Raw genomic sequence first — 114584 nt, 5'->3', positions numbered from 1 at the left:
TCGCCCCACTGGACGCCGACGATCACGATTCCGGGCATGTGCGCTCCTCGCGTGTTATCCGGCGGTACGCCCCATCCTATCGAGCGGGCCCGACACGCCCCGCCGGGGTTGTCCACAAGCCCGCCCCGGCCCCTCGTGGGCTCACTACTCTGAGCGCATGCTCCGCTCCCGTTCCTGGGCGACTTCGTGGACCGTCCTCCGCCTGGCCATGGCCGCCCTCATCGTCGCCGCGATCATCGCGCAGTTCCTCTCGACCGTCGGTACGGCGGCGCGAGATGGCCGAGACGTCGCCACCACCGTGGCGAACTTCTTCAGCTACTTCACGATCCTGTCCAACACCGCTTCGGCGGCTGTTCTGATCGCCGCGGCCGTGTGGTTCCTGCGGCGCGGCCGGCGGATCGCGCCCGAACCGGCGGCGATCGCCGCGGCCCTGGCGTGGGTGACGACCTACATGGTCACGACGGGCGTGGTCTACAACCTGCTTCTCCGCGCGATATCGACCGGACCGGACACGGTCGGCTGGTCGAACGAGGTCATGCACGTGTGGGCGCCGCTGTTCCTGCTCATCGACCTCTTCGTGGGTCCGTGCCGTCGCCGTTTGCCGTGGAGTGCCGCGGTGGGGGCCTCGGCCTTCCCGCTCGTGTGGATCGCCTACACGCTGGTCCGCGCCCCGCTCGTCACCAACCCCACGAACGGTCTTCCGTACTGGTACCCGTACCCGTTCCTCGACCCGAACGATGGCGGGTGGGGAAGCGTCGTCGGATACATCATCGGCATCGCGATCGGCATCGTCGTCGTCGCCGTCGGTGCGATCGCCGTGGGCCGAGCTCGCGGCATCCACACCCCTTCACACAACGACCGGGAGGGGGTCGTACTCTAGGCGGGTGCGTACGCGTCTGTTCGCGGCGACCCTCGCCGCCTCCGCTCTTCTCGTTCTCGCCGGCTGTGCGGGAGACGGAGCCGCCACCCCGACATCGGCGCCGGCGGGTGCCGACGGGTGCACGTACACCGCCGCCGGCGAGGCCGAACGACCGGTGTCGCCGCCGAGCCCGGATGACGAGCCGACGGGCGAGGTCTCGGCCGTGTTGGAGACGTCGGCCGGAGACATCCCCCTGACCCTCGACGCCGACAGCGCGCCGTGCACCGTCGGTAGCTTCGTGTCGCTCGCCTCGCAGCAGTACTTCGACGACACTCCGTGCCACCGCCTGACCACTCAGGGCATCTTCGTCCTGCAGTGCGGAGACCCGAGCGGCACCGGCACGGGCGGGCCCGGCTACCGCTTCGACGACGAGCTCGACGGGTCCGAGACCTACGCGGCCGGCACCGTCGCCATGGCCAACGCCGGTCCGGGAACCAACGGCTCGCAGTTCTTCCTCGTGTACGAAGACACCGACCTGCCGGCGGCCTACACGGTCTTCGGGCGCCTCTCGGCCGATGGTCTCGCCGTGGTGCGGGAGATCGCGTCCGCGGGCACCGCGACCGGCGGCGGCGACGGCCCACCGGCCACCCCGGTGACGATCACCGGCGTCGCGATCGACTGACCCCGTCCCGAGCGTTTCGGGGGGTGGCATCCGTCCCCAATAGAATCGAGCGCATGTCCAAGGTCCTGCAGTCCCTTCCCGTCGGCGAACGCGTCGGCATCGCGTTCTCGGGTGGTCTCGACACCTCGGTGGCGGTCGCCTGGATGCGCGACAAGGGCGCTGTGCCCTGCACCTACACCGGCGACCTGGGGCAGTACGACGAAGACGACATCGCCTCAATCCCGGGACGCGCGACGCAGTACGGCGCCGAGATCTCACGCCTGGTCGACTGCAAGACGGCGCTCGTCGAAGAAGGGCTCGTCGCCCTCGCGTGCGGCGCATTCCACATCCGCTCGGGCGGCCGCACGTACTTCAACACCACTCCGCTCGGTCGCGCCGTCACCGGCACGCTGCTTGTGCGCGCGATGAAGGAGGACGGCGTCGACATCTGGGGCGACGGGTCCACCTACAAGGGCAACGACATCGAGCGGTTCTACCGTTACGGCCTGCTCGCCAACCCCGCGCTGCGGATCTACAAGCCGTGGCTCGACGCCGACTTCGTCACCGAGCTCGGCGGGCGCAAAGAGATGAGCGAGTGGCTCGTCGCCCATGACTTCCCCTACCGCGACAGCGCCGAGAAGGCGTACTCGACGGATGCCAACATCTGGGGCGCGACGCACGAGGCCAAGACGCTCGAGCACCTCGACGTCTCGCTCGAGACGGTGGAGCCCATCATGGGCGTCCGGTTCTGGGACCCCGCGGTCGAGATCGAGACCGAAGACGTCACGGTCGAGTTCGAGGGCGGACGCCCCGTCGCGATCAACGGCACGCGCTTCGACGACCCGGTGGCGCTGGTGCGCGAGGCCAACGCGATCGGCGGACGCCACGGCCTGGGCATGAGCGACCAGATCGAGAACCGCATCATCGAGGCGAAGTCCCGCGGCATCTACGAGGCGCCGGGCATGGCCCTGCTGTTCATCACCTACGAGCGCCTGGTCAACAGCATCCTCAACGAGGACACCCTCGCCACCTACCACGAGCAGGGCCGTCGTCTCGGGCGCCTGATGTACGAGGGCCGCTGGCTCGAGCCGCAGTCGCTCATGCTGCGCGAGTCGATCCAGAAGTGGGTCGGCTCCACGATCACGGGCTCGGTCACCCTGCGCCTGCGCCGCGGCGAGGACTACACGATCCTCGACACCGTGGCATCCGGGATGTCCTACTCGCCCGAGAAGCTCTCGATGGAGCGCGTCGGCGACGCCGCGTTCGGCCCCGTCGACCGCATCGGCCAGCTCACCATGCGCAACCTCGACATCGCCGACTCGCGCGCGCGCCTCGAGCAGTACGCGGGCCTCGGCCTCATCGGCGGACCCACCGGCGAGCTCGTCGGCGACGTCGCCGCCGGCGGCGCCCGCGAGATCATGGAGTCCGCCGCTCCCCGCGGGGCCGCGGACGAGCGCCTCGCCGAGGCGACCGACGCCGCCGGCGAGTCCGCCGCGTTCGACACCGGCACCGACTGACCCCCCCCCCCCCCCGGCGCCCGCGCGCCCGCGCGCGAGTCGCCAGGATTTGTCGCCTACGGAACCCGAGAGGCGACAAATCTTGGCGACTCGCGCGGGAGGGAACTTGCACACGGGAGTGCAAGATAGGCGTAAGGTGGCGGGATGAGCATGACCGCCCGCCGCCGTGACGCCGTTGAGAACCGCGCCGGCATCGTCGACGCCGCCACCGCCGTCATCGGCCACGACCCCCGCGCCTCGATCGCCGATATCGCCGCGCGCGCCGGTCTTTCGCGCCGCGCCCTCTACGGCCACTTCGACGACCGTGACGCCATCCTCCGTGAGGTGATCGCCACCGGCGCCGCGAGATTCAACGTGATCGCCGACACCATCGACGACCCCGATTCGCGGGTCGCGCTCGCCCGCCTGGCCTCGGAGCTGTGGCGCGAGGCCGCGCACGTGCAAGCCGCGGCGGCCCTCGCGCTCGACGACACGCATCTGCCGCAGACCTCGGCGGCGCTCGCACCGCTGCGGCGGCGCATCGACGCGATCGTCCGCCGGGGACAGGAGGCGGGGGAACTGCGCACCGACCTCCCCGCGCCGACACTCTCGCGCCTGCTCGAAGAGACCGGCCGCATGGTCATCGCCCGGGTCGACGCGGAGTCGGCGAGCGCGCGCGGCATCGCGGTCACGGCGGTCCTCGGCATCGCCGGGCTGTCCTGGACCGAGGCCCGCGAGCTTCTGACGCAACACCCCGACCTGGAGGCGGAATGAGGATCGTCCTGGATGCCGTCGCGAAAGGACGCGCGCACGGCGCGCTCCCCGAGACCTCCACGGCCTTCGAGACCGGGCGGGCGACCCTCGTCGTCGCCGAGACGGAGCAGCGTCCCACGGTGCTCGGGCTCGTGGCATCCGGTCGCATGAAGATCGACGTGGGGTCGGTCACGATCGACGGGCGCACCGACGCCGGGGCGATCCGTCGCCGCGTGGCTCTTGTCGACGCCCCCGTCGTGTCGGAGCCGGAGCCGAACGTCACCGTCGTCGGCGTGGTCGCCGAGGAGCTCATGTTCGCCGGTCACGCGCCGACGCCGTTCGCCGCACGCCGTTGGCTCGACGGGTTGGGCCTCGCGTCGCTGGCATCCCTGCCGATCGGCAACGTGGACGCGGCGGAACGGGTTCGGTTGCTCCTCGAGCTGGCCGTGCTGCGCCCGGGCGTGGAGGGCCTCGTCCTCGTGGCGCCCGACCGGCACGGTGGCGAGCCCACCGCATGGTGGCGCATCGCCGAGGAGTTCGCCGAGCGCGGTTACGCCGTCCTGGTCGTCGCGGGGCACGCCTCGCGCACGGCTCTCGCCGATCGCGTGCCGGCCGAAGCCGCCGCGAGCCGGGGGGACATTCGATGAAGGTCCCGCAGATGATCGCGGCGGAGCTCCGCCGCCTCACCTCCACGCGGATGTCGGTCCTCGCGCTCGTCGCGCTGCTGGTCGTGCCGATCCTCTACGGCGGACTGTATCTCTGGGCGAACCAGGACCCTTACGGCAACCTCTCCCACGTGCCCGTCGCGCTCGTCGTCGACGACACCGGCGCGCAGATCAACGGCACGCCGCGCAACCTCGGGGACGAAGCGGCCGATGAGCTGCTGGACAGCGACACGTTCGAGTGGCACCGGGTCAGCGCCGACCAGGCCGCGAGCGGACTCGAGCGCGGTGATTTCGACTTCATCGTCACGGTTCCCGCCGACTTCAGCGACGCCGTCGCCTCCCTCGCGAGCGACTCGCCGCGCCAAGCCTCGATCGAGCTGCGCACGAACGACGCCAACAACTACCTCGCGTCCACGATCGGCTCACAGGCCGTCGCGCGCATCCAGACCTCGGTCGCGCAGAAGGTCGTCGACGAAGCGGGGCGCAGTCTGCTCGACGCGCTCCATACGATCCGGGTGAATCTCGTGGATGCCACGAGCGGGGCGACGCAGCTCGTCGACGGCCTCGGCACCGCCCGGTCGGGGTCGTCGCAGCTGGCATCCGGATCCGCTCAGCTGGCGGACGGCACCGCGCAGCTCTCGGACGGGGCCGCGCAGTTGCGTGACGGCACCGCGCAGCTGCGCGACGGGTCGGCGCGCGTCGCCGACGGAGCGCAGCAGGTCGCGGGCGGCGTGGACCGCATCGACGCGGCGGCCCGTCAGGTCGGCACGATCGCGGGGGATGCCGCGGCCCAGCTGCCGCAAGCGAGGTCCGACATCGCCCGGGCCTTGGCGGACGCGGGCCTCGATCAGCAGCGCATCGACGAGATCCTGGCGCGGCTGGATCCCGTCGGCGAGCGCCTGGAGGCGGCGAACGCGCGCGTGCAGGACACCGTGGCACAGATCGACCGCCTCGATGACGGCGCGCGACAGGTGGCCGACGGGAGCGCGGCTCTCGCCTCCGGCGCGGCGACCGCGGCCGGTGGAGCGTCGACCCTGGCGGACGGCGCGGCATCGGCGGCATCCGGTGCGGCGCAGCTGCGGGACGGTGCGAGCCAGCTCGACAGCGGGATCGGGCAGCTCTCCGACGGCGCGACGCAGCTGCGCGACGGACTGTCATCGGGTGCGGACCAGATCCCCGACTCGGACGAACAGACCCGGCAGGCTCAGGCCGACACGATCGCCGACCCCGTGAGCGTGGGCACGTCGTCGGTGACCAAGGCGCAGAACTACGGCGCGGGGCTTGCGCCCTTCTTCGCGGCGCTGGCCGGGTGGATCGGGATCTATGCGCTCTTCCTCATCGTCAAGCCCGTCTCCAAGCGGGCGGTGACCGCCCTCCGCTCCCCCGTCCGCATCACCCTCGCGGGCTGGCTCACGCCCGCAGGGCTCGGCGCGGTGCAGATGGTCGGACTCTTCACGGTCCTCGCCGTCGCTCTGCAGTTCTCGTTCGCCAACCCGCTGGCCGCTCTCGGCATCCTGCTCTTCGCCTCCGCGACCTACGCGGCCATCGTGCTCGCGCTCAACGTGTGGCTCGGGTCGGTGGGACAGTTCCTCGGCCTCGTGCTGATGGTGCTGCAGCTCGTGACCGCGGGCGGGACGTTCCCATGGCAGACCCTCCCCGGACCCCTCGCGGCCCTGCACCACGTGCTGCCGATGGGGTACGTCGTGGATGCCATGCGGCAGGTCATGTACGGAGGAGACCTGGGCCGGGTGGGCCCCGATCTGCTCGTGCTCGGCGCATGGCTCGTGGGGGGCGTGCTCATCGCGGCGCTCGGCGTGACACGCATGACGCACCACCGCACCCTTCGCGATCTCCAGCCGAGTCTCATCGGGTGACGCGGCGCGCGCGGTCATCCAGGGCGCGCACACGGCCGCGGCGTCATAGGGTCGGAACACGACGACCGCGAAGGGATGCCATGGCCGCCCGCAACACTCGCCTGATGCGCTGCACGCCCGACGACCTGTTCGCCGTGCTCTCCGACGGCTGGCTGTACCCGGTGTGGGTGGTGGGAGCAGCGCGGATGCGGGACGTCGACCCGGAGTGGCCGCAGGAAGGCGCCCGTATCCATCACTCCCTCGGCATATGGCCGGTCATGGTGCACGACACCACCGAGATGGTCGAGTGGGATCCGCCACGGTGCGTCCGTCTGCGCCCGAAAGCGGGGCCCCTGGGTCGCGGCATCATCCGCTTCGACGTGCGGGCGCACGGCGACGGGATCGCGGTGACCATCGTCGAGGAACCGGTGACGGGGCTGCCGGCCGCGCTTCCCGGCATCCTGTGGCGACCGGTGCTCACGCTCCGCAATCACGAGTGCCTCAACCGGCTCGCCTTCCTCGCCGAGGGGCGTCGTGAGGAACGCGAGCGCGGCGAACTCGAGGCACGGCCCGAGACGCCGGATCCCGCAGAGGGGGCGCCGTCGCCGCAGGCGGAGAGCGATGCGCGGGAGTCCGACATCTGACGCCGCGGGACTGCCCCTCCACGGTCAGTTCTCGGGGCGCGAGGGGGCGGCGATCGAGCCGCCTTCCTCGGTGCGGTGCTGCAGCTCGTCGACGTAGAGACCCGCCTCGTCCATCGTGCGGTTGCGGTACGCGGCGCGTCCCACCATGTGCGCGGCCAGCGGCGCGGTGGCGAACTGGATGAGCACGATCGGGATGCCGAAGGCCACGGCCTCCCAGGTGCGCAGCGACAGGGCCACCGCGATCACGATGAGCAGCACACCGAGCACCTGCGGCTTCGTGGCGGCGTGCAGCCGCGAGGGGACATCGGGCCAGCGCACCAACCCGAGCGTGGCGGTCAGGCACAGCACCGCACCGATCAGCACGAGCACGAGCGCGACGACGTCGAGCACGGATTCCAGGGTCACCGGGGGTTCTCCTTCCGCGCGACGAAACGGGCCACGGCGATCGAACCGAAGACGCCGACCGCGGCGATGGCGAGCATCACCGGAAGCGACCGGGTGTGGTGGTTGATCACCATGTCGGCCCCGAGGATGCAGAGCACCTCGGTGAGCAGCACGTCGGCCGCGACCGCGCGGTCGAGGATCGACGGGCCGATGACGAGCCGGATCAGCGCGAACACCGCGGCGACGGCGAACACGACGAGGATGACAATGACGAGGGCGGTCATAGCGGGGTCCGTCCGTCGCGGGGCGAGGCCGCCCCGAGGTGGGCGTGGTCGTCGGTTTCCGCGATCTGCCGACGCAGGTCGGCGAGCTGGGCACGGGACCCGACGGCCCGGGTGATGCGCGCCTCCCAGCCGAGCACGACGCGCCGCTGGTGCTCGGCGTCCTCGTCGCTGCGGATGCCGATCGTGTGGAGAAACAGTGTGCGCCCCTCGCGGTCGACGTCGACGATGAGCGAGCCCGGGATGAGCGAGGCGGTGACGGCGGTGTGCGCCATGATGACGTCGTCGTCGACGCGCAGCGGGACCGCGATGATCGCCGCGCCCGGCGCGCGACGGAAGTCGAGAACCTGCCACGCGACGACGAGCGAACCGCGCACCACCGCGGCGAGGAACGTCACGACGAACACGAAGCCGTACCAGATGTTCAGCCGCCCCGACAGGTCGACGGGGGGCAGCCGGAACACGCGTGTGACGAAGACCGCAGCCGCGAGCCCCGTGATCAGGGCGAGCCAGGTCAGCTGACCCCACAGGAGCATCCACAGGGCGACGAGGATGATGAAGAAAGGGAGTTGGTGCAGGAAGAAGCGGACCTGTGACCGCCGTGACGGGCTCATTGCTCGCCTCCCTCGTCTTGCAGCTGCACCAGCGTGATGCCCTCGGCGATGCGCTCACCGGCGCGAAGGCACACGTCGATCAGGGGTCCGGCGAAGACGGTCAGCGCGAGGGTGACGGCCACCATCCCCGCCGTCGCGGCCGTCATGATGCGCGGGATGGTGCGCCGCTCAGTCGAGATGGCCGCGGCGGGCGCGTTGCCGAGGTAGGCGATCCGCTCCATCGTCTCCGTCGAGTCGTTCTCCTCGCGCCAGAACGACAGATTCCATGCGCGCATGAGCGCGTACAGCGTCAGGATCGAGGTCGCGATTCCGCCGACGATCATCACCATCATCACCGGTGTTCCCACTTCGGCCGCGGCGTCGAACAGGGCGTACTTGCCGATGAAGCCGGAGAAGGGCGGCAGACCGCCGAGGTTCACGGCCGGGATGAAGTAGAGCACCGCCAGGACGGGTGCCGCACGCATGAGCCCCTTGACCTTGAGGATCGACGTGCTGCCGGCCCGACGCTCGATCAGCCCCACCGCGAGGAACAGCGTCGTCTGCACGATGATGTGGTGGACGATGTAGTAGATCGTCGCGCCCACCGCCAGCGGGGTGTTGATCGCCAGGCCGAACACCATGTAACCGACGTGGCTGACCAGCGTGAACGACAGGATGCGCTTGAGCTCCGCCTGCGCGACGGCGCCCAGGATGCCGACGATCATGGTCGCCAGCGCCACCATCATCAGCACGAAGTTCAGGTCATTGTCGACGAAGAGCTGTGTCTCGGTGCGGATGATCGCGTACACGCCGACCTTGGTCAGCAGGCCCGCGAAGACAGCCGTGACCGGTGCCGGTGCCGTGGGGTAGGAGTCGGGCAACCAGAACGACAGCGGGAAGACGGCCGCCTTGATCGCGAAGGCGAGCAGCAGCAGGAGGTGCAGGATCGTCTGGGTGTCCTGCGGCAGCAGCGCCATCCGCTCGCTGATCTGGACCATGTTCACGGTGCCGAGCGCGCCGTACACCATCGCGATCGCCGCGAGGAAAAGGATCGACGACACCAGCGACACGACGATGTAGACGACCCCCGTGCGGATCCGCGACTCGGTGCTCCCGAGCGTGATCAGGACGTAGGAGGCGACGAGGAGGATCTCGAAGCCCACGTAGAGGTTGAACAGGTCGCCCGCGATGAAGGCGTTGAAGATGCCCGCGCCCAGGATCAGGTACGCCGGGTAGAAGATCGACACCGGGGTGTCCTCGTCGTTGTCGGCGGCGCCCTGGCCGATCGAGAACAACAGGACCGCCAGCAGCACGACGCTCGTGACCACGACGAGGAGAGCGGCGAGCACGTCGACATAGAGGACGATGCCGAGCGGAATGTCCCAGCCCGCAATCGCGACAGCGATGGGGCCGGTGGTGTCGACCGCGACGAGCAGGATGGCCGCGAGCACCGTCACAGTGGTCAGAGACACCACCGAGACAGCGATCTGGAGCTTCTTCCGCCGTCCGAAGATGAGGTTGACGGCCGCCCCGATCAGTGGGATGCCGACGAGCAGGGGAACCAGGGCGCTCACGAGCGATCACCGTCCTCGGGGTCGCGGGCGTCGCCGTCGGCGCCGAGTTCACCGTCGTCCGAGCGGCGTTCGTCGCCCTCGGGGCGGCGCGTGTCGCCCTGCGGGCGGTCGCGTCCGACGGCCACCCGGTCGACGGGTGCGTCGTTCACGAGCCGGGACATGTCGCCCTGCTGGAGGATGCGGATGGGAGAGACCATGTCGCCGACGAAGTCGGTGGTCACGTCCTCGTCGTCGGAGCGCGACTCGTCGTCGATGGCATCCTCGGGCTCGGCCGCCGTCCGTGTACGGATGGCGACGTCTTCGGCGTCGTCGATGACGGTGTCGGCCTGGCCGAGCTGCCAGGAGCGGTAGATGAGCGCGAGGAGGAACGCCGAGATACCGAAGGTGATGACGATCGCGGTGAGCGCGAGGGCCTGGGGGAGCGCATCGGACATGTCGGCGGAATCGGTCTCGCCGTCGTAGAACGGCGCGACCCCCGGCTGCCCCATGACGATCAGCAGCAGCAGGTTGGCGGCGTTGCCCAGCAGCAGGAACCCGATCAGCACACGGGTGAGGCTCCGCTCGAGCATGGCGTACACGCCGCATGCGAAGAGCACCGCCATGACGACGATGAGGACGAAGGAGACGCTCACGGTGTCGTCACCGCCCCGGTGTCGGCGGAGTCCTTGGACTGGCGGTCGACCTCGGCACCGAGGCTGCGGAGCACGTCGAGCACGAGGCCGATGACCACGAGGTAGACGCCGATGTCGAAGATCGTGCTGGTGACGAACTCCCAGTGTCCGATGAGCGGGAGATCACCCTCGAACGTGAAGCTCTGCAGGGGCGCGTAGCCGAAGAGGAGCGGGACGATCGCGCACAGCACCGCGATGGCCATCCCGGCACCGAGCAGGCGTCCGGCGTCGGTGGGCGCGGCGGCACCCAGTTCCCACCGTCCGCCGGCGATGTAGCGCATGACGAGGGCCATGCCCGCGACGAGACCCCCGGCGAATCCGCCGCCGGGCAGGTTGTGGCCCGCGAACAGCAGGTACAGCGACACGATCATGATCGCGTGGAACAGCACCCGGATGATGATCTCCATCATGATCGAGCGGTTCTCGGGCTGGACCTTCGCACCCGAGACCAGCCAGGCGCGCGGGGCGTCGGTCTCTCCGGCGCGCTGCGCGCGCACGCCGCTGTCGGTCTCCACCAGGGGGCGACGGCGCCCGAGGCCGACGCGGCTGCGGGAGGTCCCGGACGGGCGGGCGAGGTTGTCGCTGCGGTCGGTGATGAAGACGAGGGATGCCACGCCCGTGGCCGCCAGGATGAGGACCGAAAGCTCTCCCATCGTGTCCCACCCGCGCAGGTCGACGAGGGCGACGTTGACGACGTTGCGTCCGTGACCGATCTCGTACGCCAACGGAGGCCACTCAAGCGAGATGGGCAGCTCTTGTCGCGCACCCGTAGCGACGATGGCCACGAGCGCCATCGTCAGCCCCACTCCGACGCCGAGCGCAGCGCGTGCGAGGGGCGCCACCGACGCGTTGTGCTCACCCATGCGAGCGGGCAGGCGCCGCAGCACGAGAGCGAAGGCGACGAGCGTGATGGTTTCGATGAGCACCTGCGTCAGCGCCAGGTCGGGCGCACCGCTCGTGCCGAACAGGACGACCATCCCGAGCCCGGTCACCGAGACGAGCGCGACGCCGGTGAAGCGCTTGGGCGCCCGCACGGCGAGGATGCCCGCGGCGATCATGATGGGCGCCGAGATGAGCTGGGCGGGCGACTGCCAGGCATCCAGCTGCGCACGCCACTCGTCGGAGGCGAGGAGCGCGGTGCCCTCCGCGACGACCAGCACGATGAAGATGGTGCCGACGTAGAAGGGCAGCGATCCGCGCTGGAACCGCGCCGTCGTCCACTCGGACGTCCGGTCCACGCCCCGCACGGACAGGTTGTACACGTCGTTGGCGGTGAAGGGCAGCAGCCGCCGGCGGCGGTGGAGCTGGGTGCGGCGCACGAGCCAGAAGATGCCGGCACCCAGAGCGAGCGTTCCCAGCGACAGGAACAGAGCCGGCTCGAGACCGTGCCAGAGGGCCAGGTGGTACGGGTACTCCGGGGCGGGCACCCCCGCCGTGGCCTCGGGCAGGCCGTCGGCGTACGGCGTCAGCCACACGTCGACCACGGGTGCGAGGAAACCGAGCGCGAGCGAGGCGCCCGCCAGCAGGACCGGCGAAGCGAGGAAGCCGATGGGCGGGTCGGGCCAGTCGGTGCGCGGCGTCGAGCGCTTGGTCCAGAACGCGCCCCAGAGGAACCGGATGCCGTAGGCCGCCGTCAGGGCCGACCCGGCGACGACGCCCACCAGAGCCACGATCCCCCACCCCGCACCGCCGGTGGCCTCGTGCCACAGCGCGGTCAGCGCGGTCTCTTTCGCCACGAAGCCGAGGGTCGGGATGACACCCGCCATGGAGGCGATGGCGATGAAGGACGCGGTCGCCATGACCGGCGCCTGACGCCCGAGCCCCGAGAGTTCGCCGATATCGCGCGTCGACAGCTGACGGTCGATGACGCCGACGACGAGGAACAGGCACGACTTGAATAGCGCGTGACTGAGGACCAGGGCGACGCCGGCGAGAGCGGCATCCCTCGTGCCGTAGCCGAGCATCACGGTCAGGAAGCCGAGCTGGCTCACGGTGCCGAATGCCAGGATGCGCTTGAGGTCGCGCTCGCGCAGGGCCTGGAACCCGCCGAGCAGCATCGTGAAGACCCCGAGCGCGATCAGCGTCGGTCGCCAGAAGGGGGTGTCGGCGAATCCCGGAGCGAGGCGCGCGACGAGGTAGATTCCGGCCTTCACCATGGCCGCCGCGTGCAGATACGCGCTCACGGGTGTCGGTGCCGCCATGGCTCCGGGGAGCCAGAAATGGAACGGGAAGATGGCCGACTTGCTGAGGGCGCCGACCAGCAGCAGCAGCACCGCGGAATCGACGACGGGACCGACCGGGGGATCGGCGAGGATCTCCGACAGGCTCGTCGTCCCGGCCTGCACCACGATCAGCACGACACCGATCAGCATGACCAGGCCACCGAGCGTGGTGACCAGGAGAGCCTGCAGCGCCGCACGCCGGCTCGCGGCGCGGCCGTGGTAGTAGCCGATGAGCAGGTACGACAGAACGCTCGTGACCTCCCACAGCATGATGAGCACGACGATGTCGTCCGTGAGGACGAGGCCGTACATCGCGCCGGCGAAGGCCAGCAGCACGGCCGAGAACTGCCCCACGCCGTGGGTCTTGCCGCGGAAGTACCAGCGGCAATACAGCATGACCAGGGCCCCGACGCCGGTCACGATGAGCGTGAGCAGCCACCCGAGGACGTCCATGCGCATGGACAGCGAGACGTCGAGTCCGGGGATCCAGGTGTATTCCTCGAACGGAATGTCGCCGGCGAAGATCCCGGGCGCGAGGACGATCGCGTGAGCGAAGGCGAGCGTGGGGAGGAGAGCCGCGACGTAGAAGGCTCGCGGTCCGATCCGCGCGACAAGGATCGGCAGGATCAGGGGAACGACGACGAAGGCGCCGAGGAATGCCAGCACGGTGGGGCCTCCTCGGGGTCGACGGGCGAATGCCCGGGGTCTCGGGGTGTCCGGTTCATTCTACCCGGAGCATCTTCCCCGTCAGCCCGCAGACCTCATGTGGTACGCGGTGGCGCGGTCGTCGTCCCCGCGCGGAAGGCGCACGTGAGGTCGAGCCCGGCCGGCCGCGACCCCTCGAGCATCGAGGCGACCGCCTCACCGGCGGCGCGCCCTTTCGCCGTCGCCGGCTGCACGAGGGTGGTGAGCACGTGCGGCGCCAGTCCGTCCACGACGATCCCGTCGAAACCCGTCACGCTCACGTCACGCGGCACTTCGAGGCCGGCCTCCTCCGCCGCGCGGATGACCCCCGCGGCCAGGAGGTCGCTCTGTGCGATGACGGCGGTGGGCCGGCGTTCGGGGTCCGCGAAGATGGTTCGACCCGCGATGGCCCCCTCGTCGATCGAGCTGCCGGCCGCCGCGAGCGCCGGTGCGTGGGGGAAGACCTGCCGCGCCCCCGAGAGACGGTCGACGGTCACGTCGACTCGGGCCTCGTCGTCGCTTCCGAGCCAGCCCCGACGTCTCTGCGCGTCGAGGGGGAGCGTCACGATGACGACATCGCGATGTCCGAGATCGGCGAGGTGACGTGCCGCCTCTCGCTGCGCCTCGACGTTGTCGAGCAGCACGCGGGGGATGTCGCTGCCCGCGTCCCCCTCGACCACGACGACCGGGATGCCGCGAGCACGCACGATCTCCAGCGAGTCGCGCAGGCGCGTGTTGCAGCCGATCAAGACGGCGGCGTCGATGGGGGCGGTGTGCAGCGAGGGCTCGCTGATCGTCTCGCCGTCGTCGCGCAGGAGGAGGAGCGCGGCGCCGAGCCGCGAAACGCCCTCGGCGAGGCCGTCCATCATGTGGGTGGTGACGGGATCCTGGAACGCCGTTCCCAGATGCTGGTCGAAGACGACGCCCACGATGCCCGATCGTCCGCGCCGGAGTGACGCGGCTCGGGGGTCCGGTCCGGTGTAGCCGAGCTTCTCGGCCGCCGTGATCACGCGTGCCCGCGTCGCTTCCGACGTGGGTGTCTTCCCGCTGAAGACGACGGATGCCGTCGACACGGAGACGCCCGCCTCGCGGGCGACGTCGCTGATGGTGGCGCGGCGCGTGCTCACCGCCCGATCGTACCGCGCCCTCGCGAACATCTCTCGAATCGATTCGATTCCTGTGCGTCCTGTCGATATCGTGGCGGTATGGACTCGACCCTCACCCGCTCGCGCCTCGTGCGCTGGTACATCGCGATCTGCGCGATCTTCCTCGCGAGCGGGCTGAGCATCGCGACGTGGGCCTCTCGCGTCCCCGCCATCCGCGAATCGCTCGGCATCGAGAACTCGGGGGTGGGCCTTCTGCTGCTCGGGATGGGCGTGGCATCCATCAGCGGACTGACGGTCGCACCGGCCGTCATGGCGCGGCTGGGAGCCCGGCGGGGCATGCTCGCGGCCCTGCTGTGCGTGGCGGTGGGCGTCGCCGTCATCGGGTTCGGGTCGGACGTCCTGCAGCTGTTCGGCGTGGCTCTCGTGGGGCTGGCCCTGTTCGGGTTCGGCAACGGCGCTGTCGACGTGATGATGAACGTCGAGGGCGCGGCCCTCGAGAAGGCGACGGGGCGCACCGTCATGCCGCTCCTGCACGCGTTCTTCAGCTTCGGCACCGTCATCGGTGCGGGCATCGGCTATCTCGCCGTCCTGGGCGGTGTGTCGGTGGTCGCGCACGCGGCCGCGATGGGCATCGTCATCGCCGTCGTCGCGTTCGCCGCGATCGCCAACGTGCCCCCGCGCGAGAGTGCCAAGGACGCCCCGGCCGACGAACAGCGCGCCCACTGGCGGGAACGGCTCGCCACCTCGCTGTCGGCCTGGCGCGAGCCGCGCACCTACACTCTGGGCGTCATCATGCTCGGCATGGCCTTCGCCGAGGGCAGCGCGAACGACTGGCTCCCCTCCGCGGTCGTCTTCGGGCACGGCGCCCCCGAAGAGGCGGGACCTGCCGTTCTGGCGGTGTTCTCCGTCGCGATGACGGCGGGGCGCCTCGCCGGCGGCCCGGTCGTCGACCGCTTCGGGCGCGTGTGGGTGCTCCGCATCCTCGCGGTCACCGCGGCCGCGGGCCTGCTGCTGTTCATCATCGCCCCCTTCGGACCGCTCGTATACATTGGTGCGGCGCTGTGGGGTCTGGGCGCCTCGCTCGGCTTCCCCATCGGCATGTCGGCCGCCGCCGACGACCCCGCCAAGGCGGCTTCCCGCGTGGCCGCCGCCGCGACGATCGGCTATGTCGCGTTCCTGTGCGGACCCCCGATCCTCGGCTGGATCGGAGACCACATCGGCCTGCTGAACACGTTGTTCATCGTGGTCGGGCTGATCGTGGCATCCGGGCTCTTCTCCGGGGCGGCCAAGCCCCTCACGGTTCCGGAGAGCGAGAACGAGACGGTCGGCCGGCGCGATTAGGCTCGTCGGGTGCGTCTCGTCATCGCTCGTTGCTCCGTCGACTACACCGGTCGCCTCAACGCCCACCTGCCCCTGGCCACGCGTCTGCTCGTGCACAAGGGCGACGGATCGCTGCTCGTGCACTCCGACGGCGGGTCGTACAAGCCGCTGAACTGGATGAGCCCCCCGTGCACCCTCGCGATCGAGGAGCCGGACGAGGATGCCGCGAGCGTGGGCGTCACGCAGCAGTGGCGCGTGACGCACAAGAAGTCGGGCGACGCCCTGGTGGTCAAGATCTACGAAGTGCTGCACGACACCGCGCACGATCTCGGGGTCGACCCCGGACTGATCAAGGACGGCGTCGAAGCCGACCTGCAGAGACTGCTCGCCGAGCAGGTCTCGGTCGTCGGCGAAGGGCTCACACTCGTGCGCCGCGAGTACCCCACCGCGATCGGCCCCGTCGACCTGCTGCTGCGGGACGACAACGGCGGCACGGTCGCGATCGAGGTCAAGCGCCGCGGCGACATCGACGGCGTAGAGCAGCTCACCCGCTACCTCGAGCTGCTCAACCGCGATCCCCTGCTCGCGCCGGTCAGCGGGGTGTTCGCGGCTCAGGAGATCAAGCCCCAGGCTCGCGTGCTCGCCACCGACCGCGGCATCCGCTGCCTCACCCTCGATTACGACGAGATGAAGGGCATCGAGTCCGGAGCACCGCGCCTGTTCTGACCGCCCGGGGCTGCGTTCCGGGCTCGCACCGGCCGGTAGCGTGGAGGCATGCCCCTGCGCTCTCCCTGGTCCTGTGTCTTGTGGGACGTCGACGGGACTCTCGTCGACGCGTCCGAGGGGATCCTCCGCCGTCTCACCATCACCCTCGAACACTTCGGCTTGAAGCCGCCCACGCGGGGGGAGCTGTCGCACTGGATCGGCCCGCCGATGTTCGAGTCGTTCCAGGTCAACGTCGGCATGACGCCCGACCAGGCGACCGAGGCGGTCACCTTCTATCGCGGTCTGAACAAGAGCGAGGGCTACACCGTCAGCGCCCGGCTGTACCCGGGAGTCGCCGACATCATCCGCGACCTCCACGCCGCCGGCATCCCGCAGTCGACCGCCAGCTCGAAGCCCGAGGTGCAGGTCGTCGCGCTCATGGATCACTTCGGATTGGCGCCCGACCTCGAGGCCACCGTCGGCGCGTCGCCGGACGAGCGCACGCTGAGCGCCAAATCCGACATCGTGCGCGAAGCGTTGCGTCGCCTCGAGGTCCGTGGGTATGACACGTCGCGCCCCGTGCTGATCGGGGACCGTCATCACGATGTCGAGGGCGGCGCGGATGCCGGCGTGCCGGTGATCTTCGTCCGCTGGGGGTTCAGCTGGCCGCACGAAGCCGACGGCGCTCAGGCCGCCGTCGACAGTGCCGACGAGCTGCGCGCCCTTCTGCTGGTCCCTGACGAGGCCCCGGGCGCGCCCGACGGTGTCTGACGCGCCCTGGACTCTCCCCGCCGCGATCGCGCTGCTCGCGGCGCTGATCATCGTCGGGGTCGTGGCGGTCGTCGTCCGCGTCCGACGTCGATCCCCTCGCGCCGCCGCGGCGGCAGCCGATGCGCGCGCGGCCGCGGAGGCGGTGCTGCTGCGGCTCGACGACGCAGCGAACGCGCTCGACGTCGCATTAGAGGCGGCGGCGGCCGACGATGCGCCCGCGGAGCTCCGCCGCGCCCGCGCCGCTGCCCTGCGGGGCCGGGACCGTGGCTTCGAGGAGGTGGCCGCGCTCGCGACCTCGACACGATTGCCCGCCCAGCGTCGAGTGGACGCCGTCCGGCTGCGCGACGACCTCGAGCGGCGGATCACCGACATCGACGCCACCCGCGCCCGCCTGTCGGAGTGGACCCGTGCGTACGGCAGCCCCGCTTCTCGCACCGCCGCCGCGCGTGCGCGACGGGAGAACATCGCGCGGACGTCCGGCGATCCCGCCCGCCTCGTGACAGAGGCCCGTGCGCGGTTCGACGACGGGGAGTGGACGGATGCCGACCGCGCCGACCGCGAGGCCCGAGCGGCGCTCGTTCGAGCCGACGCGGCACTGGGGACCCCGGACGCCGCGGACGCGGAGGTCGTCGAGGCGACCATGCTGCTGCGCCGGGCGGAGCGCCTGTTCCGGGCGGTCGAGGACGCCCACCGCTTCCTGCTGCAGGCGGCGGAGAACGCGGCGGGAGAAGTGTCGGCCGCGGAAGCCGAGATCGCGACCGCGGTGGAGATCGCGCAGACCCGACCCGACGAGTGCCTGCCCGATGCCGTCGAACGGCTTCGCGAGGCGGGCGCCGAGCTCCGGGCGGCGTCGGCGGGGCTCCCGCGCCGCCCGCGCACCGCCATCGAGGTCGTGGCTCGCGCGCGCGAGACACGCGACGAGGTGCTTCGCCAGGCCCCGAGCGCACGCCGGCGACTCGAGGCCGCCCGCGCCGCCTTGCCGGGAACCCTTGCGTGCGCACGGTCGGCCGTCGCCGCCGCGGAGGCTTTCGCGAACGCGCCGTCGATCGAGCAGCGGCTGCGGCTCGAGCTCGCCCGGCGCGAGCTCGCGGCGGCCCGCTCCGCCGCCGACCCCTTCCAGGCGCTCGCGTCGGCCCGCACCGCGTGGCACGCGGTCACGGACGCCTGAACCCCGGATCGCCGATACCGGGTACCGACGAATCGGTTACCGCAGCGCCGCGCGCGATGCGTACCTTCGCTGTTCGACCCCCACGAACAAGGAGAGAAGATGACCGCCAAGACCGTCCTGATCGTCCTCACCAGCCACGACTCGTTGAACGGGAAGCGCCCCACCGGGTACTACATCGGCGAAGCGGCGCACCCCTGGAAGGAGTTCGTCTCGGCAGGCATCGACGTCGAGATCGCGTCCATCGCCGGAGGCGAGCCCCCGCAGGACGGCCGCGATGAGACGGATGCCGTCCAGAACGCCTTCCTCACCGATCCGAAGGTCGCGGCGGCGTTGGCGGACACCCCCGCCCTGGCCGACGTCGACACCTCACGGTTCGACGCGATCCTCTTCGTGGGCGGACACGGCACGATGTGGGACTTCCCCACGACCGAGGCCGTGGGGCTCGCGGGACGCGACATCTATGAGCGCGGCGGCGTCGTCGCGGCCGTCTGCCATGGCCCCGCCGCCCTGGTGAACATGACTCTCAGCGACGGGACGCCGCTGATCGCCGGCAAGCGCGTGGCGGGATTCACCAACGCCGAGGAAGAGGCCGCGGGCGTGACGGAGGACGTGCCTTTCCTCCTGGCTGACGCCCTCACCGCGCGCGGCGCCGAGCACGTCCCGGCACCGAACTTCACGGCCAACGTGATCGTGGACGGTCGTCTCGTCACGGGCCAGAACCCGCAGTCCGCCACGGGCGTGGGTCGCGAGATCGTGGCTCTCCTCGCCGCGTGACCCCCGGGCCCGGCCACACAAGTCCGTGGCCGGGCCGTATCCGCAGTGGGAGGATTTGCCATGACCTTCATCTGTTCCGCTCGATGGACCACCACACCCGACGCCCGTGATCGTGTGCTCGACGCGCTGATGTCGCTCGCGGCGGCATCCCGACAAGAGCCGGGCAACCTCGCGTACGTGGTCCACGTCTCCGACGAGGATCCCGGCGTGCTGCAGATCTTCGAGAACTACGTCGACGAAGCGGCGTTCGACGCCCACGTGGCGAGCGAGCACTTCCAGCGCTGGGCGGTCCGAGAGGCGATTCCCCTCCTCGTCACGCGCGAGCGGGCATTCTCCCGCTCAGTCGACGCGGTCTGAGAACACCCGTGCCGCCTCGTCGACCAGTTCGGCGAGGCGGTCGGTGCGGGGCGCCCTCCCCGGTCGCGCACGTCGACGCGCCACGTACAACGTGTTCAGCGGTGGCTCCGGCGGCTGAACGGGGTCGACGAGTCGTCCCGAGCGCAGGTACGGCTCGGCGAGATAGTGCGGCAACACCGTCATCCCCCTCCCCTGCGCGGCGAGGGCCCCCAGCACCCGGAGGTCGGGCACGACGGCGGCGACGGTGAGGTCCGTCGGACGGCGTCGGAACACCGTCCGCCAGTACCGCCGGATGATCGGGAGCTCTTCCGCGTAGGCCAGCAGGGGGACCATTTCCGGGCGCGTGGCGAAGTCCTCGGCACGGTCCGGCGTCATCAGCAGGACGAACTGCTCGTCGAAGAACGGCCGGAACTCGACGCCCGCCACCCGCGGCTGGATCGCGCTGATCATCACGTCCAACCCTCCCGTCGTCAGCGTTTCGAGGAGTGGTTCGGCTTCGCCGAACTCGACGCGCAAAGTCAAGTCCGGCGCAACACGGGTGACGTGCGGCAGGACGACCTCCGAGACGAACTCCGCCGGGCCACCGAGCAGAATGGTCTCCCGCGCGGCGGGTTCTCCCCGTGTCGCTTCCACCGCGCTCACCGCGGCGTCGATCTGTGCCCCCACCCGCGCCATCAGCTGCCGCCCCCGAGTAGTGAGGACGACTCCGCGCGACGAGCGCTCGAACAGCCGGTATCCCAACGACCGTTCGAGCGAGGAGATCTGGTCGGACACCGTCGACTGCGTCGACCCGAGATCGGCCGCGGCGGCACTGATCGACCCCGCGCGCGCGACGGACACGAAGGTCACCAACGAATCGAGCGACGTCCGTCCCATCTTTTCCCTCCGCGCGGTGGCCGGTCCCCACAAGACTGCCAGGCGCGCGCGGAGGGCGCCGCGATCCTCAGCCGCGGTCTCCGGCGAGAACACCGGCGGGCACCGTGCTGATGGCCGCGCGCACCGCACCCTCGGGCACCCCCGCCCGCAGGCACACCTCGACAGCGCGGTCCAGGGTGAGCGTCGACCCCGCCAGCGTGTCGGTTCCGCGCAGAACGGGCCGCCCGTCCGTCACCTCGACGGCGCGACCGCCCAGCGTGAAGGTGCCGTCGCCGAGGCCGGTCGCCGACATGGCATCCGTGACCAACGCCACCCGACCCGGCGCAGCGTCGAAGAGGGTGCGGATGAGCGTCGGGTGCACGTGCACCCCGTCCGCGATGAGCTCGAGCACGACGTCCTCGCGATCGAGGGCGGCGCCCACCGGCCCCGGATGCCGATGGTGCAGGCCGGCCATCGCGTTGAAGGCGTGCGTGAGGAGGCGCGCGCCGCTGTCGAACGCGGCCAGCGCCTCCGCGTAGCTCGCCTCCGTATGCCCGACGGCCACGACGACCCCCGCGTCGGTGAACGCACGGACGGCCGCGAGCGCCCCCGGGAGTTCCGGAGCGATCGTGACCTGGCGCAGGATGCCGTCCCCGGCCGCCAGCAGGCTGTGCACCGCTTCCGTGGTCGGCGGAGTCAACGCCCGGGGATCATGCGCACCGCATCGGTCGGTGGCGAGGAGGGGTCCTTCGAGGTGCACACCGACCGCGCCCGGAACGTCGGGCAGGATTCGGCGGAGCTCGGCAAGTCGGTGCACCAGCCGCTCGATGGGCGCGCTGACCAGGCTGAGCATGACGCCGTCGCTGCCGTGCTCGCGGTGGAACGCCACCGCGGCCGTCACCCCGGTGACGTCCGCGTCGTCGAACGAGTGCCCGAGGGCACCGTGGCAGTGCAGGTCCATCGCCCCATTGTTCTCCCGTACGGCCGCTCGTCCCAGACTCGGTCTGCGTGGCACGTGCCCTATCGTGAGCGGCATGGGGGAGAGAGACACCTTCCGTCGCCTCACCGTCACCGTCCGACGCCTCCCGGCCACGGTGGCGCTCGCGCTCGTGCTTCTCGGCGTCGGCGTGGCATCCGCGGGCCTGTGGTCGCCGTTCGCGTCGTCGCCGTTGCACGACGCCGTGGCGTACGGTCTTCCGGCCCTCGTGGACGGGCGCTGGTGGACTCCCGTGACGGGGACGTTCTTCGTATCGCTGCCCTGGCTGTACGCACCAATCCTGGTGGGCTTGGCCGGCATGGGGTACCTCGAGTTCCGTCGCGGCTGGCGCGTGGCGCTCGCGTACTTCGCGGGAGGGCAGCTCGGCGCCGTCCTGTTCGCGTCGGGGGTTTTGTGGCTGGCGGCTCTGCTGCCGTGGCCGTGGGCGCAGGAGCAGGCGGCGGCGGTTGACGTCGGGCCCTCCGCCGGGGTGATCGCGTGCCTGGCGGGGGCGGTGTCGACGCTCCCCTCCCCCTGGCGTCTGCGCGCGTGGACCGTGCTGGTCGCCGCGGTCTCGGTCACCTTCCTGTACTGGGGGTCGCTCAACGACCTCGAGCACGTGATCGCGGTGGTGCTCGTGCTCGCCGTGGACCGGTCGCTGCGCCCCCAGCGCGTGTCGGTGCGCGAGCAGCGGCTCATCGCGTTCGTGCTGGTGTGCGGGCTCGGGGCGATCGATGTCCTGACCTACGTCAGCCCCACGACGGGCCCCTTCGGCAGCTCCGCCCCGATCTCGGGGTCGTGGGCGGATGTCGCCCTGAACACCGTCATCGTGCTCGCGGTCGCCACCGGCGTTCGGCGGGGCCGGCGGTGGGCATGGGTGCTGGTGGTGGGATACGGCATCCTGAACGCTCTCCTTCTCGTCGTCGTCGTTGCGCTCGTGCTGATCGTCGGTGTCGTCGACGTCGAGGGAACGGTCGATGTCGACCTGACGATCACGCTCGCCTCCTCGACGACCTGGGTCGTCGCCCTCGTGTACCTCGTGCTCGTGCGCGCCGCGTTCCGGGCGCGTCCTCGCGCCGCCCTGGGCGACACTCCCGCACCGAGCGTCGACGACGTGAAGGCCGAGCTCCGCGCCACGGGCGGCGGCACGCTGTCGTGGATGACGACGTGGGACGGCATGTCGTACGCACGGTTCGGACGCGGGATCGTCGCCTTCCAGCGACGGTCGGGCGTCGCTCTCGCCCTCGGCGACCCGCTGGGTCCGCCGGACACCCGGGCGGCGACCGTTCAGGCGTTCGTCGCGCACGCGGAGAACGCCGGCCTCGCGCCCTGCTTCTTCAGTGCCGGGGAGGCGACGCGCGCGGCCGTCCCCGCGGGATGGCGGAGCATCGTGGTCGCCGACGACACGATCGTGGATCTGCCGGGACTGCAGTTCAGCGGCAAGGCGTGGGGTGCGGTGCGGACGTCGTTGAACCGCGCGGAACGCGAGGGCATGACGTTCCGTCTCTCGCGCCTCGCCGACGAGTCGTGGGGGGTCCGGCAGCAGCTGCGCGCGATCTCGGAAAGCTGGGTGGGCGACAAAGGGCTGCCCGAGATGGGCTTCACCCTCGGCACGCTGCACGAGGCCGGCGACCCGGAGGTGCGAGTGGCGTTGGCCGTGTCACCCACCGGTGACGTCGACGGCTTCCTGTCGTGGTTGCCCGTGTATGGTGACGGACGCGTGCGCGGATGGACGCTGGATCTCATGCGGCGCCGCGACGGCGGCTTCGGACCCGTGATGGAGTATCTGATCGGGTCGTCGGCACAGCGCTTCTCGACCGAGGGCGCGGAGATCATGTCGCTCTCGGGTGCCCCGCTCGCGCACGAGTACCCGCCGGATGCCGGGGCGATCGCCGCTCTGCAGGAGCGCATGGCCGCACTGCTCGAGCCTGTCTACGGGTTCGCGTCGTTGCACCGGTTCAAGCAGAAGTTCCACCCGCGCTACGAGACGTTGTACCTGCTGTACCGCGACGAGGCTGACCTTGCCCGCATCGGCGCAGCGCTCACCCGAGCCTTCCTGCCGCACGCGTCCCTGCGTCAGTTCGCCGCGGCCGGAAGAGACCTCGTCCGACCGGAGCGGTGAGCAGGGGTGCAGGGCTCAGAGCGGGCGGATGTTCTCCGCCTGCAGGCCCTTCGGGCCCTGCGCGATGTCGAACTCGACGCGCTGGTTCTCCTCGAGGGAACGGTAGCCGCCGGACTGGATCGCGCTGTAGTGGGCGAAGACGTCCTGCCCGCCCTCATCCGGCGCGATGAAGCCGAACCCCTTCTCCGAGTTGAACCACTTGACCGTGCCCTGCGTGCTCATGGACGTGCCGTTTTCCCTTGCGCCGGCGCCGAGCGCGCCGGTCAGTGCCCACGCTAACGCGTGGCCCCGCGGGCGCGCATCGGCTCGTGACAGAAACGTTGCACGACAGCCGTGTGGAGGAAGCGTCCTGAAGCCCATACGACGCCCGGGCTGAGCTGATGCTCGAAGCCCGGGCGTCGACGGATCCCCCCGGATATGTCACGCGAGGCGTGACGGCGATCACTTTACAGCCGCGACCACGCCCAGCGCGACACGAAAGCGGAGAATTCTTCGCGGATTACGCAGATGTGTGATATCCGGACGTCATAGAATCCGCGTGTGGACGCGCGGCGACAGCCTTCCGCCCTCGTCGACGAGGCGTACGCCGCCCTCGGCGAGGCGATCGTCGACGGGCGGCTGCGGCCCGGCGACCGCCTGCGCGACGTCGAGCTCGCCGCTCACATGGGAATCTCCCGCACGCCCGTGCGCGAGGCTTTGCAGCGCCTCGCCGCGATCCGGCTCGTCGAGATCTCGCCCCACCGTTTCACCCGCGTCACCACCCCCACAGCGCAGGAAATGTCGGACATGCGCGACTACGCGGTGCACATGATCGCGATGACGATGCACCTTGCACTACCCCGGTGCTCGGATGAGGACATCGCGGAGGGGGCCCGCCTCTTCGGCGACGTGGCCCGCGCCGCACGCGAGAAGTCATCGCCCGCGTACGTCGACGCGGGGTTCGCCTTGCTGGCGCACTTCACTCGCGCGGCTGACAACATCGTCCTCCGCGAGACGCTGAAGCAGACGGAGTTCGTCGTGCGACGCAATCTGCGGGGCTGGATGTGCGCCGGAGAGGGCGATTGCGAGGAGTTGTTCGCCTCGCTCGGCGCGGCGATTCGCGACCGCGACACCGCCCGCTCCGCCCATCTCTGGCTCACGATGCACGGGCTCTACTGACGCGCACGCGGCGAGCGCAAGGCATCCCTCTTCTGAATCGAAGCCCGTTACCGTGACGTCATGACCCGCATCGAGCTCCGCGACCTCCGTGACGACGACCGGGATACCGCCTACGCGGCGCTGCGCGCGAGCGCGTCCACGTGGCCACGCGGCCAGGTGGAGGATCGCACCGCGTTCGACGCCTGGGTGAACGACGATCGCGTCACGGCCCGTGCCATCGTCGATGGCGCGACCGTGGTCGGTCTGGCCGCGACGCTCGACGTCAACGGAGATCGCGAGGCTCTTCTGGCGATCTCGCCCGAGACGCCGCGCGAGGCGGCGACGGAGGCCCTGCGGCTGCTCACGCTGGCCGAGGCCGAGCGCCCCCTGTACGCGTGCGTCGCGGCCGACGACGATCCCGCGCACGAAACCCTCGCGCGACTCGGTTTCGTCGAGCATGCGCGCGACGGGGCCGACATCGTGTACGTGCTGCCGCCGACGCTCGAGTGACGCTCACCGCTTTTTTCCTGCTCTCGGCCCTCCTGCATACCCTAGGGGGGTATAGTATCCAGCATGAACGGGTACGACGGCAACAAGGACGACCTGCAGAAGCGTCTGCGACGCATCGAAGGTCAGGTCCGCGGAATCGCGCGGATGGTCGACGAAGACAAGTACTGCATCGACATCCTCACCCAGGTGTCCGCCGCGACGAAGGCGCTCGAGACGGTCGCGCTGTCGCTCCTGTCCGATCACCTCAGCCACTGCGTCGCCGAGGCCAGCGCGGAGGGCGGCCAGGTCGCCGCCGAGAAGATCCGTGAGGCCAACGACGCCATCGCCCGGCTCGTCCGGTCCTGACCCCCCAAGGAGACACCATGAACGACCGCATCGATCTCGGCCTGCGCGACGCCCGTTCCTCGCTCGGCGACGGCGTGGCATCCCCCTCCCTGCCCGAAGGCGCGGTCCTTCGCGAGGTCGGCGTCAGCGGCATGACGTGCGCCCACTGCGTCCGGAGCGTGACCGAGGAGATCTCGGAGATCCCCGGAGTGCAGGGCGTTTCGGTCGACCTCCGCGTCGGGGGCGTCTCGCGCGTCACGGTCGCCAGCGAGGCCCCTCTCGACTCCGCGCTCGTCCGCAACGCCGTCGAGGAAGCCGGATACTCCGTCGCGGACGACCCGTCATGACGACCACCGACGTCGAGCTCGACATCACCGGGATGACGTGCGCCTCGTGCGCCACCCGGATCGAGCGCAAGCTGAACAAGCTCCCCGGCGTCGAGGCATCCGTCAACTACGCCACCGAGAAGGCCCGCGTCCGCGGCGCCGACCTCGACCCCGCGGACCTCATCGCCGTCGTCGAGGCCGCGGGGTATGCCGCCGCGGTCCCGGCGCCGCCCGCGCCCGACGAGGTCGAGACCGACCCCGAGACCGACGCGCTACGGCGCCGGCTGCTCGTCAGCGCGGCGCTGGCGCTGCCCGTGGCGGTGCTGTCGATGGTCCCGGCGCTGCAGTTCGAGTACTGGCAGTGGCTCGCGCTCACCCTGACCGCCCCGGTCGCGGTGTGGGGCGCGTGGCCGTTCCACCGCGCGGCCGCCGTCAACGCGCGGCACGGGGCCGTCACCATGGACACGCTCATCAGCCTGGGCGTGGTCGCCGCGTTCGGATGGTCGCTGTACGCGCTGTTCTTCGGAGGCGCCGGCATGCCGGGCATGACGATGAGCTTCACGCTCTTCGGCGCCCCGGCCACGGGGGCTCACGAGATCTACCTCGAGGTCGCCGCACTCGTGACGGTGTTCCTCCTCGCGGGCCGGTACGCCGAGGCGCGTGCGCGGACGGCCTCCGCCAGCGCCCTCAAGGCCCTGCTGAACCTCGGCGCGACGTCCGCGACGAAGCTCGAGGACGGCAGCGAGCGGAGTGTCGCCGTGTCGAGCCTCACGGTCGGCGACGTCGTGGTCGTGCGCCCCGGCGAGAAGATCCCCTCGGATGGCCTGGTCCTGGAGGGCAGTTCCGCGGTGGATGCCAGCATGCTCACGGGCGAGTCCGTTCCGGTCGAAGTGGGTCCCGGCGCGCGCGTCATCGGCGCCACGCTCAACGTCGGCGGGCGACTCGTCGTCGAGATCTCGCGGGTGGGCGCCGACACAGAGCTCGCGCGCATGGGACGCCTGATCGAGGAGGCGCAGACCGGAAAGGCCCAGGTACAGCGCCTCGCCGATCGGGTCTCGGCGGTCTTCGTCCCCGTGGTGATCCTGCTCGCGATCGCCGCCTTCGTCGGGTGGCTCGTGGCGGGCGGGTCGGTGGAGCTCGCCTTCACAGCCGCGGTCGCCACGCTGATCATCGCGTGCCCCTGCGCCCTGGGACTCGCCACCCCCACCGCGCTCCTGGTCGGGACCGGGCGTGGTTCGCAGCTCGGCATCCTGATCCGCGGACCTCAGGTGCTGGAGCAGACCCGACGGGTCGACACGATCGTGCTCGACAAGACGGGCACGGTGACCACGGGCCTCATGGCGGTGACCGAGGTGCTGCCCGCCGACGGCGTGGACCGCGATGAGCTCCTCACGGTCGCAGCGGCGGTCGAGAGCGGGTCCGAGCATCCGGTGGGGCGGGCGATCGCCGCGAATGCGGGGGCGGTCGCCCCCGTCGAGTCGTTCGCCGCGCACGCGGGGTACGGCGTCCAGGGAGTGGTGGACGGCTCTGCGGTCGTCGCCGGTCGACTGTCGTGGCTCCGCGATCAGTGGAGCGTGGGGCCGTCGGCATCCGTCCTCGCCTCGCTCGACGCGCTGGCCGAGCGGGCCACGATCGTCGCCGTCGCGCGCGACGGGGAGTACCTCGGCGCGATCGCCGTCGCCGACACGATCAAGCCGACGAGCGCCGAGGCGGTCGCGCGGTTCCGCCGCCTCGGGCTTCGGCCGGTGCTGCTCACGGGAGACAACGCCGCGACCGCCGCCCGCGTCGCCGCCGAGGTCGGGATCGACGACGTCCGGGCCGAGGTCACGCCCGCGCAGAAGCTCGAGGTCGTGCGCACCCTGCAGGCCGAGGGTCGAGTCGTCGCGATGGTCGGTGACGGCGTCAACGACGCCGCCGCCCTGGCCGCCGCCGACCTCGGCATCGCGATGGGCGGAGGGACGGATGCCGCGATCGCGGCGAGCGACGTCACCGTCGTCTCGGGCGATCTGCTCGTCGTCGCCGACGCCGTCCGGCTCGCCCGCCGCACGCTCGGCACCATCAAGGGCAACCTCTTCTGGGCCTTCGCCTACAACGTCGCCGCGATCCCGATCGCGATGGCGGGCCTGCTCAACCCCGTCGTCGCGGCCGCCGCGATGGCGCTGTCGTCGGTGTTCGTCGTGACCAACAGCCTGCGTCTGCGGCGGTTCCGCCCGGAGCCCGCCGCGCGCTGACATCGATTCGAGAGAGGGATGCCATGACCTCGCACGATCATCACGCTTCTGCTGCTACCGCGCCGGCGGGGCTCGCCGATCACGCGCACGCCGCGCAGGACGCCTCGGCGGCGCCCGACCCGCGCGCGGGCCACTCAGGCCACGCGGGCCACTCAGGCCACGCGGGCCACGGCGACCACGTCGCGCGTTTCCGCCGGCTCTTCTGGGTCATGCTCGTCCTCGCGATCCCCGTCGTGGGGTTCTCGGCGATGTTCTCCGACCTCATCGGCTACCGCCTCCCGGATGCCGCGTGGGTGGCGTGGGTGTCGCCGATCCTCGGCACCGTTCTCTACGTGTGGGGCGGTGCGCCGTTCCTCACCGGGGCCGTCTCGGAGATCCGGGGCCGCGCCCCGGGCATGATGCTCCTGATCGCCCTCGCGATCACCGTCGCCTTCCTGGCTTCCTGGGGCGCGAGCCTCGGCCTGCTGCACCACGAGCTCGACTTCTGGTGGGAGCTCGCCCTGCTGGTCGTCATCATGCTGCTCGGGCACTGGATCGAAATGCGATCGCTCGCTCAGACGACCTCGGCCCTGGATTCGCTCGCGGCGCTGCTTCCCGACGAGGCCGAGCGCGTCGAGGGCGATACGACCGTGTCGGTCTCCCCCGCGGAGCTGAGCGTCGGCGACGTCGTCGTTGTGCGGCCGGGCGGCCGAGTCCCGGCCGACGGCCGGATCGTGCAGGGATCCGCCCGCTTCGACGAATCGATGATCACCGGAGAGTCGCGCGCCGTGCACCGCGACGAGGGCGACGCCGTGGTCGCGGGCACCGTGGCCACCGACTCCGGCGTGCGGGTCGAGATCACCGCCGTCGGCGACGACACGGCCCTCGCCGGCATCCAGAAGCTGGTCACCGACGCGCAGGCCTCGACATCGCGCGCGCAGCGACTCGCCGATCGCGCCGCCGCGTGGCTGTTCTGGTTCGCGCTCGGCGCCGCCGTGGTCACGGCAGCGGTCTGGACGCTGGTCGGGATGCCGGACGCCGCCGTCGTACGCACGATCACGGTGCTCGTCATCGCCTGCCCGCACGCCCTGGGCCTCGCGATCCCGCTCGTCGTGTCAATCGCGACCGAACGCGCCGCCCGCGGCGGTGTCCTCGTCAAGGATCGTCTCGCGCTGGAGAGCATGCGCTCCGTCGACACGGTGCTCTTCGACAAGACCGGGACGCTCACTCGCGGGGAGCCCGCCGTGATCGCCGTCGAGGCCGAGCCGGGTACGGACTCCGACACCGTCCTGGCGTGGGCGGCCGCCGCCGAGGCGGACTCCGAGCACCCGCTCGCCCGGGCCATCGTGCGTGCCGCCCGGAGACGCGATCTCGCCGTTCCGGCATCCACCGACTTCTCGTCGTCCCCCGCCGTCGGTGTGCGCGCGATCGTGGACGGACGCGTCGTGCGCGTGGGCGGCCCGGCGCTGCTCGACGAGGAAGGGGCCGACGAGCTCCCCGTCGCAGAGGAATGGCGCCGGGACGGCTCGATCATCCTTCACGTCGTGGTCGACGGGCGGGCGGTCGGGGCGCTGCGCCTGGCCGACGAGATCCGGCCGGAGTCCGTAACGGCGGTGCGCGCGCTGACCGAGCGCGGCATCGAGGTCGTCATGATCACCGGCGACGCCGAACCGGTCGCCGCCGCGGTCGCGAACGAGGTCGGCATCCGCCGGTTCTTCGCCGGGGTGCGTCCCGAGGACAAGGAGTCGACGGTCGCGCAGCTGCAGAGCGAGGGCCGCAGGGTGGCGATGGTCGGTGACGGCGTCAACGACGCTCCCGCCCTCGCCCGGGCGGACGTGGGCCTGGCGATCGGGGCGGGAACCGATGTCGCGATCGCCTCCGCCGGCGTCGTGCTCGCCAGCGACGACCCGCGGTCGGTGCTCTCCGTGATCGAGCTGTCCCGCGCGAGCTACCGCAAGATGCGCCAGAACCTCTGGTGGGCGGCGGGATACAACCTGCTCTCCGTGCCGCTGGCTGCGGGGATCCTGGCCCCGATCGGTTTCGTGCTGCCCATGTCGGTCGGCGCGATCCTCATGTCGCTGTCGACGATCGTCGTCGCCCTCAACGCCCAGCTCCTGCGCCGCCTCGATCTGCGGCCGGACGCGGTGGCGGCGATCGAGGAGACTCGCTGACGCGGGGGCGCAGGTCGGACTCCGTCGTCGCCGTACCCGCGGCGCCGCGTGATCCGATCGGGGGCGTCCATCGTCCTTTCGGATGAGATTCGACCGCGAATGCCCACCGCGCGACATCGGAGCGGGGAGCCGATCGCCGCGAGAACACGCGGGTCTTCGCTGTTCGCGCTCGAGATGTGGGCGGCGATCGATCGCGATCGACCGGGATACCGTCTGGGCACTCGGGTCGTCCGCGGGAGCGTCGATGGTTCGATGCACGCGGTGTCCGTTCGGGTCGGACACCGACGTCGGGCGGGGGCCGCATTGGGGGCGGCCCCCGCCCCCTCTTCTTCTCGCGCACACGGGGGGCGGGCGCGCGGTCCGAAGACCCCGCGCCCGCACCGTTGGCATCCGGCGGCTCAGCAGAGGCCGGTCGACGTGCTGCTGTAGCAGATCGACGTGCTCCAGGAGCTGGCGAAGACCTCGCTGCGCTCGGTCTCACCGCGCTCGAGCGTCTGCAAGGAGAGCAGGTATCCCATTCGTGTCACCTCCCCCCGGACCTCGTGCCCCCGAGGGGGCAGCGGCGACCGGGGGGAGGTCGAGGAACGGCAACGACAGGCGTCGACCGTCACGCAGGCTCGCGAGAGTCCACAGGACGCCCGCGGATCCGGTGGCCAGGTCGCACGACAGACGCAGCAGCGCGCGACCCGGGTACCCGACACCGACGGGCCGGGGGATGGAGTGCAGCCCGAGGAGACGCTCGTGACGGCCGAGCGCGTCGCCCGCGGAGGGCGTCGCCGCGCCACGCGCGTTCACCGTCAGTGCAGCGAGGGCCAGCATCAGTCCGGCCCGGCCCTGGAACAGTCCTGATTCCAGAACGAACTCGGGCTGCGCGGCCAGGGTGAGGGCCTCGAGGTGCGAAGCCAACGCGGACGAAGGATGCCGGGCGACCAACGCCGCGAGCGCGTACGCCACCCCGGCCGAGCCCGAGCCGAGGTAGGGCAGGAGCCGCCACCCCTCGTTCATCTGCAGCGAACCGTCCGGCGTCGGCACGCAACGCGCCAGATCGGCGGCGATCGACGCCTCGGCGAGATCGAGAAGCGCTCGGTCGCCCTGGAGGTCGAAGAGAGTGAGCGCCAGGAGGGCGGCCCCGCTCGGGCCGCGCAGCAGTCCTCCCGCGCCGGTGGCCACGGGCCCCGAGGCGGTGACCGTCCACCCCCGCGCACGATCGGCGAGATCGTCGAAGATCCGGCGCGCCTCACCGACGAGCTCCGGATGCCGACCCGCCAGGCGAAGCGCCCCCAGGGCGGTGCCCGCGGGACCGCCGTACACCCCGGCGGCGTCGGCCCGCGCCGGGGCGTCCAGGCATCGTGCGAGCGCCTCGTCGGCGAGTTCGGGTCGGCCGAGCGTCTCCCAGGCTGCCGCAGCGCCGGCGAGCCCGTCGAAGAGCCCCGAGCGCGGCGGAGCCGCGCGCACGGCGTCGGCGCACCACCGTTCGAGTTCCTCCGGCACGCCCCCGGTCGCCGCGTGGAGAGCGAGAAGCGTTCCGAGCGCGCCGTGCGCGACCGCGTAGGCGGGCTCGTCGAATTGCGCGGGGTCGCCGGGCCACAATCGGTCGGTTCGTTCCGGAGTCGCGTCGGCGAGGAGATGCCGGACGAGCGCGTCGATTCTCTGCTCACGCGGCTCGTCGTCCGCCGGTCGCGCCCGACGGGCGGTTTCGGCGAAGCGCAGGTCTCGGCGATCGACGTCCGAGAGGACGAATCGTTCGGTCACCCACTGCTGCAGTCGTGACTCCACCTGCGAGTGCAGGTCGAGCAGCGGAGTGAGGGGCGCGAAGAGGAACAGCAGGAGGCGTCGCAGCGCGAACAGATCGGCCGCCGTGCCCGCGCGCGCGGCGGGGTCGGCGAAGTCGGGCGCGACGAATCCCGGCGCGCCGATGGCGACGGGGGCGTTCTCGGGTGCGGGTCGTGCCATCTCGAAGTCGATGAGGGTGACCGCGCCGGTGTCGTCGACCAGGAAGTTCCCCGGATGAACATCGCCGTGGGCGAATCCACCGGCATGCACCTGCTCGACGATGCGTACGAGCCGTTGAGCGAGACCCAGCGCCCATTCCCGATAGTCGGCGACCGCCGCCGCGTCCGCACCGGCCGAGACGAGGGGATGCCGCGCGACCACCGCCTGGTGCAGCGGAACGCCCCGCGCGCGTTCGAGCACGAGGTAGCGGTGACCCAGCGCCGAAAAGTCCCGAACCAGCGCGACGATGCCCGGTTCCCTGAGACGCCGGAGGGTGACGGCCTCGCGCTCCGCGCGCGCCACCGCGTCGAGTCCGTCGGCGGTCACTCCCGCGTGCGGCCGTGCCTCCTTCAGCACGACCTCACGACCGTCGTCTTCGGCGGTGTAGACACCACCGGCGTTGGAGTGGTGCAGCACCCCCGTGACGCGCGGGAAGCCCTCGGGAGGGCGCACCTCGCCGAGCTCCTCCACCAGCGGAAGGAGGTACGAGGGGATGTCGACCCACTCCGGCGGTGCGAATCCGGGCCGGCGCATATCGGCGACGAGATGACCCTCGGGGTGACGGATCGCCGGCGTCGGGATGCCGTCGATCTCGACGAACATGCGGTGGAAGCCGCCGAACCGGACGAAGACCGGCCCCTCGCTCCACCGCAGATCGGACAGGATGTGCGGACCGCGGTAGTCGGCGGTCACCCGGCCCAGCTCCGTCAGCGTGCGGTGCAGCGCGCTCGTCGGCGGGTAGATCGTGACGAACTTCCCGGACCCCTCCCGGCTGGCATCCTTCCCGTTGGAGGCGGCGAGAACGCTCGCGCGAGAGAGGTGCTTGAACGGCAGTCTCTCTCGGACGCAGTAACGGGACACGACCCGCAGCAGGGGTTCGGCGGCGTCGTGGGTGACGCTGAGATGAACCTTCCAGCCCTGCTCGGGGAGCGACGCGCCCTCGGGCTCGTAGTAGGTCCAGATGCCGTCATCGGCGCGACGCCAGGATGCCGGGACGTCCACGGAGAAGGGCACATCGCCCTCCGGCGCGGGACCACGGCCGGGGTGCTCGTAGAAGTGCCGGTCCGCGCGCGCGAACGCCGGGTAGATCGCGTCCATGCCCCCGCCCACCGCCGTCGTCGCGCCGTCGGGACGCGGCGCGAGGCCATGGTGTGCGGGGGACGCGGCCCGGCCGGACGGAGGACGGGCACGCCCACGAGCGACGAACTGCCGCGATTCGGCCGATCAACCGGCCATTCTTCGCCGTCGGCCCATGGGCGCGGCGAGCGAGAGGATCCCGCTCAGATTCGTCCATTCGGATGAGACGCGAGCTCGGCGCGCACGCGCACACCCCACAGCGCGAGCTGCGTCCGGTCGGCAGCACCCACCTTGCGCATGGACGACTGAATGTGGCTGCGAACCGTGTTCACGGACACCACGAGCGCATCCGCGAGCTGCTCGTTGGAGGTGATGCCGTCGCTCAGGAAATGCACGACGCGGGCCTCGGAGGGACTGAGGGATGCCACCTTCGCGCGGTCGTCGTCGGACAGGCGACGTTGCGCGATATCGGTGAGCACCGACCGCGTCACGCGGGAGGACATGAGCGCGTCGCCGCGGTGCGCGGCGCGGATCGCCTCGACGAGCTGGGAGCTGTCGTGGGTCTTCAGAAGGTATCCGGACGCTCCGTTCCCCAGGGCGCTCATGACCAGCTGATCCTCACCATGACTGGTGAGGGCGATGACGCGCGTCGCTCCGCCGGACTCTCCGACGACGGCGCGCGTGGCATCGATGCCGTTCATCTCCGGCATCTCGAGATCCATCAGCACGACGTCGGCGTGCTCCGCGAGCGCGCCTCGGACGGCGTCGCGCCCGGTCGCAGCCTCGCCGACGACGGTGATGCCGTCCGCGTGCTCCAACCGCAGTCGGACGCCGCGCCGGAACGGACGGTTGTCGTCGGCGATGAGCACCCGGATGGGATCACTGTCAGTCACGTACGGCCTCCGTCGTCCTCGGGAGCGGGATGTCCACCCCCACTCGCCATCCGTCTGCGTCGTCGGAGGCGGCGTGGAGCGCTCCGTCGACGAGGGCGAGCCTCTGGCGCAGGTTATCCAACCCCCAGCCCAATCCGAGACCACTCTCGGAGTCACGCGCACGGCGGGAAGCACCGTTCTCGACGGTCGCATGCACGCGTCCCGGATCGATCTCGAGGTGCACGCGGACGGGAGCGCCCGGGGCATGCTTGGCGGCGTTCGAGAGCGCCTCCTGGATCGCGCGGTACGCGGTCGTCGAGACCACGGCCGGCGGGAGCTCGGCATCCCCTTCGGTCGTCGCGACGACATCCATGCCTCGCTCCCGCCAGAAGGAGAGGAGTTCGTCGAGGTTGCGCAGGTCGGGCGTCGGCGCGTGCGCCGTGGCTTCGACCGCGCGGAGGTCGCCGAGGGCGCCGTAGAGGCTGGCCGCGGCGTACCGCCCCTCGGCGCGGACCTCGTCGATGAGGTGGAGCGCCTGCTGAGGGTGCGCGGGCGCGAGATCGGCGGACGCGTCGCACAGCGAGACCAGTCCGGCCAGGTGCTGACCGGCGACGTCGTGGAGCTCCTGCGCGATCCGGCCGCGTTCGGCCGTGCGCGACGCCTCGATCGCTTCCGCCTGTTGCGCCTGCAGGTCCAGCGCGTGCTGCCGCGCCCTCTCCGTGCGTCGTTCGAGCGCAGCCCACAGCAGACCGAGCGCCACACCGGCGAAGGACAGGGATGCCAGCGACACGCCCTCGGTCAGGAGGAAGCCGATGATCGCTCCGGGCGGGACGCCGAGACCGGCCGCCCACGCCCCCAGGGACGCCCATCCGGCGCCGACCCCGACGGCCGCCCATGTCGCGGCGACCGGGATCGTGTGCGCGCTCCCCACGGCGAACATCGCGATCGCGACGACGAGCTGCATGGGCGTCGCCCACGTCGGCACGCCGAGGACGACGGCGACCGCGAGGTAGCAGCCGAGCGCACCGAGCATCGCGAACACCGGCCGCGGTGCCAGGGCGGAGACGCAGACCGCCTGCGCGAGACAGATCAGCGCCACGAGCGTGATGACCACCTGGGGTGACAGGCTATGCGCCCACTCGCCCGCGCCGCTCGTGACGGCCAGCACGGGATCGCTGCACACCTGCACCACGGTGGCGATGAAGACGACCACGGCGAACAGCGGCGAGCGCATGATCGTGACGACGCTCGGGCGGGCGACCTTGTCCATCTGACCTTCCTACCGTGGAAGGCCGGAACCGCGCGTATCCCGATCAAGATGGTTGGCGGCAGGCTCTGCGCGAAACCACCCGACGAATAGAAGGCAAGGCGTTCTATGAACACCCCCCTCCTCACTTCCATCAACTGGCCTGATCTGTCCGCCGAGCAGGCAGCGTCCGTTGAAGCGGCAATGGTCGTGCTATCTCGCGACAAAGACTTCGTCGGGGCTTCAGCGCGTGTGCTGTCGTCTCGGTCCGGCTTCGTCATCCGCCTGACATGCGTCGACGGCATGCATACGCTCATCAAGGTCTCCCCCACTGGTGAAACTCGGGAGGTGGCGACCGAGTTCGCCTCGCTCAACAGGCTCGGCCGTCGGTACACGCAGCGTGTGAAGGCATTCGTCTACACCGATCTGAACGCCGTGCTCGCGCTGGAGTGGCAGAACGGACCCAGCCTCAGTAGCCGATGGGCCGACGCCGACGCCACAGACGTTGGCCGCCGAGACGATCTGAGGCTCATTGCGCTCGAGCTCGACAGGCTGCACGCACGCGGCCTCGTGCACGGAGACCTGCAGCCGACCCACATTCGCTTCGCAGAAGAGGGGCCGACTCTCATCGACTTTGGCGTCTCCGGCGCCCCCGCCACCCCCTTCGGTGGCGGGCTCGTGCATTACATCGCCCCCGAGTACGCGACCGATATCGTGCACGGGCGTACGCCCGAGCGAACCTTCGAAGGCGATTGGTACGCACTTCTCGCCAGCGCCTATGCGGCGATAACGGGTACCGCACCAGTGGTGTACCCCGACGAAGCTGATCGGGACGTCCGCCTCGCGGCGATCGCTGAGCGCAAGTTCGATTTCAGTGGGTCGCAGGACACACTTGCTCTCGAGCTCGGCGCTGCCTTGGAAGGTGAAGCGAGCAAGCGGCGTAGTTGGTTCCTGGAATGACCGCGGCCGCCGTCACGGTCGGCGTCAACGCGTTCACCCCAAATGGCAGTTGCGCGCACGGCGAGGACAGAAACGACGAAGCCGGTCAGGATTTTCGGTCCTGACCGGCTTCATGTGTTGTCTCTTGAAGAACGGGCCTGAGAAAAGATCAAGACCGCCATCTGTGCGCGAGGGGGGACTTGAACCCCCACGCCCTTGCGGGCACTGGCACCTGAAGCCAGCGCGTCTACCTATTCCGCCACTCGCGCGAGTCATGGCATCCAAGGATGCCGCGCACTCAACTTCCCGAGAATATCACGCCCGCGGTTGCCCCACGAACCGTGTTCGGGCCGAACTTCCATGACCTGTCCAGGCGTGCTGACTACGATGTGGCTACTGGTCTGCCTGCCTGAAGGAGTCTCGTGGGACTACTCGACAGTTTCGAGAAGGGTCTCGAACGCGCCGTCAACGGTGCGTTCGCGAAGACCTTCCGCAGTGGCATCCAGCCGGTGGAGATCGCCTCGGCGCTGCGGAGTGAGCTCGACAAGAAGGCCGTCGTGGTCACGCGCGACCGCATCCTGGCGCCCAACTCGTTCGCGGTGCGCCTGTCACCGTCCGACGACGAGAAGATGAGCGCGCTGGGTTCGACCCTCGTGTCCGAGCTCGACACGCTCGTGAAGAAGCACGCTCGCACGCAGGGGTACTCCTTCGCAGGACCGGTCACGATCTCGATCGAACGCGACGCATCCCTGTCGACGGGCACCCTGCGCGTGGACTCGCAGACGAGCGAGGGTCAGGTGTCGTGGCGCGGAGTCGTCGACATCAACGGCACGCGGCATCCCCTCACGAAAGCGCGGACTGTGATCGGTCGCGGCAGCGACGCCGACATCACGATCCCCGACGCCGGAACCAGCCGCAAGCACGTCGAGATCCTGTGGGACGGCGAGCGCGCGATGGTCCGCGACCTCGGCTCGACGAACGGCACCGCGCTGAACGGGCGCAAGGTCTCCGAGGCCGCGCTGCCGCCCGATTCGACCATTTCCATCGGACGCACCGATATCGTCTTCCGTGTCGTCGCTCAGGCGCAGGCTCCGCGGCGGGCCGCGCCGTCCGACGCGACACAGCTTTTCGACGCTCGGGAGCGGGGGACCCGGTCATGAGTCCACTGACTCTTCTTCTTCTGCAGGGCGGGTTCCTCGTGCTGCTGTGGTTCTTCGTGTTCGGTGTCGTGTATTCGCTGCGCGCCGACCTCTTCGGCGTGAAGGTGCGGAAGCTCCCCGAGCCCTCGGCATCCGCTCCCGCTGCCGCGGCCCCCACGGCATCGCCCAACGCGGTGACGACGCAGGTCAAGCGACCCGCCCCGCCCGCGCCGTCTCCGGCGGGGGGTCTGGCCACGACCGCGTCCGTGTCGCGCATCGTCATCACCAGTGGACCGAAGGCGGGCCTGGAGCTTCCGCTCGGCACTGAGCCACTCACGATCGGCCGCTCGAGCGAATCGGGTCTGGTCATCCGCGACGACTACACCTCCAGCCACCACGCCCGCCTCGTGCTGTGGGGCGACCAGTGGATGCTGCAAGACCTCGATTCCACGAACGGCACGTCGCACGACGGGGTGCGGGTGGCATCCCCGGTCCAGGTGAAGGTCGGGGCGCCCATCAAGGTGGGCGCTACCACCTTCGAGTTGCGGAAGTAACCCCTCTCCATGGTCTTCCAGGGCTCGAGCGCGGCCATCTCCCACACGGGGAAGGTGCGCTCCAACAACCAGGATTCCGGCTACGCCGGGTCCAACCTCTTCGTGGTCGCCGACGGTATGGGCGGTCACGCCGGAGGTGACGTCGCCTCGAGCCTGGCGATCTCACGCCTCACCGAACTCGACCAGCCCTTCACGAGCACCTCGGCGGCCGAACACGCGCTGCGCGACGCCCTCGCCGACACCGCGGCCGAGCTCATCGACACCGTGGCGCAGCGCCCCGAGCTCGCCGGCATGGGCACGACCGTCAGTGCCGTGATCATGGTCGACGAGTACGCCGTCATCGGCCACATCGGCGACTCGCGCGTCTACCTGTACCGCGACGACACCCTGACCCAGATCACGACCGACCACACCTTCGTGCAGCGTCTGGTCGACTCGGGCCGGATCACCCCCGAAGAAGCCCGGTACCACCCCCGGCGCTCCGTGCTCATGCGCGTCCTCGGCGACATGGACCCCGACCCCGAAGTCGACACGTTCATCATGCCGACGCAGGACGGCGACCGCTGGCTGCTCTGCTCTGACGGGCTGTCCGGGGTCGTCGACGACGCGCACACCACCAAGGCCCTCGCGCTCGGGATGCCGCCCGCCCGCACCGCGGATGCGCTGCTGAAGCAAGCGCTCGACGGGGGTGCGCCCGACAACGTCACGGTCGTCATCGTCGACGTGGGCGGTCAGCACCCGGTGTTCATCGGCACACCGACGATCGTCGGATCGGCCTCGAACCCGACCGGTGTCGTCGTCCCCGCCGCGCGCCCCACGCGATCGTCGTGGCTGCACAGCGCCCGCCAGGCGGCCAACGAGCCGACGCATTTCGAACCCGCCGCGGAGTTCCTGGAAGAGCTCATCGAAGAAGACCGTCGGCGCGCCCGACGTCGGCGTCTGGGCTGGCTCGCCGCACTCATCCTCGTGCTCGCGGCGATCGGCGCCGGCCTGTTCGCCGGCTACACCTGGACGCAGACCCGGTACTACGTCGGGGCCGACGACGACTCGGTCGTCATCTACCGCGGCATCCAGCAATCGATCGGCCCGCTGACGCTGTCGTCGGTGTACGAGGACACCGACATCGTGCTCGCCGACCTGTCGGACTTCGACCGGCAGACCGTCGAGGCCACCATCACGGCCCGCTCGCTCACGGATGCCGAACTGATCGTGGATCGTCTGCGTCCCACCCCGGAGGCCACCGGATGACCGATCAGAAGCTGACCCGATCCGACGCGGTCTCCACCGACACGGCGGTGATGCGTGCGCTGAAGAAGATCCGCGTGCCCGCGACGCAGCGCAACCGCGAGCTCGGCCTGCTGCTGTTCGCGATCGCCGTCTACGGCTCGGCGATCGTGCTCGTGCAGCTCGGCGTCAACGGCGTCGTGGAGTCCGGCTACCTCGCGCTCGCGAGCGTCCCGGCGGTCCTCGCCCTCGTGATGCACGTCGTGCTCCGGCTGCGCGCCCGCGACGCGGACCCGTTCGTGCTCCCCATCGCCACGGTGCTCACCGGCCTGGGCATCGCGATGATCTACCGCATCGACCTCGCGGTGGGTCTGCAGGGCTGGGATGCCACCTCCATCCGCCAGATCGCGTGGGCGGCGATCGCTCTGGTCGCGGCGTTGGCCGTGGTGATCTTCGTCCGCAACTACCGCGTGCTGTTCCGCTACACGTACCTGTCGGGTCTCGTCGGCATCCTGCTGCTTCTGCTGCCGTTCGTGCCCGGGCTCGGCACCGAGCAGAACGCCGACGTGTGGGTGTCGCTCGGCTTCGTGTCCTTCCAGCCGGGTGAGCTCGCGAAGATCTGCCTGGCGATCTTCTTCGCCGGCTACCTCGTGCGCACACGCGAGAGCCTGACCTCCACGGGCACCCGCTTCCTGTTCATGACGTGGCCCCGCGCACGCGAGCTCGGTCCGGTGCTGATCATCTGGCTCGTCTCGCTCGGCATCATCGTGCTGCAGCGCGACCTCGGGACGGGTTTGCTGATCTTCGGCATGTTCGTCGCGATGCTGTACGTCGCCACGGGAAAGACCAGCTGGGTGCTCATCGGCCTCGTCCTGGTCGCGACCGGGGCTTTCCTGGCATCCCGTGTCCTGCCGTACGTCAACGGCCGCTTCACCAACTGGCTCGACGCCTTCAATCCGGCCGTCATCGACGCCGACGGTGGCAGCTACCAGCTCACGCAGGGGATCTTTGGCCTCGCGCACGGCGGGCTGTTCGGCACGGGCCTGGGGCAGGGTCGTCCCTACATCACCCCGCTGTCGCAGAGCGACTACATCGTCCCGAGCCTCGGCGAAGAGCTGGGCCTCGTGGGGCTGTTCGCGATCCTCGCGCTGTACATGGTGTTCACCAGCCGTGGCATCCGCATCGGCCTGGCCGGTCAGGACGACTTCGGCAAGCTCCTCGCGACCGGGTTCTCGTTCACCATCGCGCTGCAGGTGTTCATCATGGTCGGCGGCGTGACCCGCGTCATCCCCCTCACCGGACTGACCACACCGTTCCTCGCGGCCGGTGGATCCTCGCTCGTGGCGAACTGGATCATCGTCGCCTTCCTCCTGCGCATCTCGGATGCCGTGCGCAGCCGCCCCCGGGTGGTGATCGGCTGATGCCCACCACCGCATCCACCCGCACGCTCATCCTGGAGGAGGCACCGTGACCAAAGAGCTCCGACGCCTCAGCATCGTCATGCTGGCGATGTTCCTCGCCCTGTTCGTCTCGACCAGCGTCATCCAGGTGGGGCAGGCCGCCAACCTCGCCAACACGCCGGGCAATCGCCGCGCGCTGTACGACTCGTACGAGATCCAGCGCGGGTCGATCATCGTCAGCGGCACCCCGATCGCACAGTCGGTCCCCTCGGACGACGTGTACAGCTGGCAGCGCGAATACGTGGATGCCGCCATGTGGGCGCCCGTCACCGGCTACATGAACCCGGTGCTCGACGCCAAGACCCGGATCGAATCGACCGAGAACAGCGTGCTCAGCGGCTCGGACGAGAACCAGTTCTTCTCGCGCATCGACCGCGCCCTGACCGGTCAGGTACCCCGCGGATCGAACGTCGAGCTGTCGTTGGATGCCGACGTGCAGCGCGCCGCGTGGGACGCCCTCGGCGACCAGCAGGGCGCCGTCGTGGCGATCGAGCCGTCGACGGGTCGGATCCTCGCCATGGTCTCCAAGCCCAGCTTCGACACCAACACGCTGGCCGCTCACGACCCCGACGCCGTGAACGCCGCCTACGACCAGCTCGCCGCTGACCCCACACAGCCGCTCACCAACCGCGCGATCGAGGGCAACCTCAACCCCCCGGGCTCGACGTTCAAGCTGGTCGTGGCCTCGGCCGCGTTGGCATCCGGTCGGTACACCCCCGACTCGACGTTCCCGAACCCGGCGTCGTACACGCTCCCGCAGTCCTCGAGCGTCGTCAGCAACGCGGGCGGCGGGGCGTGCGGCGGCGGTGACACGGTGACACTCGCGACGGCTCTGCGGCTCAGCTGCAACATCCCCTTCGCCGAGCTCGCGGTGGAGCTGGGCGACGATGCGATCCGCGAAGAGGCCGAGAAGTACGGCTTCAACTCCGCATTCACGATGCCGCTGACCTCGACCCCGTCGACCTACCCGTCCACGCTCGACGCGCCGCAGACGGCGCTGAGCGGATTCGGCCAGGGCCAGGTGCGGGCGACTCCGCTGCAGATGGCGATGGTGTCGGCCGGGATCGCCAACGGCGGTGTGGTGATGAACCCCCGCATGATCGATCGGGTGATCGAACCCAACCTGTCGGTCGGTCAAGAGGGCTCGAACAGCGAGTACGGCCGAGCGCTGGAGTCGAACATCGCGGCACAGATGGTCACGATGATGACGGCGAACGTCCAGGACGGCGCAGCGTCGAATGCAAGAATAGACGGGGTCCAGGTGGCGGGTAAGACCGGCACCGCAGAGAACGACGCTCGTCCCTACACTCTCTGGTTCACCGGCTTCGCGCCAGCGGACGACCCGAAGGTCGCCGTCGCTGTTGTGGTGGAGAACGGTGGCGGCCAGGGGCAGAACGGAAGCGGCAACGAGATCGCCGCTCCGATAGCGAAGAAGGTCATGGAGGCGGTGCTGGGCAAATGAGACCGACGCAAGGAGTGACCTTCGGAGGACGCTACGAGCTGGATTCGCGGATCGCGATCGGCGGGATGGGCGAGGTCTGGGAAGCGACCGACCACGTCATCGGACGTACCGTCGCGATCAAGATCCTCAAAGACGAGTACATGGGCGACCCCGGGTTCCTCGAGCGCTTCCGTGCCGAGGCCCGGCACGCTGCGCTCGTCAACCACGAGGGCATCGCGAGCGTGTTCGACTACGGCGAGGAGGACGGCAGCGCGTTCCTCGTGATGGAGCTCGTTCCCGGTGAGGCGCTTTCGACCATCCTCGAGCGCGAGGGCTCACTGTCGACCGACAAGACGCTCGACATCGTCGCCCAGACGGCCGCCGCCCTGCAGGCCGCGCACGCCGCCGGGCTCGTCCACCGCGACATCAAGCCCGGCAACCTGCTCATCACGCCCGACGGGCGGGTGAAGATCACCGACTTCGGTATCGCCCGCATCGCCGACCAGGTGCCGCTCACGGCGACCGGTCAGGTCATGGGCACGGTGCAGTACCTGTCGCCCGAGCAGGCGTCGGGTCACCCGGCCTCGCCCGCGACCGACACCTACTCGCTCGGCATCGTCGCGTACGAGTGCCTCGCCGGCAAGCGACCGTTCACCGGCGAGTCGCAGGTGGCCATTGCCATGGCACAGATCAACGAGCAGCCCGCACCGTTGCCGCCGACGGTGGCCGTGCCGGTGCAGAACCTCGTCATGGCCATGATCGCCAAGAAGCCCGAGGACCGCCCGGCCTCGGCCGCGGCCGTCTCGCGCGCCGCGACGGCGCTGCGTCGTGGCGACCTCACCGCGGCGGCCGCCGCCGTCCCCGCGATCGCGGCGGGCGTCGCGATCGCCGACGAGGCGACGCAGCTCCTCACCGCGGGTCAGACATCGGCCGCGACGCGCCTGATGCCGGCACCCGCGACGTCGCTCCTGACGGAGGAGCACACCGAGGAGGACCCGCAGCCTCAGAAGAAGAAGCGCAGTCCCTGGACGTGGCCGCTCGTCGCGCTCATTGCCCTCCTTCTCCTCGTGCTCGGCGGAACGCTGTTCGCCGTTCTGAGCAACCAGAACGATCCGGATGCCGGGCCGACCAGCGCCGCACCCAGTTCGACCGCTCCGTCGCGAAGCGCGAGCCCCTCGTCCTCGCCGACGCCGACCTCCCAGCTCGTCGACGTCAACGCGCTGGGCCTCCCAGGCAAGACGTGCGACGAGGCGAGCGCGATCCTGAGCGACAACGACCTGGGCGCGCAGTGTGAAACCGGTAACGCCGCGACCACCCCGGACCAGGTGGGCCGTGTCGACACGGTCAACCCGACCGGCCGCGTTCCCGCCGGCACGATCATCACGCTCCGTGTGTTCGGGGAAGAAACGCCGCTTCCGACCCCCGGCACGCCCACCCTCCCCGGGTCCTCCGTGACGGCGGGCGACACCGTCCAGGTGTCGTGGCAGCAGTACACGTGCCCCTCGGGCACCGGGAACGTCTCGTCGTACAACTTCACGGCCACCAACGGCACGTTCACCGAGAACGGGCAGTCGACGGCATCGTTCGCGCCCGACGCGCGCAACGCCGAGCTGCAGGTGAACAACTCCGTCGGCCAGAGCCTCCGTGTGACGTACACGGTCAGCTGCTCGGGAACCGACCGCACGGCCGGCCCCTCGGGTGAGGCATCCGCGTCGATCACGGGAGGAAACACCCCGTCGCCCAACCCCAGCGCCAGCAACTGATCGCCGCATCAGATCCCCCCGACATCCGCAGGAGCTTTCACCGTGACCACTGAGACGCGCGTCCTTTCCGGGCGCTATCGCGTCGACGATCTCATCGGTCGCGGCGGCATGGCCAGCGTCTACCGCGGCTATGACCAGACCCTCGGGCGCACGGTGGCGATCAAGATCCTCAAGGCCGACCTCGCCGGCGATGCGGCATTCCGCACGCGCTTCCGTCTCGAGGCGCAGGCCGCGTCCCGCATGGCGCACCCCACGATCGTGAGGGTGTTCGACGCGGGCGAAGACGTCGAGGTCGGCGTCGACGGACACGAGCGCCCCGTCCCGTACATCGTGATGGAGCTCGTCCACGGCAAGCTCCTGAAGGACGTCATCGCGGGCGGCCCCGTGCCCATCGATGACGCCCTGCGCTACGTCGACGGCATCCTGGAGGCCCTGGAGTACTCGCACCGCGCAGGAGTCGTGCACCGCGACATCAAGCCGGGCAACGTCATGATCACCGACTCCGGTCGGGTGAAGGTGATGGATTTCGGCATCGCCCGCGCCGTGTCGGACTCGTCGTCGACGGTGGCCGAGACGACCGCAATCGTCGGCACCGCCGCGTACTTCTCGCCCGAACAGGCAAAGGGTGAGTCCGTCGACGCGCGCGCCGACCTCTACTCCACCGGCGTCGTCCTGTACGAGCTCCTGACCGGCCGTCCGCCCTTCCGCGGCGACACCCCGGTCGCCGTCGCCTACCAGCACGTCAGCGAGGCTCCGCTTCCCCCGAGCGAGCTCAACGAGAGCGTCCCCCGCGCCCTCGACGCGGTCGTCCTCCGTGCTCTCGCGAAGGATCCGTTCCAGCGTCCCCAGGACGCCGCCGGCTTCCGGGAAGACCTGGATGCCACGGTCTCGGGGAAGGAGCCGACCAAGCGCCAGATGTCGGCCCTGTCGAACGAGCTGTACGGACCGAATCCCCGCCAGGCCGCCGAGACGGCGCGTTCGCTGCGGCAGCTCAGCACGGACACCACCATGCGGCGCACCCAGCCGGGTCCGCCGGTCGCGTGGATCTGGGCGGGTGTCGCCATCCTCGCGGTGCTCCTCGTCTCGGTGCTGCTTTGGGTCGTGCAGATCCAACCGTCGAGCACGGTTCCCACGGCCGGTCGCACCGTGCCGGATGTGGTCGACATGTCGTACGACGACGCCGTCACCGCCCTGGAGGAACAGGATCTCTTCGCCAAGCGTGTCGACGAGGCGAACGACTCGATCGCGGCCGGGAACGTCGTGCGCACCACGCCGAGTGCCGACACGACCGTGGCGGCCGGGCAAGAGGTCACGGTGTACGTCTCCACCGGCGCGGACACCGCCGAAGTACCGAACCTCGAGGGAATCACCGAGTCCGAGGCGCGGTCCGCGCTCGAGGAGGCGGGTCTCTCGCTCGGGTTCGTGCAGCGTAAACCCGACCCCGCACTCGCCTCGGGCGTGGTGATGTCGGCGAGCGTGGCATCCGGAACCGAGGTCGCCAAGGGCACCACCGTCAACCTCGTCGTCGCCAGCGGCACCGTCGTGATCGTCAACTATGCGGACTATCCCGTCGAGGTCGCTCAGCGTGAACTCGAGGCCGAGGACAAGCAGCTCACGGTGCGGACGCAGGAAGACCCCGGGTGCCCTGCGACCACCCCCGCGCTCGTGACCACGCAGTCGCTCGCCCCGGGCGAGGTGCCCATCCACAGCGAGATCACGCTGACCTACTGCAGCGGTTCCTGACCTCGGCGCGGACGAAACGTCCTTCCCGCAGCCGCCGCGCCGGGCAGGCCGGCATCCTCAAGCCAGGTGCCGAGCAGCGCGTGACCGGCGTCGGTGAGGACGCTTTCCGGATGGAACTGCACGCCGGTCAGCGGCGCGGTGCGGTGAGCGATGCCCATGATCACACCGGACTCGCTGCGCGCGGTCACGACGAGCTCGTCGGGCAGGGAGTCGGGGTCAACGGCGAGAGAGTGGTAGCGCGTCGCGGTGAAACCGTCCGCGAGACCGGCGAAGACTCCGCGCCCGTCGTGGTGGATGCGGCTGGTGATGCCGTGCAACAGCTCGGGGGCGCGGGACACGCGGGCGCCGAAAGCGACCGCGAGGGCTTGGTGACCGAGACACACCCCGAGCAGGGGGATGCCACGTTCCCCGGCCGCGCGGACCATCGCGATCGATGCACCGGCATCGACGGGATGGCCCGGGCCGGGCGAGACGAGCACGGCGTCGGCATCCGCGAGGATCCCGGTGACATCGAGGCCCTGCGCCGGTCGTTGAACGACCTCGGCGCCGAGATCGGCGAGGTATCCGGCGAGGATGTGGACGAAGCTGTCGCGGTTGTCGACGACGGCGACGCGGAAGCTCACTCGACGGTGACTTCCTGTGGATAAAGCACGCCGCTGACCCACGGGAACACGAAGAAGAAGAGACCGTAGAGCACGGCCGCGACCAGCACGAGCACGATGAAGAGCCGAACCCACCAGGGTCCGGGCAGCACGCGCCACAGGGCTCCGTACATCAGGCGGCTCCGAGGGTCAGGGACGCGGGCGGACCGTCCGCGCGGGGAGTATAGGACTCGAACACACCGTACGCGATGGCGCGTTCGGTGTTCCCGTAGCGGGGACTGCACGTGGTCATCGTGATGACCCGGTCGGTCGCCTGGACATCCGGGACCTGCGGGACGGGCAGCAGCACACCGACACCATCCGGGCGGACGTACTCGAGGTTGCGGAAGCGGTAGGTGTACCACCCGTCGGAGGTTTCCACCACGACGGCGTCTCCGATGCGCAGCGCCGGGAGGTCGGCGAAAGGCGCGCCATGTCCGCCGCGGTGCCCGGCGATGGCGAAGTTGCCCTGCTGACCGGGCATCGCCGTATCGGGGTAGTGGCCGATTCCGATCGGGTCGAGCGTGACGGAGGCGCTGACCCCACCGGCCACACGGAACTGGTAATCGGGTCCGAGACGAGGAATGTGCACGACGCCGAAAACCTCACCGTTCCCTGGCTGCGCAAGGATCGGCGGCTCAGACGGTGTCGTCTCGACGGCATCCGGAGTGGGGACGGATGGCGCCGGCGCCTCCGCCCATTCGCGGGTGAGGGCGTCGGCTTCGCTCTTGAACTGCGCGCCGATGATGGCGTCGCCGATCCAGAGCTGCCACCCCACGAACAGAAGCACGACGACACCCCCGGTGAGCAGCAGATCACCGAGCACACCGAGCACCGTCACGCGTGGGCGACGGGAAACACGTCGCCGGGAGCTGCGGCGCGTGGGGGGAAGCTCAACCGTCGACACGAGCCGATTCTACTTCCGTGGGCGCACGGCGACCTGGCCGTTAGACTGACCGGCATGGCACGTACTGGCAACGGCGAAGACCCGATCGCTGAGCGCAACGAGAACGGATCCGCGCCGAACCCCGTGTGGTTCCTGCCGATCATGATCGGTCTCATGCTCGTCGGCTTGGTGTGGGTGCTCGTCTTCTACCTGAGCAGCTCGCAGTTCCCGATTCCGGGCATCGGTGCCTGGAACCTCGTGATCGGTTTTGGCATCGCCTTCGTGGGCTTCCTCATGACCACGCGCTGGCGCTGAGGTCCACCGACTTACACACGTGTAATTCATCCCCACCTGTGGATGATCCTGTGGATAACTTCTAGAAGTAGACAACCGCGGGTACGACGAGCAGAGCGATCAGCGCCACGGTGAGCGCGATCAGCAGTGCCGTTTGAAGCCCCCGCTGGCGGGTGGACCGCGTCCGGGCGTAGATCAGCCCCACGACGGCGCCGACCACGAGGCCGCCCAGGTGCGCCTGCCATGAGACGCCGATGTTGTTCAGCGCGGTGACGAACGACCCGCTCCCCAGCGACGTGATGAAGGCCACGACGAACGGCCACGCGAAGTTGATGCCGATGAGGACCGCGATGACCCGGATGTCCGCACCGATGTGCCGGCCGATCACCAGCAGCGCGCCGAACAGCGCGAAGATCGCCCCCGAAGCTCCGACCACGAAAGTGGTCGGCGCGAGAAGGGCGACCGCGACGGATCCGCCGAGGGCGCCCAAGAGGTAAAGGACGACGAATCGTCCGCGCCCCAGCAGGGGCTCGAGGTTCCGGCCTAGGAACCACAGGACGAGCATGTTCAGGCCGACGTGGAAGAAGCCGGAGTGCACGAGCGCCGCGGTGAACAGGCGCCAGGGTTCGATGGGGCCGAACTGCGGGACGAGATACAGCGGCGAGAACGCCAGAGCGTTCGTGAGAAGGCCGCCGACGCCCGGGATGAGTCCGATGATGTACGCCAGGCCCGTGATCGCGATGATCGCCAGGGTGGCCGTGGGTCGACCGTCGGCGACCACGGCGACGGGACGGGACCGCGCCCAGCGCCGCTGCGCCTTCTTCTGCGCGGGTGTGGCAGCAGCCCGTTGCTGGGCCATGCACTCGGGGCAGATGACGCCGACGGCGGCGGGGGTCCGACACTCGGGGCATACCGTGCGCAGGCACCTCTGGCACAGCACGAAGCTCTGCCGGTCGGGATGCCGGTAGCAGAAGTTGTCGCTGTTGCGACGGAACTCCTCGGTCGTAGACACCCGCCGCCGCCGAGGGTCAGACGGTGACGACGTCGACCGACTCGAGCACGACGGGCTCGACGGGGCGGTCTCCGGCGGCGGTGGGCACCTTGCTGATCGCGTCGACGACCTTCTTCGAGGCGTCGTCGGCGACCTCGCCGAAGATCGTGTGCTTGCCCTGCAGCCACGGGGTGGGGTCGGTGGTGATGAAGAACTGCGAGCCGTTGGTGCCCTCGGGCTGCCCGGTGATGGCGTTGCGGCGCAGACCGGCGTTCGCCATCGCGAGCTTGTAGGGAGCCGAGAAGTCGAGCTCGGGGTGGATCTCGTCGTTGAACGTGTAGCCGGGTCCGCCGATGCCCTGGCCGAGCGGGTCGCCGCCCTGGATCATGAAGCCGGGGATGATGCGGTGGAACACGACGTTCGAGTAGAGCGGACCCTCACCCTTGGCGCCCGTGGCCGGGTTGGTCCATTCCTGGGTGCCGTCGGCGAGACCGACGAAGTTACGGACGGTTCGGGGCGCGTGGTCGCCGAACAGGTTGACGACGATGTCGCCGTGGTTAGTGTGCAGAGTCGCAACGGCGGTGTGGGAAGCCATGGCTACATTCTCTCAGAGTTATCTGCAAGGGTCCGCGGACCCCGAGCCCCGTTCTGGCAAGATGAATCGCGTACATCCCATCGACAGGGAGGATGAAGCCGTGGGCCTCAGCCGCAAGAGCAAGAAGGAACTGCGCAAGCTCCAGAAGCACGCCGCGAAGGTGTGGGAGTCTCAGCAGGTTCTGCTGGGCGAGAGCGGAAAGGTGGCCCGCGAAGCCGGTCGCCAGCTCGGTCGCTTCAGCCGCGAAGACCTCGTGCCCGCCGTGCACGACGGATATGACAAGTACGCCGCACCGTACGTCGGCAAGAGCGTGACCTACGCCAACCGCTTCCTCAGCGGCAAGGTCATCCCGGCGGCCGGTGCCGTCGTGGGTGGCGCGATGTCCGTATGGGATGCCGCGGGCGACACGCGTGATCGACTGGCGAAGGGGCGCGGGTTCGAGCTCGACACCCACAAGTACGCCAAGCGCGCCGAGAAGTACGGCAAGAAGGCGACGAAGAACCTCGCCGCCAAGCTGCCGAAGCAGAAGAGCGGCATGGGCGCCGGTGGTGTCATCGCCATCCTCCTCGGCGTCGTGGCCGCTGCCGGTGTCGCCTACGCCGCGTGGCAGACGCTTCGCGCCGACGATGAGCTGTGGGTGGCCGACGACCCGCTCCGTGCTCCCGACGCGTGAGCGACCCCACCAGGAGAGTTCGAGAGGCCGCGCGAGAGCGCGGCCTCTCTGTCGATGTGCGGGAACGGCCCGCCGCGACCTCGCTGGAAGAGGCGGCCGAGCTACTCGGCATCCTTCCCGACGACATCGTCAAAACGCTCGTGGTGAAGAGGGCGGACGACACGTTCCTGTTCGCGCTCGTCCCCGGTGATCGCGTGATCTCGTGGCCCAAGCTCCGTGCGCTGGTCGGCGTGAACAAGCTGCGTCTGCCCGAGCCGGAGCTGGCTCTGGCGGCCACCGGCTACGAGCGCGGCACGATCGTCCCGATCGGCAGCACCACCGCGTGGCCCGTGTACGCCGACGAGAGCATCGTGGGGCGCCGCATCGCGATGGGCGCGGGTGCGCACGGCTACAGCCTGTTCGTCGACGCCGACGACCTCATCCGGGCGTACGACGCCACCGTGGCCGACATCACCGCTCCGCGCGACTGAGCGGTCATCGGGGCCCGTGCAGGCCCGCCATGCGGAATGCGATGTCGACGAGTTGCACACGCCGCAGCGTGCGGGTCTTCGCAAGACTGAACCACTCCGCGCGGTCGGTCGATCCGTCGATCTCGTTCCGGAGGCGTCCGCCGACGACGCGCGCGCGATAGACGATACGCAGCGCGTGCAGAGGTTCGGTGGCATCCTCCGCCAGACGCGCGTGCGCGGGAATCACACGGGAATGGATGCCGAGGAGCCCGTCGACGGTGACACGGAACCCGGTCTCTTCCCGCACCTCTCGGCGAACCGCGTGCTCGGGGTCCTCCCCCTCTTCGAGACCGCCGCCGGGCAGCGTCCACGCGGCACGCCGACCCTCGACCCAGTGGGCGAGCAGGACACGGTCGTCGGCGTCGGTGATGACGGCGTAGGCGGCGACTCGCATGTCCATTGCGATCACCCTAGCCAGCGCGACGCGACATCGGAGGGAGAAAAGAGAAAGAGCCGGCCGGGGCCGACTCTTTCGGAATGTGGAGCCTAGGAGATTCGAACTCCTGACATCCTGCTTGCAAAGCAGGCGCTCTACCAGCTGAGCTAAGGCCCCGAGAGGGAACGGGTGGGGCTACCAGGACTTGAACCTGGGACCTCTTCATTATCAGTGAAGCGCTCTAACCGCCTGAGCTATAGCCCCGTCTCGCTGACGTAACGTCGTCAACCTCGAAGACTTTACCTGAATCCCGAGGTTTTTCCGAATCGACGTCAGTTCGAGGTGAAGCCCACGAGCAGACCGCCCGTGACCTTGACCGCGAGGTTGTAGATGCCCGCGACGACGGCTCCCATCACGGTCACGACGACCAGGTTGAGGATGGCGACGATCGCCGCGAACGCCATCACCTGCGGGAGCCCCACGTACTGCGAGAGCGTGGCGCTGCCGTCGGTGAAGCTCGCGAAGAACTCGTCAGCCTTGCCGATGAGGCCCGTCGCGCTCACGACGAGGTACACCAGGAAGTAGGACACGACGGTCACGATGGCGATGGCCACCGCCGCCAGGAAGGACAGCTTCACGGCCGACCAGAAGTCGATGTACACCAGGCGCAGGCGCACCTGCTTGGCAGGGGCCTTATGAGTCGACTTCTTGGCGAGCTTGTCGGCTACCGTGCTCATGCGTCAGTACTTTCCTCGGGGGTCTCGGAAGCGGAGGCGATCTCGGCTGCATCGGGCACCGCCGGATCGGGCGTTTCCGCCGTCTCAGCCAGGTTCCGCTCGGTGTTCCTCGCGATGGCGATGATCCGGTCATCGCCTCCAGCGCGGGCGAACACGACACCCATCGTGTCGCGTCCCTTGGCCGGCACCTCGGCCACGGAGGAGCGTACCACCTTGCCGCTGGCAAGAACCACAAGGACCTCGTCGCCCTCCGACACCATCAGCCCGCCCGCGAGAACCCCGCGATCCTCGGTCAGGCGCGCCACCTTGATGCCCAATCCGCCGCGGTTCTGCATGCGGTACTCGGTCACGGAGGTGCGTTTGGCGTAGCCGCCCTCGGTGACGATGAAGACGAACTCGTCGTCCTTGGCGACGGATGCCGAGAGCAGGCTGTCGCCGGCGCGGAAGTCCATGCCCTTCACACCCGACGTCGAGCGGCCCATCGGGCGCAGCGCGCTATCGGTGGCGGAGAAGCGCAGGGACATACCCAGCCGGCTGATCAGGAGGATGTCGTCGCCCTCGTCGACCAGCAGCGCGCTGACGAGCTCGTCGGCGGCGCCCTGCTCGGCCTCGCCCTCGTCGTCGGAGGCCTGGCCGCGGAGCTTGATCGCAATGACACCGCCCTGGCGGTTGGTGTCGTACTCGGTGAGACGCGTCTTCTTCACCAGGCCCGCTCGCGTCGCGAGCACGAGGTAGGTCGCCACGTTGTAGTCGCGGATGTCGAGGATCTGCGCGATCTCTTCATCGGGCTGCAGAGCGAGGAGGTTCGCGACGTGCTGGCCCTTGGCATCCCGTCCCGCCTCGGGGACCTCGTAGGCCTTCGAGCGATAGACACGACCCTTGTTCGTGAAGAACAGCAGCCAGTGATGCGTCGTGGTGACGAAGAAGTGCTCGACGACGTCGTCGGCGCGCAGCTGCGCGCCCTTGACCCCCTTGCCGCCGCGGTGCTGCGAGCGGTAATTGTCGCTGCGCGTGCGCTTGATGTAGCCGTCGCGCGTGACGGTGACGACCATCTCTTCCTCGGCGATGAGGTCTTCCACCGAGACGTCGCCGTCGAAGCCGTGCAGGATCTCGGTGCGACGGTCGTCGCCGAAACGGTCGACGATGGCGGTGAGCTCGTCGCGGATGATCGTGCGCTGACGTCCCGGCGTGGCGAGGATGTCGTTGTAGTCCGCGATGCGCGCCTCGAGCTCGGTGGCCTCGTCGACGATCTTCTGTCGTTCGAGAGCGGCGAGCCGGCGCAGCTGCATGTCGAGGATGGCCTGCGCCTGGATGTCGTCGATGTCGAGGAGCTTCTGCAGACCCTCGTTGGCATCCTGGGCCGTCGGGGAACGGCGGATGAGCGCGATGACCTCGTCGAGCGCGTCGAGCGCCTTGAGGTACCCGCGCAGGATGTGCATGCGCTCTTCGGCCTTGCGCAGGCGGTACCGCGTGCGGCGGACGATGACCTCGATCTGGTGATCGATCCATAGGCTGATGAAACCGTCGAGCGACAGGGTGCGCGGCACGCCGTCGACGATCGCCAGCATGTTGGCGCCGAAGTTCTCCTGCAGCTGCGTGTGCTTGTACAGGTTGTTCAGCACGACCTTGGCGACGGCGTCGCGCTTGAGCACGATCACCAGACGCTGACCGGTACGCCCAGAGGTCTCGTCGCGGATGTCGGCGATACCGGTGATCTTGCCCTCGCGAGCGAGGTCACCGATCTTCACGGCCACGTTGTCGGGGTTGACCTGGTACGGCAGCTCGGTGATCACGAGGCACGTGCGGCCCTGGATCTCTTCGATGTTGACCACCGCGCGCATCGTGATCGAGCCACGACCGGTGCGGTACGCGTCCTTGATGCCGCGCGTGCCGAGGATCTGCGCGTGCGTGGGGAAGTCGGGGCCGGGGATGCGCTCCATGAGCGCCTCGAGGAGCTCCTCGCGGCTGGCATCCGGGTGCTCGAGCGCCCACAGCGCACCGGCAGCGACCTCGCGAAGGTTGTGCGGCGGGATGTTGGTCGCCATGCCGACGGCGATACCGACCGAACCGTTGACGAGCAGATTCGGGAATCGCGCCGGCAGGACCGTCGGCTCCTGCGTCTGACCGTCGTAGTTGTCCTCGAAGTCGACGGTCTCCTCTTCGATGTCGCGCACCATCTCGAGCGCGAGCGGAGCCATCTTGGTCTCGGTGTATCGCGGTGCCGCCGCACCCTGGTTGCCCGGCGAACCGAAGTTGCCCTGACCGAGCGCGAGCGGGTACCGCAGCGACCACGGCTGCACCAGACGCACCAGGGCGTCGTAGATGGGCGCGTCACCGTGCGGGTGGTAGTGCCCCATGACCTCGCCGACGACGCGGGCACACTTCGAGAACGACTTGTCGGGACGGAATCCGCCGTCGTACATGCCGTAGATGACGCGGCGGTGCACGGGCTTGAGGCCGTCGCGCACGTCGGGCAGCGCACGCCCGACGATGACGCTCATCGCGTAGTCGAGGTAGCTCCGCTGCATCTCGAGCTGCAGGTCGACCTGGTCGATCTTGCCGTGGTTGTGGGCGGCTTCCTCGCGCGCGTCAGCGGGCTCGGGAGTGATGTCGTCAGCCATGGAGTCTCAGTTTCGTATCGAGTCGACCGGATCAGATGTCGAGGAAGCGGACGTCTTTGGCGTTGCGCTGGATGAAGCTGCGACGCGATTCGACGTCTTCTCCCATCAACACGGAGAAGATCTCGTCGGCCGAGGCGGCGTCGTCGATGGTGACCTGCCGGAGCGTGCGGGTCTGGGGGTCCATCGTGGTCTCCCAGAGCTCGTGGTCGTTCATCTCGCCCAGACCCTTGTAGCGCTGAATGCCGTTGTCCTTGGGAATGCGACGGCCGGCGGCCTGCCCCTCGACCAGGAGCGCATCCCGCTCGCGGTCGCTGTAGGCGTACTCGTGCGGGTGGTTCGACCACTTCAAGCGGTACAGCGGCGGCTGCGCGAGGTAGACGAAACCCGCCTCGATGAGACCACGCATGTAGCGGAAGAGCAGGGTCAGCAGGAGGGTCGTGATGTGCTGACCGTCGACATCGGCATCCGCCATCAGGACGATCTTGTGGTAGCGGGCCTTGGCCATGTCGAAGTCCTCGCCGATGCCCGTGCCGAACGCCTGGATCATCGCCTGGACTTCTTTGTTGCCGAGCGCGCGGTCGAGGCGTGCGCGCTCGACGTTCAGGATTTTGCCGCGCAGCGCCAGGATCGCCTGCGTGTGCGGGTCGCGCCCCTGCACCGCCGAGCCGCCGGCCGAGTCACCCTCGACGAGGAAGATCTCACTGATCGACGGGTCTTTCGACGTGCAGTCCTTGAGCTTGTCGGGCATCGCTGCGGACTCGAAGACGCTCTTCCGGCGCGCGGTCTCGCGGGCCTTGCGCGCGGCGAGACGAGCGGTGGCGGCATCGATCGCCTTGCGGATGATGTTCTTCGCCTGCGCCGGGTTGCGGTCGAACCAGTCGCCGAGCTTGTCGCCGACGACCTTCTGCACGAACGCGCGCGCTTCGGTGTTGCCAAGCTTGGTCTTGGTCTGACCCTCGAACTGCGGCTCCGAGAGCTTGACGGAGATGACGGCGGTGAGGCCCTCGCGGATGTCCTCACCGGTGAGGTTGTCGTCCTTCTCCTTCAGGAGGTTGTTGGCCCGCGCGTAGCGGTTGACCAGCGTGGTCAGCGCCGCGCGGAACCCTTCTTCGTGAGTCCCGCCCTCGTGGGTGTTGATGGTGTTGGCGTAGGTGAAGACGTTCTCGGTGTAGGCCGTGGTCCACTGCATCGCCAGCTCGAGGGCGATCTTGCGGTCGGTGTCCTCGGATTCGACCTCGATGACCTCGTCGTTGACGACGTCCGCCTTCCGGACACGGTTCAGGTGCTCGACGTAGTCGACGAGACCGCGCTCGTAGAGGAACGTGTCGTGGCGCCCCGCGGTGACCTCTTCACCGGGCTCGCCCTCGGTCACCACGGCCTGCGGACGCTCGTCACGGAGGCTGATGCGCAGGCCCTTGTTGAGGAACGCCATCTGCTGGAAGCGGGTACGCAGCGTGTCGTAATCGAAGTCGACGGTGTCGAAGATCGTGGCATCCGGCCAGAACGTGATCGACGTACCGGTCTCGTCGCTGGCCTCGCCCTTTTCCAGGGGGGCCAGCGGAACACCGCCGTTGCGGAACGACTGACGCCACACATGACCCTGGCGCTTGACCTCGACCTCGAGGCGCGTCGACAGAGCGTTGACGACCGACGAACCGACGCCGTGCAGACCGCCCGAGACGGCGTATCCGCCGCCGCCGAACTTTCCGCCCGCGTGCAGAACGGTGAGAACGACCTCGACGGTCGACTTGCCCTCGGTCCGGTGCATGTCGACAGGGATGCCGCGACCGTTGTCGATCACGCGCACCGCGCCGTCGGAGAGGATCGTGACATCGATGGTGTCGCAGTAGCCGGCGAGGGCCTCGTCGACGGAGTTGTCGACGATCTCTTGCACGAGGTGGTGAAGGCCCCGCTCGCCGGTCGAACCGATGTACATGCCGGGACGCTTGCGTACGGCCTCGAGACCTTCGAGCACCTGGATGGCGTCTGCCCCGTACTCGTTGGGAACCTTCGTGCTGGTCGTTTCAGGTTCCTCGGAAACGTTGTCGGGGTTTTCGGACGTCATGACTTCGCGAGCTCCAGATCGATTCGTCGGAACCTCCATCTTACCGCGTGGGGTCTCCCAACACGGTGTGTACGCCCCTAGGAGGGGAGAAATCGGAGCGAACCGACCCCGACCATGGCCTAGCCGTAGGTATCGCGCGGGCCGCGGCCTGGAACGGCTCTCGTCCCCCATTTCCACGAGGGGACGTCCGGCCCGATGAAGCGGATCGATTCGACCCCCGCCTCCGGGAAGCGACGAATGATCTCCGACAGGATGTGCGCGCGCATCAGTTGCAGCTGTTTCGCCCACGCCGTCGAGTCGGCCTGGACCGTCAGCATCCCCGCATCCAGGGCCACCGGACGCGTGTGCGCAGCGGTGTCGGCGCCGGCGACGTCGTGCCACGTGCGGACGAGGTCTTCGCGCGCGAGCTGCGGCTCCCACCCCGCGGAATGGGTGAGCGCCGACAGGACGTCGCCCAGCCCGCGGGGGTCGCGTCCGGGAGCGAAGGGGGCGTTGTCGCCGTCATCGGCCCGGCGCCGGCGCTTCTTCTTGCGGTAGGGCGACGGCTCGAGCCCGCGCAGACGCAGATACGTCGCCATCGTCTCGGGCAGTTCGGACTCGTCACTCATCGGCATCCTTGATGCGTCCGGCCTCGACGCGAACGACGTGCGCACGGAGCCCCTCGGGCACGTCCTCCTCGACCGCGGACGTGACGATGACCTGTTCGTATCCGGCCGCGAGCTCGGCCAGGCGCGTGCGACGGCCGGCATCGAGCTCGGCGAAGACGTCATCCAGGATCAGGACGGGGTCGCCGAGCCGCGACTCGGCGCGAAGCAGCTCGGCGGATGCCAGCCGCAGCGCCAGCGCGACCGACCACGACTCACCGTGCGAGGCGTACCCCTTGACCGGCAGCCCGCGGACCTCGAGCACGAGGTCGTCGCGGTGCGGACCGACGAGGGTCAGCCCGCGCTCGAGCTCCATCGACCGCCGCGCGGCCAGTGCCGAACGGAACTGCTCCGCCAGCGAACCGGCAGCTCCCGCCCCCGCGATCGCGTCGCCCTCCTCGGGGTCGCCCCCGACCACCGACAGCGCCCAGCGCAGACGGGGGTCGTGGTCGGCTCCGGCGATAGCCGTGTACGCCTCGGCCACGGGAGAGGACAGATCGGATGCCAGCGCCAGACGCGCCTCGATCACCTCGGTGCCGAGGGCGACGAGCTTGTCGTCCCACACGTCGAGGGTGCCGAGGGCGTCGCCCCGGACCCCGCGGGCCCGCGCGGACTTCAGCAGAGCCGTGCGTTGGCGGAGCACCCGGTCGTAATCGGCGAGAACGCCCGCGAGACGCGGCGACCGCTGAACGATCAGCTGATCGGCGAAGCGTCGTCGCGCGGAGGGATCGCCACGCACGATCTGCAGGTCCTCAGGCGCGAAGAGCACCACCTGGGCGTACCGCGGCAGCTCTGCCGTGCGCACATTGACGCCGTTGACACGCGCCTTGTTCGACCCCTGCCGGTTCAGCTGCAGTTCGAGCAGCACACTGCGGTCACCGTGTGCCAGCCGCGCACGGACGATCGCGGCATCCGCACCGTCGCGCACCATGGGGGCGTCGCTCGAGACACGATGCGACCCCAGTGTCGCGAGGTAGGCGACCGCCTCGACGAGGTTCGTCTTGCCCTGTCCGTTCCGCCCGACGAAGAGGTTGGCCCCCGTGGAGAGGGAGACGTCGGCGGCCGCGTAATTGCGGAAGTCCGTTAGTCCCAGCTGCTCCACGATCACCGGGTCAGACTACCCGCCGGCCCCGACATCCGCCGGGTCGGACCCCGCTCAGCGCAGCAGCAGGTTCGGCTGCAGCAGGTACTTGAACGAGCCCTCGCCACCCTTGTCGACCGAGGTCTGCGGGGTGATGAGCACGGGGCTGAGCTTGTTGGCGTTGTCGCTCGACGTGAACGTGATGCGGGTGAACTCGCTCCGCACCGCGCCGAGCGACTCGAGCAGGTACTGCGGGTTCAGACCCAGGGTCACCTCGTCGCCAGCGAGCGTCGCGTCGACCGACTCGGTGGCGCGTGCCTGCTCGGTGCCGGAGGCATCCATCGACACCCCGTCGGGACCGAAAGTGAACCGCAGCGGTGCGGACCGGTCGAGCACGAGCGCGACGCGGCGGACCGCTTCGGCGAGCTCGGCCGTGTTGACGACGCTGTGGTGCTCGGTCTGCGCGGGGAACAGACGGCGGACCGGCGGGAAGTTGCCCTTGATGAGCAGCGACGTCACCGTCTTGTTGCCGGACGAGAACGCGATGATCTCGCGGTCGCCCGACCCCGAGAACGCGATCGAGATGTCGCCGCCGTGGGCGAAGGTCTTGCCGACTTCCTGCAGCGTGCGGGCCGGAACCAGCGCGGATGTGGGCTCGTCGGATGCCGCGGCTCCGCCGTCCCACGGGATCTCACGCAGCGCGACGCGGTAGCGGTCGGTGGCGACGAGGCTCAGCTGGGTGCCGGTGACCTCGAGCTGAACACCGGTCAGCACCGGTGTGACGTCGTCGCGCGACGCAGCGAACGCCACCTGAGCGATCGCGGTGGCGAAGTCGTCGGCCGGGACGAGACCGGATTCTCCGCTGACCTCGGGAATCGCGGGGTACTCCTGCACCGGCATCGACGCCAGCGTGAACCGTGCGGAGCCGCACGTGAGCAGGATGCCGCCATCGTCATCGACCGTGATCTGGATGGGGGCGTTCGGCAGCCGGCTGGCGATGTCGGAGAGAAGACGGCCGTGGACGAGGATCGTGCCCGGTTCGTCGACCGTGGCCTCGATGGTCGTGCGCGCCGACGCCTCGTAGTCGAAGGCGGCGAGGGTCAGACCCTGCTCGCCCGCTTCGATGAGGACCCCGGCGAGGATCGGCTGCGGGTTGCGCTGTGGCAGGAGCTTGACCACGAACGAAACGGCTTCGCTGAAGACATCGCGATTGACGTGAAACTTCACGGGCGCTCCCTTGACGGCGGTATGGCTTACCCATGCTAGTGCCCGACCGTGTCGGCACATGTCGCCCCACCTCGACCCCTCGAGGTCATCGGATCTCTGTTAACTCATCAATGGGATCTTCATCTTGTTAACCGCTGTGGAGAGTGTGGATAACTCTTGCGATGCGTGTTAACAGAAGGGAACCACACGTCTGTGACCTGTGGACGTGTTGCGGAGAGCTTGGGCAGTTAACAGACGACAGCGGTCGTCGGTTCGAGGCTTCCTCCACAGGGAGAGGCGTGTCGTTCACAACTCCTCCGCAGAGATTTCGAGTTATCCACAGGTTGTCCACACTGTGTAGAACCGGGTGAAAACATCCCCGTGAGGGGCGATGTCCGCCCCGTAGAGCCGCGAAAACGACGAAGGGGTTCGTCCGCGGATACGGACGAACCCCTCTGTTGACGCGGCTGCTCAGCGCATGCGGCCCAGCTGCGTGGTGATCTCGGAGACCTGGTTGTAGATGGATCGACGCTCCTTCATCAGGTCGCTGATCTTCTTGTAGGCGTACATCACCGTGGTGTGGTCGCGATTGCCGAACAGCTGCCCGATCTTCGGCAGTGACAGGCTCGTCCGCTCGCGGCACAGGTACATCGCGATCTGCCGCGCCGTGGCGACGGCCTGTGATCGGCTCGAACCGTAGAGATCGTCGACGGACAGCTTGAAGTACTGCGCCGTCGCCGTGATGATGTCGGTCGGCGACACGACGTTCGCGTCGTCCTGGTCGATGATGTCGCGCAGAACGGTTTGAGCCAGGGACATGTCGAGCGTCGAGCGGTTGAGGCTCGCGAACGCCGAGACGCGGATGAGAGCGCCCTCGAGTTCGCGGATGTTCGACGACACGACCGTCGCGATGTACTCCAATACGTCGTCGGGGATCAGCAGACGCTCGCTCTGCGCCTTCTTCCTGAGGATCGCGATACGCGTCTCGAGGTCGGGAGCCTGCACATCCGTGATCAGGCCCCACTCGAACCGGCTGCGCATGCGGTCCTCGAAGCCCGTGAGCTGCTTGGGCGGCAGGTCGCTGGTGATCACGACCTGCTTGTCGTGGTCGTGGAGCGTGTTGAAGGTGTGGAAGAACGCCTCTTGCGTCTCGGCTCGTCCCTGCAGGAACTGGATGTCGTCGATGAGGAGGATGTCGACATCCCGATACCGCGCCTGGAACGCCGAACCACGGTTGTTCGCGATGGAGTTGATGAAGTCGTTCGTGAACTCTTCGCTCGAGACGTACCGGATGCGGATACCGGCGTACATGCTCGCGGCGTAGTCACCGATGGCGTGCAGAAGGTGCGTCTTGCCCAGACCCGAGTCGCCGTAGATGAACAGCGGGTTGTAGGCCTTCGCGGGTGCCTCGGCGACCGCGACCGCGGCGGCGTGGGCGAAGCGGTTGGACTGGCCGATGACGAAGTTGTCGAACGTGTACTTCGGGTTCAGTCGGGTGTCGTTCCGGGATGCCGGGACGATGGGCTCGGGCGCCTGCTCGGGCATCGGCGAGTTCGTCGCGGGAGCAGCGGGTGCGGGACGCTCCTCGGATGCCGGCGCGGACCGGTGCGATTCGATCAGGTCGGGATTCACCACGACGCGGAAGTTGCTGACCTCGGGGTCGACACCCTGCACCTGCGTGAGTGCTTCGAGGATAGGTGCGCGCATGCGCTTGTTCATCTGCGCTGCCGTGAGATCGTTGGGCACGTCGAGATAGAGCGTGCCGCCCATGACACCCTGGGGAACGGCGAGGTTCAGGAATCCGTGGAGCTGCGGAGTGACGCGGTCATCGGTGAGGAGATGGTCGAGCACGGCGGACCAGACGGGAACATCCGGTACTTGGTGCAGTGACATATCCCCTCCGGGATCTCGGCGCGCGGCTATCGACGTACATCGCGCCGAACCTGTGGATAACTTCCGGGGACACGCTAGTTCGCGGTCCGCACGGAGCAAAATCAACTGTAGAACGCGCTCGCGTGTCTTTGCCACGGGTGTGGACGACGCTTGGGGATAATGAGCGGTCGCGCTCTCGGTTTGAGTTAACGTCGTGCGCGACGTAGCCTTAGTCGGTTGACTTATGCCTACACGGCAGTCCCGACCACGTCCCCCGGCAGAAGAGCATCGGGCGACATCACCTCCGGAGTGACCCATGAGCAAGCGCACCTTCCAGCCCAACAACCGCCGCCGCGCCAAGAAGCACGGTTTCCGCGCCCGCATGCGCACCCGCGCCGGCCGCGCGATCCTGTCGGCGCGTCGCGCCAAGGGCCGCACCGAGCTCTCGGCCTGACCCACCTAGTGCTCGCGAAGCCGAACCGACTCACCCGCGGATCGGATTACAAAGCCACCGTCCGTCGGGGTTCTCGGTGTGCCGGTGCGCACACCGTGACCTATGTGGGCCGCGTGCCGGACGAGGGTCCCGCGCGCTTCGGTTTCATCGTGAGCCGCCAGGTCGGCTCGGCCGTCACACGCAACACCGTTCGCCGCCGCCTCAAGGCGGTGTGCGCCGAGGCGCTCCCGCTCGTTCGCGGGGGCGCCTCGGTCGTCATCCGCGCCCTTCCGTCCGCCGCCACCGTCGACTACGCCGATCTCCGGGCGGATGTCGTTCGCTGCCTGGAACGCAGGGCTGCCGCGTGAGCGCCTCGACCCTCCCCACGTCGTCCACGGGCGCTGGCCACCTCGAGTGGGACACCGTCATGGCATCCCTCCCCCTCCTCCCCCGGAACGCCGGTCTTGCGCTTCTGCACGCGTACCGGGCCACGATTTCGCACGTCTACGGCGACGTCTGCAAGTACTACCCGTCCTGCTCCGCCTATTCGGTGGGCGCCGTGCAGCAGCACGGACTCGTCAAAGGAGCCGCGATGACCGTGGCCCGCCTCGCCCGCTGCCACCCCTGGGCCCAGGGAGGCATCGACGATGTCCGTCCGCACCGCGCCTTCCGCCACGAACTCACTCCGCACGGCTTCGTCGTGCCCTCCCGAAAGGACTGATCCGTGCCGGATCTCATTGGAATCGTCCTCTGGCCCCTGAAATGGGCCGTGGAGCTCGTGCTGGTCGGCTGGCACGCGCTCTTCACCGCCGTGGGCATGGCGCCGGCCGCTGGTCTCACGTGGGTGCTGTCCATCATCGGCCTCGTGCTGGTCGTGCGTGCCGCCCTCATCCCCCTCTTCGTGCGGCAGATCAAGAGCCAGCGCAAGATGATGGAGATCGCTCCTGAGCTGCGGAAGGTGCAGGAGAAGTACCGCGGCAAGAAGGACCAGCTCTCTCGCGAGGCCATGAGCCGCGAGACGATGGCGCTCTACAAGAAGCACGGAACCACCCCGGTTTCGAGCTGCCTCCCGCTTCTCGTGCAGATGCCGATCTTCTTCGCGCTCTTCAGCGTGCTGAACGACGTGTCCAAGCACGCCAACAGCGGTCAGGGCGGCGTGGGCCTGCTCACCCCGGAGCTCACCCGTGAGTTCTATGATGCACGCCTGTTCGACGTGGCATCCATGCACGTGAACCTCGTGACCGCGTGGGGACAGCCCGACGGTCAGGTCACCGTCGCGATTCTGCTGACCCTGGTGGTCCTGATGATCGCGTCGCAGTTCTTCACGCAGCTGCAGATCATCTCGAAGAACCTGTCGCCGGAGGCCAAGACCGGTCAGGCCTACCAGATGCAGAAGATCATGCTCTACGTTCTTCCGCTGGCGTTCATCTTCTCGGGTGTCTTCTTCCCGCTCGGTGTCGTCATCTACTGGTTCGTCAGCAACCTGTGGACGATGGTGCAGCAGTTCGTCGTCATCCGGGAGATGCCGACTCCCGGCTCGGATGCCGCGAAGGCCCGCGAGGAGCGCCTCGCGCGCAAGGGCAAGGCGATCGACGCCAACGGCAAGGTCGTTCCGCTCGAGAAGTACCAGGCCGAGCAGCAGCGCCTGTTCGAGGAAGCCGAGCGTGCACGCGCCGCACAGCCCAAGCGCCAGCAGCCCGTGGGCAAGCAGCGGGCGAAGAAGCAGCAGCAGTCCGGCAAGGGCTCGAGCCCGGCACCGCGCACGTCGGCGAAACCCGGCACCGAAACCCCCTCCTGACGACCCGGAGACCATAATGACGACGTCCGAGCAGATCGCGACCGATCAGAACCCCGCCACTGACGAGCAGCTCGAGCAGGAAGGCGATATCGCGGCCGACTTCCTCGAAGGTCTTCTCGACATCGCTGACATCGACGGCGATCTCGCCCTCGATGTCCGTGCCGGGCGCGCGTACGTGTCAGTGGAGGCGGACGACTCCTCCGCGCTGTCGACGCTGTCGCACCCCGACACCGTTCAGGCGTTGCAAGAACTGACCCGACTGGCGGTACAGAACTCGACGGGTCGGTTCTCCCGCTTGATCCTCGACATCGGCGGATCCCGCGATGCGCGCCAGCGACAGCTCGAGAACCTCGTCGATCGTGCGATCCAGCGGCTCGATGAGGGCGCTTCGCAGGCGTCGCTCCCCGCGATGTCGAGCTACGAACGCAAGCTCGTGCACGACATCGCGGCAGATCGTGGGTACGCCTCCGAGTCGTTCGGCGAGGGCGCCGACCGGCACACCGTGCTGCGGCGCGGCTGACCTTCGTGATCGACGAACTCGAGACGGAACCGGATGCCGCCGCGCCGGTGTTCGGCGACCGTATCGATCTGGCTCGTCGCTTCACGGCGGCGCTTGCGGCGCATGGCGAGGAGCGTGGGCTGATCGGACCACTCGAGGTCCCTCGCCTGTGGTCACGGCATATCCTCAACAGCGCGGTGGCTGCCCCCTTCTTCACCGGTCGGGTCGCCGACGTCGGTTCCGGGGCCGGCCTGCCGGGCCTTGTCCTGGCCATCGCGCGCCCCGATGTGGAGTTCACGCTCATCGAGCCGATGGAGCGGCGCACGGTATGGCTCACCGAGCAGGTGGAAGCTCTCGGCCTCGACAACGTCATCGTGGAACGCCTGCGCGCGGAAGAGTGGGCGAAGGGGCGTGTCTTCGACGTCGTCACGGCGAGGGCCGTGAGTGCGTTGCGCACCCTCATTCCGTGGACTGCGCCGCTCGCCCGGGTCGGGGGCCGGCTTGCCTACCTCAAGGGTGCGAACGTTGCGGCCGAGGTGGATGCCGCCGAGAAGCAGATCCGTCGATTCGGTGTCGCGAACGTGGAGATCCACGTCGTCGGCGAGGGGGTCGTCGCGGAACCCACGCGTGTTCTGACCGCGACGGTGACACGCTAGCCGCGTCGGGGGATCCCTCGATCTCCTCCGAGTCATCGCTCGATGGTGAGTACAGTGCTCACGCTGTGCCGCGGGAGGCGTACTCCTCGATCACCACGCCCGATTCGAAGGAGCGAGTCCGGGTCGCGGTGAACGAACGCGGTTCGTACGGTGCGCGGCCGAACAGCGGGATGCCGGAGCCGAAGACGACCGGATTCCGCTTGAGGACCAGGTGGTCGATCTCGGGCAGGAGTGTGCCCGCGAGCGAGCCGCCACCGCAGAGCCAGATGTCGAGACCGTCCTCTCGCTTCAGGCTCCGGACCATGGCAACCGGGTTGTCGGTGAGGGTGATGTTCGAATCGACGTCACGCGGGCTGCGGCTGGCGACCACCTGACGCAGATGGGCGTACGGGCTGGAAATCCCCGCATTCAGCGCCGGGGTGAGCGTGTTCCACCCCATCAGCACGGTGTCGAATCGCGTTCCGGGCGGTGCGATTCCCAGCGCCCTGTGGGCGTGCGTGGGCAGCGCATCCGCGTACTCACCGAAGACGACCTGTGCATGATCGCCGTCGACGAGGAACGCATCGAACCCACCGCTCGGGTCGGCGATGTATCCGTCGATGCTGACAGCGACGTAGTACACGAGCTTTCTCATACCGATCCCCCCATCACGACACCTGTCGTGGTTAAAGCACTACACCCGTCGTGGTTTGGCTAGCATGGGGGCATGGCTCGCAATGACCAGCGCCGCGTCGCTCTTGCCGACGCCGGCATTATCGTGCTGGCGAAGGAAGGCGCGCGCGGCCTCACCCACCGGGCTGTCGACACTGCCGCCGGAACACCGCGTGGCACGGCCTCGAACTACTTCCCGACTCGTGACGACCTGATCTCCGCCCTCGTGGACCGCATCGGCGAGCGACTCATTCCTGACCCCGAGGCGGTGTCATCCCGCGCCTCGCGGGTCGCCGACCGTGAGCTCTTCGCCGAGTATGTGCACGATGTCGTTCGGCGACTTCGTGCGGATCCTCACGTATCGCGCGCGCTCTTCGAGCTGCGTCTGGAGGCTGCGCGGCGTCCTGCCGTTGCCGAGGCGCTCGGGGCGTGGAGACGGCGGGCCTTCCACGAGGACGTCGCCTTCACTGAACGTTCTGACCTTCCGGGCGGACGGACCGAGATCGCACTCCTTCACTACGCCATCGACGGACTGATGCTCGATCACCTCACCGTGCCCCTCGATACCGGACTGACCGTCGACCTGGCTGTCGACGAGTTCATCGACCGCCTTCTGCGGTGAGGTTCCGGGGTCGCGATCATTCGTAGGGGACGGGCACTGCGGGCTCATCGCGAACAGCAGCGCGCGAGCGATGCTCTGCCCTGGAAGAGGACGCGATCGTCGCTTTGTCGGGTTTCACGTGAAACGTGCACCCTGTCGGGAGGATGGATGGCGGAGCTCCATCGCTCCCCCGCGGGACGCCGGTGCGATGACTGAGGCGGCGTCGTCGAGAATGTCGAGAGATGGTCGACCTTCTCGGGAGGAGGAGAGCCGCGTGAGCACAAAAGTCTCACGGAACCACGTGTCCTCGACGTCGACGGCCGGCGTTCAGAGCATGCTCTTCCGCGCCGAAGGAGGCTTGGGGCGCGAGGCCTGAGCGACGCTGACTGCGATCGTCGATGCTCCAGCGTGGCATCCGTTGCCCGCGCCGCGTTACACGTTCTGTCGATTGGCGCCGGGTGGCAGCTTTCGCGATCACGGCGCAGGTGCGCGCGGCGGTGTGGGTTCGATGCAATGGGGATGACACGTGTGACCTGGAGTGAGGTTCCCGGTGATGGGCGGGGCTGTGTCGCACCGGGACGACCGGGCAATCGCTGAGGGAGTTTACAGCTTGCCGGTGGGGGCCTTCAGGTGCGCCCCCCATGTCACACGGTGCGGGGAACACCCGCCCCACGGCTCGCTCGGCACGAAGGGGGAGATGGCCTGGACCGGTGTACGTATGACATGCGGTGTCCCCCCGCGGGCACGGTGGACGGTCACTTCCGTTCGTCTGCATCTCGACGGGCACGCGAGATCATCCGCGGTGGGCGGTTTTGCCAAGGAAGGCTCGACCGAACCTCCGATCTCCGCCGGCGATCGCGAACCCCGCTCCCCCGCGGATCTGTTGCGTCGGTGGATGACGAGTCCTCGATCGGAAGCGACGCATGGGCGTCGTCCTCGGTTGATGGTGAGGGCGCCTATGGGGCGAGGGTACGAGGCGGGTAGCTCCGCCGAGTGGATGTGCCGCCGTAACCGCTGTACGTGCGGGGCACCTCGCGTCGCGGGGGGGGGGGCGCGTCATGTGAACTATCCGGAAGCGGGGCGCCCCGCACCCATGAGAGTCGAGCGTTTCACGGGAAACCCCGGAAGTGAGCGGACCGGACCGCCCTCCACGCGAGTCGTCCGTTTCACGTGGAACATCCGGAGGTAACGGACCGGACCGCCATCCACGCGAGTCGTCCGTTTCACGTGGAACATCCGGAAGAGGGGCGAACCGCTCGGGCATTCGCGCCAGGCACCTGTTCCACGGCCAACATCCGGAAGTAGGGCGGACCGGGCCAGCACCCCGCCGATCACCGGCTTTACGTCGAACATCCGGAAGCGGGGCGGACCGGGCCACAGCCCACGCCGATCACCCGTTTCACGGGAAACATGCGGCGGGGCTGCGCCAGAAGAGCACTGTGCGGCCACGACTCGCGCCCACCCGGTGAGAAACACATCGCCCGCATCCCGCGACGACGCAGCGCGCGAACGGCGGGCGGGCACCGGCCGAGCCGAGCGAGGATCCCGCGGGGGTCTCGACGTGGAACCTTTCGTCGCAGTGCAACTCCCCGCAGAGGTGCACTGTCAGCCGCCGCGATCTGAGCTCGCTGAGGCGAAGGTCTAGTCGCGGCGTGATGTGATGCTTTACGCGGTGTCGGAGGGACCCGCGCATCATCGTCACCTTCGCGGGCGTGTCCGTGAGTCAGGCCGAACGGGGTCCGCCGCGGGCGAGTCGGATGGACCGCGGGCGCAGCGATAGCGCGGCAGAATCATGGAACCGGCGACTTCACGGTCTGCGGGGCCGATTCGCGGGCGGCGCTGCTCACCCCCACGGTGCGGGCCGCGGCTGTGATCAGCATCGCGGAGTGCCGGATCGCGACCGCCGGTCCGTGAGGCGGTGTTGTGCGCCCCCCTCTTGTCAGGCGTGAGAGGTGCATTCCCCGCGCAAAGTGGCGCCGTCGTGCCGCGACGGAATGCCCCGCTCCCCCATACGCATCAGGCAGTGCAATACAGCGGTCCGTCCCCGCCTCTCGAACGGCGGCGCTCGGCCGAGCTGAGCGTCTGGCGGCCTGTGGCATCCCGTAGTCGGATTCGACTCCCCCCGGCGTGGAGCGTGGGCGCAGTTCCCGAGATGAGGAAAGCGAGCTGAAGGTGCGGGGAGATGCATGGGTCGGACACCGTGATGGTGTGTTTCACGTGAAACATCACGCGCGCGGTGCGCCCATTTCTGGGCAGAGCGTGGGAGCCGGGGCCCTGCCCGGAGGCAAGCGGCGCGGCGAGAGATGCATCCCCGCCGCCGCTCGGTCGGATACGCGAGATGCATCGCCGAGGTGCGGCGGAGACCGTCGCGTGTGTCAGGAGCAGGCGCGTCGGGGAACCAGCGGCGCCACCCCTGTCAGTTCGGGTTCCGCTCCTGGATACCCCGCGAAAGGCGAGCGTTGCGGAGCAGGCGCAGTGAACAGGTGGCGCACGCCCCTCCAGCGAGGTTTCACGTGAAACAGAGCTGCCGATACAGAAGTCCGGGCGTGCGTCGCTACGAGAGCCAGGTGGTGTGCGCCTCGGGGAACACCCCGCCCCTCGCCCTCGACCGCCCGGGACACGCCTACCCCCGCGTGGTCGGAACCGTCGCCATTCCCGCTCAGTATGGGTCTCGTGGCGCTCCTGCCCGCGGCGGCGTGAGAGCGTCCGTGCGGCACGTCGGCACTGCGTAACGGGCGTCGTTCTGGCCCAGCGGACGGAGGCCGCATGCGCGCGGTGTTTCACGTGAAACACTCGCCGGTGCGGGGCGACGGGGGCGTGCCATCGCGCCACAGGGGCCTTGAGGCTGTCGCAGGAGTGCGGTGTTGAGGCGGTCGCGAGGGGCGGCGGTCGTGCGTGACGCGCTACACGCACGCCCGGAGCGGGGTGCACTATCCGTATTTCCCGGGTGCTGAGAAACGTGTCGAGTCGGACGACGAGCCGTGATCGGTGCAGTGCACGGGGACGTTTTCGTGAGCCCCACCGGCGGCGACCATCCCGCGGGGGAAGAACGCCTCCCACGATCCCCACGAAGGAAGGGGTGACACGTAGACTGGGAACGTTGTCCCCGGAGATGAAGGAGCGCGTTTCACGTGAAACAGTCCGGTGCGTCGTCCGGCTCCCCCTCCTTCGAGGACTCCCCCATTGCACGAGAGCTCGCCGATCTTTCGGCCAGGCGCCGAGCACTGGAGGCTGTGGAGGTGACCTTGTCGGGGCGTACCCGCGTGTTCACGGTGTCGAACCAGAAGGGTGGCGTCGGGAAGACCACGACGGCCGTCAACATCTCTGCCGCTCTCGCCTCGCTGGGGGCGAAGGTCCTGGTCATCGACTTGGATCCGCAGGGCAACGCTTCGACGGCGCTCGGCGTTCCTCACAACGCGGACACCGCCAGCATCTATGACGTCCTGATTGACGAGTTCCCCCTCTCGGACATCATCCAGACGAGCCCGGAGTCCCCCAACCTCCTGTGCGCTCCGAGCACCATCCATCTCGCGGGAGCGGAGATCGAGCTCGTCTCACAGGTGGCCCGCGAGCACCGTCTCCGGGGCGCGCTGCGAGACTACCTCGCGGACGAGGCGAACCATCTGGATTTCGTCATCATTGACTGCCCGCCGTCGCTGGGGTTGCTCACCATCAACGCGTTTACGGCCGCCGACGAGGTGCTCATCCCTATCCAGTGCGAGTACTACGCGCTCGAAGGCCTGAGTCAACTGCTCGGAAGCGTACAGATGATCCAGAAGCACCTGAATCCGGCGCTGCATGTCTCGACGATTCTGCTCACGATGTATGACGGGCGCACGCGCCTCGCTCAGCAGGTCGCCGATGAGGTGCGAGAGCACTTCTCCGACGAGGTGCTGCGCACGGTGATCCCGCGTTCTGTGCGCGTGTCGGAGGCGCCGAGCTTTGGACAGACGGTCATCGCCTACGATGGCCACTCAGCGGGAGCGATCGCCTATCGCGAGGCAGCGGTCGAGATCGTGGGCCGAGACACCACCATGAAGGAAGACTGATGGCCAAGAGAACCGGACTGGGCCGCGGCATCGGTGCCCTTATCCCCACCGCGGAATCGACCGAGGCACGCCCCGTCGATGTCTTCTTCCCGGGCGCCGCAGCATCCGAGGGGTCGACCAAGATGTCGCGCTCGAAAGCCCGCGCTTCTGCAACGGAGACGGAAGACGTCGAGGCGACGGAGCTCGTTTCGGTTCCGGGCGCACGTCTCGTGCATATCGACCCGGCGTCGATCGTGCCGAACCCACGTCAGCCGCGCACGCACTTCGATCCGGAAGATCTCGCCGAACTGGTGCACTCGGTGCGCGAATTCGGTGTGCTCCAGCCCGTGGTCGTGCGAGACAAGGGCGATGGCACCTATGAGCTCATCATGGGCGAGCGACGCACGCGCGCATCGCGCGAGGCGGGCCTGACGTCGATCCCCGCGGTGGTTCGCGAGACGGAGGACGAGTACCTCCTTCGCGACGCTCTTCTCGAGAACCTGCATCGGTCGCAGCTCAACCCTCTCGAAGAGGCTTCGGCCTACCAGCAGCTTCTCGAGGATTTCGGAATCACGCAGGAGGAGCTCGCGACGCGGATCGGACGTTCCCGTCCGCAGATCAGCAACACCATCCGTCTGCTGAAACTCCCGGTTCCCGTGCAGCAACGTGTGGCGGCGGGGGTGCTCAGCGCCGGCCACGCCCGTGCCATCCTTTCTCTCGACGACCCGCGTGAGATGCAGAAGCTCGCGGACAAGATCGTCAACGAAGACCTGTCGGTGCGCGCTGCCGAGGCCGCGGCGAAGATGCCCGGCGTGGCGCCGGTTCGTCAGAAGCCGAAGGCCGGGTCGCGGCGTTCGGGTCTGGACGACATCGCCGACCGCCTCGGCGATCGGTTTGATACCAAGGTGCGAGTCTCTTTGACCGCGAGAAAAGGCCAGATCAGCATAGATTTCGCAACTATCCAGGATCTCAATCGGATCCTCGCGGTGCTCGGAGAAGAGGGCTACACCGGCTGACGGCCGGACTTTCTCCGGTCGGCAGACACGGCCGGGTCTCCCCGGCCGTGCCGGTGTCGGAAGGCCGACGTAGGCTTGATTGGTGACCGCGAACGACCAGAGCCCTCGCCGCCGCGCCAGTCTCGAGCTGTTGCGAGCGGAAGCCTCCGATGAACTCGCCGTCCTCATTCATGAGCGCCTTCGTGGCGGAGAAGACCCGTGGGAGTTCATGGACGACCTGCCGAGCGTCGACGAACTGGTGGTCCTCACGCTTCGGGCGGAGAACATCGCCGAGAACGGTGGTGTCCGTCCCAACCGTTCACGCAACTACCGCGTCCTACGCCAGATCGCTCTCGACTACCCGGCTCTCACGCGCGCCGTGTGGCGCATTCTCGGTGACGACGAGCCTCACCGTCGGTGGGACGCTTCCGTGCGCCTGGACGCCTCCTAGGGCCCTCACACAGGCATGTGGCCGGCGGGGTGCAGCAACACACGTCGGCGCCGTCAGGGCAGCAAGATGCATGACAACCACGTCTCGTTGACGCACGGAGCGCGGACGATCGGGGCGGCTCGAGCCCCTGCCGCTCGCATCCCCTCCCGAGCGATTCAGCAACGGCCGTTTCGCGTAGGGCGATGGCATCCACACACAGCGAAAGCCCCCGACATCGTGAGGATGCCGGGGGCTTTCAGCGAAGCGATCGTCAGCCGAGGAACGGCTTGAGGTCGGCCTCGAGGGCGTACTTGGGCTTGGCGCCGATGATGGTCGTCTTGACCTCACCACCCTGGAAGACCTTCATCGCGGGGATCGAGGTGATCTGGTACTTCATCGCGAGGTCGGGGTTCTCGTCCACGTTGAGCTTGAGGACGGTGATCTTGTCCGCGTTCTCGGACTGGATCTCGTCGAGGACGGGGGCGACCATACGACACGGTCCGCACCACTCGGCCCAGAAGTCCACGAGGACGGGTCCTTCGGCCTGCAGGACGTCCTGCTCGAAGGTCGCGCTGGTCGTCGCCTTGGCGGTCATGTGCATTTCTCCTTAGGTGAAAGCGTCACCGGGTGAAACCCCGATGGGCGCAGGTCTATTCCTTAGACGACAGCAGCGTCGGGCAGTCCCTCGATGGGGCTGTCGGCAACGGCGGGCTCGCCCGCTTCTCCGCGTCCGGCGAGGAAGTGTTCCACGTCGAGCGCAGCCACGGTGCCGCTGCCGGCTGCCGTGATGGCCTGGCGGTAGGTGGGGTCGATCACGTCGCCAGCGGCGAAGACACCCTCGACCGACGTGCGCGAGGAGCGACCGTCGACCCAGATCGTGCCCTGGGAGGTGAGTTCGAGCTTGTCGTGCACGAGATGCGTGCGCGGGTCGTTGCCGATCGCGACGAACAGGCCCTCGATCTCGAGGTCGCGCTCGGAGCCGTCGACGGTCGAGCGCAGGCGCAGGCCGTTCACGGCCTCGTCGCCCAGGATGTCGGCGACCTCGCTGTTCCAGATGAACTCGATCTTCGGGTTGGCGAAGGCGCGCTCCTGCATGATCTTCGAGGCGCGCAGCGAGTCCTTGCGGTGGATGACGTAGACCTTGGAGGCGAACTTGGTGAGGAAGTTCGCCTCTTCCATGGCCGAGTCGCCGCCGCCCACGACAGCGATCGTGCGCTCACGGAAGAAGAAGCCGTCGCACGTGGCGCACCAGGAGACGCCACGGCCCGAAAGACGCTCTTCGCCCTCGAGGCCGAGCTTGCGGTAGGCCGACCCCGTCGCGTAGATGATCGACGCAGCCTCGTGGACCTTCCCGCTTCCCAGCGTGACCTTCTTGACGGGCCCGTCGAGCTCGAGCGACACGACGTCGTCGTACAGCACTTCGGCGCCGAAACGCTCGGCCTGGGCCTGCATCTTGGCCATGAGGTCAGGACCCTGGATGCCTTCGGGGAAGCCGGGGAAGTTCTCGACCTCGGTGGTGTTCATGAGCTCGCCGCCGGCTTCGACGGAACTCGCGACGACGAGGGGTTCGAGGTTCGCTCGGGCGGCGTAGATGGCGGCCGTGTACCCGGCCGGGCCCGATCCGATGATGATGACGTGACGCACGGTGGCGCGTTCCCTTCGTTGATTCCGTCGGATGAAACCCATGCTAGCCCCGGGGTATTCCGTTGAGCGGGGTCTAGCGCTTGGGGAGGAGGCGTCGAGCCAGGGCCAGCGCGGGCGCGAGCTCGGGCGTTCGGAACAGGGCGAGGATGCCGACGTACACCGCCAGCACGACAGAGCCGATGATCCCGGCTCCGACGGCGCCCGCGAGGGCACTGTCCGAAGTCCATCCACCGGGACCCCCGAGAAGGAGGAGGACGCCGAATCCGGCGGCGGCGGCCGGGAGGGCGGCGAGCGTGAACATCACGAGGGCGCGCATCCACGAGGCCGTTCCGATGCCGGACAGTCGACGGTGCAGCAGCGCGGTGGCCACCACGACCTGCACGATGCTGGCGATCGACTGCGTGAGCGCGACCCCCGCGGCCAGCTCTCCGCGTTCGAGGACGACCCCCGCGCCGAGCGCGCCGCCGGCGACGAGCACGCACTGCAGCAGCGTGAAGAAGAACGGCGTGCGGGTGTCGTTGTAGGCGTAGAACGTGCGCTGCACGACGAACAGCACCGCGAGGGGCACGAGGCACACCAGGAAGCACAGGAGCACCGGAGCGGCGGCCGCGGCCTGCTCGGGACCGTTGGTGAAGATGCGGCTCGCGGGCACGGCGGCGACGGCGAGGGCCGCGGTGGCCGCGACGATGAAGAACCCCAGGGTGCGGATGCTGCGCGAGATGTCGGCGCGGACGTCGTCGTCTCGGCCGGCAGCGGCGTGCTCGCTGAGTTGCGTGAAGTAGGGCGTCCCGATCGAGAGCACGATGATCGAGTACGGCAGCATGAACAGCAGCCACGCGTTCTGCGACGCGAAGATCGCGGGGTCCTCCCCCGACGCTCCGGAGAGCACGTTCGACTGCACCACGCCCGCGAGCTGACCCGCGACCACCATGAGAAACGTCCACCCGGCGAGCCGACCGATGTGCCGCAGGCCCACGCCCCTCCACTGGAAGTCCGGACGCAGGGCGAGGCCCGCCCGGCGCCAGAAGAACAGCAGCACCAGCGTTTGCACGATGATTCCGCCGGTCGCGGTTCCGGCGAGCACGGCGATCATCCCCGGGGTCCAGGCATCCACCAGGGTCTGCGGGCCCCCGAACAGCAGGATGAACAGGCCGAAGCCCGCGATCGAGACGATGTTGTTCACGATCGGTGCCCACGTGTAGGGCCCGAAGACGCGCCGCGCGTTGAGGATCTCGCCGAGCAGCGCGTAGAGGCCGTAGAAGAACACCTGCGGGAGGCACCAGTACGCGAACGCCGTCGACAGGGCGAGCTGGTCGGGGGTGAACCGGCTGGCGTACACCTGCACGAGCAGCGGCGCGGCGATCATCGCCAGTGCGGTCGCCCCCAGCAAGCCGACCGTTCCGAGGGTGAAGAGCTTCGAAATGAAGGCCTGGCCGCCGTCGGCGTGTGCCGCGGCTTTGACGATCTGCGGCACGACGACCGCGGTGAGCAGACCGGTCGAGATGATCGCGTAGATGTTGTTCGGCAGCTGGTTCGCGACAGCGAACGCGTCGCCCGCACCGCTGATCGAGCCGATCGCCGCGACCAGCACGATCGTGCGCACCAGACCGCTCACGCGCGAGACGATGGTCCCCGCCCCGATGAGCACGCTGGCCCGCCCGATACTGCTCACGTCCTGATCTCCTGATCCGTCTCGGGGGCCGATTCCTCCGCGTGCGCGCGCCGACGATGCGCGATCGTGCGCACTACGCCGACGCTGAGGAACACCACCACGAGCCCGATGATGACGAAGAGCCCGATGCTCTCCCACTCGGCGCGCACCTCGACCTGCACGCTCTGGCGCGCGCCGATCGGCTCGCCCGTGGGGCTGTAGAGCTGCATGGCGACGCCGACCTCCCCGTTGGCGATACGCGCCTCGACGGGCACCTCGGCGCGCGTGTTCGCCGAGGCCTGGGCATCGATCTCGGTGTTCGCCTGCACGCGCAGTCGCGCATCGTCGGGCTGAGCACGCAGCACGACCGAGATCGGCCAGGGAAGATCGTTGCGCACCCATGGCCTCAGCGGAGCGCTCGAACTCACGAGCCGGAAGTCGGAGGACAGGATGCCGACGGAGTCCAACGTCGTCTGGGTGTCCGCGCGATGGTCTGCGATGGCCGTGCGGGCGGCATCCCCCGTCCACGACACGCTCAGCACCTGCAGCACCTCGGCGCGCTCACGCCCGGTGAGCAGCTCCGGCTCGTCGAGCACGGTCGCGAAGCGGTCGATCACCTGCTCGTCGGCGAGGAGATTCGTGACGTCTGCGGCGCGCGCGTCGTCGGTCGCGGCCTCACCGAGCGTCACCTCCGCGGCGGGCGCGTCCGCCAGGGCGGCAAGGGTCGACGGCGTGAATCCGGGGGTGGATGCCACCAGCCCCAGGGCCGCGCGCAGGCTCACGCGAGAGCGATCCGTGCCGCGATCGAGCACCGCGAGGACCGGACGGTCGGCGTCTCCCGTGCGGGCGAAGGCAAGATGACCCGACGCCGCGGCGAGGGCCGCTCCCCGTCGTGCGCTGTCGTTCTCGCCGGCGGCACGAGTGAGGGCGGCCGACACCTCGGCGTCGTAGACCGTCGTCGCAACCCCTGCCACCGTGGACGCGGCGCTCGCGGGAGGGGAGGTGAGGTTGCTCGAGGCCACGAGGACGCGGGCGGGGTCGCCGTCGCTGCTCAGAGCGCCCAGAGCGGCCACGGTCCCGGCATCCACCGAGTCCGTCGCGGGCCAGAACACGTTTGCGTCTGCGGGGCCGATGTCGAGCAGCGTGGCGAGGTCGGGGAAGGACGGCGCACCGGGGGACGGCGACGGTGCCGGGGTGGGGAGTGTGGCCGTGGCCTGCGCTTGAGTGAAGTCGGCCGCGGACATGTAGGCCCGCAGGGAGGTGGGCGTGAGCGGCGTCGTCACTCCGGAGCGGATCTGAGCGGCGAGGTCGGCGTCGCCGAACTGCAGCGCGAAGCGGTCGTTGGGGAGGGCGAGCAGCCGTTGCAGCCACGCGACCGCCGTCGGAGGTGCCGCAGAGCCGAGGACGCGGATCGCGGCGGGAATAGCGGGATCGATCGCGAGGGTCGCGAGGGAGCCGTCGACGGCGTCCAGCTGCGCCGACAGCGCGCCGTCCACGGCGGTGAGGTCGGCCAGTTCGTCGGCCGTGAGCAGACCGCTCGTTCGCGGAGCCGTCGTGATGGGCACGATCAACGCGAGTGCCGTGGCGGCCCCGTCCGCGGGGATCACGACGACGGTCCGCGCAGCGAGCGGTACCCCCCCGTTCGTCTGCGCGAGCACGGGGTAGACGCCGGGACCGCGGCCGGCGAGCGAGGCGTCGGTCCCGGGGACCGTGAACGACAGCGACGTCTGCGCGCCCGAGGCCGTGGCATCCACCGTCCCCGTCGCGATCTGCTGCAACGCGATCCCGGACGCGTCTCCCTCGAGCCAGCGCGAGAGGTCGGCGTCATCGGCGAGGGGGGCGGTGCCGATCGACAGGGTCGCCGACACGGGCGGGACGGGCGCCGCGGCGGGGTTGGCGAGTGTGGCCAGGACGGTGAGGGGCTCACCGGGGCGAAGGATGCCATTGCCCGCCGGTGCCGCGGACAGCGTGGGCGGCGTCGTGCTCGCGGAAGGCGACGGCGTCGAGGGGGCGGCGTGGGAAGCGCCCGGGATGGCCAGCCCGATGGCGAGCGCGGCCGCCGCGAGGGTCGCCAGCAACCGGCGCGTGAGGGGGCGCCGCGGCACGGGTGAGCCCGAGGGCAGAGAGGTCACGGTCATACGAGCGTCGGTCGGGCGAGGGGGCCTCGCACCGCGACGAGTCTAGGCCCGCGCACCTTCGAGCCCCCCGATAGCCTCGCGCAGACGGTTGAATGGACCGGTGCTCCCCGAACCCGACCCCACCCTGTGCCGAGCCCTCGCCGACGATCTGCGCTCCGCCGGATTCACGGGTGCCGCGCTGCGTGACGCCTGGGGCGTCCAGGCCGACGACGCCGTGGCCCGCGGGCTCCGAGGGCCCGCGGAGAGAGTTCTCGACGGTCGCCGCGACGCTCTTGCGGTTCTGGGTCGGCTGTGGGGCCTGGGGGTCGCTGTTCCCCGGCCGGACGCGGAGGCTGCTTTGCCGTCACTCGGCGTCCAGGGTGCCGTCGCGCTCGGACTGGCCCGGGTGGACGACGACCGCGTCGCCCCGACGGTGCTCGTGCGCCCGCAGCCGTTCGCCGACGCCGAGGGCGAGGTGGAGTGGTGGATCGCGAGCGACCTCGACGAGGCCGCGCTCGGCGGGCCGCTGCCCGAAGACCACGTCCTCGGCGTGGGCGGCGCTTCGCAGACCCTCGCCCGGCTGCAGGTGACCTGGCGGGGCGGAACCGCACTCGACCTCGGCACGGGTTGTGGCATCCAGGCCCTCCGTCTGCGACGGCTGGTTCCCCGTGTGATCGCGACCGACATCTCCGAGCGCGCGCTGCGCTTCACCCGGTTGAATGCGCTGCTCAACGACGTTGACGGGATCGAGACGCGGCTCGGTTCGCTCTTCGAGCCCGTTGACGGCGAGGTGTTCGACCGGGTGGCATCCAATCCCCCGTTCGTGATCACCCCGCGCGTCGCGGGCGTGCCGGCATACGAATACCGCGACGGCGGTCTCGAGGGCGACGCGCTCGTTGCCTCGGTCATCGCGGGCGTCGGCGCGCACCTCGCGCCGGGCGGGGTCGCGCAGTCCCTGGGTAACTGGGAGTACCGCGACGGCGAGTCGGGGCTGGACCGGGTGCGCGAATGGGTCGGACCGTCGTGGGATGCGTGGGTCATCGAACGCGAAGTGCTCGACCCCCTCGCGTACGCCGAGCTGTGGGTGCGCGACGGGGGCACCGTCCCGGGAACCCCCGCGTACGCGCGTCTCATCGACGCGTGGCTCGATGACTTCTCGGCGCGCGGGGTCACCGGCATCGGCTTCGGCTACGTCTTGCTACGGCGTCCTCTCGCCGGTGCCCCGACGCTCGCGCGGTACGAACGCGTGGCCGGTGGCGGCGAATCGGTGTTCGGACCGCACCTCGCGGCGTGCCTCGAGAACCACGACCGCGCCGCGATGCTCGACGACGAGGGGCTGGCATCCGCCATTCTGCGTGTCGCGCCCGACGTGACCGAGGCACGGCACCACCGCCCCGGCGAGGAGTCGCCCTCGGTGATCGAGCTGCGCCAGGGCGGCGGCTTCGCCCGCACAATCGAGGTGGACTCCGCGCTCGCCGCGCTCGTCGGGGCCTGCGACGGCGACCTGCCGGTGGGCGCTCTCGTCGGCGCGATCGCACAGTTGCTCGAGGTGGATGCCGACGAGCTCCGCGCCGACATCCTCCCGCGGGTGCGCGAGCTCATCGTCACCGGGTTCCTGACGTTCGCCGACGCCTGAGGGGTGAGGCGCGCATCCGGGCTTTCGCGCTGGGTTCGGGCCGGGTTCGAGCCGGGGCGCGGGGGCCGGGTTCGGCCCGGGGCGGCGCGGGGCGTTGAGTGTCCAAGACACGCGGATGCGTTGGCGGGCTGTCCGCGTGTTCTGGACACTGAAGCGGGTGGGGTGCCGGGGCGCGGGCGCCGCGGGGGGCGCGGGCGCGCGTGGGGCGCGGGCGCGCGTGGGGCGCGGGCGCGCGTGGGGGGTTGAGTGTCCAAGACACGCGGATGCGTCGGGGGGCTGTCCGCGTGTTCTGGACACTGAAGCGGGAGGGGTGCCGGGGAGCGGTGCTGGGGCGGCCGGGGAGCGGCGCCGGGACCGCGGGCGCGCGTGGGGGCGCGGGGCGTCCGGGGGTTGAGTGTCCAAGACACGCGGAGGCAGCGGCGCACGCTCCGCGTGTTCTGGACACTGAACCGGGGGGATGCCGGGGGAGACACCTCGCCGCGCGGGCGAGGTCGCCCCGGTTAGGCTCGGAGGCATGCTGAACATGGCCGACGGTGTCGCGCGCCTCGGCGAGCTCGCCGAGCATCCCGTCGTGGCGACTCTGGCTCGCGTGTTCGCCGATGCCGGGCGCGACCTCGCGATCGTCGGGGGTCCGGTGCGCGACGCGCTGCTCGGACGCACCACCCACGACTTCGACTTCACCACTGACGCACGCCCCGACGAGATCCTGGCGCTGGTCAAGCCCGTCTCCTCCGTGCAGTGGGATGTCGGTCGCGCCTTCGGCACCATCGGCGCCAGAGTGCAGGGCGAGCAGGTCGAGATCACGACCTACCGCGCCGACAGCTACGACGGAGTGACCCGCAAGCCCACGGTCGAGTTCGGCGACACCCTCGAGGCCGACCTCAGCCGCCGCGACTTCACCGTCAACGCCATGGCGCTCCGCGTCCCCGCGCGCACGCTCGTCGACCCCACAGGAGGGGTTGAAGATCTCCTGGCGCAGCGCCTGCGCACCCCGATCGACCCGGCGGTGAGCTTCGGCGACGACCCGCTGCGCATGCTCCGCGCCGCCCGGTTCTCGTCGCAGCTCGATTTCGCGGTCGACCCCGACACCGTGGATGCCATCGCCGAACTCCGCGGCACGCTCGAGATCGTGAGCCCCGAGCGCGTGCAGGCCGAGCTCGTGCGGCTGCTGCAGACCGACGACCCGGTGCGCGGCATCCGCGTTCTCGTCGAGACGGGGTTGATCGACGAGTTCCTGCCCGAGATCCCGGCGCTGCGGCTCGAGGTCGACGAGCACCACCACCACAAGGACGTCTACGAGCACTCGCTCACGGTGCTGCGCCAGGCCATCGCGCTCGAGAAGCAGCGGCACCCGGGGGCGGCGCCCGACGTGCCGCTGCGTCTGGCCGCGCTGCTGCACGACATCGGTAAGCCCGCCACCCGCCGCCTGGAGCCGGGTGGGGGCGTGACCTTCCACCACCACGACGTCAAGGGCGCCCGCATGGCGCGTAAACGCCTGCAGGCGCTGCGATTCGACGCCGCGACCACGAACGTCGTGTCGCGGCTCGTCGAGCTGCACCTGCGGTTCTTCGGCTACGCCGAAGGGGCGTGGACGGATGCCGCCGTCCGCCGCTACGTCCGCGACGCCGGTGACGAGCTCGAACGTCTCCACATCCTCACCCGTGCCGACGTGACCACCCGAAACAAGCGCAAGGCCCAGCGCCTGGCATCCGCCTACGACGACATCGAGGCCCGGATCGTCGCGCTGCGCGAGCAGGAGGAGATCGACGCGATCCGCCCCGAGCTCGACGGCAACCAGATCCAGGCGCTGCTGGGGCTGAAGCCCGGGCGTGAGGTCGGTGAGGCGTACCGCTTCCTGCTCGACCTGCGCCTCGACGAGGGCATGCTCGGCGAGGCCGAGGCCGAGAAGCGCCTGCGGGAGTGGTGGGCGGCGCGCAGCTGACGCTGCCGCGCCCGCGCGCGACTCCTCCGGGGCGCGGAACGTGCACCGGGGCGGATGTTGATCGCCCCCGTGCACGCATCGCGCCCCGAACAGGCGAGGTCCGGCCTCGACGTCCTGGGCGCTGGTGGGGCGCGAATCGGCCTATGGGGCGGCCATTGTGCGCCCCGCCGCACGGATCGCGCCCCGAAGGCCCCGGCGCGACGCCCCGCTTACGGAACGACGACCGCGCGCCCGCGCACCTCGCCGTGGTGGAGGCGTTGGTACGCCTCCACGGCGGAGTCGAAGCCGTAGCGCTCGACGTGCACACCGACGGCGCCGCTGCGGGCGAGGTCGAGCACCTCGATGAGCTCGCTGCGTGTGCCCCAGTACGGCGCACGGACGGCGGCGCCCATCGGCGTGGAGAAGAAGCCGGCGGGAAGGATGCCACCGCCGATACCGACGATGTGGATGAAGCTGTCGATCGCGGCGACCTCCCGGGCCAGGTCGATCGTGGGCTGCACGCCGACGAAGTCGAACACCGCCGCCGCCCCGAGACCGTTCGTCAGCTCGCGGATGCGCTCAGCGGCGTGCTCGTCGGAGGTCACCGTGTGGTGAGCGCCGACCTCGCGGGCGAGGGCGAGCTTGTCCTCGCCGAGGTCGACCGCGATGACCGTGACCTGCGAGATGGCCCGCAGGATCTGCACGCCGACGTGGCCCAGTCCGCCGACGCCGATCACGACAGCCGTCGCACCGGGGTACAGCTTCTCCTTCGCCGAGACGATCGCGTGGTACGGCGTGAGTCCGGCATCCGTCAGCGACACCGTCTCGACCGGGTCAAGGTCGCCGAGCGGAACGAGGTGCCGCGGGTCGTCGACGATGACGTACTCGGCCATCGCGCCCGGGCTGCCGAGACCGGGAGGGGTGATGCCCATCTCGGCGGCATGGGGGCAGTAGTTCTCCGCACCCTTCGCGCACGCGTGGCAGCGGCCGCAGCCCCACGGGCCGTAGATGGCGTACGGGGCACCGATCTCGACGCCCTCGACTCCTTCGCCGAGCTCGTCGACGACGCCGGCGCCCTCATGTCCGAGGGTCAGGGGCAGGCCGTACGTGTACTGCTCCTCCGGGAGGTCCATGACGAACCAGTCCGAGTGGCACAGGCCCGCCGCGGTCACCTTCAGACGTACCTGGCCGGGGCCGGGATGGGGTTCTTCGATCTCGACAACCTCGGGTCCCTTGCCGATCTCGCGGTACTGAACAGCCTTCATGGCATCCCTTTCTGTCGGTGGGTGGGTGCTTCCACCGTGCCTCCGAGCTCCCGCGTCGCAGGCGGGGGTTGACGGCATTTCCGGCGCTTTGAGAACGGGTCTCATCACCGCGGGCGCATGGATGTGGGGATGCCGCGAGCGCCGCCCGGTCAAGTCGTCCCGGGTGTACCGGGGCACGAAACGTGCACTGGGGCGTCCGAAAACCGCCCCGGTGCACCGAGAGGGCCCCGACGCTCGAGACCGCCCACCGAGAAGCCGCGGCCGAACCTGTGCCGCCCTGCCCGCCGCGCACCTACACTGGACCCACCTCCGTCACCGCCGATGGGAGTTTCGTGTCTTCACCGTGGTCGCGACCCGCCGTCTCCCCCGAGAACTCGGGGTTGCTCATCGCGCGCGCGCACGACGAACTCCTCGCGGGCAATGAGGATCGCCGGCTCAGTGACGTGCGTCCGCTCGTGCAGGAATCGTGGCGGCGGTCGTTGGCGTCCCTCGTCGGACCCGAAGGGCTGCCCTCGCTCGACCTCGCCTCGGAAGAGCTCGAGGCGTACCGCCGCGCGCACCCGCTCGCAAGCGTCATGGACATGGTGCGCGCCTTGCTGCTGCCCGGTTCGGCCGAGGATTCCGGTGTCGTCGTCGCCGTGGGCGATGCGGCCGGACGCCTGCTGTGGGTCGAGGGCGACCGCCACATCCGCACGCTCACGGGCGACATGGGTTTCGTCGCGGGGGCGAACTGGGCGGAGGATGCCGTGGGCACCTCCGCCCCGGGAACGGCCATCGCGCTGGACCGGTCGGTGCAGATCCGCGGCGCGGAGCACTTCAACCGGCTCGTGCAGCCGTGGTCGTGCACCGCGGCCCCGGTGCACGATCCCGAGACGCGACGCCTGCTCGGCGTGATCGACGTCACGGGAGGCCCCGAGGCCGTCACCCCGCAGGCGCAATTGCTGGTGGATGCCACGGCCCGGGCGATCGAGAGCGAGATCCTGGTGGGGCGCCTCCGCGCGCAGCAGAATCCGCCGCCGCGTCGACCGAAGCGCTCCCCCGGTACGCGCGCCGTGCTGCGGATCCTCGGTCGCGACCGGGCTCTTCTCGAAGTGACGGGCGAAGCGGGTGAGACGGTGGTCGAGCTCGGCGCCCGCCATGCCGAGATCCTGCTTTTGCTCGCCGTGCACCGGGAGGGAATGTCGGCCGAGGCGCTCAGCGAGGCCGTGTACGGCCACCCCGCCACCGAGACGCTGCGCCCGGAGATGGTGCGGCTGCGGAAGGTGCTCGAGCCCCTCGCACCCGGGCTCGTGCCGGCATCCCGTCCGTACCGGCTGCCCGACGGGCTCGAGACCGACGCCCAGCAGGTGCTGTCGCTGCTCGACCGCGGGGCGCACCGCGTCGCGCTCGCCGCGTACCGCGGGCCGGTGCTTCCGGACTCGGTGGCGCCGGGGGTGGTCGAAGTGCGTGAGTCGGTGCGGCAGGCGTTGCGCGAAGCCCTTGTCGAAGAGGCCGGCGTCGACGTCTTGCTGGCGTACGCCGACACGGCCGACGCGCGTGACGACGCTGATCTCCTGCGGCTGTGCCTCGAGATGCTGCCGCCGCGCTCGCCCAAACGCGCCGGGCTCGTCGCGCGGATCGAGCGCCTCGAACGGGACTGATGTCGGAGGCCCTGGTTACGCTGAATCCATGGACGAACAGACGCTCGACATCTTCTCGGCAGCTCGCGCCCGACGCGATGTGGGGCGTATCCGCGAGGCCGTCGCCGAGGTGAAGGCGGGCGACATCGCCCGCGTGCTCGTCCGGTCGCCGCGCTACGGCCTGTACGCGATCGAGGGAACGGTGCGCATCGGCGTGGGCGGGCAGCCGCTCGTCGGCGATGTAATTCTCGCGACCAGCGCCGAGATCCAGCGCATCGACCTCGGCATCCCCGCCCCGACGCCCGCGCTCTCGGCCGACGTGGTCGACCCCTCGACCCTCCCCCACGGCACGCCTGTGCGCGTCACGTTCGTCACGCCCACGCACCAGACCTTCGCCGTCACCGGGCCCATCACCGCCGGCAACGACCGCTTCCTCCTCGTCGGCAGCTGGATCGTCGCCGACGACCGCACGGTCGCCCCGCGCGTGGTGAGCATCGAGCGGCTCGACGACGTCGACCTGCACGAGGTCAACGTCCCGCCGCTGCGATCGGTGCTGGCCGACGCCGACGCGTAGGGGGTGCGGGGATGCCATGGCCTCGGCGCCGTGGCATCCCGTGTTGCGCGACCGTCTCGAACGGATGCCGCGGCCTGAGGGTCGTGGCATCCGTCGTTCTGGGGCCCCACGCACGTGGCGCGGCCGCGCCGGGGCCGTGGCCCGTCGAGATCACACCCGTTTGCCGACATCACCCGTCGTTGAGCGGAATCGGGGGTCATCTCGTACAAACCGGGTGATCTCAAGCACCGACCGCGCCCCACACCCCATGCAACCGGATGCAACCTCCCCCGGCGTACCGTCGGCGCATCGCCGCCCCAAAGGCCGTCGCGGCGTTCATGACCGTCGAAGGAGACACGCATGACTATCGTCGAAGAAGGCGTTTCCAGCGTCTACGCCGCCCCCGGACAGCGCGGGGCCGTCGCCCAGTACCGCGAACGGTATGGGCATTACATCGGCGGGGAGTGGGTCGAGCCGCACAGCGGCGAGTACTTCGAAGACATCACTCCCGTCACCGGAAAGCCGTTCTGCGAAGTCGCGCGCGGCGACGCCGCCGACATCGACCGGGCGGTGGATGCCGCGTGGAAGGCGTTCGCATCCTGGAAGAAGACCACGCCCGCCGAGCGCAGCGTCATCCTGAACAAGATCGCCGATCGCATCGAGCAGAACCTCGAGTCCATCGCCGTCGCCGAGACGTGGGAGAACGGCAAGCCGGTGCGTGAAACGCTCGCCGCCGACATTCCGCTGACCGTCGACCACTTCCGCTACTTCGCCGGGGTGCTCCGGGCGCAGGAGGGCTCGCTCAGCCAGCTCGACGAGAACACCGTCGCGTACCACTTCAATGAGCCGCTCGGTGTCGTCGGCCAGATCATCCCGTGGAACTTCCCGATCCTCATGGCCGCGTGGAAGCTCGCTCCGGCACTCGCCGCCGGCAACTGCGTCGTGATCAAGCCGGCGGAGCAGACCCCGGCATCCCTTCTCTTCCTGTTCGACATCATCGGTGACCTGCTGCCGGCCGGTGTGGTGAACATCGTCAACGGCTTCGGCATCGAGGCGGGGGCACCGCTCGCGCAGCACAAGCGGATCCGCAAGGTCGCCTTCACGGGTGAGACCACGACGGGTCGCCTGATCATGCAGTACGCGTCGCAGAACCTCATCCCGGTGACGCTCGAGCTCGGGGGCAAGAGCCCCAACCTCTTCTTCGAGGACGTGGCTCGCGCGACCGACGACGCCTACTACGACAAGGCGCTCGAGGGCTTCACGCTCTTCGCCCTCAACCAGGGTGAGGTGTGCACGTGCCCGTCGCGGGCGTTGATCCAGCGGTCGATTTACGACCAGTTCCTCGGTGACGGCCTGGCGCGCGTCGGCAAGGTGAAGCAGGGCAACCCGCTCGACCCCGAGACGATGATCGGCGCGCAGGCCTCGAACGACCAGCTCGAGAAGATCCTGTCGTACATCGAGATCGGCAAGGCCGGCGGCGCGAAGCTGCTCACCGGCGGTGAGCGGGTCGACCTCGGCGGCGAGCTGTCGGGCGGCTACTACGTGCAGCCGACGGTGTTCGAGGGCACGAACGACATGCGGATCTTCCAGGAGGAGATCTTCGGCCCGGTGCTCTCGGTCACGTCGTTCGACACCTTCGACGACGCGATCTCGATCGCGAACGACACGCTCTACGGCCTCGGCGCCGGCGTGTGGAGCCGCAACGGCGACACCGCGTACCGTGCCGGTCGCGCCATCGAGGCCGGACGCGTCTGGACCAACACCTACCACCAGTACCCGGCGCACGCCGCGTTCGGCGGGTACAAGCAGTCGGGCATCGGTCGCGAGAACCACCTCAAGATGCTCGACCACTACCAGCAGACGAAGAACCTGCTCGTGTCGTACGCCGAAGGCGCGATGGGCTTCTTCTGATCCGCGGAGCCGGGGTCGTGGCGGCGACCCCGGCCCTCGTGACCCCCGGATGCTGTCCGGGGGTCACACCCGTTTCCGGATTCGAAGGAGAAGAACGGATGCCAGACCTCTCACGCGTGGACGTGACGGATGCCGCGGCCGCGCTGCTGCGCGACCTGACGGCGAAGCACGGCCCGCTGATGTTCCACCAGTCGGGCGGCTGTTGCGACGGCAGCTCCCCCATGTGTTACCCGGTGGGGATGTTCCTCACCGGCCCCAGCGACGTGCACCTCGGCTCGATCGACGTCGGTCTCGACGACCCGATCGAGGTGTACATGTCGGAGTCGCAGTTCGAGTACTGGAAGTTCACGCACCTGACGATCGACGTCGTGCCGGGCCGCGGCGCCGGGTTCTCGGTCGAGGGTCCGACGGGGATGCGGTTCTTGATTCGGTCGCGGATGCTGACCGAGGAGGAGGCGGTGGCGTTCGGGGTGGCAGTTTAGGTGCCCCGATTCTCGTGATCTCTGATCTCGCGACTTTCGGTCGCGCGGAGAGAAGCAACGAATGACGAAGTCCCGCCCGTCGATCGCGGTGGGGCGGTGATCGATGCGGCCATGCCCTGATGCTGGCCCGGACGCGCGCGCTGCGCGCGCGGCGGGATCCTTAGGAGGACGACGTTCGTCGGGGTCGTGATAGATCAGGCCATCTTGATGAGCGAGATGGCGTAGATCGTGGGGTCACCGTCGAGGTCGAGGTCGATCGTCATCCCCGTGCCCGCGATCGACACGTCGAAGGCGATCGTCGAGTTGGTGCATGTGGTGGTGGCGGTCGCAGAATCGTCGTCGAGTTCTCCGGCGGACAGCGTGATCGTGCCGCTCCCCCGGCAGGCCAGCTGTGCCTGATACGTCCCGGCGGGCAGGGTTTCGAACGAGTTGCGTTGATGGGGCGACGTGTTCTGGCTCAGCCAGCCGGCGAGTCGACCGGTCAGCGCGGTGCCTTCGGACGGCGGCACGGCCGTCTCCGCCCAATCGCTGATCTCATCGACCGGGAGAGGGAGCGAAGCCTCGTCGCTCTGCGCGTCGGACGTGGGTGTCGCCGAGGCGGTCGAAACTGTCGGAGCCGGAGTGTTCGGCGCCGGCGTCTCGCCCGAGCAGCCCGCGAGACCTAGGGCCGCGAGGATGAGCACGCCCGCGATGGTGGGTGTTCTGGTCGATGTCATCCCTGCGCCCCTCGTCTCACACGGCACGATTGCGCCGCTTCTCGCGTTCCACCGTGCAGGTCGCGGGTGGCAGAGCCACCCCCCCCCGGCTCTGAGAGCGGGGGGGACTTGACTGCGGGGCCGGTCTTTGGCAGCGTTCGGCCGCGGTTTTTGCTGGTCACACCGGCCTCGATGCCCGAATCGTGTAGCTCAGCGGCATCACCGACGGCTGCTCGGTGAGAGCGTATTCGCCGTCGGGGCGCAGAGTCATGCGGCCGGGGAGGGCCTCCCACGGCACGCTGTCGTGCTCGATGAGCGCGTCGAGCCGGAGCCCGCGGTTGAGCAGGGCCGTGACGATCTCGCCGAGGCCGCGGTTCCACTCGTACGTCCGCGTGGACTGCAGCGGCGCCGACACCTCGACATAGGTGCTGTCGTCATCCCATTCCAGGGGCGCCGGCTGCTCGAAGTACGGGAATGCGAGGGTGAGCCCCGGCAGCGTCTCGTTCATCGACCACAGGATCGGGTGCACCTCGCGGATGTGCAGGGTTCCGCCCGGGGCCAGCAGCTCGGCCACGACGCCCGCCCACTCGGTGATCGAGGGGAGCCAGCAGAGCGCCCCGATCCCGGTGTAGACGAGGTCGAACTCCCCCGCCGGCAGCACATCGGTCGCGTGAAAAACGTCCGATTGGACGAAATCCACGTCGTCTTCGGTCTCCACGACGAGCCGGCGCGCCTCGGCGACGGCATTCTCCGAGAAGTCGAGGCCCGTCACGCGGGCACCCAGGCGCGAGAGTGACAGGGTGTCGGTGCCGATGTGACATTGCAGATGAACCGCACGCTTCCCCGTCAGGTCGCCGAGCAGCGGCTGGTCGAACCTAACGACGTCCGACAGGGCCTCCCGGTCGTCGACGTAGCGCAGCACGCCGTAGCCCGATCCGTCACGGGCGGCGTGCAGGGTGGCGCGCTCGTCCCAGTTGGCGCGGTTGGCCTCGATGTACTCGGTGGTCATGGCATCCCTCTCCGGTCGTACAGCCTTGCCACGATACAGACCCGGATGCCACTCCCCCGGGCCTGCACCCCGCGGAAGGCCGTGACGGCCCGTGACGCCGGCCCGTCCCGGTGTCGGGGGTCCGGGTTAGCGTGGAGAGCATGTCGGGCAGTGTGTACGTGATCCATGAGAACCCCCAGTGGCTTCCGCCGTTCCAGGCGGCGTTCGAGGCGGAAGGTGTTCGGTTGGAGGAATGGCTGCTGACCGACGGGTCCATCGACCTCTCGGTCGAGCCGCCCGAGGGCGTGTTCTGGTCGCGGCTCAGCGCGTCGGCGCACACGCGCGACCACGCGGCAAGCAAAGAGTACGGCCGCGCTGTCCTGCGCTGGCTCACATCATGGGGCCGCACGGTGGTCAACGGTGCCGACGTGCTCGAGCTCGAGGTGAGTAAGGTGGCGCAGCACGCCGCCCTGCGTCACGCGGGCATCGAGGTGCCACGCACGACGGCGGTCTTCGGCACCGCCCAGCTCGCGGCGAAGGCGGAAGAGTTCGGGGCGCCGTTCATCAGCAAGCACAACCAGGGCGGCAAGGGTCTGGGCGTACGCCGGTGGGACTCGCACGCCGAGTTCGCGGCGTGGGTCGGCGGCCCCGACTTCGAGCCGTCGCCCGACGGCATCACCCTGCTGCAGGAGCTGCTCGTGGCGCGCGCGCCGTTCGTGACGCGCGCCGAGTTCGTCGGCGGTGAGTTCGTCTACGCCGTGCGGGTCGACACGAGCGCGGGCAGCTTCGAGCTGTGCCCGGCCGAAGCGTGCGCGATCCCTGGAGCCGACGGCGTCGAGCCCGAGCCGATGTTCCGCCTGCGCGACGACGTCGACCCTGCGCTCATCGACCGATACCTGGCCTTCCTTGCCGCCGAGGGCATCGGCGTCGCCGGCATCGAGTTCATCGAAACGCTCGACGGCCGCACCGTCACCTACGACGTGAACACCAACACGAACTACAACCCCGAGGTCGAGGCATCCGCCCCCCGTTCCGGTCCGCGTCAGATCGCGCGCTGGCTCGGCGCGCTGCTCGAGCAGGACGCTCCGGTTCTCGCGCGCTGAGGCGGGCCGGGGCGTCGGGCTCCGCTCGGGGCGTCGGGCGGGCGCTGTCCGGGGCGTGGCGTCGTGTTCGGCGTTTGGGTGTCCAGGACACGCGGATGCAGTGGCACCCCGCCCGCGTGTTGTGGACACTGAAGCGCGGGTGGTGTGGGGGCGTCGCGTCAGCGCGCTGACGCGTGGCGTCGCGCCCCTCTTGAGTGTCCAAGACACGCGGATACCGAGGCCCGACACCCGCGTGTTCTGGACACTGAACGGCGGGCGATGATGCTGCCCTTCGTGGCGGGGTTCCGGTCTCTGCGTTGAGTGTCCAAGACACGCGGATGCCACGGCGGTCGGTCCGCGTGTCTTGGACACTCAACTCCGACCTCACGCGTCGCGCAACGCCTCCAGGCGCCGCACGCGCGGGATGACCTCGGCGGCGAAGCGCTGCAGCTCGGGCAGGTGCGGCGAGAACTGCAGCAGCAGCGTCGAGACGCCGACGTTCGCGAACGCCACGATGCGCTCGGCCACCTGGTCGGGCGTGCCGACGAGGTTTGGGCGTAGGCCCCGGTTCGAGACCGAGTACTCCTTGAGGTCGACCGGGGTGTCGAGCTTCGACTTGCTGACGAAGTCCTGGTACGAGCCGTAGGCCGCTCCCCCGCGCACGTCGGTGATGCGGTCGATCTCGGCCTGTGCCTCTTCCTCGGTGTCGCGGACGATCGCATACGCGGCCATACCGAACGCCTCGAACGGCTCGGCCCCCGCTTCCGCCCGGCGCCGCCGCATGTCGGCCACCTTCACCTCGAGTTCGTCGAGCGTGCCGCCGTGCGTGAGGTACGCGTCGGCGAAGCGCGTGATCGCCGTCCGGCCCGCTTCGCTCTCTCCCCCGGCGTACAGGCGCGGGATCACGCGCGGCTTCGGCTCGAGGTACGTGCCCTCGGTGCGGTAGTACTCCCCCTCGTACGCGAACGGCGTCTGCGTCCACAGCCCTCGGAGCACCTCGACCCACTCGATCGTGCGGGCATACCGGTCGTCGTGCGCGCTGAAAAGGCCGTCGTACTGCTTCGCCTCCTCGGCCCACCACGCGGACACCACGTTGAGGGTGAACCGGCCGCCGCTGATCTCGTCGATCGTCGCCGCCTGCTTCGCCGTGTGGAACGGGTTGTGGAACCCCGGCCGGACGGCCGCGAGCAGCTCGAGCTTGGATGTGACGGCAGCGAGCCCGGCGGTCACGGCCCACGCGTCGAGCGACGGCGCCTCGACGCCCTTGATGTCGTTGAGGTTCAGCTCGGGAATGAGCGTCAGGTCGAAGCCGCCCTCCTCGGCGGCGCGGGCGATCTCGGCGATGTGCGCGAACGACACCGGCGTGTGCTCGTCGTCGACGTTGCGGAGCCACCCGCCGAAGATCGGGGTCCAGTAACCAAAACGGACGCGCTGGGGGGAGGTCATGGCATCCATCCTCCCCGGGTGGAGGAAGTGTGTCGTCATGCAACGACACGGGCCGTCACACGGCGTTGACCGCCCGCGCGACCGGTGCGACGGTGGCTCGGAACCGATCAGCGAGGAGTCCCCATGAACGACATCGCCCCCACGCACGAGCCCCTGAAGTTCGCCTACTGGGTGCCGAACGTCAGCGGCGGCCTCGTCATCAGCTCGATCGAGCAGCGCACCGACTGGAGCCTCGAGTACAACGTGGAGCTCGCCCGGACCGCCGAGCGCGTCGGCTTCGAGTACGCGCTGAGCCAGGTGCGGTACGCCTCGAGTTACGGCGCCGCTCAGCAGCACGAGTCCACATCCATCAGCCTCGCGCTGCTGCTAGCCACCGAAAAGCTGAAGGTCATCGCGGCGATCCACCCCGGGATCTGGCATCCCGCGGTCCTCGCGAAGTTCATCAACACCGCCGACCAGTTCTCGCACGGACGCGCCGCGGTGAACGTCGTCAGCGGCTGGTTCAAGGACGAGTACACCGACCTCGGCCTCGAGTGGCTCGAACACGACGAACGGTACGAGCGCGCGGCGGAGTTCATCCAGGTGCTGCGCGGCCTGTGGACGCAGGAGAAGTTCTCGTTCCACGGCAAGTACTACGACATCACCAACTTCACGCTGCGCCCGTTCCCGTACGAGGTGCCGGGCCGCGCGCACCCCGACATCTTCCAGGGCGGGAACTCCACCGCGGCCCGCTTCAACGGCGGCGCTTTCGCCGACTGGTACTTCTCCAACGGCAAGGACTTCGACGGCTTCACCGAGCAGTACGACGACGTCACGCGGATCGCGGCCGAGCACGGTCGCCGCACGCGGTTCGGTCTCAACGGTTTCGTCATCCAGCGCGACAGCCGCGCCGAGGCGGAGCAGCAGCTGCGCGAGATCATCGCGCACGCCGACGGCGGTGCGGTCGAGGGGTTCCGCAAGAGCGTGCAGGAGGCCGGCAACGCCACGAAGGACAAGAAGGGCATGTGGGCCGACTCGTCGGTCGAAGACCTCGTGCAGTACAACGACGGTTTCCGCACGCAACTCTTCGGCGACGCGCAGCAGATCGCCGAGCGGATCATCGAGTACAAGAAGCGCGGCGTCGACCTCTTCCTTCTGGGGTTCCTGCATTTCCAGGAGGAGCTCGAACGCTTCGGCGAGACGGTCATTCCGATCGTGCGCGAACTCGAGGCCGACCTCGCGCGCACCGGCGACCCTATTGACGTCGCGCGGCGCTGACCCCCCGTCGCGTGTCCAAGACACGCGGATGCCGCCAGCGCCCGTCCGCGTGTCTTGGACACCGAAGCGGCAGACAGACGCCCACGCGTGTCTATGCCCCGTCGAGCATGGACTGCGAGAGAGCGGTCTGGGCGCGCAACGCCTCCGCCAGGGCGGCAACCGCGGGGATTCGCAGGGAATCCGCGCGCACGATCATCCAGTAGGGCAGACGCTCGGCGACCTGGTCGGGCAGCAGTCGCACGAGATTCGGATGCCGGTCGGCGGCGAAGCATGGAAGCATGCCGATTCCGGCACCTACCCGTGTCGCTTCCACGTGAACGAAAACGTTCGTCGATGTGACGCCGTCGCGCATGCGCGGGACTAGGCGCCGGGGAAGGTCCAGCGCCTCGACCTGCAGCATCGAGTCGACGAAGTACACGAGCCGGTGCTGCTCGAGTTCGGCGAGGTCGCACGGAGTGCCCTCCCGCTCCAGGTACGCCCGCGACGCGTACATGCCCAGCGTGTAGGTGCCGAGCCGGGTCGCCGTGCCGCGTGATGTCTGCGGCTCCCCCACCACCACTTCGAGGTCGAGGCCGGGGCGGTGCAGGGCCGCGCGTCGCTGCGTCGCCACGATCTCGACGGACAGCTCGGGATGCCGCTGCCGCAACGCCGCGATCGCGGGGGCGGCGACGTAGGCGCTGAACCCGTCGGTGGCCGACATCCGCACGACTCCCGACACGGGGTCGGGCTCCTCTCCCCCACCCGACAGGCGGGACAGGGCGGCCTCGATGCGTCCAGCGGTCTCGACGGCGTGCTGTCCGAGTGTCGTCAGCTCCCAGCCGCGGCCGGAGGCGGCGACGAGCCGTCCGCCGAGGGCGTCTTCGAGGGCGGCGATGCGCCGGGCGACGGTCGTGTGATCCACGCCCCGCACCTGCGCAGCGGCGGTGTAGCGGCCGGTACGTGCGACCGCGAGGAGCATCAGGAGGTCGTCGGCGCGGACGTTCGTGGCATCCATGTGTGCAATTCTGCACAATGGGTCCGCATGTCTGGGCATTGCCGCAGTACCCGCGGCGCCCCAGACTCGTCACCGGATGTCACCGTCGACACCGAAGGAGCAGCATGGAATCCCCCACCGCGCAACGCAGCGCCTCCCCCGAGATCTCGAACAGCAAGATTCGACGCGTCGTCGCCGCCTCCATGGCCGGAACGGTCGTGGAGTGGTACGAGTTCTTCCTCTACGCCACCGCCGCAAGCCTGGTCTTCGGCACGTTCTTCTTCCCGTCGTCGGGCTCGCCGCTCGACGGCATCATCGCCGCGTTCGTCACGTACGCCGTCGGCTTCGTCGCCCGCCCGCTCGGCGGCATCGTCTTCGGCCAGATCGGTGACCGGTTTGGCCGGAAGCCCACGCTGCAGGCGACGATCATCATCGTCGGTGCGGCGACGTTCTTGATGGGATGCCTCCCCGGCTTCGCGTCGGTCGGATACTGGGCGCCCGCGATGCTCGTCGCCCTGCGCTTCATCCAGGGCTTCGCCGTCGGTGGTGAGTGGGGCGGTGCCGTCCTGCTGGTCGCCGAGCAGAGCCCGAACCGCTCGCGCGCGTTCTGGGCGAGCTGGCCCCAGGCCGCCGTTCCGGTCGGGAACCTCCTGGCAACCCTCGTGCTGCTCGTGACGTCGTTCGTGCTCTCCCCCGCGGCGTTCCTCGACTGGGGTTGGCGCATCGCCTTCTGGCTGTCGGCGGTGATCGTGCTCGTCGGGTTCTACATCCGCACGCACGTGGAAGAGGCGCCGATCTTCCTCGAGGCCAAGAAGCAGGTCGAGCAGGAGAAGGCGACGTCGTTCGGCGTCGTCGAGGTGCTGCGCCGCTACCCCAAGGGCGTCATCCAGGCCATGGGCGTGCGGTTCGCGGAGAACATCGTCTACTACATCGTCGTCAGCTTCTCGATCGTGTACCTGAAGTTCGTCCACTCGTACGACACGAGCCAGCTTCTCCTCGCGCTGCTGATCGCGCACGTGATCCATTTCGCCGTGATCCCCCCGCTCGGCCGCCTCGCCGACCGCATCGGCCGCAAGCCCGTGTACCTCGCGGGCGCGGTCCTCAGCGCGACCTGGGCGTTCTTCGCCTTCCCGATGTTCGACACGCTCAACCCCGTCGTCATCGTCGCCGCCGTCTCGATCGGCCTGGTGTTCCACGCCGGCATGTACGCGCCGCAACCGGCCGTCATGGCGGAGCTCTTCCCGACGCGCATGCGCTACTCGGGCGTCTCGCTCGGAGCTCAGGTCACCGCGATCCTCGCCGGCTCGCTCGCACCGATCCTGGCGACGCAGTGGCTGCGTGATTTCGGTTCGTGGCTGCCCATCGCGATCTACATCGTGGTCGCCTGTGCGCTCACCTCGGTGGCCGTACTGTCGCTCAAGGAAACGCGCGGGATCTCGCTGCGCGACATCGACGCCGCCGACGCAGCGCGGGGGAAGTAGGACACATGAGCATCGACCTCAGCGGACGCCGCGCCCTCGTCACCGGCGGTGCCAGCGGCATCGGTGCCGCGATCGCGCGGACGTTCGCCGAGGCCGGGGCCACCGTGACGGTCGCCGATCTCAACGCCGAGGGTGCGGAAGCCCTCGCCGCCGAGATCGGCGGCCGCGCGTGGGCGGTCGACCTGTCCGATACGGCGGCGCTGGCCGACCTGCGTCTCGACGTCGACATCCTGGTCAACAATGCCGGCATCCAGCACGTCAGCCCGATCGAGGATTTCGCGCCCGAACGGTTCTCGTTCATGCTGCGCCTCATGCTCGAGGCGCCGTTCCTGCTCATCCGCGCGGCCCTCCCGGGAATGTACGAGCGGGGCTTCGGCCGAGTGCTGAACGTCTCGAGTGTGCACGGTATACGCGCGTCGGCATATAAGTCTGCGTATGTGACGGCCAAGCACGGCCTCGAGGGACTGTCCAAGACGACGGCCCTCGAGGGCGGCCCGCGAGGCGTCACCAGCGTCTGCATCGACCCGGGGTACGTGCGATCGCCGCTCGTGGAGAAGCAGATCGCTGATCAGGCGCGGGCGCACGGCATCCCGGAGTCCGAGGTGCTCGAGAAGGTGCTTCTGAAGGATGCCGCGATCAAGCGCCTCGTCGAGCCGAGCGAGGTGGCGTCGCTCGCGATGTGGCTCGCGGGCCCGGATGCCGCGATGGTCACCGGCACCAGCTACGTCATGGACGGCGGCTGGTCGGCGCACTGACCGGGCCAAGAGCGGCGTGAGGCGCCAAGAATTGTCGCCTGAGCGAAGCGCCAGGCGACAATTCTTGGCACCTCACGCGCCCAACGCGGATCACCGGGCGAATGCGTCCCACACGATCGTCAGCAGCCACCACCCGACGCCGAGGACGACGAACACCGCGGTGATCCACGAGAAGCCGCGGCGCAGGCGGCGTCCTTCGCGGGCGACTCCGGCGGGCGGGGGAGTGAGCAACGGAACACCGGATGCCACCGGGGCGGGCGCCGCGTCCACCGCGAGGCGCTCGTCGCGCCACCGTGCCCACTGCGCGAGCTTGTCGTCGATGGCATCCACCGTGCCGAGAATCCACTCCCACACCGCCGGATCGGTGGTCGACAGCTCACGCCGCGCATAGAGGAACAGGCGGTCGTCGACGATCTCGACGTCGAGGGCCGCGGCGTTGTCGATGAACCGCGCCATCACGTCGGGCGTGAAGAGGTACAGCGCGTCGCGCTCGTAGCCCTTCGGGCAGTACAGCGCGAAGTACCGGTCGAAGTCGCCCTCGAGGCTCAGGCGCTGATCGCGGCCAAAGGTCGCGGGCAGATTCGACGCGCCGAGCAGGCCGTTGTTGCCGACGGCATCCAGCACGATGTGGGGGAGGGGCGTGTCCAGGCGCATCTCGACGTACGCCCACTTGTGGGTCTGCTCGCTCTTTCCGGAACCGGTCTTGTACGTGTAGTTGCCGACCTCGACCCAGCGCGGCCGCGGCCCGCGGACGACGTCGGTCGCCTCTCGGTTGCGTCCCTCCCCGAAGATCATCCCCGGAAGTGCGGGATTCGGAACGGCCGGCGTCCACGTCATGCCGTTCGCCTCCGCGAAGCGCGCCAGCCGGTACCGCCGTTCCGCGCGACCGTGGAACAGCTTCACGAGCGCGTACCCGATCATCGCGACCACGGCGGCGAAGAACAGGAGGAAGCCGATACCGATCGGGCTCGGTCGCCCATCCGGTGACGCGAGCAGCCCGAAGCTCACGACCGAGGCGAGCAGGGTGGCCGACGAAAGCAGGATGCCGCCGACGAGAACGATCCCGATCGCGGTGACGACGGCGCTGGTCAGTTGCCCCTCGCGGCGGAGGCGGGCGGTGAACGCGCGAACCTCGGCGCGGTCGACCGGACCGGTCAGGGCCGAAGTGTCGATCGCCATGCATTCCGCCTTCCGTCGTCGCCCCACGCTACCGAGGGCGATGCTGCCGGCGCCGGGTCGGGACTCAGAACGCGGATTCCCGCCGACCCCCGGCATCCGTTAGACTACGAAGGTTGTCTGGCGACGCCCATGCGCGTGTAAGCCCGAGACGACGTGCAACACACCCTCCTGCTGCCGGGAAATGCCCGTCAGCCGTTCTAGTCCGAAGGAGGTGGGTTAGTGACGCACCAGTACGAACTCATGGTCATCTTCGACCCCGAGGTCGACGAGCGCCAGGTCGCTCCGAAGCTCGACGGGTTCCTCAAGGTCATCACCAACGATGGGGGAACCATCGACAAGGTGGATGTCTGGGGACGCCGCCGTCTGGCCTACGAGATCAAGAAGAAGAACGAGGGCATCTACGCCGTCGTCGACTTCACCGCCACGAGCGAGGCCACGCAGGAGCTCGACCGCCAGCTGAAGCTGAGCGAGCAGATCATGCGCACCAAGGTCCTCCGCGCCGAGGAGGCCATCGCGCAGGTCGCCGCCGAGGCGAAGCGCTCCGAGGAGAAGGCCGCCCGCAAGGCTGCCGCTCCCCGCAAGGTCGAGTCCGCCGAGAAGGCTGCGAAGTAACGACGATGGCCGGCGAAACCGTCATCACCGTCGTGGGGAACCTCACGGCCGACCCCGAGCTGCGGTACACGCAGAACGGGCTGCCGGTGGCGAACTTCACCATCGCGTCGACCCCCCGCACGTTCGACCGTCAGGCGAACGAGTGGAAGGACGGCGAGGCGCTCTTCCTGCGCGCCTCGGTGTGGCGCGAATTCGCCGAGCACGTCGCCGGATCGCTGACGAAGGGGTCCCGTGTCATCGCGACCGGTCGCCTGAAGCAGCGCTCGTACCAGGACCGCGAGGGCAACAACCGCACCTCCATCGAGCTGGAGGTCGACGAGATCGGCCCCTCGCTCCGCTACGCGACCGCGCAGGTCACCCGTGCCGCCTCTTCGGGCGGCGGCGGTGGCGGCGGACGCCCGCAGGTGCAGCAGTCGAACGACGAGCCGTGGTCGACCCCCGGGTCGAACCAGGGCGGCGGCGCCGACGCGTGGAGCACTCCCGGTTCCTACGGAGACGACACCCCGTTCTGATCTCGCTACGCCTCACGGCGTGACGACCCCCGAAATTCCGGATGCCGAGCCCGGGCGCCGCATGTGCCCCCGGCATCCGAAACCACACGAAAGAAGGAAGCATGGCTGGAAAGGCCACTGGCGACCGCCGCAAGCCGCGGAAGGGCGCGAAGAACGCAGCCCCCGCGAAGGCGATCCGCGTCGGCGTCATCGACTACAAGGACGTCGCGACCCTCCGCAAGTTCATCTCGGAGCGCGGCAAGATCCGCGCCCGTCGTATCACCGGTGTCTCCGTGCAGGAGCAGCGCCTGATCGCCCGCGCCATCAAGAACGCGCGCGAGATGGCTCTCCTGCCCTACGCCGGCGCCGGCCGCTAAGGAGCACCCGATGGCAAAGCTGATTCTCACGAATGAGGTCACCGGGCTCGGTAGCGCCGGTGACGTTGTCGAGGTCAAGAACGGGTACGCCCGCAACTACCTCATCCCCCAGGGCTTCGCTGTCGCGTGGACGCGCGGTGGCGAGAAGCAGGTCTCGTCGATCCGTGCCGCTCGCGAGAGCCGTGCGATCCACGACCACGAAGAGGCCGTGGCCCTGAAGAACACGCTCGAGTCCAACACCGTCAAGCTGGCCGTCAAGGCCGGTGCCGAGGGCCGTCTGTTCGGTTCGGTCAAGACGGGCGATGTGGCCGACGCGGTCAAGGCCGCCGGTCTCGGTGAGCTCGACAAGCGCAAGATCCAGATCACCTCGGCGATCAAGTCGGTGGGCGAGCACGAGGCGACCGTTCGCCTGCGTGACGACGTCACCGCCGTGATCACCCTCCAGGTGGTCGCCGCGAAGTAATTCGCTGCAGCAACGGCCCCGGTCCCGCTTCGGCGGACCGGGGCCGTTTCGCGTCTCCCTCACGGTTGGCGGCACGGGTTCGGCCTCGGGGCGCGATCTGTGCACCGGGGCGTCCATTGCGCGCCCCAACGCACGGAATCCGCCCCACACGGCCGGAGCGACGTCACCGACACATGCCCGTCACAACGCGCCCCTAGTCTGAGCGACGTGCAAGAACGGGCGGGGCGTGTCGTGCTGTATTCGGCATCCCTCGTCGTCCCGATGACCGCGCCTCCCATCGTCGACGGCGCGATCGCCGTGGCGGGCGGACGGATCCGGCACGTCGGCGACCGCGAATGGGTGCGGCACGAGCTGCGTCAGCGCGGCGTGGTCTTCGACGAGGTCCACTGGCCCGGCGTGCTCACCCCGGGTCTGGTCAACGCCCACACCCACCTGCAGTACACCGGGATGGCCGAGGTCGGGCGCGGTTCGTACACGGGGTTCGAGGATTGGGCCGCGGCTTTCCAGCCGGTCTACGAGTCGGGCCTCGATTGGGCGGCGGATGCCAGGAGGGGCGCCGCGCAGCTGATCGCCGCCGGCACGACCGCGGTGGCCGACATCGTCACCGATGTCGAGGCGGCGTCGGCGCTGCACGATGCGCGGCTGCACGGCATCACCTACTGGGAGGTGATGAGCTGGACGAACGCCGCGTGGGCCGAGCGGGGGAGGGCCGAGGTGGAGGCGCGGCTCGATTCGCTGCCGTCGCCCCCGGGCACGGGTCTCTCGCCGCACGCGCCGTACTCGCTCGACGTGGAGCCGCTGCTCGAGATCCCCGACATCGTGCGCGAGCGGGGGAGTCGGCTGCACATCCACCTGGGGGAGGCGGCGTTCGAACGCGAGCACGGCGAGGCGCTGCCGTGGCGCGAGCGTCGCCCCGCGAGCTTCCAGGCGCTGCGCGATGAAGGTTTCGGTACGGGTGCGACGGAGTTCGTCGATGAGCTCGGGGTGCTCGGACCCGACTGCCACATCGCCCATGGCGTCTACATGACCGCCCGCGATCGCGCGACGCTTCGGCTGCGCGGCACGACCGTGGCCCTGTGCCCACGGTCGAACGCCGTGATCGGGCTCGCCGAACCGCCCGTGGCCGCGTACCTCGTCGAGGGCAACGCGATCGCGGTGGGCACCGACTCGCTGTCGTCGTCCCCCTCGCTCGACCTTCTCGCCGATGTCGCGGCGCTGCACCGGCTGGCGCGCGCGCAGGGCTACGTGCACCGCGACCTGGCATCCCTCTTGCTGCGTGCGGCGACGCTGGGCGGGGCGCACGCGATGGGGCTCGACACGGGTCCCGATCGGACGGGCTACCTGTCGGTCGGTGCGGTGGCCGATCTGGCGTTCTTCGACGTCGCTCGCGGCGCCGTCGACGACATGATCGAGCATCTCGTGGTCGACGGCGCAGGGCGCGCGGCCGCGACGTTCATCGACGGCGAGGTGCGTTTCGCATCCGCCGCGTTCACACGAGAGACCGGAGTGCACGGTGACTGACGATCGCCCCACCACCGCCCGACTGCTCGACCTCGAGGAGCACCCGGAGGGCGGGTGGTTCCGTCGCATGTGGACGGGGACGTACGCGGTCGACACCCCCGCGGGCGAACGTCCGGCCGCGACGTGCATCCACTACCTGCTGACGCCCGGGGAGCACAGCGCGTGGCACGTGGTCACGAGCGACGAGGTGTGGTTGTGGCACGGCCCCGGCCGCCTCGAGCTGTCCTTCGGCGGAGACGCCACCGAACCGCACCTGTCCCAGACCGTGGTGCTCGGCTCCGACCTGGCGGCGGGGGAGCGGCTGCAGGCTACGGTCCCGGCGGGAGTGTGGCAGGCGGCGAGGCTCGTCGACGACACCGAGTGCGTGGTCAGCTGCCTCGTCTCGCCCGGCTTCAGCTTCGAGGATTGGCGCCTGGCCGACTGAACCCGAACACGCCAACACCGGATGCCATGCCCCCAATGAACAATGGCATCCGGTGCCCGGTCGGGAGAGGCCGAAGCCCCTCCCGACGCGGTGTCAGGCGGTGGCGCGGCGGCGGGCGATCACCGCTCCTCCGAGCCCGAGCATGATCAGCGCGACATTGAGCAGGCCCCAGGCCACGCCGGTCTCGACGCCGGTGGCGGCCAGAGCACGGTCACCGGATGCCATGGGGGCCATGGCCGAGACGGACGAGACGGAGGCGACCGACCCGGTCACGACCGAGGTGCCGGGGGTGCCAGGCTCGCCGGGGGTTCCCGGGGTGCCGGGGGTTCCCGGGGTGCCGGGGGTGCCGGGGGTGCCGGGGGTTCCGGGGGTGCCGGGGGTGCCGGGGGTTCCGGGGGTTCCGGGGGTGCCGGGGGTGCCGGGGGTTCCGGGGGTGCCGGGCGTTCCGGGGGTTCCGGGGGTGCCGGGCGTTCCGGGGGTTCCGGGGGTGCCGGGCGTTCCGGTCTCGGAGCCGACCGTGGTGCTGTCGCCGATCACCGACACGGCGTTGCCGCCGATCGTGATGGGCAGGTTGATCGGGGTGATCAGCTGGTTGCCGCCGAGGAGGCTGTCGCCACCGTCGGTGGTGATGTCGCCGAGGAGGCCGCCCGAGGTGCCGCCGGTGGTGGTGGCGTCCTCGGTGGTGCTGTCGCCGATCACCGAGATGGCGTTGCCGCCGACGGTGACGGGCACCGAGATGGGCAGCAGGGCCTGGTTGCCGCCGAGGAGGCTGTCGCCACCGTCGGTGGTGATGTCACCGAGGAGGCCGCCCGAGGTGCCGCCGGTGGTGGTGGCGTCCTCCGTGGTGCTGTCGCCGATACCGGAGACGGCGTTGCCGCCGACGGTCACGGGCACCGAGATCGGCAGGAGGGCCTGGTTGCCGCCGAGGAGGCTGTCGGTGCCGTCGGTGTCGACGTCTCCGGTGTGGCCGCCCGAGGTGCCGCCGGTGGTGGTGGCATCTTCGGTGGTGCTGTCGCCGATGACGGAGATGGCGTTGCCGCCGACGGTCACGGGGACCGAGATGGGCAGGTGGGCCTGGTTGCCGCCGAGGAGGCTGTCGCCCCCGTCGGTGTCGACGTCGCCGGTGTGGCCGCCCGAGGTGCTGCCACCGGTGGTGTCGGCGCCTTCGGTGTGGCTGTCGCCGATGACGGAGACGGCGTTGCCGCCGACGGTCACGGGCACCTCGACCGGGGCGACGACCTGGTTGCCGCCGCCGACGCTGTCGGTGCCGTCGGTCTCGACGTCACCGGCCGGTGCCGGCGCCGTCTCTTCCGCGGGCGCCGAAGTGCTGGCATCCTCGCTGTGGCTGTCGCCGATCACCGAGACGGCGTTGCCGCCGACGGTCACGGGTACGTCCACCGAGACGAGGCCCTGGTTGCCCGAGCCGATGCCGTCGCCGCCGTCGGTGGTGGCTTCCGGTGCGGGCTCGGACGCGGGCGCCGAAGTGCTGGCATCCTCGCTGTGGCTGTCACCGATGATCGAGACGGCGTTGCCTCCGACGGTGATGGGGAGGTCGACCGAGACGATCGCCAGGTCTCCCGAGAGGAGGCCGTCGGTGCCCGACGTCTCCGCGGCATGTGCCATGCCGGCCCCGACGACGGCCAAGCCGCCGCCGATCAACGCGCCCAGAATGGCGCGCGAGTAGATCTTGCGCATGAGAGTTCTCTCCTGAGGTGTGAATGAGGGTGCGCGGGAACGCGCGGGACCGTCTGCCGTGCCGGAGCACGACGCGGCCCGCCTCAGTCAGGGGAGACGTCGGTGGCGAAGGTGGGTGCGCCGGGGAGATCGTCGTCGACGAGGGCGCTGCGGAAGAGAAGGACGAAGGTCGCGGAGCCTGCGCGGTCGTCCAGGCGCGCTGCCGCGGGAGACCCGGAACCGGATGCCGCTGCCGCCGACGCCGATCCCGGAACAGCCTCGCCGAGGCCGTACACGACCGGCGCGGGGGCGGGCGGCGCCTCGGGGTGGGCGGACTTCTCGCCCGTGACGGTCGTCGACGATGCGGCGAACGCTTCGGCAGCGGCACGGATGCGCTCGGCCGGCGCGCGGTCGGCCGTCGGCGTGGCCACGGCGGGTACGGCGGCCTCCGCGGGCGATGTCACGTCGTGCGCCTCGGGGTGCGCGGGAACCGCGGGTCCGACCAGCGGCGGGATGCCGGGAGCGGGCGTCGCGGGAACCGAAGGGGTCACCGTGTCGACGACCTCGTCCACGACGTCGCCGGGGATGCCGGGAAGCAGCGGCCCCGTGGGATTCGGCGATCCGACCACGCCGGGAACGACCTCATCGACGGTGTCTGCGACACCCGTCAGCACGTCGTCCAGTCCCGTCTCCGCGACGATTCCGCCGACGACGGGCACCGAGACCACGGTCTCGACGACGGGGTCGACGATGGTTCCGACGACCTCCGCCTCGGCCACCTCCGACACCGTCTCGGTGACGGCGTCGATGGCTCGTCCGGCGGTGTCGTCGACGTGGTGGACCGTGGTGTCCACGGCATCCACCGTCGACTGGAAGACCTCGGTCACGGGTTCGGGAACGACCGCGGTGACGGGAGCCGCCACGGGTTCGACCACCTGGACGACGGATGCCACGGTCTCATCGACCCGTTCGACGACACCGTTGACCTTGCCCGTCGCGCCGCTCACCGTGTCGGTGACGGCGCCGAGCAGACCCGATCCCGAGTCGTCGTTCGCCGATGCCGAGGAGGTCGTCAACGACAGCGACAGGACCACCCAGGCGAGGGCGGCGAGGAAGGCCAAGCCGAGCAGGCGGAGCGCAGAGATCGCGCGGCGCCGGGCCGTGGCATCCATCTCAACTCCCCAAAGTCGATCGGCGGTGACCTATGCCGGGTGACTTTACGCGTCATCGAGGAGGCAGGGAAGAGTCACAGCGAATGCCCAGTTACCGGATGGTGTCGTCCGCGGAACCGGCCGACACGCCGCATGTGAACGTGACTTGACAGCACGCGGGGTTGTCAGTAGCTCGCGATGCGAGTTATCCCCGGAGTTGTACACACCTTTCTGTCAAGTCCGAGAACCTTCAACGTGTGGTTCAAACAGGATTCGCACAGGTTTCCTGTGGAGAGATAAAGTCCAGATCAGTGGGCTGATTACGATCCTGATTCCACATCATCCACGGAGTTCTCCACAGGAGTTGTGCACAGCTATCGCGGCGTTTCTCGCAAGCTGTCCACAAAGTTATCCACAGGTCTGTTTGCGTGGAGAAAGGGTCGTCCTTACCGTGGGTGCATCCCATCGGGCACACCCGTCACCACTCGCGCGTCGATGTCGGAGGTCGGTGACAGGATGCTGCCCGAGGTCGTCATCCCGAAGCGTCCGTTGCGTTCTGTGTGCGCGAATCGGCCGGTGGGGGAGTGCGTCCCAAACGAGAAGGAGAGCCTGTGTCGATTGCCGACATCGCCGAAGAGCGTCTCGGGGGGTCCCAGCGTCCGGAGCGCACGCCGCCGCACGACATGCTGGCCGAGCAGAGCGCCCTGGGCGGCATGCTGCTGTCGAAAGACGCCGTGGCCGACGTCATCGAGACCCTGCGCGGGCCCGACTTCTACGTGCCGAAGCACGAGCTGATCTTCGAGGCAATCCTCACGCTCTACTCGCACGGCGAGCCGACCGACGTCGTCGCGGTCACCGACGAGCTCATCAAGACCGGTGAGCTGCAGCGCGCCGGCGGTGCCGACTACCTGCACACGCTGACCTCGATCGTCCCCACGGCGGCGAACGCCGGGTACTACGCGTCGATCGTCGCCGAGCGGGCGCTGCTGCGACGTCTGGTCGAGGCGGGCACGCGCATCGTGCAGATGGGGTACGCCGGCGAGGGCGACCCGACCGAGCTCGTCAACAGCGCGCAGGCCGAGATCTACAACGTCTCGGGCGACGACAGCGCCGAAGACTACGTGCCGCTGACGGTGGCGGTGGATGCCGCGGTCGACGAGATCGAGGCCGCTCGCGGTCGTGACGGGTCGATGACCGGCATCCCGACCGGCTTCGCCGGGCTCGACCAGTTGACGAACGGTCTGCACCCGGGCCAGATGATCGTCATCGCCGCGCGTCCCGCCATGGGTAAGTCGACGCTCGCGCTCGACTTCGCGCGCGCCGCCGCCGTCAAGGCGAACTCGCCCACGATCTTCTTCTCGCTCGAGATGGGGCGCAGCGAGATCGCGATGCGTCTGCTCAGCGCCGAGGGCGCGATCCCGCTGCAGAGCATGCGCAAGGGAACCCTCGACTCTCGCGACTGGACGACGGTCGCGGCCACGCGCGGTCGCATCAATGACGCGCCGCTCTTCATCGACGACAGCCCCAACATGACGCTCGTCGAGATCCGGGCGAAGTGCCGTCGCCTGAAGCAGCGCGAGGGTTTAAAGATGGTCGTCATCGACTACCTGCAGCTGCTCACGAGCGGTAAGCGCGTCGAGTCGCGTCAGCAGGAGGTCAGTGAATTCTCGCGTGCGCTGAAGCTGATGGCGAAGGAGCTGCAGGTTCCCGTGATCGCGCTGTCGCAGCTGAACCGTGGTGCCGAGCAGCGTGCCGACAAGAAGCCGGCGCTGTCCGACCTGCGTGAGTCGGGCTCGATCGAGCAGGATGCCGACATGGTGGTGCTCTTGCACCGCGAGGCCGCGTACGAGAAGGACAGCCCCCGCGCCGGTGAGGCCGACCTGATCGTGGCGAAGCACCGTAACGGTCCGACCGACACGATCACCGTGGCGTTCCAGGGGCACTATTCGCGGTTCGCGGACATGGCGCCGGGGATGTGACACCTGATGTAGGTTCTCGGCGAAGATGGCGGATTCTCAGATGAAGTGGCGGACAAATGGCGGATCCGCCATGTTCCTGAGAACGCTGCATGTAGTCGGACGTGAGGGCGCCGAGTATGCGGGACGAGAGACGGCGACTCTTCCGCAAGATGTCCGAGGTCGGCCGTACGCTGAATCAGCGCCCGCACCCGGGCCGCTGGGGAGAGGTGCTCCATGACGGTTCTCGAGTCTTTCGCTACCCTGCAGTCGGTTGTCGACGCGGATGTGAAGGTCGTGCAGATTGCCCGTGACCGTCGCGACACCTTCACGTCCGCGTTGCTGACCGCGCCGGATGTGAAGGTGGTGTGGGGGTCGGGTTCGCTCGCCCGCAGCACCCAGCTGCAGCCGGTGCATGATGTGGATCTCGTGGTCGAGTTCGATCAGGACGAGCACCCGGACTGGGGCGAGGACGGGGGCTCTGCCGAAGAGGCGATCGAGCGTTGCCATGATCTGGTGAACGATCTCCTCTCCGTGTCCCACGGATCGCGCGCGCAGCTGGTGCGCCTGATCCGCACCGCCGACCGCAATCGCGCCGCGAAGTGTTTCGTCGATCCGCCGGAGCAGGACAACGCGTTCACTGTCGATGTGATGCCAGCGTTGCGACGTCCGGACGGGATCCTGATCCCGTTCAAGAAGGAGGAGCGCTGGTCGCTCGCAGACCCTGAGTACCTCATCAACGAGGTCGCACGGCGGCAGCAGGACTGGTCGTTGTTTCGCCCGCTGGTCCGGGTCCTCAAGTACTGGTCGCGTCAGCATGAAGATGTGACCGGCACGGTCAAGTCGCTCGTGATGGAGGTTCTCGCGTTGGACTGCCTGTCGGTGAGCAACAACCGACCCGAGGCGTTGAAGAACTTCTTCGTCAACGCCTCGACGCACTCCTTGCGCGTTGAAGATCCCGCGGAGCTCTCCGGGTTGATCCAGCCGAGTCTGGACGTGGCCGGTCTGCGCAGGTCCCTAGAGGATGCAGCAGCTGACGCCGTCGCGGCGCTTCGGGCCGTCGCCTCCAATGATCAGCCGGCCGCGACACGTCACTGGCAGTCCGTCTTCGGGACTGCGTTCCCGCTCGTACTGCCTCCCGGTGGAGCGGGAGAGACTGGGCCGCGTCCGGTTCGCGATTCCCCGCAGGGCTGACCTTGATCCTCCGCAGCTGGTGGGAGGATGACCCGGGTCGTCTCGCGCAGGAGATCGACGACATCGGTTCGGTGGCCCCCGCCCTCGAGTGGACGCCCGAAGGTGCCGGTCACTTCAGCGGCGCACTCCCGGTATGGCCATTCACACGACCCGAACCAGCCGGGCTGTCAAACCTCGTCGACCAGCCGCTGCGCGCGCGGGTCGCGTACGGGCACGGCTTCCCCGCGGTCCCACCAATCCTCTACCCTTTGGAACCGCAGCCCGACGTCACCCTGCGAAGCTTCACCCAGTACCACGTGCTCCCCAATGGCGGCCTCTGCCTGCTCCGTGATGCCGACCAGTGGGACCTCTTCTCGCGGACCAGCGATCTGATCCTGAAAGCGTCGGGATGGATGATCGAGTTCGCCCTGTTTCAGCGCGGCAAGATCCCGAACATGACAGTCAACGGCATCGTCACCGACGAGCAACTCGATCACTTGATCACCGCGACCGCGGAAGAGACAGCGTGACCGAGCACAGCGCATGAGTGGCGAGAACTGGCTGGTGCTGTTGCCCACCGAAGCGATGGAGGTCATCGACAAGTCGTACGCGTGGGGCAATCTCACCTGCCGTCTGTCCGCACCGGACAAGGCCGCCATAGTCGTCGCCCTCTCGAACGAAGACTCGGACCTCGTCCATCTCACGGAGGATCCCGACCACTTCCTCACGGTCGCCGACTTCAATCGCGTCGGCCACTGGTACCGAGTGCCGGCGGACGCCGCGTTTTGCGCGTACCTTCTCACCCACCAACACGCGACAATGCCCTTCGACGCCTTCCAGACCCTCGTCCCGCAGGCGATCGCACCGCTTCCCGGCCAATGGCACATCGCCGTGACCTTCTGTCCCGACCCTCCGGAGATCCGCGATGGGGAACGGCTTCCGGCCTGGTCGGCGTGGACGATCTCGAACGACACCGTCCGCCCCATTTCTTTGGACATCCAGGACGGAACCCAGCATGTGACCGCCCTTGGAAGCCTCTGGCCAACCAGCCTCCTCTCGACCTCGCGGGCGCTCCTGCTAGGCGCCGGCAGCATCGGAGGAGCCGCAGCCGAAGCACTCGCAAGCTACGGAGTTGGCCACATCGACCTGGTCGATCCTGACAAGATCCTCTTCCACAACGTTCCCCGGCACGTCCTCGCTGCCGCGAGCGTTGGAATGTCCAAAGTGGATGGATTAAAGGCATCCCTGAACAGGCAGTGGCCGGAAAGCAACATCAGCCCATGGCCCATCGACCTCACCGCCAACGCCAACATCACCCGACCCCTGATTGACGCCGCCGACATCATCATCTGCACCGTCGACGGAGTCGAACCCCGACGCGTCGCAAACTACCTTGCACGCCGTGCGGGCAAACCGATTGTGTTCGCCTGCGTCCTCGCCGACGGCAGATACGGAGAGATTCTGCGCATCCGTGCACTGCCCGAGGTCGGATGCCTCGACTGTCAGCGTCGATACATGCGCGACAACGGAATGATCGATCCCGAACCGAGCCTGGACCGAGGCTACGGGGACGGCACCCGACACAACCCGATGACCGCAATAGGTGGAGACCTTCACCTCGTTGGGAGCATCGCAGCGAAAGTCGCCGTCGCGACTCTCTTGCAAAACGCCGGTGAAGTCGATCAGACCCTCACCGATGACAACCTCGTCATCGCCCTCCGCCCATCACCCGGCTACGCCGCCCCCTTCGATGCGCGACGAGCACTCCACCCGCACTGGTCCTCCGCGACGCCCCCTTACCCGGACTGCCCCGCATGCCATCGCCACCCGTGAGCTGGACCGTCGGTATCACCCAGGGTGCGCTCACATCGATCAGAACGATCATCGCGAGAAGCGACCCCACGCTCGAAACCGGCGGTGCACTCTTCGGACACGAAAACGCCCTCGTCATTACATCCGCCTCCGCACCCGGTCCGAACGCCGTCCACCAACCCGGCTACTTCCTCCGTGACCTCGAATACACCCAACTCGCCGCGGACCGCGCCCACAAGGTCGACCGCTCACAATGGATCGGAGAATGGCACACCCATCCCAACGGTCCGCCAGAACCCAGCCCGCTGGATCTCAACACCTACATCTCCCACCTCGTCGACTTGGAACTTCGCTTCCATCGATTCATCGCGCTTATTGGGTCACCGAATCCCCGCCCGCACCTGAGCGTATGGGTGCTCGCGCAATCGCCAGACGGCATCGAACTCCACCGTGCCGCGCTCGCACTCACAGCAACCGATCAGGGCTCGCGGAACCAGATGCCACCCGGCGAAGCCACTGAAGTCCAACATCGAAGTTGAGGTTTCACCAGTACCGGCCGCTGCCCACATCATTGCTGACCGCTATGCGCGACGGGTAGAACTACGTCGTGGACCTACACAAAGCGCGTGGCGTCCGAACACGAACATTCGACACCATCCCCGCGGGCGATCTCCCAGCCGCGTCCATTGAAAGCGAGACCACCCATGTCCGAACCGTTCGACCTTGCCAAGGCATATACGGCGAAGCAGGACCACATGCTCACAGGGCTGGGGCTCATGCCGCAGTTCACAGATCATCCCGGCACCAAGGGTGACGCCACCGAGGAGCAATGGGTCAGCGTGCTCCGGGAGTTTCTTCCCCAGCGATACGGGGTCGGGCCAATCTTCGCAATCGACTCCCTCGGGCAACAGAGCGGACAGATCGACATTGCGATCTTCGATCGACAGTACTCGCCCCTTTTTTTCGAGCAGGGCGACGTCCGCTTCGTGCCGGTCGAGAGCTTGTACGCCGTTTGTGAGGTGAAGCCCAGAATGAACAAGGAGAACCTCGACTACGCCCGGGACAAGGTCGCCAGCGTTCGCCGACTTCACCGCACCTCAGCGGAGATCCGGCATGCAGGCGGTACGTATCCAGCTCAGGATCCGGAAGCCAAGCCGATCCTGGGTGTCTTTCTCAGCACGGATCTTGATTGGGGAGATATCCGCGGTGCTGCAGCTGTGGGCTCGATCACCGAGCCTCAGCCCACGGGGCTCGATCTCGGCATTGCTGTCCGAGGAGGCGCCTTCGATCAGACTGACGGGGTCGCGTACTCCCCAGGAGGACAGGAACTGATCTGGTTCGCGACGCGTCTGTATCGCGCACTTTCCCGGCTGGGAACAGCTCTAGCAATCGATCTGGATGCCTATTACGTTCCGCTGCAGTCCCCAGGCAGTTAGGAAGCCGTGCGCTCGGCCGATGCGGCTTCCCGGTCGGCGGCGTAGCGTCGCGCGGCTTCCCACCAGTAGTTGTCACGGATCCGGTAGAGCAGGGTCCGCTCTCCGGGCACGCGTCCGACGAACTCAAGGAAGTGTGCGTCGCGGAGCTTGTGGATCAGTGGGTGGACGATGCTCCCCAACAGTCCAGTCGCTTCGACGATCTGCTTGGGAGAGAAGGTGTCGCCTTCGAGGGCGGCGATCTCTATGACGACAGCGTTCATGTAGCTGTTGCCGAAGAACAGCCGCGACTCCGCTGGTGCGATCGGCTCCACTATCGTCATGCCCCGAGTTTCGCATACGTCACCGACGTCCGGCACGTGCGCGAGGTGATTCCGAGGCGACTTCCTTCCCGGTGTTGTCTATCTGACGTACACAACTTGATTCTGGTCGTTTCGAGAGTACAGTGAATGTGACATTCACTAGAACGTACGTCACGTAGTACGTAATTGACCGATTCGCAAGAGCAACTCGGTATGACGTGTGTTACGTATTCGTGGTGGTTTCGTGCATGGATGCACGCGTGTGTGGGCGCCCATGATGGCGACATGTTCACAAACCGCCGGACCGCAGGGGCTGGTTCGTTTCCGTTGTCGTACCAGGGAGCGTCGGGGCTGTGACCGGGCTGGCGTCGACGGTTCAGATTCGCAGGTCAGACGATCACGTCGATGTCATCGCCTTGAATGATGTTCGTCTTCGTCAGTTCGATACCGCGGTGCCGTGGCGGGAGTTTCGTTGGTACCGCAAGCAGCGACACTTCTCCGGCTCGTACTGGTCGGCGACGATGGAGGCCCCGGTGGGGTACGAGTCGCGGTTGGAGTATGTGAACCTGCTGCTGGCCGACTTCGACCCGCGGGTGGTGTGGATCCTCTCGCAGCCGTTTCTGCTCGACGGCGATGATCGCGGCACGCGCCGCAAGCACGTCCCGGATTACCTGTTCGTCCACGCCGATGAGTCGGGGTGCGTGGTTGATGTGAAGCCGGCTGAGAAGTTGTCACGCCCGAAAGTGCGCGATTCTCTGGGATGGTCGCGGCGCGTGATCGAGGGGCACGGCTGGGAGTACCGGGTGCAATCCGAGCCCGATCCTGTCGTGCTGGCGAACGTGCGGTTCCTCGCCGGGTATAGGCGGCGCTTCCAGTTCCTCGAGTCCGAAGTCGATGGCGCAGCAGAGTTGCTATCCACTCCGGTCACATTCGGCGAAGCGGTGCGAGCTGTCACGGCGATCACTGCCGATCCGCGATTGGCTCGGTCCGTTGTGTTGCACCTGATGTGGACGCGGCGCCTGCACACGGACCTCACCCGCGTGCTCGACATCACCAGCCTCCTGGAGACATGAGTGTCGAGCGCGACGATCCACACACCCGCAGATCAACGAGAAGGGAAACGCGTCCGATGAAGAACACCTGGAAGGTCAGCCCGGGGGCCCAGATTGCCTACGACGGAAAGATGTGCACGGTCGCGGAGATCGGTGATGGCGCCGTCATCGTCCGCACCGCGGATGGGCGCACTCGCCGTCTCCGCATGATCGATGTGCTGCAACCGGAGTCGGAAGGCGGCAGAGTGCACGTGCCAGGCAGGGTGGGCGACGACGAGCAGACGCAACCTTTGATGCTTGTCTGGTCGGACGCAACCCAGTCCGCTCAGGCGGGTGCTCACCATCGGGCGGATCACGTCCGTGAGGTGCTCACGGGATACCGGTCGGGCAGTCGTGAGGTCGCCCGAGAGGGCGAGCCACGACTGGAGTACCACCCGCAACGGCCGCTCCGAGAGCGACAGAAGGCCAAGGCCAAAGAGCTCGACATAGGCCTACGGACCCTGGAGCGATGGGTCTCCCGGTATCGAGACACCGGGGAAGCGGGTCTCATCGATACCCGGATGTCACGGACGGGTGCGGCACTGACAAACTTCGACCCGCGGTGGGTTGACGCCGCGCGAACGATACTCGATGAGCAGGACGATCAGTCCAAGGTGCAGAAGAAGATCATCCTCGCCCGGATCCGCGCACGCATCGAGAGACTTCACGGCCCCGACGTCGTCACATTCCCGTCCACCGCCAGCGCATACCGGGGCTTGGACGAGCTCACCCGCGGACGAGGCACTTTCGCGGGTTCCACGAAGGCAAAGAGATCGATCGCGAACCGGCCCGCCGCTCCCTACGGACGGTTGACCGCGTCACGTCCCGGTGAGTTCGTACTTCTTGACACCACCCCACTGAATGTGTTCGCCGTCGCTCCGGTGACGGGCAAGTGGGTCTGCGCGGACCTCACGGTCGCGATCGATCTCTACTCACGGTGCATTCTCGGGCTGCGCTTGACGCCAGGATCGACCAAGTCCATCGACGTGTCCGGTGTTCTCGTCGAAGCGATGCTGCCGTTCGACCTACCGGGCAGTTGGGATACCGCCGCTCGTGTCCCGTATCACGGCGTGCCTGACACGGTGCTCGTCGACCCCACCCGAACCGATGTCGCCCGTTTCACACGCGCCGGCATCTTGCCCGAGACGATCGTCGTGGACCACGGTCGCCCTTTCCTCTCCGAGCATGTCACCACCGCGTGCGCCCGACTGGGCATATCAATCCAGCCAGCCCGTATCTACCAGCCCACCGACAAGAGCCCGGTGGAGCGCTTCTTTCGCACTCTCGACTCTCTCCTGCAGGAGCTCCCCGGCTACAAGGGTGCGGACGTGTCGGGTCGTGGGGACGATGTTGAGGGTGAGGCGGTGTATACGGTTCCGCAGTTGGAGCAGATCATCCGCGAGTGGATCGCGACGGTCTATCACCTCCGCCCGCATGAGTCGCTCGCCGATCCCAGCCTCCCGGGTGTGAAGTTGAGTCCGGCGCAGAAGTATGACCAGGGGCTCGCTGTCGCGGGTTCGCTGCGGATGCCGACGGACCGGAATGTGCTGTTGGAGCTGCTGCCGGTGGTGAAGCGTCAGTTCAACCACTATGGGGTGGAGATTCACAATCTTCGCTACACGGGGGATTCGGTGGCGAAGTACCGCAACCGGGCCCGGTCGATCCACCGGGACACGGGCACGGAGTGGCCGTTCGTGGTGAACCCGGACGACCTGACGAAGATCTACTTCCACGACCCGGAGGATCACACCTGGCACACCCTGGAGTGGGAGCACAAGGACGCGTTCGACACCCCGTTCAGTTTGGACGCGTTGGAGTATGCGAAGAAGATTGCGATCCGGCAGGGCCGCCCCTCGCAGGTCGATGATGTTGCCGCGCAGTTGCTCGAGGACTGGGGCGCGGGCCGAGGGTTGACACCGTCGGAGCGGCGGATGAGCGCCCGGATGGCGGCCCGCCTGGATGAGAAGAACCCCGATCCGGAAGGGGTGTGGTCGTTGCGGACGGTGCAACGGATGCTGGACGCAGAACTCACGGCCGGGTCGGACCTGGCGACGGAGCTGACCGGCGGGGTGAGGGATCCGAGGACACGGGTCGATGTGCCGGAGACCGGAGATGATGACGACGAGGACGACATCGACGAGCCCACCATCCGTGGCGACTACCGCTTCGAGCCGATGGAGATGCTCCGATGACAACCACCCAGCCCCAGCCGCAGGCGGGAGCACGGCAGCGGAGCCTGTCCACCTACGAGGGGTGGAACGACTTCGCAGAACGCCCAGCCCGGACCCGTCCGGACACCCTCACGCTGAAGCGGCTGGCGGCGCTATCCACGCAGGAGCGTGTCGGGTATGACTTGGCGCGGCGTCAGTGGCACGCGAACATCCTGCTGCGCACCCGACAGGTGCAGGAGATCGAGTTGCAACTCGGCGACATCCTGGACTCGAACCTGCAAGACGCCGACCGGGTGAAGTCAGCGGCGGCGATCGACGCGCCGCCGGCGCTCGGGAAGTCCACGGTGGTGAACAACTTCGGTCGAGTGTTCCACCAGCAGCGGATCGCGGAGGCCGGGGAGTGGCTGGATCAGGACCGGGACGTGCGGCACCTGCCGGTGTGTCATGTGACGTTGACGGGCCGGCCGACGATCAAGGGTCTGCACATGATGATCCTCGGGTTCTACGCCCACCCCGCCACCGCCGGGATCCTGCACCGCTCGATGGCGGGTAGAGATCTTGCCCGGGCAGCCGCGGAGTGCATCGAACGCCACGACACGCGCCTGGTGATCGTTGATGATCTCCACTTCCTGCGGATGAATACCCGTGACGGGGTAGAGGTCGCGAACCAGTTGAAGTGGCTCTCGAATGAATACAACGCCACGTTCCTGTTCGCCGGTGTCGCCCTCCGCAAGCGGGGACTCGTCGGGGAGGGCCAGACCGGCGAAGGCGCAGCAATGGCGCAGACCTTCCGACGGTGGACAGTCCTCAGCCTGGAACCTTTCACCCTCGCCCACAAACGCGGCCGCGATGAATGGGACCGGCTGCTGTTCGGCATCGACCAGGCCCTCGTGCTGACCGACGGGAGAGACGGGATGCTCGTCGACCTCTCGCGGTACCTGTTCGCCCGCACGACCGGGAACATCGGGTCGCTGATGGACCTGATCCGCCGCGGCGCATCGCGCGCAATCCGCACCGGCAGGGAACGCATCGATCGGGAGCTGCTCGATGATATTCGCATCGACGAGGGCGCCGAGACGGAACGTCGTGAGCTGGAGGCGAAGCTGGAACGGCAGCTTCGAAGCCAGAGAGCGGGCCGCCGCCGAAAGACCCAGGGTGGCGAGGTGGCAGCCGCATGACCGGCAAGGCCGCGACGCGTTCCGACGAGGTGCGGGTGCTGCCGTTTCGGGTGCGGCCACTGCCGGATGAGCCGTTCGATTCCTGGCTGGAGAAGATGGCGGCCACCTATGGGGCGACGATGAACGAGATGGCATGCGCGCTCGGTCTCATCGAGCAGGAGAAAGGTTTGGCTGTATCGGCGACCGCGTGGATGGCGGACAAGTGGGCCACAACCCTCACCGAGGAGCAGGCTGCCCGGCTTGAGGCTTCCACGGGCATCCCTGCCGATCAGTTTCACGAGATGACGAGGATGCGCTTCGCCCGTCACGCGATCCGCTATACCCGGCAGGGTCGGATCAGCGCGCAATGCCCGGCTGCAGGGACCGCGGGACGATACTGCCCGGAATGCCTGGTCGATTCGGGTGGACGGTGGCGGATGTCGTGGCAGTTCCCGTTCGGGTTCGCCTGTGCCCGCCACCGCCGCCTTCTCGTGGATCGGTGCCAGACCTGTGATCTTCCTGCCCGACACCGCGCTCACCCGCTCGCACTTGTTCCCGTTCCCGGGCGTTGCCACAATCCCGTGCGGGGTCCGGGGAGGGGTCCGCAGGCCAACCGGTGTCGCGCGGACCTCACCGAGGACCGGACCCGCACGCCGGTGCCGCAGGCGGTGCTGGATGCGCAACGGGCGATGATGCGCATCGTCTCCACCGGTCAGGCGCAGTTCGGGATCTATGCTGATGCACCGCAGCCGGCCGTGCCTGTGTTGGAAGACATTCGGCTACTGTCCCGCACCGCGCGGGACGCAATCGTCGGCGGTCACAGCATCGACGCGAGCCCGCTGGGCCGGGAGCTCATTGGGCTGTTCGAGATGAGCGAGGACTGGACGAGGGCGATCCGGGCGCGACCAGACTCTGCCGTCGGGGCCGCTGTCGGCACCACCCTCGGTCACCGCGCACTGACCAATCCGGCCGCGATCATCTCCCTGCTGCAGGGGCGGCTGGCGCACAGCACGTCGTACACCGCGCACACACCACAACTACAGACCCTGATCGCGGCCGCGCTGGGTCGCCGCCGCCGCCCCACCGTGTTTCTGCAGTCCGCACCGCCGTCGGGCGTCAGCCCGGAAGAGCGAGCACGGAAAGTGCCGGCACAGTTGTGGGGGGACTGGATCGCCCAGTACGCCCCACTGCGGGTCGACAACGAGATCGCCGCGTCCG

The 114584-nt window shown here is 68.9% G+C and carries 108 protein-coding genes and 3 tRNA genes (2 of these 111 cut by a window edge); 67 read left to right on the top strand and 44 right to left on the bottom strand.

Annotated features, from left to right (window positions below; translation table 11 throughout):
• A protein-coding gene (locus tag P5G46_RS09310) for an adenylosuccinate synthase (RefSeq protein ID WP_239277737.1) crosses the window boundary here: on the bottom strand, positions 1-38 show its 5' end (the start). 1249 nt of this gene lie to the left of the window's left edge; only the first 38 of its 1287 coding nucleotides appear in the window; the start codon lies at positions 36-38; the stop codon falls past the left edge of the window.
• A gap of 119 nt (positions 39-157) precedes the next feature.
• Here P5G46_RS09310 and P5G46_RS09305 point away from each other — a divergent pair, with 119 nt between their 5' ends.
• The 7 genes from P5G46_RS09305 (at position 158) to P5G46_RS09275 (ending at position 6931) form a co-directional block, all read left to right on the top strand.
• A complete protein-coding gene (locus P5G46_RS09305; RefSeq protein ID WP_408905534.1) occupies positions 158-880 on the top strand; it encodes a Pr6Pr family membrane protein in 723 nt (240 codons plus the stop codon).
• 4 nt (positions 881-884) lie between these two features.
• The gene (locus P5G46_RS09300) at positions 885-1541 is read left to right on the top strand and encodes a peptidylprolyl isomerase (RefSeq protein ID WP_239277732.1); all 657 of its coding nucleotides are present in this window, start codon (positions 885-887) and stop codon (positions 1539-1541) included.
• 53 nt (positions 1542-1594) lie between these two features.
• Complete coding sequence (argG, locus tag P5G46_RS09295) at positions 1595-3037, top strand: argininosuccinate synthase (protein ID WP_375094972.1); 1443 nt, start codon at positions 1595-1597, stop codon at positions 3035-3037.
• A gap of 144 nt (positions 3038-3181) precedes the next feature.
• Positions 3182-3790: a TetR/AcrR family transcriptional regulator gene (locus P5G46_RS09290; protein WP_375094973.1), complete on the top strand. Its 609-nt coding sequence runs from the start codon at positions 3182-3184 to the stop codon at positions 3788-3790.
• Positions 3787-4416 carry a hypothetical protein gene (locus P5G46_RS09285; protein WP_408905533.1) on the top strand — a complete coding sequence of 210 codons (630 nt, stop codon included), beginning with the start codon at positions 3787-3789 and terminating at the stop codon, positions 4414-4416. The genes P5G46_RS09290 and P5G46_RS09285 overlap by 4 nt, the downstream gene beginning before the upstream one ends.
• Positions 4413-6308, top strand: a complete 1896-nt coding sequence (locus P5G46_RS09280) for a YhgE/Pip family protein (protein WP_375094975.1) — start codon at positions 4413-4415, stop codon at positions 6306-6308. The genes P5G46_RS09285 and P5G46_RS09280 overlap by 4 nt, the downstream gene beginning before the upstream one ends.
• A 104-nt stretch (positions 6309-6412) precedes the next feature.
• Positions 6413-6931 carry an SRPBCC family protein gene (locus tag P5G46_RS09275; protein WP_408905532.1) on the top strand — a complete coding sequence of 173 codons (519 nt, stop codon included), beginning with the start codon at positions 6413-6415 and terminating at the stop codon, positions 6929-6931.
• A 24-nt stretch (positions 6932-6955) separates the two neighbouring features.
• On the opposite strand, the gene mnhG is transcribed toward P5G46_RS09275, so the two are convergent.
• The 7 genes from mnhG to P5G46_RS09240 form a co-directional block, all read right to left on the bottom strand.
• A complete protein-coding gene (mnhG, locus tag P5G46_RS09270) occupies positions 6956-7330 on the bottom strand; it encodes a monovalent cation/H(+) antiporter subunit G (protein ID WP_375095382.1) in 375 nt (124 codons plus the stop codon).
• Between the two features lie 2 nt (positions 7331-7332).
• Entirely contained in the window at positions 7333-7599 is a 267-nt protein-coding gene (locus tag P5G46_RS09265) for an MrpF/PhaF family protein (protein WP_408905531.1), read from the bottom strand.
• On the bottom strand, positions 7596-8210 hold the full coding sequence (locus P5G46_RS09260; RefSeq protein WP_408905530.1) for a Na+/H+ antiporter subunit E: 615 nt from the start codon (positions 8208-8210) through the stop codon (positions 7596-7598). Before P5G46_RS09260 ends, P5G46_RS09265 begins: the two co-directional genes overlap by 4 nt.
• The gene (locus tag P5G46_RS09255) at positions 8207-9763 is read right to left on the bottom strand and encodes a Na+/H+ antiporter subunit D (RefSeq protein WP_239276373.1); all 1557 of its coding nucleotides are present in this window, start codon (positions 9761-9763) and stop codon (positions 8207-8209) included. The genes P5G46_RS09260 and P5G46_RS09255 overlap by 4 nt, the downstream gene beginning before the upstream one ends.
• Positions 9760-10395, bottom strand: coding sequence for a Na(+)/H(+) antiporter subunit C (locus P5G46_RS09250; RefSeq protein WP_408905529.1), 636 nt, complete (start codon positions 10393-10395; stop codon positions 9760-9762). The genes P5G46_RS09255 and P5G46_RS09250 overlap by 4 nt, the downstream gene beginning before the upstream one ends.
• Positions 10392-13322, bottom strand: coding sequence for a Na+/H+ antiporter subunit A (locus P5G46_RS09245; protein WP_408905528.1), 2931 nt, complete (start codon positions 13320-13322; stop codon positions 10392-10394). Before P5G46_RS09245 ends, P5G46_RS09250 begins: the two co-directional genes overlap by 4 nt.
• 95 nt (positions 13323-13417) lie before the next feature.
• Positions 13418-14467 carry a LacI family DNA-binding transcriptional regulator gene (locus tag P5G46_RS09240; RefSeq protein WP_408905527.1) on the bottom strand — a complete coding sequence of 350 codons (1050 nt, stop codon included), beginning with the start codon at positions 14465-14467 and terminating at the stop codon, positions 13418-13420.
• Between the two features lie 78 nt (positions 14468-14545).
• Between P5G46_RS09240 and P5G46_RS09235 the strand changes: the two genes are divergently transcribed.
• From P5G46_RS09235 to P5G46_RS09210, 6 genes are all read left to right on the top strand, one after another.
• Entirely contained in the window at positions 14546-15787 is a 1242-nt protein-coding gene (locus P5G46_RS09235) for an MFS transporter (RefSeq protein WP_408905526.1), read from the top strand.
• Positions 15788-15796: 9 nt separating this feature from the next.
• Positions 15797-16492 carry an endonuclease NucS gene (nucS, locus tag P5G46_RS09230; protein ID WP_239276367.1) on the top strand — a complete coding sequence of 232 codons (696 nt, stop codon included), beginning with the start codon at positions 15797-15799 and terminating at the stop codon, positions 16490-16492.
• Positions 16493-16540: 48 nt separating this feature from the next.
• The gene (locus P5G46_RS09225) at positions 16541-17242 is read left to right on the top strand and encodes an HAD hydrolase-like protein (protein ID WP_375094981.1); all 702 of its coding nucleotides are present in this window, start codon (positions 16541-16543) and stop codon (positions 17240-17242) included.
• Complete coding sequence (locus P5G46_RS09220) at positions 17235-18410, top strand: hypothetical protein (RefSeq protein ID WP_408905525.1); 1176 nt, start codon at positions 17235-17237, stop codon at positions 18408-18410. The genes P5G46_RS09225 and P5G46_RS09220 overlap by 8 nt, the downstream gene beginning before the upstream one ends.
• Before the next feature lie 99 nt (positions 18411-18509).
• Positions 18510-19184 (top strand): type 1 glutamine amidotransferase domain-containing protein, encoded by a 675-nt coding sequence (locus tag P5G46_RS09215; protein WP_239276364.1) that lies wholly within the window; start codon positions 18510-18512, stop codon positions 19182-19184.
• Between the two features lie 60 nt (positions 19185-19244).
• Complete coding sequence (locus P5G46_RS09210) at positions 19245-19541, top strand: putative quinol monooxygenase (protein WP_239276363.1); 297 nt, start codon at positions 19245-19247, stop codon at positions 19539-19541.
• Here the strand turns inward: P5G46_RS09210 and P5G46_RS09205 are convergent.
• Both P5G46_RS09205 and P5G46_RS09200 read right to left on the bottom strand, forming a co-directional pair.
• Positions 19524-20417: a LysR family transcriptional regulator gene (locus P5G46_RS09205; RefSeq protein WP_408905524.1), complete on the bottom strand. Its 894-nt coding sequence runs from the start codon at positions 20415-20417 to the stop codon at positions 19524-19526. The genes P5G46_RS09210 and P5G46_RS09205 overlap by 18 nt on opposite strands.
• 67 nt (positions 20418-20484) lie before the next feature.
• The gene (locus P5G46_RS09200) at positions 20485-21357 is read right to left on the bottom strand and encodes an N-acetylglucosamine-6-phosphate deacetylase (protein ID WP_408905523.1); all 873 of its coding nucleotides are present in this window, start codon (positions 21355-21357) and stop codon (positions 20485-20487) included.
• A 73-nt stretch (positions 21358-21430) separates the two neighbouring features.
• Here P5G46_RS09200 and P5G46_RS09195 point away from each other — a divergent pair, with 73 nt between their 5' ends.
• Complete coding sequence (locus P5G46_RS09195) at positions 21431-23494, top strand: bifunctional lysylphosphatidylglycerol flippase/synthetase MprF (RefSeq protein ID WP_408905522.1); 2064 nt, start codon at positions 21431-21433, stop codon at positions 23492-23494.
• Between the two features lie 15 nt (positions 23495-23509).
• On the opposite strand, the gene P5G46_RS09190 is transcribed toward P5G46_RS09195, so the two are convergent.
• Positions 23510-23716, bottom strand: coding sequence for a cold-shock protein (locus P5G46_RS09190; RefSeq protein ID WP_022879538.1), 207 nt, complete (start codon positions 23714-23716; stop codon positions 23510-23512).
• Between the two features lie 318 nt (positions 23717-24034).
• On the opposite strand from P5G46_RS09190, the gene P5G46_RS09185 reads away from it, so the two are divergent.
• The 6 genes from P5G46_RS09185 (at position 24035) to P5G46_RS09160 (ending at position 30172) form a co-directional block, all read left to right on the top strand.
• A complete protein-coding gene (locus tag P5G46_RS09185; RefSeq protein ID WP_408905521.1) occupies positions 24035-24652 on the top strand; it encodes a GntR family transcriptional regulator in 618 nt (205 codons plus the stop codon).
• Positions 24653-24712: 60 nt separating this feature from the next.
• Entirely contained in the window at positions 24713-25141 is a 429-nt protein-coding gene (locus P5G46_RS09180) for a hypothetical protein (protein WP_375094988.1), read from the top strand.
• 63 nt (positions 25142-25204) lie between these two features.
• Complete coding sequence (locus P5G46_RS09175) at positions 25205-25486, top strand: metal-sensitive transcriptional regulator (protein WP_239276357.1); 282 nt, start codon at positions 25205-25207, stop codon at positions 25484-25486.
• A 17-nt stretch (positions 25487-25503) separates the two neighbouring features.
• On the top strand, positions 25504-25812 hold the full coding sequence (locus P5G46_RS09170) for a heavy-metal-associated domain-containing protein (protein WP_239276356.1): 309 nt from the start codon (positions 25504-25506) through the stop codon (positions 25810-25812).
• A complete protein-coding gene (locus tag P5G46_RS09165; RefSeq protein ID WP_408905520.1) occupies positions 25809-28022 on the top strand; it encodes a heavy metal translocating P-type ATPase in 2214 nt (737 codons plus the stop codon). The genes P5G46_RS09170 and P5G46_RS09165 overlap by 4 nt, the downstream gene beginning before the upstream one ends.
• Positions 28023-28045: 23 nt before the next feature.
• Entirely contained in the window at positions 28046-30172 is a 2127-nt protein-coding gene (locus P5G46_RS09160) for a heavy metal translocating P-type ATPase (RefSeq protein WP_408905519.1), read from the top strand.
• Between the two features lie 477 nt (positions 30173-30649).
• Here P5G46_RS09160 and lanKC read toward each other — a convergent pair whose 3' ends face one another.
• The 3 genes from lanKC to P5G46_RS09145 form a co-directional block, all read right to left on the bottom strand.
• Complete coding sequence (gene lanKC, locus P5G46_RS09155) at positions 30650-33262, bottom strand: class III lanthionine synthetase LanKC (protein WP_408905518.1); 2613 nt, start codon at positions 33260-33262, stop codon at positions 30650-30652.
• A gap of 182 nt (positions 33263-33444) precedes the next feature.
• A complete protein-coding gene (locus tag P5G46_RS09150; protein ID WP_375094991.1) occupies positions 33445-34134 on the bottom strand; it encodes a response regulator in 690 nt (229 codons plus the stop codon).
• Positions 34127-35383 carry a sensor histidine kinase gene (locus tag P5G46_RS09145; RefSeq protein WP_408905517.1) on the bottom strand — a complete coding sequence of 419 codons (1257 nt, stop codon included), beginning with the start codon at positions 35381-35383 and terminating at the stop codon, positions 34127-34129. Before P5G46_RS09145 ends, P5G46_RS09150 begins: the two co-directional genes overlap by 8 nt.
• Before the next feature lie 105 nt (positions 35384-35488).
• Between P5G46_RS09145 and P5G46_RS09140 the strand changes: the two genes are divergently transcribed.
• Positions 35489-36319, top strand: a complete 831-nt coding sequence (locus P5G46_RS09140; RefSeq protein WP_408905516.1) for a hypothetical protein — start codon at positions 35489-35491, stop codon at positions 36317-36319.
• A gap of 164 nt (positions 36320-36483) precedes the next feature.
• On the opposite strand, the gene P5G46_RS09135 is transcribed toward P5G46_RS09140, so the two are convergent.
• Positions 36484-36567 (bottom strand) — tRNA-Leu (locus P5G46_RS09135).
• Between the two features lie 153 nt (positions 36568-36720).
• Between P5G46_RS09135 and P5G46_RS09130 the strand changes: the two genes are divergently transcribed.
• From P5G46_RS09130 to pknB, 7 genes are read left to right on the top strand one after another with little or no spacing between them, the layout of a single operon-like run.
• Positions 36721-37458: an FHA domain-containing protein gene (locus P5G46_RS09130; RefSeq protein WP_375094995.1), complete on the top strand. Its 738-nt coding sequence runs from the start codon at positions 36721-36723 to the stop codon at positions 37456-37458.
• Entirely contained in the window at positions 37455-37991 is a 537-nt protein-coding gene (locus P5G46_RS09125) for an FHA domain-containing protein FhaB/FipA (RefSeq protein ID WP_375094996.1), read from the top strand. The genes P5G46_RS09130 and P5G46_RS09125 overlap by 4 nt, the downstream gene beginning before the upstream one ends.
• A 9-nt stretch (positions 37992-38000) precedes the next feature.
• Positions 38001-39239: a PP2C family protein-serine/threonine phosphatase gene (locus P5G46_RS09120; protein ID WP_408905515.1), complete on the top strand. Its 1239-nt coding sequence runs from the start codon at positions 38001-38003 to the stop codon at positions 39237-39239.
• A complete protein-coding gene (locus tag P5G46_RS09115) occupies positions 39236-40636 on the top strand; it encodes an FtsW/RodA/SpoVE family cell cycle protein (protein ID WP_375094998.1) in 1401 nt (466 codons plus the stop codon). Before P5G46_RS09120 ends, P5G46_RS09115 begins: the two co-directional genes overlap by 4 nt.
• A gap of 46 nt (positions 40637-40682) precedes the next feature.
• Positions 40683-42137 (top strand): peptidoglycan D,D-transpeptidase FtsI family protein, encoded by a 1455-nt coding sequence (locus P5G46_RS09110; RefSeq protein ID WP_239276345.1) that lies wholly within the window; start codon positions 40683-40685, stop codon positions 42135-42137.
• The gene (locus P5G46_RS09105; protein ID WP_408905514.1) at positions 42134-43879 is read left to right on the top strand and encodes a serine/threonine-protein kinase; all 1746 of its coding nucleotides are present in this window, start codon (positions 42134-42136) and stop codon (positions 43877-43879) included. Before P5G46_RS09110 ends, P5G46_RS09105 begins: the two co-directional genes overlap by 4 nt.
• A 42-nt stretch (positions 43880-43921) precedes the next feature.
• Positions 43922-45622 carry a Stk1 family PASTA domain-containing Ser/Thr kinase gene (pknB, locus tag P5G46_RS09100; RefSeq protein WP_408905513.1) on the top strand — a complete coding sequence of 567 codons (1701 nt, stop codon included), beginning with the start codon at positions 43922-43924 and terminating at the stop codon, positions 45620-45622.
• On the opposite strand, the gene P5G46_RS09095 is transcribed toward pknB, so the two are convergent.
• The 3 genes from P5G46_RS09095 to P5G46_RS09085 are packed head-to-tail and all read right to left on the bottom strand — an operon-like array spanning position 45604 to position 47170.
• Positions 45604-46245, bottom strand: coding sequence for an anthranilate synthase component II (locus P5G46_RS09095; protein ID WP_408905512.1), 642 nt, complete (start codon positions 46243-46245; stop codon positions 45604-45606). The two genes, pknB and P5G46_RS09095, sit on opposite strands and share 19 nt — an antisense overlap.
• Positions 46242-46397 carry a hypothetical protein gene (locus P5G46_RS09090; protein WP_239276341.1) on the bottom strand — a complete coding sequence of 52 codons (156 nt, stop codon included), beginning with the start codon at positions 46395-46397 and terminating at the stop codon, positions 46242-46244. The genes P5G46_RS09095 and P5G46_RS09090 overlap by 4 nt, the downstream gene beginning before the upstream one ends.
• Positions 46397-47170, bottom strand: a complete 774-nt coding sequence (locus P5G46_RS09085) for a class E sortase (protein ID WP_239276340.1) — start codon at positions 47168-47170, stop codon at positions 46397-46399. The genes P5G46_RS09090 and P5G46_RS09085 overlap by 1 nt, the downstream gene beginning before the upstream one ends.
• 54 nt (positions 47171-47224) lie before the next feature.
• Between P5G46_RS09085 and P5G46_RS09080 the strand changes: the two genes are divergently transcribed.
• The gene (locus tag P5G46_RS09080) at positions 47225-47464 is read left to right on the top strand and encodes a cell division protein CrgA (protein ID WP_239276339.1); all 240 of its coding nucleotides are present in this window, start codon (positions 47225-47227) and stop codon (positions 47462-47464) included.
• A gap of 61 nt (positions 47465-47525) precedes the next feature.
• Here P5G46_RS09080 and P5G46_RS09075 read toward each other — a convergent pair whose 3' ends face one another.
• Positions 47526-48455 (bottom strand): rhomboid family intramembrane serine protease, encoded by a 930-nt coding sequence (locus tag P5G46_RS09075; RefSeq protein ID WP_408905511.1) that lies wholly within the window; start codon positions 48453-48455, stop codon positions 47526-47528.
• Between the two features lie 16 nt (positions 48456-48471).
• Positions 48472-49029, bottom strand: coding sequence for a peptidylprolyl isomerase (locus P5G46_RS09070; RefSeq protein ID WP_375095002.1), 558 nt, complete (start codon positions 49027-49029; stop codon positions 48472-48474).
• Between the two features lie 100 nt (positions 49030-49129).
• Here P5G46_RS09070 and P5G46_RS09065 point away from each other — a divergent pair, with 100 nt between their 5' ends.
• Positions 49130-49702 carry a DNA helicase gene (locus P5G46_RS09065; protein ID WP_239276336.1) on the top strand — a complete coding sequence of 191 codons (573 nt, stop codon included), beginning with the start codon at positions 49130-49132 and terminating at the stop codon, positions 49700-49702.
• Positions 49699-50172 (top strand): aminoacyl-tRNA deacylase, encoded by a 474-nt coding sequence (locus tag P5G46_RS09060; protein WP_408905510.1) that lies wholly within the window; start codon positions 49699-49701, stop codon positions 50170-50172. The genes P5G46_RS09065 and P5G46_RS09060 overlap by 4 nt, the downstream gene beginning before the upstream one ends.
• A 4-nt stretch (positions 50173-50176) precedes the next feature.
• Here the strand turns inward: P5G46_RS09060 and P5G46_RS09055 are convergent, their stop codons facing one another.
• From P5G46_RS09055 to dnaA, 10 genes are all read right to left on the bottom strand, one after another.
• Positions 50177-50611 (bottom strand): NUDIX hydrolase, encoded by a 435-nt coding sequence (locus P5G46_RS09055; protein ID WP_239276334.1) that lies wholly within the window; start codon positions 50609-50611, stop codon positions 50177-50179.
• Positions 50612-50691: 80 nt separating this feature from the next.
• Positions 50692-50764, bottom strand: a tRNA-Ala gene (locus P5G46_RS09050).
• A 13-nt stretch (positions 50765-50777) separates the two neighbouring features.
• Positions 50778-50851, bottom strand: a tRNA-Ile gene (locus tag P5G46_RS09045).
• A gap of 68 nt (positions 50852-50919) precedes the next feature.
• Positions 50920-51324 carry a DUF3566 domain-containing protein gene (locus tag P5G46_RS09040; protein WP_239276332.1) on the bottom strand — a complete coding sequence of 135 codons (405 nt, stop codon included), beginning with the start codon at positions 51322-51324 and terminating at the stop codon, positions 50920-50922.
• A complete protein-coding gene (gene gyrA, locus P5G46_RS09035) occupies positions 51321-53945 on the bottom strand; it encodes a DNA gyrase subunit A (protein WP_239276331.1) in 2625 nt (874 codons plus the stop codon). The genes P5G46_RS09040 and gyrA overlap by 4 nt, the downstream gene beginning before the upstream one ends.
• Before the next feature lie 31 nt (positions 53946-53976).
• Positions 53977-56010, bottom strand: coding sequence for a DNA topoisomerase (ATP-hydrolyzing) subunit B (gyrB, locus tag P5G46_RS09030; protein ID WP_375095006.1), 2034 nt, complete (start codon positions 56008-56010; stop codon positions 53977-53979).
• 119 nt (positions 56011-56129) lie between these two features.
• Complete coding sequence (locus tag P5G46_RS09025) at positions 56130-56618, bottom strand: DciA family protein (RefSeq protein WP_239276329.1); 489 nt, start codon at positions 56616-56618, stop codon at positions 56130-56132.
• The gene (gene recF / locus P5G46_RS09020) at positions 56611-57762 is read right to left on the bottom strand and encodes a DNA replication/repair protein RecF (RefSeq protein ID WP_239276328.1); all 1152 of its coding nucleotides are present in this window, start codon (positions 57760-57762) and stop codon (positions 56611-56613) included. The genes P5G46_RS09025 and recF overlap by 8 nt, the downstream gene beginning before the upstream one ends.
• 48 nt (positions 57763-57810) lie before the next feature.
• Positions 57811-58962 (bottom strand): DNA polymerase III subunit beta, encoded by a 1152-nt coding sequence (gene dnaN / locus P5G46_RS09015; protein WP_239276327.1) that lies wholly within the window; start codon positions 58960-58962, stop codon positions 57811-57813.
• 450 nt (positions 58963-59412) lie between these two features.
• Positions 59413-60834, bottom strand: a complete 1422-nt coding sequence (dnaA, locus tag P5G46_RS09010) for a chromosomal replication initiator protein DnaA (RefSeq protein ID WP_239276326.1) — start codon at positions 60832-60834, stop codon at positions 59413-59415.
• Positions 60835-61129: 295 nt separating this feature from the next.
• On the opposite strand from dnaA, the gene rpmH reads away from it, so the two are divergent.
• Genes rpmH through rsmG form a run of 6 tightly spaced genes read left to right on the top strand, consistent with a single transcriptional unit; the run spans position 61130 to position 64199 of the window.
• Positions 61130-61267 (top strand): 50S ribosomal protein L34, encoded by a 138-nt coding sequence (gene rpmH / locus P5G46_RS09005; protein WP_022879826.1) that lies wholly within the window; start codon positions 61130-61132, stop codon positions 61265-61267.
• A gap of 8 nt (positions 61268-61275) precedes the next feature.
• Positions 61276-61614, top strand: a complete 339-nt coding sequence (gene rnpA / locus P5G46_RS09000) for a ribonuclease P protein component (RefSeq protein ID WP_375095007.1) — start codon at positions 61276-61278, stop codon at positions 61612-61614.
• Positions 61611-61967, top strand: coding sequence for a membrane protein insertion efficiency factor YidD (gene yidD / locus P5G46_RS08995; RefSeq protein ID WP_408905509.1), 357 nt, complete (start codon positions 61611-61613; stop codon positions 61965-61967). The genes rnpA and yidD overlap by 4 nt, the downstream gene beginning before the upstream one ends.
• A gap of 3 nt (positions 61968-61970) precedes the next feature.
• Positions 61971-63044, top strand: coding sequence for a membrane protein insertase YidC (gene yidC / locus P5G46_RS08990; protein ID WP_375095009.1), 1074 nt, complete (start codon positions 61971-61973; stop codon positions 63042-63044).
• A 16-nt stretch (positions 63045-63060) separates the two neighbouring features.
• Complete coding sequence (locus tag P5G46_RS08985; protein ID WP_374204593.1) at positions 63061-63564, top strand: Jag family protein; 504 nt, start codon at positions 63061-63063, stop codon at positions 63562-63564.
• 8 nt (positions 63565-63572) lie between these two features.
• The gene (gene rsmG, locus P5G46_RS08980) at positions 63573-64199 is read left to right on the top strand and encodes a 16S rRNA (guanine(527)-N(7))-methyltransferase RsmG (RefSeq protein ID WP_408905625.1); all 627 of its coding nucleotides are present in this window, start codon (positions 63573-63575) and stop codon (positions 64197-64199) included.
• Positions 64200-64257: 58 nt separating this feature from the next.
• On the opposite strand, the gene P5G46_RS08975 is transcribed toward rsmG, so the two are convergent.
• A complete protein-coding gene (locus P5G46_RS08975; RefSeq protein ID WP_375095010.1) occupies positions 64258-64833 on the bottom strand; it encodes a dihydrofolate reductase family protein in 576 nt (191 codons plus the stop codon).
• Between the two features lie 72 nt (positions 64834-64905).
• Here P5G46_RS08975 and P5G46_RS08970 point away from each other — a divergent pair, with 72 nt between their 5' ends.
• From P5G46_RS08970 to P5G46_RS08955, 4 genes are all read left to right on the top strand, one after another.
• Positions 64906-65472: a TetR/AcrR family transcriptional regulator gene (locus P5G46_RS08970; protein ID WP_375095011.1), complete on the top strand. Its 567-nt coding sequence runs from the start codon at positions 64906-64908 to the stop codon at positions 65470-65472.
• A gap of 3110 nt (positions 65473-68582) precedes the next feature.
• Complete coding sequence (locus P5G46_RS08965; RefSeq protein ID WP_408905508.1) at positions 68583-69500, top strand: ParA family protein; 918 nt, start codon at positions 68583-68585, stop codon at positions 69498-69500.
• Positions 69500-70495 carry a ParB/RepB/Spo0J family partition protein gene (locus P5G46_RS08960; protein WP_408905507.1) on the top strand — a complete coding sequence of 332 codons (996 nt, stop codon included), beginning with the start codon at positions 69500-69502 and terminating at the stop codon, positions 70493-70495. The genes P5G46_RS08965 and P5G46_RS08960 overlap by 1 nt, the downstream gene beginning before the upstream one ends.
• Positions 70496-70577: 82 nt before the next feature.
• Positions 70578-70925: a tryptophan synthase subunit alpha gene (locus tag P5G46_RS08955; RefSeq protein ID WP_239276319.1), complete on the top strand. Its 348-nt coding sequence runs from the start codon at positions 70578-70580 to the stop codon at positions 70923-70925.
• A gap of 250 nt (positions 70926-71175) precedes the next feature.
• On the opposite strand, the gene trxA is transcribed toward P5G46_RS08955, so the two are convergent.
• From trxA to P5G46_RS08935, 4 genes are all read right to left on the bottom strand, one after another.
• Positions 71176-71499 (bottom strand): thioredoxin, encoded by a 324-nt coding sequence (trxA, locus tag P5G46_RS08950; protein ID WP_239276318.1) that lies wholly within the window; start codon positions 71497-71499, stop codon positions 71176-71178.
• A 62-nt stretch (positions 71500-71561) separates the two neighbouring features.
• Complete coding sequence (trxB, locus tag P5G46_RS08945) at positions 71562-72548, bottom strand: thioredoxin-disulfide reductase (RefSeq protein WP_239276317.1); 987 nt, start codon at positions 72546-72548, stop codon at positions 71562-71564.
• A 73-nt stretch (positions 72549-72621) separates the two neighbouring features.
• On the bottom strand, positions 72622-74220 hold the full coding sequence (gene murJ / locus P5G46_RS08940; RefSeq protein ID WP_408905506.1) for a murein biosynthesis integral membrane protein MurJ: 1599 nt from the start codon (positions 74218-74220) through the stop codon (positions 72622-72624).
• Positions 74217-76337 (bottom strand): DUF6049 family protein, encoded by a 2121-nt coding sequence (locus P5G46_RS08935; protein ID WP_408905505.1) that lies wholly within the window; start codon positions 76335-76337, stop codon positions 74217-74219. The genes murJ and P5G46_RS08935 overlap by 4 nt, the downstream gene beginning before the upstream one ends.
• A gap of 100 nt (positions 76338-76437) precedes the next feature.
• On the opposite strand from P5G46_RS08935, the gene P5G46_RS08930 reads away from it, so the two are divergent.
• Together P5G46_RS08930 and P5G46_RS08925 are read left to right on the top strand one after the other, a co-directional pair.
• Positions 76438-77952: a DUF7059 domain-containing protein gene (locus P5G46_RS08930; protein WP_408905504.1), complete on the top strand. Its 1515-nt coding sequence runs from the start codon at positions 76438-76440 to the stop codon at positions 77950-77952.
• Between the two features lie 514 nt (positions 77953-78466).
• Positions 78467-79894 carry a CCA tRNA nucleotidyltransferase gene (locus tag P5G46_RS08925; protein WP_408905503.1) on the top strand — a complete coding sequence of 476 codons (1428 nt, stop codon included), beginning with the start codon at positions 78467-78469 and terminating at the stop codon, positions 79892-79894.
• Positions 79895-80103: 209 nt separating this feature from the next.
• Here P5G46_RS08925 and P5G46_RS08920 read toward each other — a convergent pair whose 3' ends face one another.
• Positions 80104-81138, bottom strand: coding sequence for an NAD(P)-dependent alcohol dehydrogenase (locus P5G46_RS08920; protein WP_408905502.1), 1035 nt, complete (start codon positions 81136-81138; stop codon positions 80104-80106).
• Positions 81139-81470: 332 nt separating this feature from the next.
• Here P5G46_RS08920 and P5G46_RS08915 point away from each other — a divergent pair, with 332 nt between their 5' ends.
• The 4 genes from P5G46_RS08915 (at position 81471) to P5G46_RS08900 (ending at position 85703) form a co-directional block, all read left to right on the top strand.
• A complete protein-coding gene (locus P5G46_RS08915; protein WP_408905501.1) occupies positions 81471-82778 on the top strand; it encodes a GAF domain-containing protein in 1308 nt (435 codons plus the stop codon).
• 28 nt (positions 82779-82806) lie between these two features.
• Positions 82807-83331 (top strand): hypothetical protein, encoded by a 525-nt coding sequence (locus P5G46_RS08910; protein ID WP_408905500.1) that lies wholly within the window; start codon positions 82807-82809, stop codon positions 83329-83331.
• A 339-nt stretch (positions 83332-83670) separates the two neighbouring features.
• The gene (exaC, locus tag P5G46_RS08905) at positions 83671-85221 is read left to right on the top strand and encodes an acetaldehyde dehydrogenase ExaC (RefSeq protein ID WP_239277109.1); all 1551 of its coding nucleotides are present in this window, start codon (positions 83671-83673) and stop codon (positions 85219-85221) included.
• Between the two features lie 98 nt (positions 85222-85319).
• Positions 85320-85703 carry a DUF779 domain-containing protein gene (locus P5G46_RS08900; RefSeq protein ID WP_408905499.1) on the top strand — a complete coding sequence of 128 codons (384 nt, stop codon included), beginning with the start codon at positions 85320-85322 and terminating at the stop codon, positions 85701-85703.
• Positions 85704-85897: 194 nt separating this feature from the next.
• Here the strand turns inward: P5G46_RS08900 and P5G46_RS08895 are convergent, their stop codons facing one another.
• Positions 85898-86419 carry a hypothetical protein gene (locus P5G46_RS08895; RefSeq protein WP_239277111.1) on the bottom strand — a complete coding sequence of 174 codons (522 nt, stop codon included), beginning with the start codon at positions 86417-86419 and terminating at the stop codon, positions 85898-85900.
• A 157-nt stretch (positions 86420-86576) separates the two neighbouring features.
• Positions 86577-87407 (bottom strand): class I SAM-dependent methyltransferase, encoded by an 831-nt coding sequence (locus P5G46_RS08890; protein ID WP_408905498.1) that lies wholly within the window; start codon positions 87405-87407, stop codon positions 86577-86579.
• Positions 87408-87547: 140 nt separating this feature from the next.
• Between P5G46_RS08890 and P5G46_RS08885 the strand changes: the two genes are divergently transcribed.
• On the top strand, positions 87548-88489 hold the full coding sequence (locus P5G46_RS08885) for an ATP-grasp domain-containing protein (RefSeq protein ID WP_239277113.1): 942 nt from the start codon (positions 87548-87550) through the stop codon (positions 88487-88489).
• Between the two features lie 363 nt (positions 88490-88852).
• Here P5G46_RS08885 and P5G46_RS08880 read toward each other — a convergent pair whose 3' ends face one another.
• Positions 88853-89914 (bottom strand): LLM class flavin-dependent oxidoreductase, encoded by a 1062-nt coding sequence (locus tag P5G46_RS08880; protein ID WP_239277114.1) that lies wholly within the window; start codon positions 89912-89914, stop codon positions 88853-88855.
• 123 nt (positions 89915-90037) lie between these two features.
• Here P5G46_RS08880 and sfnG point away from each other — a divergent pair, with 123 nt between their 5' ends.
• Positions 90038-91171: a dimethylsulfone monooxygenase SfnG gene (gene sfnG / locus P5G46_RS08875; protein ID WP_408905497.1), complete on the top strand. Its 1134-nt coding sequence runs from the start codon at positions 90038-90040 to the stop codon at positions 91169-91171.
• A 91-nt stretch (positions 91172-91262) separates the two neighbouring features.
• On the opposite strand, the gene P5G46_RS08870 is transcribed toward sfnG, so the two are convergent.
• Positions 91263-92165, bottom strand: coding sequence for a LysR family transcriptional regulator (locus P5G46_RS08870; protein WP_408905496.1), 903 nt, complete (start codon positions 92163-92165; stop codon positions 91263-91265).
• A gap of 104 nt (positions 92166-92269) precedes the next feature.
• On the opposite strand from P5G46_RS08870, the gene P5G46_RS08865 reads away from it, so the two are divergent.
• The gene (locus P5G46_RS08865; RefSeq protein WP_408905495.1) at positions 92270-93625 is read left to right on the top strand and encodes an MFS transporter; all 1356 of its coding nucleotides are present in this window, start codon (positions 92270-92272) and stop codon (positions 93623-93625) included.
• 5 nt (positions 93626-93630) lie between these two features.
• Positions 93631-94380 (top strand): 3-hydroxybutyrate dehydrogenase, encoded by a 750-nt coding sequence (locus tag P5G46_RS08860; RefSeq protein ID WP_408905494.1) that lies wholly within the window; start codon positions 93631-93633, stop codon positions 94378-94380.
• 90 nt (positions 94381-94470) lie between these two features.
• Here the strand turns inward: P5G46_RS08860 and P5G46_RS08855 are convergent, their stop codons facing one another.
• Positions 94471-95559: a hypothetical protein gene (locus P5G46_RS08855; protein ID WP_408905493.1), complete on the bottom strand. Its 1089-nt coding sequence runs from the start codon at positions 95557-95559 to the stop codon at positions 94471-94473.
• A 219-nt stretch (positions 95560-95778) separates the two neighbouring features.
• Between P5G46_RS08855 and rpsF the strand changes: the two genes are divergently transcribed.
• The 6 genes from rpsF (at position 95779) to P5G46_RS08825 (ending at position 99447) form a co-directional block, all read left to right on the top strand.
• Complete coding sequence (rpsF, locus tag P5G46_RS08850) at positions 95779-96171, top strand: 30S ribosomal protein S6 (protein ID WP_128217400.1); 393 nt, start codon at positions 95779-95781, stop codon at positions 96169-96171.
• A gap of 5 nt (positions 96172-96176) precedes the next feature.
• Positions 96177-96683 carry a single-stranded DNA-binding protein gene (locus tag P5G46_RS08845; RefSeq protein ID WP_239277120.1) on the top strand — a complete coding sequence of 169 codons (507 nt, stop codon included), beginning with the start codon at positions 96177-96179 and terminating at the stop codon, positions 96681-96683.
• 101 nt (positions 96684-96784) lie between these two features.
• Positions 96785-97039, top strand: a complete 255-nt coding sequence (rpsR, locus tag P5G46_RS08840; protein ID WP_013584646.1) for a 30S ribosomal protein S18 — start codon at positions 96785-96787, stop codon at positions 97037-97039.
• 10 nt (positions 97040-97049) lie between these two features.
• Positions 97050-97502, top strand: coding sequence for a 50S ribosomal protein L9 (gene rplI / locus P5G46_RS08835; RefSeq protein WP_228161899.1), 453 nt, complete (start codon positions 97050-97052; stop codon positions 97500-97502).
• A gap of 261 nt (positions 97503-97763) precedes the next feature.
• Positions 97764-99023, top strand: a complete 1260-nt coding sequence (locus P5G46_RS08830) for an amidohydrolase family protein (RefSeq protein WP_408905624.1) — start codon at positions 97764-97766, stop codon at positions 99021-99023.
• Positions 99016-99447: a cupin domain-containing protein gene (locus P5G46_RS08825; protein ID WP_408905492.1), complete on the top strand. Its 432-nt coding sequence runs from the start codon at positions 99016-99018 to the stop codon at positions 99445-99447. The genes P5G46_RS08830 and P5G46_RS08825 overlap by 8 nt, the downstream gene beginning before the upstream one ends.
• Before the next feature lie 93 nt (positions 99448-99540).
• Here the strand turns inward: P5G46_RS08825 and P5G46_RS08820 are convergent, their stop codons facing one another.
• Both P5G46_RS08820 and P5G46_RS08815 read right to left on the bottom strand, forming a co-directional pair.
• Complete coding sequence (locus P5G46_RS08820) at positions 99541-101142, bottom strand: hypothetical protein (RefSeq protein WP_408905491.1); 1602 nt, start codon at positions 101140-101142, stop codon at positions 99541-99543.
• Positions 101143-101225: 83 nt separating this feature from the next.
• Positions 101226-102293 (bottom strand): hypothetical protein, encoded by a 1068-nt coding sequence (locus P5G46_RS08815; RefSeq protein WP_408905490.1) that lies wholly within the window; start codon positions 102291-102293, stop codon positions 101226-101228.
• A gap of 590 nt (positions 102294-102883) precedes the next feature.
• Here P5G46_RS08815 and dnaB point away from each other — a divergent pair.
• The 6 genes from dnaB (at position 102884) to P5G46_RS08785 (ending at position 108648) form a co-directional block, all read left to right on the top strand.
• A complete protein-coding gene (gene dnaB, locus P5G46_RS08810; RefSeq protein WP_408905489.1) occupies positions 102884-104251 on the top strand; it encodes a replicative DNA helicase in 1368 nt (455 codons plus the stop codon).
• Positions 104252-104464: 213 nt separating this feature from the next.
• The gene (locus P5G46_RS08805; RefSeq protein WP_005054599.1) at positions 104465-105421 is read left to right on the top strand and encodes an SMODS domain-containing nucleotidyltransferase; all 957 of its coding nucleotides are present in this window, start codon (positions 104465-104467) and stop codon (positions 105419-105421) included.
• A gap of 2 nt (positions 105422-105423) precedes the next feature.
• Entirely contained in the window at positions 105424-105930 is a 507-nt protein-coding gene (locus P5G46_RS08800; protein WP_005054597.1) for a hypothetical protein, read from the top strand.
• A 13-nt stretch (positions 105931-105943) separates the two neighbouring features.
• Positions 105944-107233, top strand: a complete 1290-nt coding sequence (locus P5G46_RS08795; RefSeq protein ID WP_005054595.1) for a ThiF family adenylyltransferase — start codon at positions 105944-105946, stop codon at positions 107231-107233.
• Positions 107230-107751 (top strand): Mov34/MPN/PAD-1 family protein, encoded by a 522-nt coding sequence (locus tag P5G46_RS08790; RefSeq protein ID WP_052323164.1) that lies wholly within the window; start codon positions 107230-107232, stop codon positions 107749-107751. Before P5G46_RS08795 ends, P5G46_RS08790 begins: the two co-directional genes overlap by 4 nt.
• A 165-nt stretch (positions 107752-107916) precedes the next feature.
• Positions 107917-108648, top strand: a complete 732-nt coding sequence (locus P5G46_RS08785) for a DUF6602 domain-containing protein (protein ID WP_005054591.1) — start codon at positions 107917-107919, stop codon at positions 108646-108648.
• Here P5G46_RS08785 and P5G46_RS08780 read toward each other — a convergent pair.
• Entirely contained in the window at positions 108645-108968 is a 324-nt protein-coding gene (locus P5G46_RS08780; RefSeq protein WP_005054589.1) for a hypothetical protein, read from the bottom strand. The genes P5G46_RS08785 and P5G46_RS08780 overlap by 4 nt on opposite strands.
• 332 nt (positions 108969-109300) lie before the next feature.
• Here P5G46_RS08780 and P5G46_RS08775 point away from each other — a divergent pair, with 332 nt between their 5' ends.
• The 4 genes from P5G46_RS08775 to P5G46_RS08760 form a co-directional block, all read left to right on the top strand.
• Positions 109301-110020, top strand: coding sequence for a TnsA-like heteromeric transposase endonuclease subunit (locus P5G46_RS08775; protein ID WP_005055286.1), 720 nt, complete (start codon positions 109301-109303; stop codon positions 110018-110020).
• A gap of 632 nt (positions 110021-110652) precedes the next feature.
• The gene (locus P5G46_RS08770) at positions 110653-112230 is read left to right on the top strand and encodes a hypothetical protein (RefSeq protein WP_408905488.1); all 1578 of its coding nucleotides are present in this window, start codon (positions 110653-110655) and stop codon (positions 112228-112230) included.
• Positions 112227-113387 (top strand): AAA family ATPase, encoded by a 1161-nt coding sequence (locus P5G46_RS08765; protein ID WP_005055282.1) that lies wholly within the window; start codon positions 112227-112229, stop codon positions 113385-113387. The genes P5G46_RS08770 and P5G46_RS08765 overlap by 4 nt, the downstream gene beginning before the upstream one ends.
• On the top strand, positions 113384-114584 hold the 5' portion of the coding sequence (locus P5G46_RS08760; RefSeq protein ID WP_101305218.1) for a TniQ family protein. It continues 1043 nt past the right edge of the window; only the first 1201 of its 2244 coding nucleotides appear in the window; the start codon lies at positions 113384-113386; the stop codon falls past the right edge of the window. Before P5G46_RS08765 ends, P5G46_RS08760 begins: the two co-directional genes overlap by 4 nt.

The organism is Microbacterium mcarthurae (assembly GCF_046064585.1).
Classification (GTDB): Bacteria; Actinomycetota; Actinomycetes; order Actinomycetales; family Microbacteriaceae; genus Microbacterium; species Microbacterium mcarthurae.
The sequence above is the reverse complement of the archived record's forward strand: the minus strand, read 5'-3'. Positions and strand labels throughout refer to the sequence as shown.

Bases quoted from the DNA above. Each gene is read 5' to 3' on its own strand.
- sfnG (WP_408905497.1), top strand. From the start codon at position 90,038: ATGAACGACATCGCCCCCACGCACGAGCCCCTGAAGTTCGCCTACTGG.
- P5G46_RS09140 (WP_408905516.1), top strand. From the start codon at position 35,489: ATGAACACCCCCCTCCTCACTTCCATCAACTGGCCTGATCTGTCCGCC.
- P5G46_RS09280 (WP_375094975.1), top strand. From the start codon at position 4,413: ATGAAGGTCCCGCAGATGATCGCGGCGGAGCTCCGCCGCCTCACCTCC.
- P5G46_RS08765 (WP_005055282.1), top strand. From the start codon at position 112,227: ATGACAACCACCCAGCCCCAGCCGCAGGCGGGAGCACGGCAGCGGAGC.
- P5G46_RS09055 (WP_239276334.1), bottom strand. From the start codon at position 50,611: ATGGACATGCGAGTCGCCGCCTACGCCGTCATCACCGACGCCGACGAC.
- P5G46_RS09105 (WP_408905514.1), top strand. From the start codon at position 42,134: ATGAGACCGACGCAAGGAGTGACCTTCGGAGGACGCTACGAGCTGGAT.
- P5G46_RS09210 (WP_239276363.1), top strand. From the start codon at position 19,245: ATGACCTTCATCTGTTCCGCTCGATGGACCACCACACCCGACGCCCGT.
- P5G46_RS08845 (WP_239277120.1), top strand. From the start codon at position 96,177: ATGGCCGGCGAAACCGTCATCACCGTCGTGGGGAACCTCACGGCCGAC.
- P5G46_RS08865 (WP_408905495.1), top strand. From the start codon at position 92,270: ATGGAATCCCCCACCGCGCAACGCAGCGCCTCCCCCGAGATCTCGAAC.
- P5G46_RS08780 (WP_005054589.1), bottom strand. From the start codon at position 108,968: ATGACGATAGTGGAGCCGATCGCACCAGCGGAGTCGCGGCTGTTCTTC.
- P5G46_RS08870 (WP_408905496.1), bottom strand. From the start codon at position 92,165: ATGGATGCCACGAACGTCCGCGCCGACGACCTCCTGATGCTCCTCGCG.
- P5G46_RS08880 (WP_239277114.1), bottom strand. From the start codon at position 89,914: ATGACCTCCCCCCAGCGCGTCCGTTTTGGTTACTGGACCCCGATCTTC.
- P5G46_RS09025 (WP_239276329.1), bottom strand. From the start codon at position 56,618: ATGAGTGACGAGTCCGAACTGCCCGAGACGATGGCGACGTATCTGCGT.
- P5G46_RS09205 (WP_408905524.1), bottom strand. From the start codon at position 20,417: ATGGGACGGACGTCGCTCGATTCGTTGGTGACCTTCGTGTCCGTCGCG.
- P5G46_RS08855 (WP_408905493.1), bottom strand. From the start codon at position 95,559: ATGGCGATCGACACTTCGGCCCTGACCGGTCCGGTCGACCGCGCCGAG.
- P5G46_RS09275 (WP_408905532.1), top strand. From the start codon at position 6,413: ATGCGCTGCACGCCCGACGACCTGTTCGCCGTGCTCTCCGACGGCTGG.
- P5G46_RS09115 (WP_375094998.1), top strand. From the start codon at position 39,236: ATGACCGATCAGAAGCTGACCCGATCCGACGCGGTCTCCACCGACACG.
- P5G46_RS08820 (WP_408905491.1), bottom strand. From the start codon at position 101,142: ATGCGCAAGATCTACTCGCGCGCCATTCTGGGCGCGTTGATCGGCGGC.
- P5G46_RS08925 (WP_408905503.1), top strand. From the start codon at position 78,467: ATGCTGAACATGGCCGACGGTGTCGCGCGCCTCGGCGAGCTCGCCGAG.
- P5G46_RS09080 (WP_239276339.1), top strand. From the start codon at position 47,225: ATGGCACGTACTGGCAACGGCGAAGACCCGATCGCTGAGCGCAACGAG.
- P5G46_RS09200 (WP_408905523.1), bottom strand. From the start codon at position 21,357: ATGGACCTGCACTGCCACGGTGCCCTCGGGCACTCGTTCGACGACGCG.
- P5G46_RS08885 (WP_239277113.1), top strand. From the start codon at position 87,548: ATGTCGGGCAGTGTGTACGTGATCCATGAGAACCCCCAGTGGCTTCCG.
- P5G46_RS09260 (WP_408905530.1), bottom strand. From the start codon at position 8,210: ATGAGCCCGTCACGGCGGTCACAGGTCCGCTTCTTCCTGCACCAACTC.
- P5G46_RS09305 (WP_408905534.1), top strand. From the start codon at position 158: ATGCTCCGCTCCCGTTCCTGGGCGACTTCGTGGACCGTCCTCCGCCTG.
- P5G46_RS09145 (WP_408905517.1), bottom strand. From the start codon at position 35,383: ATGGACAAGGTCGCCCGCCCGAGCGTCGTCACGATCATGCGCTCGCCG.
- P5G46_RS09225 (WP_375094981.1), top strand. From the start codon at position 16,541: ATGCCCCTGCGCTCTCCCTGGTCCTGTGTCTTGTGGGACGTCGACGGG.
- P5G46_RS09165 (WP_408905520.1), top strand. From the start codon at position 25,809: ATGACGACCACCGACGTCGAGCTCGACATCACCGGGATGACGTGCGCC.
- P5G46_RS08785 (WP_005054591.1), top strand. From the start codon at position 107,917: ATGTCCGAACCGTTCGACCTTGCCAAGGCATATACGGCGAAGCAGGAC.
- P5G46_RS08910 (WP_408905500.1), top strand. From the start codon at position 82,807: ATGGACGAACAGACGCTCGACATCTTCTCGGCAGCTCGCGCCCGACGC.
- P5G46_RS09120 (WP_408905515.1), top strand. From the start codon at position 38,001: ATGGTCTTCCAGGGCTCGAGCGCGGCCATCTCCCACACGGGGAAGGTG.
- P5G46_RS08975 (WP_375095010.1), bottom strand. From the start codon at position 64,833: ATGAGAAAGCTCGTGTACTACGTCGCTGTCAGCATCGACGGATACATC.
- P5G46_RS08985 (WP_374204593.1), top strand. From the start codon at position 63,061: ATGACGACGTCCGAGCAGATCGCGACCGATCAGAACCCCGCCACTGAC.
- rpsR (WP_013584646.1), top strand. From the start codon at position 96,785: ATGGCTGGAAAGGCCACTGGCGACCGCCGCAAGCCGCGGAAGGGCGCG.
- P5G46_RS09160 (WP_408905519.1), top strand. From the start codon at position 28,046: ATGACCTCGCACGATCATCACGCTTCTGCTGCTACCGCGCCGGCGGGG.
- P5G46_RS09235 (WP_408905526.1), top strand. From the start codon at position 14,546: ATGGACTCGACCCTCACCCGCTCGCGCCTCGTGCGCTGGTACATCGCG.
- rplI (WP_228161899.1), top strand. From the start codon at position 97,050: ATGGCAAAGCTGATTCTCACGAATGAGGTCACCGGGCTCGGTAGCGCC.
- P5G46_RS08895 (WP_239277111.1), bottom strand. From the start codon at position 86,419: ATGACATCGACCAGAACACCCACCATCGCGGGCGTGCTCATCCTCGCG.
- P5G46_RS08795 (WP_005054595.1), top strand. From the start codon at position 105,944: ATGAGTGGCGAGAACTGGCTGGTGCTGTTGCCCACCGAAGCGATGGAG.
- P5G46_RS09265 (WP_408905531.1), bottom strand. From the start codon at position 7,599: ATGACCGCCCTCGTCATTGTCATCCTCGTCGTGTTCGCCGTCGCCGCG.
- P5G46_RS09040 (WP_239276332.1), bottom strand. From the start codon at position 51,324: ATGAGCACGGTAGCCGACAAGCTCGCCAAGAAGTCGACTCATAAGGCC.
- P5G46_RS08805 (WP_005054599.1), top strand. From the start codon at position 104,465: ATGACGGTTCTCGAGTCTTTCGCTACCCTGCAGTCGGTTGTCGACGCG.
- P5G46_RS09215 (WP_239276364.1), top strand. From the start codon at position 18,510: ATGACCGCCAAGACCGTCCTGATCGTCCTCACCAGCCACGACTCGTTG.
- gyrA (WP_239276331.1), bottom strand. From the start codon at position 53,945: ATGGCTGACGACATCACTCCCGAGCCCGCTGACGCGCGCGAGGAAGCC.
- P5G46_RS08815 (WP_408905490.1), bottom strand. From the start codon at position 102,293: ATGGATGCCACGGCCCGGCGCCGCGCGATCTCTGCGCTCCGCCTGCTC.
- argG (WP_375094972.1), top strand. From the start codon at position 1,595: ATGTCCAAGGTCCTGCAGTCCCTTCCCGTCGGCGAACGCGTCGGCATC.
- P5G46_RS09090 (WP_239276341.1), bottom strand. From the start codon at position 46,397: ATGTACGGAGCCCTGTGGCGCGTGCTGCCCGGACCCTGGTGGGTTCGG.
- P5G46_RS08960 (WP_408905507.1), top strand. From the start codon at position 69,500: ATGGCCAAGAGAACCGGACTGGGCCGCGGCATCGGTGCCCTTATCCCC.
- P5G46_RS09180 (WP_375094988.1), top strand. From the start codon at position 24,713: ATGACCCGCATCGAGCTCCGCGACCTCCGTGACGACGACCGGGATACC.
- P5G46_RS08900 (WP_408905499.1), top strand. From the start codon at position 85,320: ATGCCAGACCTCTCACGCGTGGACGTGACGGATGCCGCGGCCGCGCTG.
- lanKC (WP_408905518.1), bottom strand. From the start codon at position 33,262: ATGGACGCGATCTACCCGGCGTTCGCGCGCGCGGACCGGCACTTCTAC.
- P5G46_RS09290 (WP_375094973.1), top strand. From the start codon at position 3,182: ATGAGCATGACCGCCCGCCGCCGTGACGCCGTTGAGAACCGCGCCGGC.
- P5G46_RS09195 (WP_408905522.1), top strand. From the start codon at position 21,431: ATGGGGGAGAGAGACACCTTCCGTCGCCTCACCGTCACCGTCCGACGC.
- P5G46_RS08890 (WP_408905498.1), bottom strand. From the start codon at position 87,407: ATGACCACCGAGTACATCGAGGCCAACCGCGCCAACTGGGACGAGCGC.
- P5G46_RS08860 (WP_408905494.1), top strand. From the start codon at position 93,631: ATGAGCATCGACCTCAGCGGACGCCGCGCCCTCGTCACCGGCGGTGCC.
- P5G46_RS08920 (WP_408905502.1), bottom strand. From the start codon at position 81,138: ATGAAGGCTGTTCAGTACCGCGAGATCGGCAAGGGACCCGAGGTTGTC.
- dnaA (WP_239276326.1), bottom strand. From the start codon at position 60,834: ATGTCACTGCACCAAGTACCGGATGTTCCCGTCTGGTCCGCCGTGCTC.
- P5G46_RS09170 (WP_239276356.1), top strand. From the start codon at position 25,504: ATGAACGACCGCATCGATCTCGGCCTGCGCGACGCCCGTTCCTCGCTC.
- P5G46_RS08935 (WP_408905505.1), bottom strand. From the start codon at position 76,337: ATGACCGTGACCTCTCTGCCCTCGGGCTCACCCGTGCCGCGGCGCCCC.
- rpmH (WP_022879826.1), top strand. From the start codon at position 61,130: ATGAGCAAGCGCACCTTCCAGCCCAACAACCGCCGCCGCGCCAAGAAG.
- P5G46_RS08830 (WP_408905624.1), top strand. From the start codon at position 97,764: ATGACCGCGCCTCCCATCGTCGACGGCGCGATCGCCGTGGCGGGCGGA.
- P5G46_RS08970 (WP_375095011.1), top strand. From the start codon at position 64,906: ATGGCTCGCAATGACCAGCGCCGCGTCGCTCTTGCCGACGCCGGCATT.
- gyrB (WP_375095006.1), bottom strand. From the start codon at position 56,010: ATGACGTCCGAAAACCCCGACAACGTTTCCGAGGAACCTGAAACGACC.
- P5G46_RS09285 (WP_408905533.1), top strand. From the start codon at position 3,787: ATGAGGATCGTCCTGGATGCCGTCGCGAAAGGACGCGCGCACGGCGCG.
- trxA (WP_239276318.1), bottom strand. From the start codon at position 71,499: ATGACCGCCAAGGCGACGACCAGCGCGACCTTCGAGCAGGACGTCCTG.
- P5G46_RS09070 (WP_375095002.1), bottom strand. From the start codon at position 49,029: ATGGCTTCCCACACCGCCGTTGCGACTCTGCACACTAACCACGGCGAC.
- P5G46_RS09125 (WP_375094996.1), top strand. From the start codon at position 37,455: ATGAGTCCACTGACTCTTCTTCTTCTGCAGGGCGGGTTCCTCGTGCTG.
- P5G46_RS09175 (WP_239276357.1), top strand. From the start codon at position 25,205: ATGAACGGGTACGACGGCAACAAGGACGACCTGCAGAAGCGTCTGCGA.
- P5G46_RS09190 (WP_022879538.1), bottom strand. From the start codon at position 23,716: ATGAGCACGCAGGGCACGGTCAAGTGGTTCAACTCGGAGAAGGGGTTC.
- exaC (WP_239277109.1), top strand. From the start codon at position 83,671: ATGACTATCGTCGAAGAAGGCGTTTCCAGCGTCTACGCCGCCCCCGGA.